Origin of the sequence: Kitasatospora sp. NPDC058243 (assembly GCF_042882025.1) — a bacterium.
Classification (GTDB): domain Bacteria; phylum Actinomycetota; class Actinomycetes; order Streptomycetales; family Streptomycetaceae; genus Kitasatospora.
Window position 1 is genome coordinate 1 of sequence record NZ_JBHVWW010000027.1, and the last position, 98,313, is coordinate 98,313.

Here is a 98,313-nt window from a genome sequence, read left to right on the forward strand (position 1 = left end):
TCCAGCGGGCCCTCCGGGCGCTTCGTTCTTTCGTGTTTCCAGCTTACCAGATGTTTTCCGCTCCGTTTCCGGCGCTTCGTTCATCCAACTCGCTGATGTCTTCTGCGGCTTGACGCCCCGTCCGACGTTTCAAACTCTAGCCGATCCCCGCTCCGAAAAGCGAATCGGCCGCAATCCAATAAAACGAACACGCCGAATAAGAACCAAGCCGCGACAAGACGCGAACCAGCCCGAACCAGGAAATGGTGTTTCAAAAGGATTGGCTACCCCGGGACCGTCCGCGCGGAGATGCGTGTCCGGTGCTCCCAGCCAGGCAGCTCGAAGAACTCTACGCGTGATCGCGACCGGATGCAAACGGGGTGCAAAGGGTCGGCCGGACCCCGGGGAGAAGGGTCCGGCCGGCACGACCGCGGGGCGGGAGATCAGCTGTTGGTGGGGAAACCGAGGTTGATGCCGCCGTGCGAGGGGTCCAGCCAGCGCTGGGTCACGGCCTTGCCGCGGGTGAAGAACTGCACGCCGTCCGGACCGTACGCGTGGGCGTCGCCGAACAGGGAGGCCTTCCAGCCGCCGAAGGAGTAGTAGGCGACCGGGACCGGGATCGGCACGTTGATGCCGACCATGCCGACCTCCACCTCGAACTGGAAGCGCCGGGCCGCGCCGCCGTCGTTGGTGAAGAGGGCGGTGCCGTTGCCGTACGGGTTGGCGTTGATCAGCGCCAGGCCCTCGTCGTAGGAGGCGACGCGCACGACGGAGAGGATCGGGCCGAAGATCTCGTCGTTGTAGACGGACATGCCCGGCTTCACGTGGTCGAACAGGGTGGGGCCGAGCCAGAAGCCGTCCGAGGTCGGGGCGCCGTTCTCGTCCTCGGCGGTGACCGGGTGCTTGCGGCCGTCCACGGCGAGCTCGGCGCCGTCGGCGACACCGGACTCGACGTAGGAGGTGACCTTGTCGCGGTGCTGGCCGGTGACCAGCGGGCCCATCTCGGAGTCGCCGTTGCAGCCGGGGCCGACCTTCAGGGTGGCGATCCGCTGCTTGATCTTGTCGACCAGGTCGTCGCCGATCGGGTCGACCGCGACCAGGACGGACACGGCCATGCAGCGCTCGCCGGCCGCGCCGAAGCCCGCGTTGACGGCGGCGTCGGCGGCCAGGTCGAGGTCGGCGTCGGGCAGGACCAGCATGTGGTTCTTGGCGCCGCCCAGGGCCTGCACGCGCTTGCCGTAGCGCGTACCGGTCTCGTAGACGTAGCGGGCGATCGGGGTGGAGCCGACGAAGCTGACGGACTTGACGTCCGGGTGCTCCAGCAGGCGGTCCACGGCGGCCTTGTCGCCGTGCACGACGTTGAAGACGCCGTCCGGCAGGCCTGCCTCCTTCCACAATCCGGCGAGGAAGTTGGCGGCGGACGGGTCCTTCTCCGAGGGCTTCAGGACGACGGTGTTGCCGGCCGCGATGGCGAGCGGGAAGAACCACATCGGCACCATGGCCGGGAAGTTGAACGGCGAGATGATCGCGACCGGGCCGAGCGGCTGGCGGATCGAGTAGACGTCGACGCCGGTGGAGGCCTGCTCGGTGAAGCCGCCCTTGACGAGCTGCGGGATGCCGCAGGCGTACTCGACGACCTCCAGGCCGCGGGCGATCTCGCCGAGCGCATCGGAGTGGACCTTGCCGTGCTCGGACACGATGATCGCGGCCAGCTCGTCGCGGCGGGCGTTCAGCAGCTCGCGGAAGGCGAACAGCACGGTGGTGCGCTTGGCGACCGAGGCGGTGCGCCAATCGGCGAAGGCCGAGGCGGCGGCGGCCACGGCCTGGTCGACCTCGGCGATCCCGGCGAAGTCGACCTGGCCGGCGACCTGGCCGGTGGCCGGGTCGAAGATGTCACCGCGGCGGGGCGCCGCGCCGGCGGTGGCGACGGGCTCGCCGCCGATCCAGTGAGTGATGTGCTTGCTCAAGTCCGTCTGCCTCCGAAGTCCCGGGCGGCGTCCTGCCGCCGGTCCTGTCTGGCGCCGCCCGCGAGTGGGCCGGGCGACGGGATTCACGGGGCTACCGCGTTCGTCTCCAGTCTGGTGCCCGCCGCGCCAGGCCTCAACGAACAGGCTGACGGGGATCGCGGATTCAGCCTTACAGGTCGTCCGGTTGCTCGGCCGAATGGGTGAGGGGGCACGAACGAACGTGTGAAGCCGGACCCGCAAAGACGACCCCGCAAGACGAACGCGCCAGGACGAACGCGGCAGGAGGAACGCGCGAGGACGAAGCGCCGCCACCCCGCGTTCAGGACTCCTCGTCCTCCAGGTACGGGTCGTGCAGACCGTCGGCCGCCTCCTGGGTCTCCAGCAGGTCCAGCCGCAGGTCCTGGGCCCAGGCGAGCGCCCACCGCTTCAGCCCGCCGACCGCGCGTGCCGCGACACCCCGGGCCCGGAACCGGCCGTCCGCCGCCTCGGCCAGCGTCTCCAGCCGGTCGGCGAGCGCCGCGGGCTGGAAGTCCGCGTCCAATTCGCCTGCCAGCGCGATGAGTTCGCCCTCCCGGTAGCAGTCGGTGAGGGCGTGCACGTCGACCAGGTCCCGCGGCATGCCACGGTCCACCAGCAGCGCGGTCGTGAGCGCGGCGGCGTCCTCCAGGGCGACGACCGGCAGCACAACTGGCAGGACGACCGGCAGGACCGCCGGCAGCGCCACCGCCGGCTCGCCGGGCGGGGGCGCGGCGAGGTCGAAGCGCACCGGCCGGTGGGCCAGCGGCTCCTTCCGCAGCTCCACCGAGTGCGACCGCCCGCCGAGCGCGAGCCGGACGGTGAGCTGCTCCAGCCGCGGCGTGCCCGGGCGTTCGGCGACCCCGCCGCCGGCCGCGCGGTAGGCCTCGCCCAGCGCGGCGGCCACCTCCGGCAGGTCGGCCCCGCCGGTCACCAGGGTGAGTCCGTCCTGCGGGCAGGCCGCGACGCCGTGGGCGCGCAGCGCGTGCCCACCGGCCAGAGCGAGCCCGTACCGGTCGCAGACGGGGGCCGCCAGTGCGGCGAGGCGCAGCTGGGTGTGGCCCGGTCGAAGGGGCGCGTCGACGGCGTCCGGGGCGGTGGTCACGTTTCCAGTCTGACGCGACCGCCCGCCCCGCGCGCCACCGCCGGCCTGGGGCCGGAGCCCGGGGCGGGCGATCACCAGCCGCTGAGCCCGGCCGCGGCCTCGTGCAGGGCGAGCTCCAGCAGCACCGGGTCGTTGAGCCGTCCGGAGCCGTCGGGCGGGACGAGCCAGCGCACCCCGCGGCTGCGGCGCTCGGGGTGCGGGACGACGATCCAGGTGCCCTCCCCCGCGCTGCGCACGCCCGTCCCGATCCAGCGGGCGGCGGTGCCGACGGGGACCAGGAAGCTGACGTGTTCGTCCCCGAAGTCGGTGAGGACGGGGCCGCAGGAGCCGGGGTCCAGGATCTCCAGGGCCGGGCGTCCGAGCCGTCCGGGGACGGAGAGGACGTCCCAGCGGCGGCCGGCCGGTAGCAGCATCAGCCCCAGCCCGGTGCGCTCCCATTGCTCCCGGAAGGCCTCCGGGTCCGCTGCCACCTGGGCGAGCCAGTGCAGTCCGGTGCTCTCCATGTCTGTCCCCGCTTCTTGCCGCTGGTTCCGGTCGGATCGTCCTGGTCGGGACGCGACGGGGAGACCGAGACCCGCCGTCACCAAGGAGAGGCGGACGGCGGGTCTCTCTTACACGGATAACGCGGATAGCACGGATAACACGGATAGCAGGGATGGCGAGGTCAGCTCACGGACAGCGAGGTCAACTGTCGAAGCCGAGCCCCATGCGGTCGAGCGTGCGCAGCCAGAGGTTGCGGTGGCCGCCGTTGCGGTCCGCGCGCTCCAGCGAGCGGGTGGTGATCTCGATCCCGGCCCAGCGCACCGGCTCGGGCGGGAACGGCAGCGGCTTGCTGCGCACCATGTCCAGCGAGGTGCGCTCGGTGCGCTCGCCGGACAGCAGGTCGAGCATCACCTCGGCGCCGAAGCGCGTCGCGCCGACGCCGAGCCCGGTGTACCCGGCCGCGTACGCGACCTTGCCCCGGTAGGCGGTGTCGAAGAACGCCGAGAACCGGCTGCAGGTGTCGATGGCGCCGCCCCAGGCGTGGGTGAACCGCAGGCCCTCCAGCTGCGGGAAGCAGCGGAAGAAGTGGTTCGCCAGCGTGCGGAAGGTCTCCGGCCGCTGGTCGTACTCGTGCCGGACGCGGCCGCCGTAGTGGTAGACGGCGTCGTAGCCGCCCCACAGGATCCGGTTGTCGGCGGAGAGCCGGAAGTAGTGGAACTTGTTGGCGCTGTCGCCGAGTCCCTGCCGGCCGCGCCAGCCGATCGCGGCGAGCTGCTCGTCGCTGAGCGGCTCGGTCATCAGCGCGTAGTCGTACACCGGCACGATGTACGGCCGGACCCTCTTGACCAGCGACGGGAACACGTTGGTGCCGAGTGCGACGCGCCGGGCGAAGACCCGTCCGTACGGGGTGCGGACGGCCATGCCGCTGCCGTACTCCCGCAGGTCGGTGGCCCGGGTGTGCTCGAAGATCCGCACGCCCTGGCCGAGGCAGGCGTCCCGCAGGCCCCAGGCGAGCTTGGCGGGGTGGACCATCGCCACGCCCTCCTTGTCCCAGAGGCCGCCGAGGAAGGTCGGCGAGTCGACCTCGGCGCGCAGCTCGTCGGCGTCCAGGACGGTGATGTCGAAGCCGTACCGGGCGACGGCCTCGGCGATCTCGTGGAGTTCCTCGACCTGGTGCGGCTGGGTGGCGACGTCGATCTCGCCGGTGCGCTCCCACTCGGCGTCGATGCCGTAGCGCTTGAGGGTGGCCTCGATGCCGTCCAGGTTGGCGGCACCGAGGCGTTCCAGCTGGGCGAGTTCGGCGGGCCAGCGTTGCAAGCCGTTGCCGAAGCCGTGGGTGAGGCTGGCCGCGCAGAATCCGCCGTTGCGCCCGGACGCGGCCCACCCGACCTCGTTGCCCTCGACCAGCACGACGTCCAGCGAGGGGTCGCGTTCCTTGGCGATGAGGGCGGTCCAGAGGCCGGAGTAGCCGCCGCCGACGACCAGCAGGTCGCAGGTGGTGTCGCCGACCAGGGCGGGCAGTGCCGCCGGCCGGCCCGGATCCTCCAGCCAGAAGGGGGTGGGCCTGGCGTCACTGAGTGCGCGGGCGGAGTCCATGCATTATCAGCCACTTTCTGTACTTAGGCGATGGTTTGTTCGGCCACCACACCCGACCGTACGTCAGGCGGTGGCCTTCCGGCGGTTGCCCAGCCACTGGCCGGCGACGGTCAGCGCGACGGCGGCGATGAACATCGCGGTGCCGATGACGTTCACCTGCACCGGGATGCCGCGCTGCGACGCGCCCCAGACGAACATCGGGAAGGTGACCGTGGTCGGGCCCGAGTTGAACTGGGTGATGATGAAGTCGTCGAAGGAGAGCGCGAAGCTGAGCAGCGCTCCCGCCGCGATGCCGGGGGCGGCCAACGGCAGGGTGACCCGCAGGAAGGTCTGGATGGGGGTCGCGTAGAGGTCCTGGGCGGCCTGTTCGAGCCTCGGGTCCATGCTCATCACGCGGGCCTTGACGGCCGTCACCACGAAGCTGAGGCAGAACATGATGTGCGCGATGAGGATGGTGGTGAAGCCGAACGGGATGCGCATGTTGAGGAACAGCGTCCCGAGCGAGGCGGCCATGACCACCTCGGGCATGGCCATCGGCAGGAAGATCATCGCGGTGGTGGCCGAGCGGCCGCGGAAGCGGTAGCGGGCCAGTGCGAAGGCGACCATGGTGCCGAGCACGGTGGCGCCGATGGTGGCGAGCACCGCGATCTGCAGGCTGAGCGAGAGCGACTGGCACATGTCGGCCACGCCGCAGGGGTTGGTCCAGGCGTCGGTGGAGAACTCGTTCCACTCGTAGTTGAACTTGCCGACCGGTTTGTTGAACGAGAAGGCGAGCACGACCAGGTTGGGCAGCACCAGGTAGGCGAGGGCCAGCACGCCGGCCAGCACCACCAGGTGGGCGCGTATCCACTTGGTAATCCGGGACATCAGACCAGTTCCTCCGTCCCGGCCTTGCGCATGTAGACCGTCACCATGCCCAGGATCAGGGCCATCAGGATGAAGCTCAGTGCGGCAGCCGTGGGGTAGTCGAGCACGTTCAGGAACTGCTTCTGGATGCCGTTGCCGACCATCTGCTCGCTCGGCGAGCCCAGCAGCTGGGCGTTGATGTAGTCGCCGGAGGCCGGGATGAAGGTGAGCAGGGTGCCGGCGACCACGCCGGGCAGCGAGATCGGGAAGGTGACCTTGCGGAAGGTGGTGAACGGCCGGGCGTACAGGTCGCCGGCCGCCTCGTGCAGGCGGGGGTCGATCCGCTCCAGCGAGGTGTACAGCGGCAGGATCATGAACGGCAGGAAGTTGTAGGTGAGACCGCAGACCACGGCGAGCGGCGTGGCGAGCACCCGGTCGCCGGAGGTGAGGCCGAGCGCGTTGGTGACGTCCAGGACGTGCAGGGTGTTGAGCACCCCGACCACCGGCCCGCCGTCGGACAGGATGGTCTTCCAGGCCAGCGTGCGGATCAGGAAGCTGGTGAAGAACGGCGCGATGACCAGGATCAGGATGACGTTGCGCCAGCGCTTGCTCGCCTTGAAGGCGATCGTGTACGCGAGCGGGTAGCCGACGGCCAGGCAGAGCACGGTGGCGATGCCGGCGTAGGAGAACGAGCGGACGAAGTGCCACTTGTACTCGACCAGGGCGTCCCAGTAGGTCGCGAGGTGCCAGGTGACCTTGAAGCCCGCTTCGAGCGAGCCGGTCTGCAGCGAGGTGGACGCCTGGTAGACCATCGGGACGGCGAAGAAGACGACGAGCCAGGCGATGCCGGGCAGCAGCAACCAGTACGCGGTGAGCTTGCGCTTCGGCTTCCGCGCCGGTTCCGTGAGCGGTATGACCTGTGACGGAGCGGCCGGGGTGGTGGTGGTCATGCGGCCTCCTCCGCGGTGCCCGCGTCGATCGCCTGCGCGGCGTCCAGGGCGAAGGAGTGCGCCGGGTTCCAGTGCAGCAGGACGGGCGCGCCGGGGACGATCCGGGCGTCGCGCTCCATGTTCTGCTCGAAGACGGTGACCTCCTGGCCGCCGTCGGTGCGCACCACGTACTGGGTGGAGACGCCGATGAAGCTGGAGTCGAGGACGGTGCCGGCCAGCCGGTTGCGGCCGTCGGCGACCTCGGCGGAGGCGTGCGCGATGGTGATCTTCTCCGGGCGCACGCCCAGGTGGACCTGCCTGGCCTCGGTGGCGCAGCGCGCCTTGGGCACGGCGAGGCGGACGCCGGCCGCGGTGAGCAGCAGGTCGCCGCCGTCGGTGCCGGTGACCTCGGCGGGCAGCAGGTTGGACTGGCCGAGGAAGTTGGCCACGAAGGTGGTGGCGGGGTTCTCGTACAGCTCGGCGGGGGCGCCCAGTTGCTCGACCCGGCCGCCGTTCATCACCGCGATGGTGTCGGCCATCGTCATGGCCTCCTCCTGGTCGTGGGTGACGTGCACGAAGGTGATGCCGACCTCGGTCTGGATCCGCTTGAGCTCCAGCTGCATCTGGCGGCGGAGCTTGAGGTCGAGTGCGCCGAGCGGCTCGTCGAGGAGCAGCACCTGCGGGTGGTTGATCAGGGCGCGGGCGACGGCGACGCGCTGCTGCTGGCCGCCGGAGAGCTGGTGCGGCTTGCGCCGGGCGTACTGGCCGAGTTCGACCAGCTCCAGCATCTCCTCGACCTGCTTCTTGACGTCCTTGCGGCCGCGGCGGCGCAGGCCGAAGGCGACGTTCTCGAAGATGTCGAGGTGCGGGAAGAGCGCGTAGCTCTGGAAGACGGTGTTCACCGGCCGCTTGTACGGGGGCAGGGCGGTGACGTCCTGGCCGCCGATCAGGACGGTGCCGCTGGTGGGCTCCTCCAGGCCGGCGATCATGCGCAGGGTGGTGGTCTTGCCGCAGCCGGAGGCGCCGAGCAGGGCGAAGAAGGAGCCCTGCGGGACGGTGAGGTCGAGCGGGTGGACGGCGGTGAAGGCGCCGTAGGTCTTGCCGATGCCGGTGAGGCGGACGTCGCCGCCGGCGGCCGCGTCGCGCTGCTGGTCTGTCATGGGTGTCTTCCTGGGTTCTCTGCCGGGAGTGGGCCGCGCGTGGGGGGGGTCAGGCGCCGATGAGCTTGGAGAACTTCTGCTCGAAGTCGCTCTCCTCGGTCTCGGTGAGGGTGCGGAACACGTGCGACTTGGCCGCCATCTCGGGGGTGGGTACGACCAGCGGGTTGGCCGCGCTGTCCGGGGCGAGGGCGGCGAGTTCGTCCTTCATCCCGGTGACGGCGGAGACGAAGCCGATGCCCGCGACCAGCTGCGCCGCGATCTTCGGCTGATAGTAGAAGTCGATCAGCTTTTCCGCGTTCGCCTTGTGCTGCGCCCGGGCCGGGATCAGCATGTTGTCCGTCGAGGAGACGTAGCCCTTCTCCGGGATGACGAACTCGATGTCCGGGTTGTCGGCGCGCAGTTGGATCAGGTCACCGCCCCAGGCGACGCAGGCCGCGATGTCACCGGAGGACAGCTCCTGGCCGTAGTCGTTGCCGGTGAAGCGGCGGATCTGCTTGCTGTCGACGCCCTTCTGCAGCCGGGCGACGGCGGCGTCGTAGTCGTCGGCGGTGAACTTCGCCGGGTCCTTGCCCAGGTCCAGCAGGGTGATCCCGATGCTGTCGCGCATCTCGGAGAGGAAGGTGACCCGGCCCTTGAGGTCGGGGTCGTCCAGCAGTTGGGAGACGCTGGTGACCTCCTTCCCCTTGGTCGCCTTCTTGTTGTAGGCGATGACGACCTGGATGCCGGCCCACGGGTAGGAGTACAGCCGGCCCGGGTCCCAGTCGGGGGCGCGGAAGCGGGAGTCGATGGTGGTGATCGCGGTGGTGACGTTCGCCGGGTTGAGCTTCTGCGCCCAGCCGAGCCGGATCATCCGGGCGGCCATCCAGTCGGTGAGGACCATCAGGTCGCGGCCGGTGTCCTGGCCGGCCGCGAGCTGCGGCTTGACCTTGCCGAAGAACTCGACGTTGTCGTTGACGTCCTCGTTGTACCTGACCTTGACGCCGGTGGCCGCGGTGAAGGCGTCCAGGGTGCCGTGCTTCTCCTTGTCCTTCTCGTCGGTGTCGATGTACAGCGGCCAGTTGGAGAAGTTGACCACCTTCTCGGTGTCCGAGAGGTCCTTGGCGGCGTTGGCGGTCGAGTCGCCGCCGACGGTCCTGGCCGCCGGGATCCCGCAGGCGGCCAGCGTGCCCGCACCGGCGGTCAGCGCGGCGGCCCGCAGCAGGGTGCGGCGGCCGATCGCGGCCCGGCCGCTGGTCTGGCTGCGTTCCCAGGCCTTGCGGACCGGTTCGGGCAGACCGTCGGTGAACTCGTTGAACGCCATGGAACGGGCCTCCTGGGGGTAAGAGGTCGAATCGGGGCGCCCTGGGGGCGGCGCCCCTGGGCAGGGGTTATCTGTCTCCGAAGACGGTGCGGTGCCAGTCCTTGCGGGCCACCGCGGTGGTGTCGAACATGACGTGCTTGACCTGGGTGTACTCGTCCAGCGAGTACTGGGACATGTCCTTGCCGTAGCCGGACGCCTTGTAGCCGCCGTGCGGCATCTCGCTGATGATCGGGATGTGGTCGTTGACCCAGACGCACCCGGCCGCGATCTCCCGGGTGGCGCGCAGCGAGCGGTGCACGTTGCCCGTCCAGGCGGAGGCGGCCAGGCCGTAGGGGGTGTCGTTGGCCAGCCGCAGGCCCTCGTCGTCGGTGTCGAAGGGCAGCACGACGAGCACCGGGCCGAAGATCTCGCCCTGGACCACCTCGCTGTCCTGGGCGGCGCCGGTGATCAGGGTGGGCGCGTAGTACGCGCCGCGGGTGAGGTCGGTGCCGTCGTGGCCCTGCTCCGGCGCGCGGCCGCCGGTGACCACGGTGGCGTAGGAGCGGGCGCGTTCGACGAAGCCGGCCACCCGGTCCCGGTGGGTGTACGAGACCAGCGGGCCGAGGTCGGTGTGCGGGTTGAGCGGGTCGCCGATCCGGATCGCGGCGTACAGCTCGGCCACGCCGGCCACGAACGCGTCGTACAGCGGGCGCTGGACGTACGCGCGGGTGGCGGCGGTGCAGTCCTGGCCGCCGTTGATCAGCGAGGCGGCGACCGCGCCGTGCACGGCGGCGTCGAGGTCGGCGTCGTCGAAGACCACGAACGGGGCCTTGCCGCCGAGCTCCAGGTGGGTGCGCTTGACGCTCGCGGTGGCGAGTTCGGCGACCCTGCGGCCGACCGGGGTGGAGCCGGTGAAGGACACCATGGCGACGTCCGGGTGCGCGACCAGGTGCTCGCCGGCGGTGCGTCCGGCGCCGGTGACCACGTTGACCACGCCGTCGGGGATGCCCGCCTCGGTGCAGGCCCGGGCGAACATCAGCGAGGTGAGCGGGGTCAGCTCGGACGGCTTGAGCACGATGGTGTTGCCCGCCGCGATCGCCGGCAGGACCTTCCAGGCGGCCATCTGCAGCGGGTAGTTCCACGGCGAGATCGAGCCGACCACGCCGATCGCCTCGCGGCGCACGTAGGAGGTGTGGTCGCCGGAGTACTCGCCGGCCGCCTTGCCCTCCAGGTTGCGGGCGGCGCCGGCGAAGAACGCCACGTTGTCGATGGTGCCGGGGACGTCGAACTCGGTGGCCAGCTTGACCGGCTTGCCGGTCTGCGCGGTCTCCACCCGGGCGAGGTCTGCGCTCGCCGAGGTCAGGACGGCGGCCAGTGCGGTCAGCGCCTCGGAGCGGGCGCCGGGGGTGGCGCGGGACCAGCCGGGCAGGGCCGCCTTCGCGGCGGCCACGGCCGCGTCGACCTCGCCGGTGGTGGCCAGGGCGACCTGCTCGACCACGCTGCCGTCCGCGGGGTTGACGACCTGGAAGGGCTCGCCGCTCCCCCGGGTCCGACGGCCCGCGATGTACTGCGCGCCCGCGCCGAAGTCGGTCAGGTCCATCTGGTTCCTCCAAGTGCCGGTGGGTCGACTGCCACGGCGATTCTCACGGTTGTGCGGTGGGGGAATCCGACCGGCTGATCACCGGGGTTGCGCGATCCTGGCAGTCCGGCGGACTCCGGACAAGGGATTCCGCTGTTGCATTCCGGCAACGCGATGGATTCCGGCGTGAGGTCTGTTTTTCGCCACAGCCGACCCGCTGACCATGCCCGTTGCCGCCCCGGCGTGACAAGGGTCACTCCGACAACCTCGGCGGGTAGGGCCTTACAGGGTGCAAGGGTTCACCGAGGGCGACAGGTCGTCGCCGCGATGGATGATTTACCTGACACTCTGGTCCCTCAAGGCCCTGGAGGCCCGCGATGCTCCCCACCGTCGCCCGCGTGCTCGACCTGGAGGTGATGCGGCGCGGCCTGCCCCAGGTCGTCGCCGGCGCCGACCACCTGGAGCGGCCGGTCCGCTGGGTCCACGTGAGCGAACTGCCCGACGTCGCCGGGATGCTCCAGGGCGGCGAACTGGTGCTCACCACCGGCATCGCGCTGCCCGACGACCGCGAGGGCCTGGCCCGCTACGTCCGCGAGCTGGACGAGGTGGGGGTCGCCGGACTGGTCGTCGAGTACGGCCGGCGCTACTTCGACTCGCTGCCCCGCGCCCTGGTGCACGCCGCCGAACAACGCGGCCTGCCGCTGATCACGCTCCGCCGCGAGCTGCGCTTCGTCGCCGTCACCGAGGCCGTGCACGCGCTGGTGGTCAACGCCCAGCTGGAGCAGCTGCGCGTCTCCGAGGCCGTCCACCAGGTGTTCAACGAGCTGGTGGTGGAGGGCGCCGAGCCGCCCGAGGTGATCCGCCAGGTGGCCCGGATGGCGGGCGCGCCGGTCGTCCTGGAGAACCTCGCGCACCAGGTGCTCGCCCACGACACCGCCGGCCGCCCGGAGGTCGAACTGCTGGAGGACTGGGAGCGCCGCTCCCGCGGGGTCCGCCCGCCCGGCCGCACCGGGCACGACCCGCGCAGCGGCTGGCTGGTGACCACGGTCGGCGCCCGCGGCCAGGACTGGGGCCGACTCGTGCTGGTGCAGGATCCGGGCCCGCTGCCCGAGAACGAGGCCCACCCGCACACCATGCTGCTGGAACGCGGCGCCTCCGCCCTGGCGCTCAACCGGCTGGTGGTGCGCGACCGGGAGAGCCTGGAGCGGCAGACCCACCGCACCCTGCTGTCCGGCATCCTCACCCACGCGCTGACCGTCTCCGAGGTGGCCCTGCGCGCCCAGGCGCTCGGCGTCCCGCTGGAGGGCCGCCGGCTGGTCGGAGTGGTGCTGCGGCAGCGGCGCGGCCCGATCCCGGCCGCCCTGGAGGCGCAGGCCCGGCTGCGCGACTTCACCGAGCTCGCCGCGGGAGCCGTCCGGGCCTGCCGACTCTCCGCCCTGGTCGGCGCGCTGGACGACGAGGGCGTCGGCGTGCTGATCACGCTCGGCACCCAGCAGGACGAGCACGCCGCCCTGGACGCCTTCTCGGCCACGCTGCGCCGGATGTCGGCCGAGGCCGGCCGGGACGACGCCGCCGCCGCACCCGCCCCGGTGGTCGCGGTCGGCTCCTCGGTCGGCTCCGTCCGGGACGCCCGGCGCACCCTGCTGGAGGCCACCCAGGTCGCCGACGCGGCCCTGCACGACGCGCCCGGCGGCCGGGCCGCCTCGTACTACCGGCTGCCGGACGTCCGGCTGCGCGGCCTGCTCCACCTGCTGCGCGACGACGCCCGGCTGCAGACCTACGTGGAGCGGGAGCTGGGCCCGCTGCTGGCCCACGACGCCGAGCACAACGGCCAGTTGGTGCAGATGCTGCGGATCTACCTGGAGCAGGGCCGGAACAAGTCGGCGGCGGCCGACGCCGCGCACCTGTCCCGGCCGTCCTTCTACGACCGCCTGCACAAGGTCGAGCGGATCCTCGGCGTCGACCTCGACCAGGTGGAGTCCTGCCTCTCCCTGCACGTGGCGCTGCTCGCCCTGGACGCCGTCCGCCGCTGACCGCTGACCGCTGACCGCTGACCGCTGACCGCCGGTGGCCTACACGCCGGTGATGCGCCCCCAGACCTTGTGCAGTTCGGGCCGCTCCGCCGAGGTGACGTCGCGCATGGTGTGCAGCCGGGCGCGCATCTCGTCGGTCGGGAAGAGCAGCGGGTTCTCCGCCAGTTCGGCCTTGTCCTTGTCGCCGCTGGCCGCCAGCACCTCGCGGGCGGCCGGCACCGGGCAGATGTACTGGACGAACGCGGCGAGTTCGGCGGCCACCTCGGGCTGGTAGTAGTGGTCGATCAGCAGCTCGGCGTTGCGCTTGTGCCGGGCCCGGTTGGGGATCATCAGGCTCTCCGCCCACAGCTCGCCGCCCTCCTGCGGCACCACGAACTCGATGTCCGGGTTCTGGGCGGTCAGTTGGACGGCGTCGCCGGAGTAGGCCTGGCAGGCGACGGCGGCACCGGAGGCGAGGTCGCTGGTGTAGTCGTTGCCGGTGAAGCGGCGGATGTGGCCGGTGTCGACCATCTTCTGCACGGTGTCCATCGCCCGGTGCGCGTCGTCCTCGCCGAACCGGGAGACGTCCGCACCCTGGGCGAGCATCAGCAGCCCGAGCGCCTCGTCCAGCCCGGCGAACAGGGTGACCCGGCCCTTGAGATCGGGCGCCCAGAGGTCCGCGGTCGACTTCAGTTCCCGACCGAGCGCCTTGCGGTTGTACGCGATGCCGGTGATCCCGGACTGCCAGGGCACGCTGCGCCGGCGCCCGGGGTCGAAGGCCGGGTCGGCGAGCTGCGGGTCCAGGTTGGCGGTGACGTTGGGCAGGTTGGCCCGGTCCATGGCCTGCACCCAGCCGAGCGAGACGTACCGGCCGGCCATCCAATCGCTGACCACCATGAGGTCCCGGCCGGGGTCGGCGCCCTGGGTGAGCACCGGGCTGATCTTTCCGAAGAACTCGTCGTTGTCGTTGATGTCCTCGGTGTAGGTGACCGCGATGCCGGTCCGCTCGGTGAAGGCGTCCAGGGTCGGCCGGTGGCCCTGGTCGTCGGTGTCGATGTACTGGGTCCAGTTGGAGAAGGCGAGCCGCTGCTCGCGGTCCGAGCGGTCCTGGACCGAGCGGCGGTCCTCGGCGACGTACGCGGACGGGATGCCGCAGCCGGCCAGCGTGCCGGCGCCGAGCAGCGCGGCCCCGCCGAGCACCGAACGCCGGCGGATCGTACGGGAGTTGTGGGGGCGGGTCGGGGTGGTGCTGGGCATGGGGAAGGCCTCCGGAGCGTGGGACGGCCCCGGGCGTGCGCGACACCCGGGGCCGTCCGGTCGGTACGTCAGACGGTGTGCGCGTCGGCGAGCGACAGCACCTCGTCGAGCACCGCGAGACCGGTCTTGGCCTCCTCCTCGGTGACGGTGCACGGCGGGACGACGTGGAGGCGGTTCATGTTGACGAACGGCCAGAGCCCGCGCTGCTTGCAGGCGGCGGCCAGCTCGGCCATCGGCGCGTTGGCGGGGCCGGCCGCGTTGTACGGGACCAGCGGCTCGCGGGTCCCGCGGTCCTTCACCAGGTCGAGCGCCCAGAACACGCCGAGGCCGCGGACCTCGCCGATCGAGGGGTGCCGCTCGGCCAGCTCCCGCAGGCCGGGGCCGAGCACGGTCTCGCCGATGTGCTTGGCGTTCTCGACGATGCCCTCCTCCGCCATGGCGGTGATGGTGGCGACGGCCGAGGCGCAGGCCAGCGGGTGGCCGGAGTAGGTGAGCCCGCCCGGGAACGCCCGCTCGGCGAAGGTGGCGGCGATCTCGGCGCTGATCGCCACGCCGCCCAGCGGGACGTAGCCCGAGTTGACGCCCTTGGCGAAGGTCAGCAGGTCCGGGGTGACGCCCCAGTGGTCGGCGGCGAACCACTCGCCGGTGCGGCCGAAGCCGGCCATCACCTCGTCGAGGATGAACACGATGCCGAAGCGGTCGCAGATCTCCCGCACCCCGGCCAGGTAGCCCGCCGGCGGGATCAGGATGCCCGCGGTGCCGACCACGGTCTCCAGGATGATCGCCGCGATCGTCCCGGGGCCCTCGAAGGCGATCACCTGCTCCAGGTGCTCCAGCGCGCGCTCGCACTCCTGCGCCTCGTTCTCGGCGTGGAAGTTGGAGCGGTAGGCGTACGGGCCCCAGAAGTGCACCACGCCGGAGACGCCGGTCTCGTTGGCCCAGCGCCGCGGGTCGCCGGTGAGGGCGATCGCGTTGGCGGTGGCGCCGTGGTACGAGCGGTAGGCGGACATGACCTTCTGCCGGCCGGTGTGCAGCCGGGCCAGCCGGACGGCGTTCTCGACCGCCTCGGCGCCGCCGTTGGTGAAGAAGATCTTGTCGAGGTCACCGGGGGTGCGCTCGGCGATCAGCCGGGCGGCCTCACTGCGCGCCTCGACCGCGAAGCCGGGGGCGATGGTGCAGAGCTTCGCCGCCTGCTCCTGGATCGCGGCGACCACCTTCGGGTGCTGGTGACCGATGTTGGTGTTGACCAGCTGCGAGGAGAAGTCGAGGTAGCGGTTGCCGTCGTAGTCCCAGAAGTACGAGCCCTCGGCGCCGGCCACCGCGAGGGGGTCGATCAGCGCCTGGGCGGACCACGAGTGGAAGACGTGCGCGCGGTCGGCGGCCTTGACCGCCTGGCCGGCGGCTGAGTCAGCGGTGGGGATGCTCATGCCGGTAAGGCTAGGGAGTCGCGGCCCCGAAGTGCAGTTTCATCTTGTCAGCCGGTCACGCGAACGGCCGACAGGATGCAAAGACACCGGGCCCGGGTCGAAAGGACCCGGGCCCATTGTCCGTTCACACGATGGACGTGCGATCAGATCGCGGTCATACAGCGCCCGACCGCCACGACCCGCTAGATCGCGGTCATGACGTGCTTCACCCGGGTGTAGTCCTCGAAGCCGTACGCGGAGAGGTCCTTGCCGTAGCCGGACTTCTTGAAGCCACCGTGCGGCATCTCGGCGACCAGCGGGATGTGGGTGTTGATCCAGACGCAGCCGAAGTCCAGCCGGCGCGACATCCGCATGGCGCGGGCGTGGTCCTTGGTCCACACCGAGGAGGCCAGCGCGAAGTCGACGCCGTTGGCGTAGTCGACGGCCTGGTCCTCGTCGGTGAACTTCTGCACGGTGATGACCGGGCCGAAGACCTCGTTCTGGATGATCTCGTCGTCCTGCCGCAGGCCGGAGACGACGGTCGGGGCGTAGAAGTAGCCCTTCTCGCCGACCTGGTGGCCACCGGCCTCGATCTTGGCGTGGGTGGGCAGCCGCTCGATGAAGCCGGCCACCTGCTTCAGCTGGTTGGCGTTGTTCAGCGGGCCGTACAGCACGTCCTCGTCGTCCACGCCGCCGGTCTTGGTCTCGGCCGCGGCCTTGGCCAGCGCCTCGACGAAGGCGTCGTGGATCGACTCGTGCACCAGCACGCGGGTGGCGGCGGTGCAGTCCTGGCCGGCGTTGAAGTAGCCCGCGACCGAGATGCCCTCGACGGCCTCGGCGATGTCGGCGTCCTCGAAGACCACGACCGGGGCCTTGCCGCCCAGCTCCAGGTGGACGCGCTTGACGTCCTTGGAGGCGGACTCGGCGACCTGGATGCCGGCCCGGACCGAACCGGTGATGGAGGCCATCGCCGGGGTCTTGTGCTCGACCATCAGCCGGCCGGACTCGCGGTCGCCGCAGATCACGTTGAAGACGCCGGCCGGCAGCTCCAGGTCCTTGAGGACGCCGCCGATGATCTCGGCGAGCAGGACGGTGGAGGCCGGGGTGGTGTCCGAGGGCTTCAGGACGACGGTGTTGCCCGCGGCGATGGCCGGGGCGAACTTCCAGACGGCCATCATCATCGGGTAGTTCCACGGCGCGACCTGGGCACAGACGCCGACCGGCTCGCGGCGGACGATCGAGGTCATCCCGTCCATGTACTCCCCGGCGGCCTTGCCCTCCAGCATGCGGGCGGCGCCGGCGAAGAAGCGGATCTGGTCCACCATCGGACCGATCTCCTCCGAGAGGGTCAGCCCGCGCGGCTTGCCCGTGTTGCGGACCTCCGCCTCGACGAGCTCGTCGGCCCGGGCCTCGACCGCGTCGGCGATCTTGAGCAGCAGCTTCTGGCGGGTGCTCGGGGTGGCGTCGCGCCAGACCGGGAAGGCGGCGGCGGCCGAGGCCATCGCGGCGTCCACATCGGAGGCACCGGACAGCGGGGACGTCGCGTAGGCCTCACCGGTGGTGGGGTCGACGATGTCGAGCGTGCGGCCGTCCGCCGCGTCGACGAACTCACCGTTGATGTAGTTGCGCAGCGTGCGAAGGTCGCTCACGGGGTCTCTCCTCGGTCTGGGCCTGCGGCGTTGCAGATTCCGGCGCCATGGTACGTCGGCGGGTCCGGCGCACGAAGGGTGTCGGGTGGCCGGGCCCTGGACGGCGCGGTCCACTGGTTTGGGGGAACGCGCGCTGCGCTGCGGGGCTGCGCGCGTACCGTGCCAGGGTAGCCGCATGACTGCCGGTATCGACAGGTGCAGTGCATGTAGGCGATGAAATCCGTACGCGGATTCCAAGATCGCGACGAAATCAGCAGATTCCTCGCTTGCGAACAGGGGAACGATCAGGCACAGTGGCGGCGTGGCCAACCGCGACCGGAACGCGAGCGTTCCCCTCGATGCCGCCTCCAAGGCGATCATCGAGCAGCTCCAGGAGGACGGACGCCGCCCGTACGCCGCCATCGGCAAGGCCGTCGGCCTGTCCGAGGCGGCCGTGCGCCAGCGCGTCCAGAAGCTGCTCGACCAGGGCGTGATGCAGATCGTCGCCGTCACGGACCCGCTCACCGTCGGCTTCACCCGCCAGGCGATGGTCGGCATCCGGGTCGAGGGCGACATCGAGCCCGTCGCCGACGCGCTGGCCGCCCTCGACGAGGTCGACTACGTCGTCTGCACCGCAGGCTCGTTCGACCTCCTGGCCGAACTGGTCTGCGAGGACGACGAGCACCTGCTCGAACTGATCAACAAGCGCATCCGCGCGCTTCCCGGCGTGCGGAGCACCGAGAGCTTCGTCTACCTGAAGCTCCGGAAACAGACCTACACCTGGGGCACCCGATGACAGCCGACCCGGCGCAGAAGGACCTTTCCAAGACCGCCTACGACCACCTGTGGATGCACTTCACCCGCATGTCGTCGTACGAGAACTCCCCCGTGCCGACGATCGTCAAGGGCGAAGGCACCTACGTCTGGGACGACAAGGGACGCAAGTACCTCGACGGCCTCGCCGGCCTGTTCGTCGTCCAGGCCGGCCACGGCCGCGAGGAGCTGGCCGAGGCCGCCGCCAAGCAGGCCAAGGAGCTCGCCTTCTTCCCGGTGTGGAGCTACGCCCACCCGAAGGCCGTCGAGCTGGCCGAGCGCCTGGCCAACTACGCCCCGGGCGACCTGAACAAGGTCTTCTTCTCCACCGGTGGCGGCGAGGCCGTCGAGACCGCCTGGAAGCTCGCCAAGCAGTACTTCAAGCTGACCGGCAAGCCGACCAAGTACAAGGTCATCTCGCGCGCCGTCGCCTACCACGGCACCCCGCAGGGCGCCCTGTCGATCACCGGCCTGCCGGGCCTGAAGGCCCCGTTCGAGCCGCTGGTACCGGGCACCCACAAGGCCCCGAACACCAACATCTACCGCGCCCCCGCCTTCCTCGAAGGCCCGGACGGCACGGTCGACCCCGAGGCCTACGGCCGCTGGTGCGCCGACGAGATCGAGGTGGCCATCCTCAACGAGGGCGCCGAGACCGTCGCCGCCGTCTTCGTCGAGCCGGTGCAGAACGCCGGTGGCTGCTTCCCGCCGCCGCCCGGGTACTTCCAGCGCCTGCGCGAGATCTGCGACCGCCACGACGTGCTGCTGGTCTCGGACGAGGTCATCTGCGCATTCGGCCGCCTGGGCACCATGTTCGGCGCCGACAAGTTCGGCTACCAGCCCGACATGATCACCTGCGCCAAGGGCATGACCTCGGGCTACTCCCCGATCGGCGCCACGATCATCTCGGACCGCCTCGCCGAGCCGTTCTACAAGGGCGACAACACCTTCCTGCACGGCTACACCTTCGGCGGCCACCCGGTCTCCTCCGCGGTGGCGCTGGCCAACCTCGACATCTTCGAGCGCGAGGGCCTGAACCAGCACGTCCTCGACAACGAGGCCGCGTTCCTGGGCACCCTGAACAAGCTGCGCGACCTGCCGATCGTCGGCGACGTCCGCGGCAACGGGTACTTCTACGGCATCGAGCTCGTGAAGGACAAGGTCACCAAGGAGTCGTTCAACGACGACGAGGTCGAGCGCGTCCTCTACGGCTTCCTGTCGAAGGCCCTCTTCGACAACGGCCTGTACTGCCGCGCCGACGACCGTGGCGACCCGGTCATCCAGCTGGCCCCGCCGCTGATCTCCAACCAGTCGACCTTCGACGAGATCGAGCAGATCCTGCGGACCAGCCTCACCGACGCGTGGGCGAAGATCTGACCCCCTGATCCTCCTTCCCCACCCTCCGCCGAAGGGCGGTCCCACTCCCCCCGGGACCGCCCTTCGGCGTTTTTCCGGCGCTGCCGGCCGATCAAACATGCCTGATTGCGGGTGATTTGCCCGCGATGGACCAGAGCGCCGCAACCGCACCAGGCCCCAGTCGTTCTAATCTGACGACTGTCATATCCCTGCGGCCACCCAGGATGGAACCTCATGTCAGCGGCACCGCCTGACAACGACGTGCTGTGGGCCCGGGGGATCGTCAAGTCCCATCACGGCACCCCCGCCCTGCGGGGCATCTCGATCGGCGTCCGCGAGGGCGAAGTGCTCGCCGTCACCGGCCCGCGCGGCTCCGGCAAGAGCACCCTCCTCGGCTGCCTCTCCGCCCTCCTCACCGTCGACGAGGGCGAGGTCTGGTTCAACAGCGCGCCCGTCCACACCCTCGGCCGGGCCGGGCGCGAACGGCTGCGCCGCGACCGCTTCGGCTTCGTCGGCTCCGAACCCCACCTGGTGCCCGAACTGACCGCCCGGGAGAACGTCGCCCTGCCGCTGCTGCTCGCCGGCGCCGGCAACAAGGCCGCCTACACCGCCGCCGACGAATGGCTGGAACGCCTCGACGTCGGCGAGGTCGCCCGGCAGCGCCCCGACCGGCTGCTCCAGAGCCAGCGCCAGCGGATCGCCGTCGCCCGCGCCCTCGCCCCGCTGCCGCCCGTCGTCTTCGCCGACGACCCCACCGCCCCGCTCCACCGCGAGGCCGCCGACCAGGTCCTGCGGATACTGACCAGCGCGGCCCGGTCGCACCAGCTCACCCTCGTCCTGGCCACTCACGACCCCGAGCTCGTCCGGTTCGCGGACCGCGCCGTCGCCCTCGTCGACGGACGGCTCACCGCCCCCGCCGCCCCCGTCCCGCGCGGGCACGCCGTCCCGGGCGCGGCCGGCGCGTCCGCCGTCTCGGGCACCCGCCGCTGACGACGCCGAGCCGCTGAAAGAGTCGACGTGTTCTATCTCCGTCTGGCCCGGGGCTACCGGGTGCCCGACCTCGGCCGCTGGCTGCTCACCGTGCTGGCCGCCGCCGTGGTCTCCGCCTTCCTGCTGCGCTCCCTCGGCCGGGCGATGAGCGACCCGCTCGGCGGCGAGGACGCGCTGGTGCGACTGCTCTGGTGCCTGCCCCCGCTCGCCGCCGTCGCCTGGTTCGCGGCCGTCACCGCCCGCGCCGTACCCGCCCAGCGGCCCGAACGGATCACCGGCCTGCGCGCCGCCGGAGCCGGCTCCGGCCGGATCCGCACCCTGATCGCCGGTGAGGTCGTGCTCGCCTGCACCCTCGGCAGCGTGCTCACCCTGCTGGTCTTCCTGGTCCTGCGCAACGACATCGCCGGGCCCGCGCTCGCCCCCGACCTCGGCATGGGCGTACCGCTGCCGGCCGTCGCGCCGGTCGCCCTGCTCGCCCTGGTCCCGCTCACCGCCGGGATCGCCGCCGCCTGCGCCGTCCCGCCCACCGAGTACCTGCCCGGCGGCCGCACCCGCACCCGCGGCGGCACCGGCTTCGGCGCCCTGCGGGTCGCCCTGCCCGTCGGGCTCGCCGTGATCGGCCTCGCCCTCGAACTCATCGCCCTGCGGCCCGGCGCCGCCGCCGACGGCCGGCCGATCCACCTGCCCGCCGGGCTCGGCAGCACCAGCACCGCCGCACTCGGCGGCTGGGCCGCCAGCGCGGTCGGACTCGCCCTGCTCACCGGCCCGTTGCTGTCCTGGACCGGGCGGCTGCTCGCGCTCGGCCGGCCCACCCCGCTGCGGCTGCTGGCCGGCCGCGGACTCACCGCCCAGGCCCGCCGCCTCGGCCCGCCGCTGGCCGTGCTCACCCTCGCCCTCGCGCTGGTGCTCACCACCATCCGCTACTGGATCGGCACGCCCGACAGCGCCGACGCGCTGCCCGCCGTCGAGGCCTGCCTGGTGCTCGGCTGCGCGGCCGCCGCCGTGGTCACCCGGCTGGCCGAGGTCCGCACCGACCGCCGGGACGTCACCGACGTGCTGCTGCGCCTCGGCACCTCGCCCCGGCTGCTGTTCGGCGCGGTCGCGCTGCGCACCCTGGCGGTGGGCACCACGCTGCTGGTGACCGGCGGGGCGACCGCCGCACTGGCGGCCGCCGGCCTGCGCTGACCTGCGGCTTTCGCCGACCTGCCGGTTTGCGTTGACCTACCGGCCTGCGTTGACCTGCCGGTTTGCCTTGACCCGCCGGCTCAGCCCGCCGCGGCGAGCTGACCGCAGGCGCCGTCGATCTCCTGGCCCCGGGTGTCGCGGACGGTCGTCGGCACCCCGTGCGACTGGAGCCGGCGGACGAACTCGCGCTCGTCCTCGGGCCGGGAGGCGGTCCACTTGGAGCCCGGCGTCGGGTTCAGCGGGATCAGGTTGACGTGCACCCGGTGGTTCTTGATCAGCCGGCCGAGCAGGTCCGCCCGCCACGCCTGGTCGTTGATGTCCTTGATCAGCGCGTACTCGATGGAGATCCGCCGGCCGGACTTCTCCGCGTAGTTCCACGCGGCGTCCAGCACCTCGGCGACCTTCCAGCGGGTGTTCACCGGCACCAGCTCGTCGCGCAGCTCGTCGTCCGGGGCGTGCAGCGACAGCGCCAGGCGGCAGCTGAGGCCCTCGTCGGCCAGCCGGTTCATCGCCGGGACCAGGCCGACGGTCGACACCGTGACACCGCGCTGGGACAGGCCGAAACCGTCCGGTGCCGGGTCGGTCAGCCGGCGGATCGCGGCCAGCACCCGGTTGTAGTTGGCCAGCGGCTCGCCCATGCCCATGAAGACCACGTTCGACAGCCGCGCCTCGCCGCCGGGGATCTCGCCGGCCTTGAGCGCGCGCATCCCGGCGGCGATCTGCTCGACGATCTCGGCGGTGGACAGGTTGCGGGTCAGCCCGGCCTGGCCAGTCGCGCAGAAGGGGCAGTTCATGCCGCAGCCCGCCTGCGAGCTGATGCACATGGTGACCCGGTCCGGGTAGCGCATCAGCACCGACTCGACGAGCGTGCCGTCGAAGAGCTTCCAGAGCGTCTTGCGGGTGGTGTCGTCGTCGCAGGACACGTGCCGCACGACCGACATCAGCTCCGGCAGCAGGCTCCCGGTGAGCTTCTCCCGGCTGGCGGCGGGGATGTCCGTCCAGCCCTCCGGGTCGTTCGACATCCGGCCGAAGTAGTGGTTGGAGAGCTGCTTGGCGCGGAACGGCTGCTCGCCCAGCTCGGCGACGGCCTCCTTGCGCTCGGCGGGGCTCAGGTCGGCGAGGTGTCGCGGGGGCTTGGCGCCGCGCGGCGCGACAAAGGTGAGTTCTCCGGGCTTAGGCATGGTTCATCCAGTGTCGCAGACGCCGGGAGCAGGCCAGGACGTGCGAGGGCCCCGGACGCGCAGGCGTCCGGGGCCCTTCCACCACTCGCGGCCGGAGGACAGGTTCTGAGGCGTCCTACGGCCGGACGAGGCCCTAGCTGCCGACGAAGGCCGCCAGCAGCAGCCAGACCACCGGGGCGGTCGGCAGGAGCGAGTCCAGCCGGTCCATGATGCCGCCGTGGCCGGGCAGCAGCGTGCCCATGTCCTTGATGCCGAGGTCTCGCTTGATCATCGACTCGCCCAGGTCGCCCAGGGTCGCGGTGACCGCCGCGCAGCCGCCGAGGATCAGGCCCTGCCACCAGCTGCCGCCGTCGATGATCAGCTCCATCAGCACGGCGCCCGCCAGCATCGACAGGCCGATGCCGCCGGCCAGGCCCTCACGGGTCTTGCCGGGGCTGATCGTCGGGGCGAGCTTGGTCTTGCCGAACTTGTAGCCCACGGCGTAGGCGCCCGTGTCGCTGCAGATCGTGACGATCAGGAACAGCACGATCCGCTGGGGGCCGTCGTCGGCCGCCAGCATCAACGCCACGAAGGTGGCCAGGAACGGCACGTAGAAGGCGGTGAACACCCCGGCCGTTATGTCCCGCAGGTAGTCCTCCGGCGGCTCGGCCATCCGCCAGACCATCACCGCCAGCCCGGTCAGCGCGAGCGAGGCCGCGGCCCACTGCACCCCGGCCCAGTAGCCGGTGGCGATCATGGCGATGCCGCCTGCGACCAGCGGCACCAGCGGCGCCTTGATCTGCTTGCGCTCGGCGAGCCGGCTGGTCAGCTCCCAGATACCGACCGACACCGCGGCCATCACGACGAACAGGAACAGCGCCTTCACCACGAACAGCGAGGCGATGATCACCACACCGAGACCGACCCCCACGCCTATCGCGGCCTGGAGGTTACGGCCACCGCGCTGCTTGCGCGGCTGCGGCTGCGGGGCGGACTGGGCGGCCACGGGTGTCTCCTGCCCTGGATGGGACGACGGCACGAAGTGGGGCTGCCCGGCCGCCGGGTAGGTCGACGGCGGCGCGGGAGGCACCGGGGCCCCGGGGCGCGGCGGGGCGCCGCGGCCGGGGGTGGCGTCATCGGTTATCGCGCGCAGCACGACCGTCTCCGTCACGCCCGGCACCGCCGCCTCGGACCGGTCGTCCCGGAACAGCGGGCCGCTCAGCCGACCGGCCTCCCGGGACTGACCGGCGGCGGGGTCACCCGGCCGACCGGAGCCCGCCGGCGGGCCCTGGTCCGGCACGCCGGGGAACGGGCCGGGGCCCGCCGGTACGGGAGGCATGACCTGAGTCTCCTCCGCGTCGCCGCCCCAGTACACCGGAGGCTGCTGCGAGTGATCCGAACGGTGGCCGGGGCCACCCGGCGCGCCGCCCGGCGCACCCGGGTAGGCCGCCCGGCCGCCCGGGTGACCGGGGTAGCCCTGGGCCTGCGGCGGCGCCGGGTACTCGCCGTACCCCGGCGCCGGGTGCGCCTGCTGCAGAGGAGCCTGCGGCCGGGGCTGCGGCGCCGGGCGGTAGGGCTGGAACTGCTGGTCGGACGGGCCCCAGTAGCCAGGGGCGTCAGGGGCGTCGTTCATCAGACTTCGAGCAGCTCGGCTTCCTTGTGCTTCAGCAGCTCGTCGACGGCGGCCACGTACTTGGCCGTGGTGTCGTCGAGCTCCTTCTCGGCGCGGCGGCCGTCGTCCTCGCCGACCTCGCCGTCCTTGACCAGCTTGTCGATGGCGTCCTTGGCCTTGCGGCGCACCGCGCGGATCGAGACCTTCGCGTCCTCGCCCTTGCCCCGGGCCACCTTGATGAACTCCCGGCGGCGCTCCTCGGTCAGCTCGGGCAGCACCACCCGGATGAGGGAGCCGTCGTTGGACGGGTTGACGCCCAGGTCGGAGTCGCGGATCGCCTGCTCGATCGCCTTCAGCGCGGTCTTGTCGAACGGCGAGACGACCGCCATCCGGGGCTCCGGCACCGAGAACGAGGCCAGCTGGTTGATCGGCGTCACGGTGCCGTAGTACTCGGCGACGATCTTGGCGAACATCGCCGGGTGGGCACGGCCGGTGCGGATGGCGGCGAAGTCGTCCTTGGCGACGGCGACGGCCTTCTCCATCTTCTCCTCGGCTTCGAGGAGGGTCTCTTCGATCACTGTGATCTCCCTGTCCGGTTCATCTGCGATTGTCCCGACCGGTGTCGGCGTCGAGGCCGGTCACGGCGACGGCGCCGTCCCGTACGGCTGATTGCTGCTCAGGCCCGGACAGAATCCTGGCTGATGAGTGTGCCGATCTTCTCACTCTTCACCGCGCGCGCGATATTGCCCTCCGCCAGCAGCTCGAAGACCAGCATCGGGAGGTTGTTGTCCTTGCACAGCGTGATCGCGGTGAGGTCGGCGACCTTGAGGTCGCGCGCGATGACCTCGGAGTACTCCAGCGCGTCGAACTTCACCGCGTCCGGGTTGGTCCGGGGGTCCGAGTCGTAGACGCCGTCCACGCCGTTCTTGCCCATCAGCAGGACGTCGGCGTGGATCTCCAGGGCCCGCTGGACGGCGGTGGTGTCGGTCGAGAAGTACGGCATGCCCATACCGGCGCCGAAGATCACCACACGGCCCTTCTCCAGGTGCCGGACGGCCCGCAGCGGCAGGTACGGTTCGGCGACCTGGCCCATGGTGATCGCGGTCTGGACCCGGGTCTCGATGCCTTCCTTGACCAGGAAGTCCTGCAGCGCCAGGCAGTTCATCACGGTGCCGAGCATGCCCATGTAGTCGGAGCGCGCCCGGTCCATGCCGCGGACCTGCAGCTCGGCGCCCCGGAAGAAGTTGCCGCCGCCGATGACCACCGCGACCTCGGTACCGGCACGGACGACGGTGGCGATCTCCCGGGCGATCGCGTGCACGACGTCCGGGTCGACGCCGAGTCCGCCACCACCGGCAAAGGCTTCACCGGACAGCTTGAGCAGCACCCGGCGGCGCGAGCCGGCCTTGGGGTCCTGCGCGGTCTCCTGCGTCTCCTGCATGGACTTCTCCTTTTTGCACCTACTGGCTCACAGGCGCGGGTGTGCGGATGCCCGGCCTGCGCGTACGCGAGAGGAGGCCACTGCCGCGGGAACCGGTTCGGTGTCCTGCACGGCAATGGCCTCCTCGTCGTTCATGGTGCCGACGCGGCCCGCCCGTGGACGGTTGGCACTGGGTGAGCCCGTTCGGCGTTCCGCCCGCCCTGGTCAACGGGCGGGGGCGGTTCCCAGCGTAAGGGTGCCGGGGACCAGGTGGAACGTGGCTCAGGCGCCGACGCGGAAGCGGGCGAAGCGCTTGAGGGCGACGCCGTTCTCCTCGAGGACCTTGGCGACGGTCTTCTTGTTGTCCTTCGCGAAGGCCTGCTCCAGGACGGAGTTCTCCTTGACGAAGCCGGTGACGCGACCCTCGACGATCTTCGGCAGGGCAGCCTCGGGCTTGCCCTCCTCACGCGCGGTGGCCTCGGCGACGCGGCGCTCGTTCTCGAGGTCCTCGGCCGGGATCTCCTCGCGGGACAGGAACTTCGGCGCGAACGCGGCGATGTGCTGCGCGACGTCCTTCGCGACCTCGGCGTTCTCCTTGTCCAGCTCGACCAGGACGCCGACGGCCGGCGGCAGGTCGGGGCTGGTCTTGTGCAGGTAGACCGCGACGAAGCCGTCACCGTCGAACTGGGCGAAGCGACGGAAGACGATCTTCTCGCCCAGGGTCGCGTTGGCCTCGTCGACGAACTGCTGGACGGTCTTGCCGGCCTCGATCTCGGACGCCAGGGCGGCATCCAGGTCGGCCGGGGCGGTCTTGGCCACGTGAGCCGCGATCGCGTCGGCGACCTTGACGAAGTTGTCACCCTTGGCGACGAAGTCGGTCTCGCAGTTCAGCTCGACCAGAACGCCGGACTTCTTGTCCTCGGCGATCAGCGCGGCGACGGCGCCGTTGGAGGCGTCACGGCCCTCGCGCTTGGCAACGCCCTTCTGGCCCTTGATGCGCAGGAGCTCGACGGCCTTCTCGACGTTGCCCTCGGCCTCGTCCAGGGCCTTCTTGCAGTCCATCATGCCGGCGCCGGTGAGCTCACGGAGCTTCTTGACGTCCGCGGCGGTGAAGTTCGCCATGGTGTGAATCTCTTCTCGCGTCTCGCGTGTCTGCGTGGGGAGACGCCGGGACCGATGATTCGGTCCCGGCGCGGGAGAGAGGGGCACCTACCGGTGTCGTACCGGCGGGTGCCCCTCACCCTTGGTACGTCAGGCCTGCTCGGCCGGCGCCTCGGTGGCCTCAGCCTCAGCGGCGGGGGCCTCGACGGCCTCAGCCTCGGCGGCGGGGGCCTCGACGGCCTCAGCCTCGGCGGCGGCGGGGGCCTCCTCGGCCTTCTTCTCGCCCTCGATGAGGTCCTTCTCCCAGTCGGCCAGCGGCTGGTCGGCGCCCGGCTCGGCCTTGACGTCGCCCTTGGCGACACCGGCGCGGGACTTCAGACCCTCGGCCACGGCGTCGGCGATCACGCGGGTCAGCAGGGTGACGGAGCGGATCGCGTCGTCGTTGCCCGGGATCTTGTAGTCGACCTCGTCGGGGTCACAGTTGGTGTCGAGGATGGCGACGACCGGGATGTTGAGCTTCCGGGCCTCGCCGACCGCGATGTGCTCCTTCTTGGTGTCCACGATCCACACGGCGCTGGGAACGCGCTGCATGTCGCGGATACCGCCGAGGGTCTTCTCCAGCTTGTCGTGCTCGCGCTGGAGGACCAGGAGCTCCTTCTTGGTGAGGCCGGAACCGGCCACGTCCGAGAAGTCCAGCTCGCCGAGCTCCTTCAGGCGCTGCAGGCGCTTGTAGACGGTCGAGAAGTTGGTCAGCATGCCGCCGAGCCAGCGCTGGTTCACGTAGGGCATGCCCACGCGGGTGGCCTGCTCGGCGATGGCCTCCTGGGCCTGCTTCTTCGTGCCGACGAAGAGGACGCTGCCGCCGTGGGCAACGGTCTCCTTGATGAACTCGAAGGCGCGGTCGATGTAGTTCAGCGACTGCAGGAGGTCGATGATGTAGATGCCGTTGCGCTCCGTGATGATGAAGCGCTTCATCTTCGGGTTCCAACGGCGGGTCTGGTGACCGAAGTGGACGCCGCTCTCCAGCAGCTCCCGCATCGTGACGACGGCCATAGCCGTGCTCCTCAGGTGTTACGGCCCGGCGGTCGCGCAACGGACGGCGGGTTCGCGCGGTGGCGCTCCCCGCTCGCGCGGTGCGTCCGGCCGGGTCAGGCTCGGTTTGTCCGTGGCAGCCAGGTGACAGCCACGCCTGACGCCCCGAACGTGCCGAGCCGCTTGAACCCGCACGGTCCGGGGACCAGGCGGGCTCGGCGGACCGAGCGGCACTCGCACCTGGCGGGGGCAGCGGCCGGGCCGCGTCCGTCCACCGGTGGCGGGGCGTGCGAAGTCGACCCGGCGGACCGGGTCGCGTGTGAAGTGTACGGGAAGCGCCGCGGGGCGGGCGACTCCGCGACTGACGGAGGCCCTGGACGGGCGGGTCCGCGCTGGCGGGAGCTGGGCGGAGGCGGGGCCGAGGCGGGGCGGGGCGGGGCGGCCGGGCCTTGGGAGTGCTGCTGCTGCGGTGCTTGTACACCGGATGGCGGCATCCGTACACCCGCTGGAGGGACGGGATCAGGCCACGAGGGCGGTTTGTCCACAGGAGTCCGGAAGTGGGTGGCGCCGGGGCGGCGGCGCAGCAAGCCTCGGGGCATGACCGCTCGCGCCGAATGCCCGGCTCCGCCCGCCGTCGGTCCGGCCTGCTCGGGGCCGGACCGGTTGAGGCTTGACCGATTGGGGCTGGGTCGGTTGGGGCCGGGCTCGTTTGGTGTGCTGCGGGGGCTGGTCGCCGTACTGGCGGCGCTGGTGCTGCTGGTCTCGGGCGGTGCGGTGCGGGGCGCCACTCTCGGCGGGGGCGGCGGAGGTACTGGCGAGACCGGCCGGACCGGTTCGGGCGGTGCGCGGGCCTGGCCGGTGGGCGGGCCCGGCGGGGTGCTCGGGCGGTTCGAGCCACCGGCCACGCCATGGGCCGCCGGACACCGGGGAGTGGACCTCGCCGCCGCGCCCGGGGCGGAGGTGCGGGCGGCTGCCGCCGGGGTGGTCACGTTCTCCGGGCTGGTGGCGGGGCGCCCGGTGGTGACCGTCACCCACCCCGGCTCGGGGTCACCCCCCTTGCGGACCACCTACCTGCCGGTCGCCGGCACCGCCCCGGTCGGCACCGAGGTACCCGCCGGACAGGTGATCGGACGGCTCGCCCCCGACAGACGGCACTGCCCAGCACGGGACTGCCTGCACTGGGGGCTGCTGCGCGGCGGGCGCTACCTCGACCCGCTGGCCCTGTTCGGCGCGGGAGCGGCGCGGCTGCTGCCGCTGGGCGGCGCCGGGCGCACCTGATGAATTCAGATGAACCGAACGAACCAAGCGAACCGGGCCGGACGGCGGCTCAGGCCCGGTCGAGGCCGTGCAGGGCCATGGCCACGGCGGCGTCCGCGATCAGTTCGGGGCGCTCGGCCGCGCACCCGGCACGCTCCCCCGCGGCCACTTGCTCGGCCCGGCGCACGGCCGCCTCCACGACCCCTTGGAGCAACGCCGCAGCGAGCCGGGGCTGCGCGTGACCGAGATCCTCCAGGGCCCGGACGACCAGGCCGACCAGCTTGCCGTGCGCCGCCCGGATGCGCTCGCGCGCGGCCTCGTCGAGTTCGAGCGCGGAGATCGCCACCACCGCCCGGTGGCGCGGGTCTGCGGCCAACGCCAGCTGGCCACGGACATACGCCTCGATCCGGTCGGCCGCGCTGTCGCAGCTCTCCATCCCGGCCTCGATCTCGGCCGCCCAGAGCGGGAAGTCCACCTCGCAGAGCGCCTCGACCACGGCGGCCCGGGAGCGGAAGTACTCGTAGACCGAGGAGCGCGCCAGGGAGGTGCGCGCAGCGAGCGCGGGGAAGGTCAGCGCCTCCATGCCGCCCTCCGTGAGCAGGGTGCGGGCAGCGTCAAGGAGGGCTGCACGCTGCAGCTGGCGATGCTCGGCCACCGTGGCCGCTCGGATCTTCGGCACGCTCCCACTGTACGGAGCCCTACCTGCGGCCGGTACGGCGCCGCGCATTTGAGCGGGGAGCGAGAGCGCGCAGGCGCGCGGCGAGGCGTGCGAGCGGGCGCGCAACCCGGGGATCCGGCCCGGAGTAACGGCCCAGGGTTACGGCCGGGCCGGTGCGGCCGGGCAGGTGCGGCCCGAGGATGCGGCCGGGCAGGCGCGGACCTGCAACGTGGCCGGGGTCGCGACCCGGAGGTCGGCCGGGACGGGACGGTCCCGGACCGCGCTACCGGATGTCCGACAGCTTGGCGCGCAGCTGGAGGACGGACTTGGTGTGGATCTGGCTCACCCGGCTCTCCGTCACCCCCAGCACCTGGCCGATCTCGGCGAGGGTGAGGCCCTCGTAGTAGTAGAGCGTCACCACGGTCTTCTCCCGCTCGGGGAGGGTGTTGACCGCCTGGGCCAGCAGCCTGCGCAGCTCGCGGTCCTCGGCCACCTCGACCGGGTTGTCGGCACCGTGGTCCACCAGGGTGTCCATCAGGCTCAGCCGGTCGCCGCCCTCCCCCACCGGGTGCAGCAGTTCGTCCAGGGCCACCACGTTGGCCAGGGACAGCTGGCTGAAGATCGCGTGCAGATCCTCGATCGCGATGCCCATCTCGGCCGCGACCTCGGGCTCGTGCGGCGTACGGCGCAGCCGGGCCTCCAGCGTCGCGTACGTCCGCTCGACGGCCTTCGCCTTCTGCCGCACCGAGCGCGGGATCCAGTCCAGGGCACGCAGTTCGTCGATGATCGCGCCGCGGATCCGGCTGATCGCGTAGGTCTCGAACTTGATGGCGCGGTCGATGTCGAACTTCTCGATCGCATCGATCAGCCCGAAGACCCCCGAGGAGACGAAGTCGGCCTGCTCGACGTTGGAGGGCAGGCCGACCCCGACCCGCCCCGCCACGTATTTGACGAGCGGCGAGTAGTGCAGGATCAGCTGCTCGCGCAGCCGCTGGTCGCCGGTCTCCTTGTAGGAGCGCCAGAGCTCTTCGAGCGCGGTGCGCCCCTGGGCTCCGGGGCCCTGACCGCCCGACCCCTGCTCCGGGCCGGGCGGGGGGGTGCCGTCCGGCGGCAGGGCACCGGCAGCGATCGGGCGGGCTGCGCCGTCGCCGGTGGCGGCGCCGACCGCGTCGGCGGGCTGGCCCGGCACCGCCGTCGGCCGGCCGCCCTGGCGCGACAGGCCCCCCATTGTCCCCGTCGCCTTGGGCGGGAACTCAGTCACGGGGCGCCGCTCGGTCCGCGGCCCTCCCGAGGACCGGGCGCCACCGGTCACTCTGTGTCCGGGAATGTGTGTGGGCATGCGTTGGTCTGCGCCGTTCTGCCGAGTCATGTGCTGATAGGGAAGGCATGTGGAGCGTAGCGTGACCGACTCGCTGCAATGCGCTACCGCCACTCGGTCGTCCCCCGATCCGGTGGCGTTCACGTCACCGGATCCGGGCACGCGAACGGACGAACCGGATCAGCAGGTCAACCGGGCGATTCCGACACTCCCTCCCCGCGACCCCTCCCCACGACACGGATGTGCGCTTCGTCCCGACCGTCACCTCCTCCGCACCAGGCGCCAGTGCGCGCCGTGCCGCTCGACGTAACCGAGCGAGCCCAATTCGTAGAGCCGCTGCAGCACTTCGTCCGGCGGGAGTCCGGACTGCCGGGCCAACCGCTCGATCGGCGCGCCCTCCGCCGTCGCCGGGACGGCCTCCAGCACCCGGGCCACCGCCGGCTCCAGCAGATCCCGGGGCAGGACCGGGCCGCTGCGCTGCGGCGCCAGGTCGTCCCCGATCGCCCCGATCAGTTCGGCGATCTCGGCGGAGTCGGTGACCAGCGTGGCGCCGCCGCTGCGGATCAGGGCGTGCACCCCGGCCGAGAGTTCCGAGGTCACCGGGCCGGCGACGCCCATGGTGTGGCGGTTGAGGTCCCGCGCCCGTCTGGCCGTGCTCAGCGCGCCGCTGCGCATCGCCGCCTCGACCACCACCGTGCCCCGGGTGAGCGCCGCGATGACCCGGTTGCGGAGCACGAAGCGGAAGCGGTTCGGGTGTTCCCCGGGTGGGAGTTCACTGACCAGCAGCCCCTGGGCGCCGATCCGCCGGATCAGTTCGGCGTTCCCTTTCGGGTAGGCCACGTCGACCCCACAGGCGAGCACCGCGATCGTCATCCCGCCGACGGAGAGCGCCCCTCGGTGGGCGGCCGCGTCGATCCCGTAGGCGGCTCCGGACACCACGACCCAACCTCGCTCGGCCAGTTGGGCCGACAGCTCCCCCGCGACGTGGGCGCCGTAGGCCGTGCAGGCTCGGGAGCCGACCATCGCCACCGAGCGGAGCGCGAGCAGCCTCAGCGAACCCGTGCCGGTCGTCCAGAGCCCGATCGGGCGCCCGTCGCCCAGATCGTCCAGTTGGCTGGGCCATTCCGTGTCCCCCGGAATGATGAAGCGTCCACCGACGGCTCGTACCCGTTCAAGGTCCTCGGCCGGGTCCAGACCGGGGAGTCTCGCCTGGTAGCCGGCCAACCGGGGCCCGTCCAGCCCGGGGTGTGCGGGCACCGTCCCGTCACGGATCGCCCGGACGGCGTCGACTGCGGAGAGCTGACCGAGCCACCGGCCGACCACCGCGTCCCCGGGCTCGCTCAGCCGGCTGAGCACGGCGCGGGCGAGGCGCTCCGGATCGGGACCGGACTCGGACTCTGCCCGGCTGGGCGGCTGAAGGTGCGTCATCATCGGGTTCATGCCTCACCGCCCTCGTCCGCCGGATGCTGGTCGCGTTTCCCGGACCGCTTGACGGAGCCGGACCGGGTGGATCGGCCAAGGGCATCGGGGCGGTCCGGCGGACCAGGACTCTCCGGGTCAGGGCTCTCCGGGTCGGGACGATCGGGACGATCGGGCTTCTCGCACCGGCCCGACCGGCTCTGCCCTTCGGGCGGCTCGTCGACCGGGCCGACGCGCTGGGCCGGGATGCCACCGAGTCGGCCGTAGACCCGCTCGGCCAGCGGCAGCCCCTGCTCGACGCCGGTGCGCAGGACCAGTGCGGTGCGGACGTCCCGCTGGTCCGGCCGGTCACGACCGGCGAGGTCGGCAACCGTCCAGGCGACCCGGAGCACCCGGTCCAGGCCCCGGGCGGTCAGCAGCCCGCGCTCCAACTGGCGGGCGACATCGTTCAGTGCGCCGGGGGCGAGCTGCCAGCGGGTCCGCAGCTCGTGGCCCGGGACTTCCGCGTTGGTCCGCCACGGGGTGGTCGCCAGCCGGGCCGCTGCCCGTTCCCGCGCGGCCAGTACCCGGGCCGCGACGGTCTCGGTGTTCTCCGCCGTGATGTCCCGCTCCATGAGTTCGATCCTCGTCACCGGGGCGACCTGGACCTGGAGGTCGACCCGGTCCAGCAGCGGCCCGGAGAGCCGCCCCTGGTAGCGGCTGACCATCGCAGGGGTGCACTCGCACCCCTCACCCCGCCGTGAATGGCGGCCGCACGGGCAGGGGTTGGCGGCCAGGCAGAGCAGGAACCTGGCCGGGAGTCGGAGTGAGCCGGCCGAGCGGGCGATCACCACCTCGCCCGACTCCAGCGGCTGGCGCAGCGAGTCGAGCACCCGGACCGGAAACTCCGGCGCCTCGTCCAGGAACAGCACGCCCCGGTGGGCCAACGAGACCGCCCCCGGTCTCGGCAGGCCGCTGCCGCCGCCGACGATCGCCGGCATCGTCGTGGAGTGGTGCGGGGCGCAGTACGGCGCCGTGTCGATGAGCGGGCGCCCGACCGGGAGCAGCCCGGCCACCGAGTGCACGGCGGTGACCTCCAGAGCCTCCTTCTGGGTCAGTGGCGGGAGCAGCGAGGGCAGCCGCTCCGCCAGCATCGTCTTGCCCGCGCCCGGTGGGCCCTTGAGGTACAGGTGGTGACCGCCGGCAGCGGCGATCTCCAGGGCGCGCCGGGCCTCGTACTGTCCGGCCACATCAGCCAGATCGAGGCGCGCCGCCTTGTCGTCGACCAGCCCTCGGACGCCGGCGCTGGGCAGCATCAGGCCGGCCATCAGCGGATCCGGCCGGCCGGCGATCGGGTCGGGCGGCTCCTCCGGCGCGGACGCGCCGGTCAGGACGGCGACCAGCTGCCGCAGGCTGCGGACGCCGATCACGGTCACGCCCGGGACGAGCGAGGCCTCGGGCGCGGTCTGCTCCGCGACCACGACCCGCTGGTATCCCGCGTCGGCCGCGGCCAGCACCGACGGCAGCACCCCGCGGACCGGCCGCACCCGGCCGTCCAGCCCCAGTTCGCCGATGATCAGCAGCTCGGCGATGGAGGAGGGGTCGAGCCGTTCGGCCGCGGCCAGGACGGCGCAGGCCACCGCGAGGTCGAAGCCACTGCCGCTCTTGGGTACCGAGGCCGGGCTGAGCCCGACGGTCAGCTTGCGCTGCGGCCAGGCCTCACCGCTGTTGACCACGGCCGCGCGCACCCGGTCGCGGGCCTCGGACAGCGCCTTGTCGGGCAGGCCGACCAGGGTGAACGCGGCCACCCCGGGCTCCAGATCGGCCTGGACCTCGACGATCACTCCGTCGACGCCGACCAGCGCGACGGAACAGGTACGGGCGAAGGCCATCTCAGACCACCCCCCGCAGGTGGTCGACCAGGGCCGCACCCCGGGCCCGGTTGACCACGGCCACCAGGTCGATCCGCACGCCCCCGGGCGGAGCGGGCGGCCAGTGCGGGTCCGTGGGCCCGGGGTCGTACCCGGGACCGGCCAGCCGTGCGAAGTGGCCGGGCCAGCGCTCGGCCATCCAGCGCTCCGCCAGGCGTTGCAACCGGGCGGCCTTGGCCTGGCCGATGGCCTCGCTGGGTTGTTGGAAGCCCCGCTCGGAGCGGGTCTTCACCTCGCAGACCGCCACGGTGTCGCCGTCGAGGGCGACGATGTCCAACTCGCCCTCGACACAGCGCCAGTTGCGGTCCAGGATGCGGAGCCCGGCCTCCGTGAGACGGCGGGCGGCGACCCGCTCGCCGTAGCGGCCGAGCCCGTTGTTGGTACTGCGACCGCCGGTACTGCGACCCGGGCCCGGCCCGGTGCCGTCCTTCGTGCCGTCCCGCACGGCTCCGGCCGCTGTGGCCGCTGAGGCCTGGTCCAGTACGGCCGCACCCGGTACGGCCTGGTCCTGCGTGATCGTGTTCTGCACGGTGACCACCTCCGACGTGGAGGTTGCACCCGTCGCGCACGGCGAGGCCGGGAATTTCCGTTTCCCTGTGGATAACTCGGGCCTGTGGATAACTTTTGTCACCCGCAGGAGTGAGACGCCCCGATCGCGCGAAATTCCGCTGGACAACGCGGGTCCGAGCGGTCCAACGTCAGTTCCCGAAGCCGGACTCGTCCGAGGGCAGCTCCAGATCGCTCTTCGCGAGTTCCTCGATGTTCACGTCCTTGAAGGTCAGCACCCGGACCTTACGGACGAACCGGGCCGGCCGGTACATGTCCCAGACCCACGCATCCGCCATCGACACCTCGAAGAAGACCTCGCCCTGCACCGAGTGCACCTGCAACTCGTAGTCATTGGTGAGGTAGAACCGTCGCTCGGTCTCGATCACGTACTTGAACAGGCCGACGACGTCCCGGTACTCCCGGTAGAGCTTGAGCTCCATCTCGGTCTCGTACTTCTCGAGATCTTCGGCACTCATCCAGGCGTCCCCTCAACTTGTCACGTCCACCCATTGTGGACCACCGCACCCACGCTCAGAGCCGTACCGGGGCGACCGGCGGGCCCTCGGCCAGCAGTCGCTCCAAGAAGTCCGCCAATCCGACCGGGTAGACCGTCTCGGCGGTCCCCCTCAGCTCCTCGACCGTCCACCAGCGCGCCGCGAGCAGTTGGGCGTGTTCCTCCTCGCCCATCCCCGAGTGGTCGAGACCCGTCTCCGTGGTCCGGGCCAGATGGAACCACTGATCCTGCTCGTAACGCCGTCCCTGAAAGGAGAACGACACCGTGCCGTACGCCACCAAGGGCCCCAGGTCCACACCCCGCAGGCCGGTCTCCTCCGCGAGTTCCCGCGCGGCGGCCTCCCGCACGTCCTCCCCGGGCTCCAAGCCGCCGCCGGGCGTGAACCACCAAGCCTCCCCCGGCGTCGCCGGGTCGGAGCCCAGGAAGAGAAGGATGCGGTCCTGCCCGTCCAGCAGCAGGATCCGCGCCGCCCTGCGCCGTTGTGCCGTCATGGCAGCGCTCCACGCTCCTTCCGTTCGCGTCGGTGGCGCTACCGATCCTGCCACCCGGCGCCGCCGTCCGGGGCGATGTTCGGCAGAGCGGCCCGGGCCGCGACGACCGCGATCAGGAGCTGCGCCCCCGGCTGAGCCGGCGGGCCAGGCCCGCCACCCCGCCCACCGCCGAAGTCACGAGGATCAGCGCCGCGCCCGCAACGGTCGCGAAGGCGGCCGGTTGCAGCGGCCCGGGCGCACCGGCCTTCGGTCCGGGAAGCCCGTCGAAGGCCGCGGTCCGGCCGAGGTCGCCCGTCCTGCCGAACGGCATCAGGGTGGCCTCGACCCTGGCCTCCACCGCACCGGCCGGGACGGTCCCGCCGTCGACCTCCAGGTGGGTGCGGGAGTCGAGCGAGCCCAGCCGGTTGTCGCCGAGCAGGAACAGCCGCCCCGGCGGCACCGTGACGCTGAACGAGGAGCCTTGCGGGCCCTGCGCCGCGAGGTACGGCTCCTCCACCACCTGTCCGTCGACCGTCAGCCGGTGGTCGTTGCCGGTGGCCGCGACGGTGTCCCCGCCGACCGCGACCACGCGCTTGACCATGAGCTCGCCACCCCAGTCCTGGTCCCGGAAGACCACCACGTCCCCCCGGCCGACGGCCCCGCCGCCGATCTTCCGGGCGAGCACGGTGTCCCCGATCCGAAGCGTGGGGGACATCGAGGCGGTCGGGATGCTGTACGGCCGGTAGTCGATCGCGATCAAGGCGAAGCCGCCGATCATCAGCACCAGCCCGAGCGCGAGCGCGACGCCCTGCAGCACCGCTGCGGGCCGGCGGCCCGGACGGGCGGGCGAAGCCGGGTGGTCGGCCGTCTGCTCAACGACACCGCTCATCGAAACCGTCCACCTCTGGCCGACCGGAGAACACCACTGGCACGCCGGGGGCACCGGCATAAAAGCCGACGGGCCGTGGCACGTCCGAGCAGATTACTCGTCGGTACCACGGCCCGCGCAAGGGCTGGGGAGAACCCGGTGGAGCTCAGGAGTCCTTCCGGCCGTCCCTCCGCTCCCGCACCCGACGCACCAGCGGAAGCAGCGCGACCGCGCCCACCGCACCGGCCACGGGAGGCGCCAGAGGCGCGGCCGCCGCCAGGCCCTTCTGGTCGAAGGTGTTCGGCACCGAGAGCGTCGACCAGTGACCGACCGGCCAGGCCACGACGAAGGCCCGCCCGATCACGTTGCCCACCGGAACGGTGCCGCCACCCGGCTGGTCCATGTGGAAGCGGGAGTCCAGCGAGTCGGCGCGGTGGTCGCCCATCACCCAGATCCGGCCGTTGGGCACCTTCACCGGGTCGAACGGGTGGTCACCGCAGGGGGTGTTGCCCTGGTAGACGTACGGCTCGTTGAGCGCGACGCCGTTGACCTTCACCGGCCCGGTGCCCTGGCACTCGACGGTGTCCCCGCCGACCGCGATGACCCGCTTGATCAGGTCCTTCTCGTTGGCCGACGGCATCAGACCGACGAAGCTGAGCACGTCCTGGACGCCCCGGACGAAGGAGTTGCTGCTCTGCGGGGTCGGCTCGTCGTTCAGCCAGCCGCCCGGGTCGTGGAACACCACGACCTCACCGCGCTCGGGCTCCGCGCCGAACCAGGGGGTCAGCTTGTCCACCAGGACACGGTCACCGACCTGCAACGTGTTCTGCATCGACTCCGACGGAATGGAGAAGGCCTGAACGAAGAAGGTCTTGATCACTAGCGCCAGGACCAACGCGATGCCGACCAGGATCGGCAGTTCCTTCCAGAAGGAACGCTGCTTGCGCTGCTTGCCGGGGGCCTGCGACTCCGACTGGTCCGCCGACTCGGCGTCGGGCCGGTGGGACTCCGAAGAGCCCCCGGTGGGGCCCACCGTCCCGTCGCCATGCTCGTCGGCGGTCTGGGCCGCCGCGTCCTCGACCGAGGCCGAGGACGCACCGGACTCAGCGGACCGGGCCGCTCGACCGCCAGAGCCCTCGGGCTCGCCGGCACCTGAGCGGGCGCCGATCACCACATCCCCCACAACGTCTCCTCCCTGCTGTGCGGACGCCCGAGCGCCCGCGCTCACAGTGCCGCACAGCGGGCACCACGCTCACCACGACCATGGACGCTTCGGGACTGCCCATCACGGGCTCCCCTGACACCAGCACAGCCTCGACGCACGACCGGGACCTCCCGGCCGCACCTGCACTTCTCTATCACTCCAAGGCATCCGGCTCGCGGTCCCACGCGCGCGGCCCGGCCGCGAGACGCCCGGCCCGGCTCACTCGGGCGGCCGCCCTGACCGGCGAACGACGGCCGGAAAGATGCCCAACACACCCATAACGAGCGGAGGTTCCATCGGAACCGGCCCAACGCCCACGGATTCCGGCGCAGTTCCGCGCGCCTGCGGAGCCCGCGCCAACGAGGAGAGTGAACTCGGCACGTCAAGTTGATGGAGGCGGTCCAGCGGCCAGGCGTTCATGAAGGCCCGGCCGACCACACCGCTCAGCGGGATGGTCCCCTGCCCCGGGTTCCCCATGTGGAAGCGGGAGTCGGCGGACACGTCCCGGTGGTCGCCCATGACCCAGAGCCGACCCTGCGGCACCTGCACCTTGAAGGGCTGCCGGGACGGCGGGTTGGCGGGCGCGAGGTACGGCTCGTCCACCGGCGTGCCGTTGACGCTCAACCGCCCCTGCGCGTCGCAGCACTCCACGGTGTCCCCGCCGACGCCGATGACCCGTTTGATCAAGTCCTGCTCGCTGTCCGACGGCAGCAGCCCGACGAAGGTGAGGACCTGCTTGGCCGCCCCCAGCACCGGACCGTCGTCGGACGGCTTGTGGTCGCTCTCCAGCCAGCCGCCCGGATCCTTGAACACCACCACGTCGCCGCGCTGCGGCTCGCTGCCGAACCAGGGGGTCAGCTTGTCCACCAGCACCCGGTCCCCCACCTGGATGGTCTGCTCCATCGAGCCGGAGGGGATCACGAACACCTGGAGCAGGAAGGTCTTCATCACCAGCGCGACCAGCAGCGCCACCACGATGATCAGCGGGAACTCCCGCAGCAGCGACCGCTTGCGCCGCCGGGCCGCGCGTCGGGCGCTGCGGCGGCGATCGGCCCGGCCCCGGACGGGCAGCACCGCGGCCGGGCCCGCACCCCCGGGGGAGGCGCCTCCTGGCCCGGCACCGTCAGATCCGGCACTCACGGATCCGGCACTCGCCGATCCGGCATCCGCGGATCCGGCACCTGCCGATCCGGCGCCGACCGGTCCGCCGGCGTCCGGCTCCGGGCCCGGGCGGTCCGCCAGCCGGTCCCTGCCTCTGCTACCCCTGCTCCCCATGACCGCCCGTTCCCGCAGTCGCGGCGAAGGCCGCGGGCCGGTCCAGGCCGGTCAAGCGCGAGAACGGGTAGACCACCCAGTCCGCCCGGCCGATCACCCTGCTCTCGGGCACGAAGCCGCCGCCGGGCTCGCCGAGGTGGTCGCGCGAGTCGCGGGAGGCGCTGCGGTGGTCCCCCATCACCCAGAGCTTGCCGGTCGGCACCACCACGTCGAAAGCCACACTCGACGGCTGGTCCCCCGGGGCCAGGTAGGAGGACTCGTCGATCGGCACCCCGTTGACGGTGATCGGCCCGCCCGGGCCGGTGCTGGTCACCCGGTCCCCGCCGACGCCGATCACCCGTTTGACGTAGACCGTGTTCCCGGCCGGGGCCAGCCCGAGGTCCCGGCCGAGCGAGCTCAGCCCGTCCCGGAAGCCGGTCGGCCCGCCCGACTCCGGCAGGAAGGAGCCCGTCCCGTCGAAGACCACGACGTCGCCCCGCTGGGGGTGGCCGCCGAAGGCGTAGGCGAGCTGGTTCGCGATCAGCCGGTCGCCCGGACGCAGGGTCTCCTCCATCGAACCGGACGGCACCGAGAACGGGCGCGCGACGAAGGCGTTCACCAGCAGCAGGGCCAGCAGGCAGATCCCCACCAGCAGCAACAGGTCCCGCGAGCGCGAGTGGCCCGGCTCCTCATCCCCCGGTGCGCTCTCATCCCCCCGTGCGTTCTCACTCTCTGGCGCGCTCTCGTCCTCTGGCGCGTTCTCGTCCTCGGACGCGACCTCGCCCTCCGGCGCACCCCCGGCGTCCGCCCGCGGATCCCCACCGGGGCCAGATCCCTCCCCGCCGGGCCCCGGGACGACCCCGGAAACGACCGCGGACCGCGACAGCGAGTCCGCACCGGTGGGTGCGGGACTGCCGTCGCGGTCCGCGGGTGGTTCGTGCGTGCTCATCGGGGGCTGAGCTTACCGTGCGGTGGCCCGGCCCCTCGGAGCGATCCGATCCCCCGGCGAGGCCGGGGGACGGTGGATCAGCGGTCGCGCTTCTCCTTGATCTTCGCGGCCTTGCCGCGGAGGTCACGCAGGTAGTACAGCTTGGCGCGGCGAACCGCACCGCGGGTCACGACCTCGATCTTCTCGACGACCGGGGTGTGCACCGGGAAGGTGCGCTCCACGCCGACGTTGAAGCTGACCTTGCGAACGGTGAAGGTCTCACCGACGCCGGCGCCGTGGCGGCGGATGACGACGCCCTGGAAGACCTGGACACGGGAGCGGTTGCCCTCGATGACCCGGACGTGAACCTTCAGGGTGTCACCGGCGCGGAAGGCCGGAATGTCGCTACGCAGCGAGGCCGCGTCGACAGCAGCGAGCTTGTTGCTCATGTTGCTCTCCATCGCAGGCGCCACGGGCCGCCCACGGAAGTTCGTCACAATGGGGTTTGCTGCGGGCCGCATCGGCTGACGACGATCCCCCCGTGGCGAGGGCGCCGGTCCACGTGGCCCCTACGAAGGGGGCCCAGCGACAGACAACAGCGGCCTATTCTTCCACACCAACGGCCACGGACCGAAATCGGCCGAGCTCCTCGTCCCAGGCCAGGCCGAGGACGCTGAGCGCCTCCCGGTCCTTCTTGTCGAAGGCGCCGTAGCGCCAGCGCTCGACCAGGTCGGTGCGGTTCACCAGGGTCCGGGCGAAGGCCTGTTCCCGCCGCCAGCGGGCGATCCGGCCGTGGTTTCCGCTGAGCAGCACGTCCGGCACGGTCCGGCCGCGCCACTCGGCGGGCTTGGTGTAGACCGGGCCCTCCAGCAGGTCGGCCATCGCGCCGGGCGCGAAGGAGTCGTCCCGGTGGGACTCGGCGTTGCCGAGCACCCCGGGCAGCAGCCGGGCGATCGCCTCGACCATCACCAGCACGGCGACCTCGCCGCCGGCCAGCACGTAGTCGCCGATCGAGGCCTCGACCACCGGCATCCGGGTGGCCGCCTCCTCGATGACCCGCCGGTCGATGCCCTCGTACCGGGCGGGGGTGAACGCCAGCCAGGGGCGGCTCGCCAGCTCCTGGGCGAGTTCCTGCGTGAACGGCCGCCCGCTGGGGGTGGGCACGACGAGCGTCGGCAGCTGGCCCTCGGGCCCGCCGGCGACCACCGCGTCCAGCGCCTCGCCCCACGGCTCGGGCTTCATCACCATGCCGGGGCCGCCGCCGTACGGGCTGTCGTCCACCGTCCGGTGCACGTCGTGGGTCCACTCGCGCAGGTCGTGGACGTGCACGTCCAGCTGACCGCGGGAGCGGGCCTTGCCGACCAGCGAGATGTTCAGCGGTTCCAGGTACTCGGGGAAGATCGAGACGACGTCGATCCGCATCCCGTTCTGGACCTGCGCGACGCCCTCCTCCACCGTCACTTCGACCCCTCCGCGCCCTTGGCACCGGCCGCGCCCTCGGCGCCCTCGACACCCTCAGCGCTCTCGGTGTCCTCAGCCTCCTCGCCCTCGGCGGAAGCGCCACGGGCGACCTCGGCCTGTTCGGGTTCGATCAGGCCGACCGGCGGGGTGATCACGGCGCGCTGGTTCTCCAGGTCGATGGTCGGCACGATCTGGCGGACGAAGGGCACCAGCACCTCCGTCCCGTCGGCCTTCTCCACCGTGAGCAGGTCCTGGTACGGCAGGTGGACGACCTCGGTCAGCTCACCGACGAGGGTGCCGTCGAGCAGCACCACGTCCAGGCCGATCAGCTGGTGGTCGTAGTACTCCTCCGGGTCCTCGGGGCTCTCCTCCGGGTCGACCTCGGAGATGAGCAGCGTGCCCCGCAGCGCCTCCGCCGCGTTGCGGTCCTTGACGCCGGCGAAGCGCAGCAGCAACCGGCCGCTGTGCACCTTGCCGGACTCGATGGTCAGCGGTCCCACCGACGCGGGGTCGGTGAACAGGACGGCACCGGGGCCGAGCCGGAGCTCCGGCTCGTCGGTGCGGACCTCGACGCTGACGTCCCCCCTGATGCCGTGGGCGCGGCCGATCTTGCCGACGACGAGCTGCACGGTGATCGTTCTCCTGGAGTTCCTAGAGCGGGACGGAATGCGGAAAGCGCGAGAAACGCGAAAAGGCCGACCGGGACGACATGCGTCCCGGTCGGCCTCACAAGCCCTGACGGCTGAACGAGCAGCTGTGTCAGCGAATGTTGTCCACGTCGACCAGGTCGACCCGGACGTTGTGACCGCCGAGGGCGCCGACGACGGTGCGCAGTGCGCGCGCCGTACGGCCACCCCGGCCGATCACCTTGCCGAGGTCATCGGGGTGCACTCGCACCTCGATGGTGTTGCCCCGACGCAGGTTGCGCGAGCGCACCTGCACGTCGTCGGGGTGCTCGACGATGCCCTTCACCAAGTGGTCGAGGGCGTCCTCGATCACGCTCAGGCCTCGGCGGCGGCGTCGGCCTCAGCCTCGACCTTGTCCGACTTCTTGGCCTTCGGGGTGATGGCAACACCGGTGGTGGCGTCCTCGAAGCCGGCGACGGCCTTCGCGAACAGGTGCGAGAAGTCCTCGACCTTGGGCTCGGCGACCAGCAGCGGCGCCGGGGCCGGGAGGCCCTTGAACTTCTGCCAGTCGCCGGTCAGCTTGAGGATGGCGAGCACCGGCTCGGTCGGCTGGGCGCCGACGGACAGCCAGTACTGGGCGCGGTCGGTGTCGACCTCGATCTTCGAGGGGTTGTAGGTCGGCTGGTAGATGCCGATCTCCTCGATCGCGCGGCCGTCACGCTTGGTGCGCGAGTCGGCGACGACGATGCGGTAGTGCGGGGAGCGAATCTTGCCGAGACGCTTGAGCTTGATCTTGACTGCCACGGGAGTGGATTCTCCTGGTGTTGACGTGGGTGAGCGGCCGCGCCGTCGCGTGGGGTTGCGCCGTGGGCCGTTCAAGGGACACGCCAGCCGTAGGAGAGAGGGGTCCTGCTCGGCTGCCGAGTACTCAGCTGTCCATTCTGCCATACCGGCGCGAACCGCCTTCGCTCGGCCATCCGCGGGACGCATCCCGGCTGCTTCTCAGCCGTACCCCGGCGCCGCGCGCCCGGCCGTCCGCGGGCCGCGCGAGACCCTCCGGAGGCCGCCCCCCGACTGCCTCCGCAGGCCCGTTCACAAGGCGCGACCGGGAGCCCTCGCTCCCGGTCCGCCCACGAACTCACCGATGTACCGCTCGTTCCGGCCGGATCCGCTGCCCGCACAGCCGTCCGCCGGCCTTCCCCGTCTTCTGGTGTTCCGGCCTGACCGATCTCCCGGTCCAACCGATCTCCCGGCCTGACCGATCTCCGGGCCCAACCGATCTCCCGGTCCAACGGTCTTCCGGTTCAGCGATCTCCCGGTCCAGCAGTCCTCCGCCGCACCGGTCGCCCGGCAGGACGGTCTTCCGCCACCCCGGTCATCCGACGCGCCGGTCGTCCGATCCGACGACCGCCCGGCCCTCCGGTGTCCCGGTGGACCGATCGGTCACGAGATCTTGAACGGCTGCTGGCACGCGCCGCAGACGATGGACGCCTGGGCGAGCACCGACGGCACGACCCGGACGTTCCGTCCGCAGCCGCACACCGCCTTGACCCGGACGCCACCCCCGGAGGAACCGTGCCGGGCGGCCGGGCCGCGGAAGGCCCGCGTCGTACCGTCGCCGGCCACCGCCTCCTGGTGCGCGCCGAGGGCGCGGTCCAGTCGCTCGATGGTCTCCGCGTAGCGCTCCTGGGTCTCCTTGAGCATGGTCACCTGGGAGAAGCCGCTGCTCGCGTGCGGTTCGACCGGGTGCGCCAGGCCGAGCTCGGAGGCGAGCAGCAGGAAGCGCCGGTTGTGGTAGCGGCCGGCTCGCGAGGTGTCCCGGATGTCCCGGGCCGCGGCCAGACCGTGGGCAGCCTCGTGGAGGAGCCGCTCGAAACCGAGCCGGGTGCCACAGGCCGAGGAGGATTCGCCGATCAGGGCCTCGGGCGAGGCCAGGTCGGGGAGGTCCTGGTGGTGGGCCTGGATGTCACTCCAGGCGGCGGCCAGTTCGGCCGCGAGGACGAGGGGCTGTGTCGTGCTCACGCTAGACCAACGATGGAGTGCGAGCCGATGTTCCGCATGTTCTCGTTCTTCGGGAATTCCCAGGGAACTCCCAGGAATGCATGGTCGCGCGCGAATTGCGCGTTCCGGATCTGATGCAAGACCGACCCCCTGCCGGTTTCGGCCCGCCGCAGCTCGGCGGGCCTCGTGAATTCCGCCCGGGGGCGGGCTGTCGCCCCCTGGACGTACGGCCCGTGGGCCCGTCGAGTTGACAGGGCCACGGGCCGTACACCGTACCGCTATTGCGTTAATACCGGCAGTTGACCGGCCAGTAGGGATGTCCGCGGTCGGGGCGCCTCTCGGACAGTTACCGGATTCTTACTCATCCGCATTCCGGGCAAATGTCGCCGCCAACGGTCATTACCTGCTGGTAACAGGCGTCAGTACGCGCGGGCGACGATCGCGATATTGCCGTCCTGGTCGTCCGCCAGCGGCACCGAGCCGTCGGCCGCGACAATGCAGCGCACCGAAACGCCCTGCTCGGCGAGCTTGGCCTCGCCCTCCGGACCGAGGTCGGCCCAGGAGATCCGGCCCCAACCGGTCGCGGCGGCCTCGGCGGCCTCCTCGATGGTCTTGACGTCGACGGTACGGGCCTCGCGGCGCTCGCGGGACTGGCGCAGCAGCAGCGCCTGGTCCTCCTCCAGGATGCCCGGGACCAGCGCGGCCAGGGAGTCGATGGAGACGGGCTCCTTGCCGCCGGGGATCCGGCGGGCCAGCATCGCGGTGCCGTTCTCGAGGTCGCGCGGGCCGACCTCGATGCGCAGCGGCACGCCCTTGAGCTCCCAGTCCACCGCGCGGCGGCCGAACGGGGTGTCGGTGCGGTCGTCGACGACCACCCGGACACCGGCGGCCTCCAGCGTGGCGCCGATCTCGCGCACCTTGGCGATGACCGCGTCGTCGCCCTTGATGGCGAGCACGACGGCCTGGACGGCGGCCAGTCGCGGGGGCACCCGCAGGCCGTTGTCGTCGCCGTGGGACATGATCAGGCCGCCGACCATGCGGGTCGAGACGCCCCAGGAGGTCTGCCAGACGTACTCGCGCTCGGCGCCCTGGAGCTGGTAGGTCGTGTTGAACGCCTTGGCGAAGTTCTGGCCCAGCTCGTGGCTGGTGCCCATCTGCAGCGCCTTGCCGTCGCCCATCATGCCCTCCAGGGTGAGGGTGTTGATGGCGCCGGCGAACCGCTCCTTGGCGGTCTTGCGGCCGAGCACGACGTCGATGCCGAGCACGTTCGTCATGAAGTCGCCGTAGACCTGGGTGTGGATCATCGACGCGTACGCGCGGGCGTCCTCGTAGGTGGCGTGGGCGGTGTGGCCCTCCTGCCAGAGGAACTCGGTGGTGCGCAGGAAGACGCGCGGGCGCAGCTCCCAACGGACCACGTTGGCCCACTGGTTGATCAGCAGGGGCAGGTCGCGGTGGCTCTGCACCCACTTCGAGAAGTACTCGTTGATGATCGTCTCGGAGGTGGGCCGGACGACGACCGGCTCGTCGAGCTGCTTGCCGCCGCCGTGGGTGACCACCGCGAGCTCGGGGGCGAAGCCCTCGACGTGCTCGGCCTCCCTGGTCAGGTAGGACTGCGGGATGAACATCGGGAAGTAGGCGTTCTGCGCGCCGGCCTTCTTGATCCGCGCGTCCATCTCCTGCTGCATCCGCTCCCACAGGCCGTAGCCGTACGGTCGGATGACCATGGTGCCGCGCACCGGACCGTTGTCGGCCAGCTCGGCCTTGTTGATGAGGTCCTGGTACCAGCGCGGGAAGTCTTCCGCCTGAGGGGTGAGAACGGGTGCCTTAGCCATGGCCCGAATGGTACGGGGCGCGGCCCCCTGACTTCGAATCGATAACACGCCGGCGGCCGCCGGACGGACGACCACCGCACCCGCCGGACGGACGACCGCGCACCCGCCGGCAGCAGACGGCGGCACCCGCCGACCGCAGGGGGCGCACGACCGCGACACGCGCGCACCACCCTGCACCCCTCTGGACGCCGGGCCCGACCCGCTGTTCGCTGGAGTGGGGCGGGACTTTGGGGGAGCCGTAGCAGCACACCGAAGGACCGGATGGGAGGCCGCGATGGCTTCAGCTCGGACGACCGGCACGACCGTACGACCGACAGGCGCACGACCGCACCACCCGCAGCCCGGGGCGGCGCGGCCCGCGCGGGCGCGCGACTGGGCGGAGATCCAGGAGCGCATGCTGGTGCCGCTCTACGAGGCGGTCCACGACCGGCTGGAGGTCGGCCCGGCGACCAGCGTGCTGGGCCTGGGCTGCCGGTCCGGATTGGCGCTGCTGCTCGCCGCCGGGCGCGGTGCCCAGGTCACCGGCCAGGAGCCGCGGGACGAGCTGCGCGAGCTGGCCCACGGCCGCCGGCTGCGGGTGTGCGCGGGGGCCCGGCCGATCGCGGCCGTCCCCCGCTCGGCCCATTCGCTGGTGACGGTCTTCGAGCAGTTGCCCGGTTGCGCCGAGCCGGGTCCGGTGGTCGTCGAGGCCGCCCGGCTGACCCTCCCGGGCGGGCACGTGGTGCTGGCCGCCTGGGGCCCTCCGGAGCGCTGCCAGAGCGCCCCGGTGCTGGACGTGGCGCGGCGGCGGGCGGGCCGGACCACCGCGCGCGACCCGTTCGAGCTGAGCACGCCCGGCACGCTGGAGGACCTGCTCGCCCCGGCCGGCCTGCGCCCGGCCGGCAGCGGGCGGGTGAGCTGCCCGTTCGCCTACGCGGACCTGGACAGCGCGGTGCGCGGCCTGCTCTCCACCGGCCTGTTCGAGGCGGCCGAGGAGTTCTCCGGCGCGTCGCTGGTCGCCAAGGAGCTGGAGGAGGCGCTGCAGCCGTACCTGCGCGCGGACGGCTCGGTCCGGATGGAGAACGTCTTCCGCTACCTGGTCGCCGAACGGCCCCGGTAGCGGCGGCCGACCGGCCCCGACGGCGCGGGGAACGAGGCCCACGGCGACGCCCGGACGAGCCCCCGGCGGCACCGGGAACGAGACCCCCCGGCAGCAATCGGACGGCCCCGGGCGACAACAGATCCGACAGCGACGAAACCGGGGGCGCCCGCCCGCACGGCGAGCGCCCCCAGCCCGCCGGTTCACGCCTGGTCGAGCGACTTCCCGTCGGAGCCGGAGCCCTTCCGCGGCACCCCGGCCGCCCGGTACGCCTGCTCCTCGTCCAGCGTCTCCGCCTCCAGCAGCGCCGCCGCCAGCGCGTCCAGCCGGGCCCGCTCCTCGGTCAGCAGCCGTACCGCGTGCTCGTAGCACTCGGCGACGATCCGCCGGGCCTCCTCGTCCACCGCGTCGAGGGTGGTCGGCGCGGCGGAGAGCCCGTAGGCGCCCTGCGGGTCGGCGGGCACCGCGGTCAACCGGCCGACCCGCTCGCTCATCCCCCACCGGCCGGCCATCCCGCGGGCGATGTTGGTGACCTGCTCCAGGTCGCTCTCCGCTCCGGTGGTGATCACCCCGTAGACCACCTGCTCGGCCGCCATCCCGCCGAGCGCGCCGATGATCCGGCCGCGCAGGTAGGGCTCGGTGTACGAGTAGCGGTCGTTCTCCGGGGTGGACAGGGTGACGCCGAGCGCCCGGCCGCGCGGCACGATGGTGATCTTGCGGACGGGGTCGGCGCCGGGCTGCAGCATGCCCAGCAGCGCGTGCCCGCTCTCGTGGTAGGCCGTGCGCTCGCGCTCCTCCTGCGGCATCACCAGCGGCCGGACGGCGCCGAGCTGGACCTTCTCCAGGGCGTCCGAGAGGTCCCGCTCGTTCACCGCGTCCTGCTTGCGCTTGACGGCCAGCAGGGCGGCCTCGTTGACCAGGTTGGCGAGTTCGGCGCCGGTCATCCCGGGGGTGACCTTGGCCAGCCGGGTGAGGTCGGCGTCGCCGGCCAGCGGGACGGTCCGGGTGTGGATGCGCAGGATGGCGGCGCGGCCGTCCCGGTCCGGCGGGCTGACGGTGATCCGCCGGTCGAACCGGCCGGGGCGCAGCAGCGCCGGGTCGAGCACGTCCGCGCGGTTGGTCGCGGCGATCACGATGACGCCCTCGGAGCCGGTGAAGCCGTCCATCTCGGTGAGGATCTGGTTGAGCGTCTGCTCGCGCTCGTCGTGCCCGCCCATGCCGCCGCCCGCGCCGCGCTGGCGGCCGATGGTGTCGATCTCGTCGATGAAGATGATCGCCGGGGCGACCTTGCGGGCCTCGGCGAACAGTTCACGGACCCGGCTGGCGCCGACGCCGACGATCATCTCGATGAACTCGGAGGCGGAGGCGGAGAAGAACGGCACGTCCGCCTCGCCGGCGACGGCCCGGGCGAGCAGGGTCTTGCCCGTCCCGGGCGGGCCGCTCAGCAGCACGCCGCGCGGCATCTTGGCGCCGAGCCTGCGGTACTGCTGCGGGTTCTTCAGGAAGTCGACCACCTCGGTGAGTTCGGCCTCGACCTCGTCGATGCCGGCCACGTCGGCGAAGGTGGTGCGCTTGCCCTGGTCAGCGGTGACCGGCTTGGGCGGGGCCTTGCGGCCGAGCGCGCCGGCGCCCAGCCCGCCGGCCATCCGGCGGGCGAGCAGCACCCAGATCAGGATCAGCAGGACCATGGGGGCCAGCGAGATCAGCAGGTTGGCGAGGAAGCTGCGCTGCTGGACCACCGGGGAGGTGGCGGTGACCTCGACGCCCTGCTGCTGCAGCGTGGTCCACAGGTTGTCGTTGGCGAAGGACGGCCGCTGGGTGGCGAAGTCGGTGTAGTCGCCCTTGCCGCCGTCCGGCTTGGGCTGGGCGCTCTTGAGGGTGCCCTCGATCGCGTCGCCCTTGGAGTAGATCTTGGTGATGTTGCCCTTGTTCAGCTGGTTGTTGAACTCGGTGTAGGAGATCGTGGTGGCACCGGCGTTGCCGAAGAAGGACAGCAGCAGGTCGGAGATCAGGAACACCACGAGCGCGGTGAGGGCGAGTCCCATCCAGCCGCCGGGCATCCGGCGGCGGGGCGGCGGCGGGGGCGGGGCGCCCTCGGACCGCCAGGGCTGGTCGGGGGTCTGGCGCGGCGGCACGGGTTCGGTCACCCATCGGACGATACGGACGCGGGCTCGGGCGAGCCACCCGAAACGCCGCGCCGAGCACGCCCCTGACCAGCCGCGACGAGGCCCCGCCAGTGCCTGATCCCCGCCGCCCCGTCAGTGCCTGCGCCCGGACCCCCACCCGTGACTCAGAGGCCTCGGCGCCCCACCCGTGGCTACGCCTCGGCGCCCGGCCACTCCTCGGCGGTCAGCGCGAACCGCTCGTGGTCCCGCCAGTCGCCCTGGAGGAACAGCATCCGGGGGGTGAAGCCCTCGTGCCGGAAGCCCAGCCGCTTGGCCATCGCGACCGACCGCTCGTTGTCCGGCTGCACGTTGATCTCCAGCCGGTGCAGGCCCAGCCCGCCGGCCGACTGCGGGGCGAAGCAGCGGTCCAGGACCAGCCGCAGCCCCTCCGTCATCCGCCCGGTGCCGGCGAACGGCAGGTACGCGTCGTAGCCCAGCGCGCCGTTGCAGAACCGGCCCATCACGATGTTGGCGACGTTCACCTTGCCGACCAGCCCGCCGGTGTCCCGGTCGACGATCAGGAAGGTGCGCAGGCCCGGCCCCTGGCGGTCCAGCAGTTCGGCCAGGCCGTCCGGCTCGACCGGGTTCCACCGCCCGATGTGGTCGGCGGACCGTCGGACCGCCTCGGCGTACACGTCCTTGTCCTCGGCCCGCGGGGCCCTGATCGTCACTCGCACACCACCATCATCGGGCATGCGAGCGGCCCGCCGCCCGGAAGATCCCGGACGGCGGGCCGCTCGAACGACGGACCGGTCTACAGCAGGTCCTTGAACTCCTTGGGCAGCTCGAAGTCGGCCGGGCCCTTGCCCGCGCCGAGGCCGAACGCGCCGCCGCCGGCCGGGTCCTGGTCGCCGCCCGGGCCGAGCGCGCGGCGCTGGGCGGCCGCGGCCTCCTCCTGCGCCCGCTTGAGCGGGTTGCCGCTCTTGCGCTTGCCCTTGGCCTGCGGGGCCTTCTTGCCGGACTTCTTGGCGCCGCCGCCCATGCCCGGGATCCCCGGCATGCCGGGCACGCCCTTGCCGGAGGCCATCGCGGACATCATCTTGCGGGCGTCGAAGAACCGCTCGACCAGGTTCTTCACCTCGCCGACCTGGACACCCGAGCCCTTGGCGATGCGGGCCCGGCGGGAGCCGTTGATCAGCTCCGGCTCGGCGCGCTCGGCCGGGGTCATCGACTTGATGATCGCGCCGACCCGGTTGACGTCCTTGTCGTCGATGTTGTTGATCTGGTCGCGGATCTGGCCCATCCCGGGCAGCATCCCCAGCAGCTTGGAGATCGAGCCCATCTTCTGGACCTGCTCCAGCTGCGACAGGAAGTCGTCCAGGGTGAACGCCTTCGGACCGCCGCGCAGCTTGGCGGCGATCTTCTCGGCCTCCTCCTGCGAGAAGGTCTGCTCGGCCTTCTCGATCAGCGAGAGGACGTCACCCATGCCGAGGATGCGCGAGGCCATCCGGTCGGGGTGGAAGGCGTCGAAGTCGTCGACCTTCTCGCCGTTGGAGGCGAACATGATCTGCCGGCCGGTGACGTGCGCGACCGACAGGGCGGCACCACCGCGGGCGTCGCCGTCGAGCTTGGAGAGCACGACACCGGTGAAGTCGACGCCGTCGAGGAAGGCCTGCGCGGTGGTGACCGCGTCCTGGCCGATCATCGCGTCGACGACGAACAGGACCTCGTCCGGGTTGACCGCGGCGCGGATGTCCGCGGCCTGCTGCATCAGCTCGGCGTCGATGCCCAGGCGTCCGGCGGTGTCGACGACGACGACGTCGTACTGCTTCTGCTTGGCGTACTCGATCGAGTCCTTGGCCACCTGCACCGGGTCGCCGACGCCGTTGCCCGGCTGCGGGCCGTAGAAGGCCACACCGGCGCGCTCGGCGACCACCTGGAGCTGGTTGACGGCGTTGGGCCGCTGGAGGTCGCAGGCGACCAGCAGCGGGGTGTGCTTCTGGCTCTTCAGCCAGTGGCCGAGCTTGCCCGCGAGGGTGGTCTTACCGGCACCCTGCAGACCGGCGAGCATGATCACCGTCGGGCCGCTCTTGGCGAACCGGACCCGGCGGGTCTCGCCACCGAGGATCGCGATGAGCTCCTCGTTGACGATCTTGATGATCTGCTGCGCGGGGTTGAGCGCGCCCGAGACCTCGGCGCCGGCCGCCCGCTCCTTGACCTGCTTGATGAAGGCCCGCACGACCGGCAGCGCGACGTCCGCCTCCAGCAGCGCGATGCGGATCTCGCGGGCGGTGGCGTCGATGTCCGCCTCGCTCAGGCGGCCCTTGCCCCGGAGGTTCTTGAACGTCGCTGCGAGGCGATCGGAAAGAGTGTCGAACACGTCGTCGCGGGTCCTCTGCGGCATCGGTATCGGTACGGTCGTCGCCCACCAGGGTATCCGGCCGCCCCGGGTATGGTCTCCACCCGGGTTGCCACGGCCTCGGAACGGGCCTCGGAACGGACCTCGGCAGGCGTCGGCGGACCCCGGCGGACCGACCCCCGGCGAGCCCCGAACGGCCCCGGCGCGACTCAGCCCAGCACCGCCCGGACCGCCGCCGCCACCTCCCCCGCCCGCCCGGCGGCGAGCGGCCGGCCCGCCCCGTCGGTCAGGTAGAAGGAGTCGACGGCCTCCGCGCCCAGCGTCGAGACGTGCGCCGTCCGCACCCGCACGCCCGCCCCGTCCAGCGCCCGGCCGATCCGGTGCAGCAGCCCCGGGGCGTCGTGCGCGCGGACCTCCAGGACGGTCGCGGTCGCCGAGGCCACCGCGGGCGCCACCGCGACCACCGGCGGCGGGGTGGGGATGCCCCGGCGGCGCGGGGCGGCGGCGTCCCGCTCGGCCAGCCGGCGCGCGACGTCCAGCGAGCCGTCCAGCGCCCGGCGCAGGTCGGCCCGCAACCGGGCGGCCTCCGGCAGCTCGCCGAACTCGGCGGCCACCCGCCAGGACAGCAGCAGCACCGGGCCGGCGCCGATCGGGTCCAGCTCGCGCAGGCCGGCCGAGCGGACGGCCAGCCGGTGCAGCGCGAGCACCCCGGCGACGGTGCCGAGCAGTCCGGGCCGGTCCGGGACGGCCAGGGTCAGCTCGACGCCCATCGGCTCGGCGCCCGGGTCCGCCCCCTCGGACTGCGCCAGCAGCGACAGGGCGGGCCCGCCGGTCCGGGCGGCCTCCACCGCGAGCCGCTCCTGCGCGGCGGTCGGCGCGGCCTCCACGGGCGCGGCGTAGGCGCCGGCCAGCCGGGCGGCGACCCGGGCCGCCAGGCCGTCCACCAGCGAGGCCCGCCAGCCGCTCCACGCGGCCGGGCCGGTGGCCAGCGCGTCCGCCTCGGTGAGCACGTGCAGCAGCTCCAGTTGTGCCGCGGTGCCGACCACCTTGGTGATCGCCTCGACGGTGGCCGGGTCGTCCGGGTCCCGTCGGGTCGCGGTGTCGACCAGGGTCAGGTGGTGGCGGACCAGCACCGCCAGGGTCTCGGTGTCCTCGGGGCCGAAGCCCATCCGGGCGGCGACGTCACGGACGATGACCTCGCCGGCCTCGCTGTGGTCGCCGGGCCAGCCCTTGCCGATGTCGTGCAGCAGCGCGGCGACCAGCAGGAGGTCCGGCCGGGCCACCCGGCGGGTCATCGCCGCGGCCCGCACCGCCGTCTCCACCAGGTGCCGGTCGACCGTCCAGCGGTGCACGGCGTTGCGCTGCGGACGGCAGCGCACCCGCTCCCAGTCCGGCAGCAGCCGGGTGACCAGTCCCTCCGCCTCCAGCGCCTCCCACACCGGGACGGCCGCCTCGCCCGCGCCCAGCAGGGTGACCAGCTGCTCGCGCGCCTCGTCCGGCCAGGGCACCGGCAGCGGGCGGCACTCGGCGGCCAGCCGGCGCACCGTCGCGTACGAGACGGTGAGCCCGTTCTGCGCGGCGGCGGCCGCGGCGCGCAGCGGCAGCACCGGGTCGGCGGCCGGGCGGGCGCCCTGGGCGAGCACCGCCTCGCCGTCCTGCTCGACCACGCCCTCGGCGAGCGGCCGGCGCGCGACCGTGCCCCGGGCCACCGCGCCCGCGCCGCGCCCGGCGCCGGTGAACGGGAAGGCCGGCCGGGCGGCCCGGCGGCCCCGGCCGGACCGGGCGGCAAGCACCCGGTCCACCGCCCGCCAGGTGACGTCACTCGCGTAGGCGATGGTGCGGGCGGCCTCGTAGACCTGGCGCAGCAGGGTGTCGGCGTCCAGCACGCCGAGCCGTTCGGCGACCTGGTCCTGGTCCTGGAGGCCGAGCCGCTCGGTGGCCCGGCCGGTGGCCAGGTGCAGCGCGTCGCGGACGTCGGCGAGCCGCAGCGCGGCGGCGTCCAGGCCGTCCCGGGGGGCGTCGGCGAGCCAGGTCGCGGCGACGGCGTTGAGCGCGACGGCGTCGCGCAGGCCGCCGCGGGCCTCCTTGAGGTCGGGCTCCAGCAGGAACGACAGCTCGCCGTGCCGCTCGGCCCGCTCCCGCCCGAGGTCGCGCAGCTCCGGCAGTCGCGCGGGGGCGCTCGCGCGCCAGTCGGTGAGCACGGCGGAGCGCAGGGCGGCGGTGAGCGCCTGGTCCCCGGCGAGGTGGCGGGCGTCCAGCAGGCCGAGCTGGGCCTTGAGGTCGGCGGCGGCGACGGACCGGGCCTCGGCGACGGTGCGCACCGAGTGGTCGAGCGCGGCGCCCGCGTCCCAGACCGGGTACCAGATCCGCTCGGACAGGTCGGGGTCGAGCCGGCCGTCGTGCAGCAGCAGGACGTCGAGGTCGCTGCGCGGGGACAGCTCGCCGCGCCCGTAGCCGCCGACCGCGACCAGCGCGACGCCGGGCGGGCCGCCGGCGGCCGCGAGCAGACCTGCCAGCCAGTCGTCGGTGAGCCGGGCGAGAGCCGCGCGGCGGGGCCGCCCGGCCGGGCCGGGGCCGACGAGCAGCGCGGCCCGGGCGGCGCCGTAGTCGGGAGGGCTGGTCTCGGTGGTCATGGCGTGGTCCCGTCCGTCGTGCGGTTGAGCGGGCGGCGCCGGACGGCCTGCGGGCGGCCGCGGGGAGGTCCGCGGGCGGCCTGCGGGCGGCCCGGCGCCGATGCGCCGTCGGCGGACCCGCGACCCCTCGGGGGCGGCGGGCCCGCCTGCGGCGCGTCCTACGGTTCAGGGCCCTCGGCGAAGGTCTCTCGACGAAGGGCCCTCGGCGAAGGTCCCTCAGAGGGCGTCCGGCCCGCGCTCGCCGGTGCGGACCCGGACGGCGGTGTCGACCGGGACGCTCCAGACCTTGCCGTCGCCGATCTTGCCGGTCCGGGCGGCCTTCACCAGGACCTCGATCAGCTCGTCGGCGTCCTCGTCCTCGACCAGCACCTCGATCCTGACCTTGGGGACCAGGTCCACGGTGTACTCGGCGCCCCGGTAGACCTCGGTGTGGCCGCGCTGGCGGCCGTAGCCGCTGGCCTCGGTGACGGTCAGGCCGTGCACCCCGAAGGCCTGTAGGGCGGCCTTCACCTCGTCCAGGCGGTACGGCTTGATCACGGCGGTGATGAGCTTCATCGGGCGTCGACCTCGGTCTTCTCGGCGGGCTCGGCGGTGGTCTTGTCGGCGGCCTTCCCAGCGGCCTTGGCGGCGGTCTTCCCGGTGGCGGGCTTCTCCGCGGACCTCGCGGCCGCCGCGGCACCGACCAGGCCCGGCAGGGCCCGCGCCAGGCCCGCGCCCACCGCGCTGAAATCGTAGGCGGACTCGGCGTGTTCGGCCTGGTCGATACCGGCCACCTCGACCTCCTCGGCGACCCGGAAGCCGACCGTCCTGTCGATCGCCTTCGCCAGCAGCCAGGAGAGGACGAAGGAGTACGCCGCGACCACGGCCACGCCCATCGCCTGCTTGCCGAGCTGCGCCGGCCCGCCGCCGTAGAACAGGCCCTTGGCGGTCTGGCCGACCCCGCCGGTGGCGAACAGGCCGATCAGCAGCGAGCCGATCGCGCCGCCCACCGCGTGCACGCCGACCACGTCGAGCGAGTCGTCGAAGCCGAGGCGGTACTTGAGGCTGACCGCGGCGGCGCAGACCGCGCCGGCGATCAGGCCGATCGCCACCGCGCCCAGCGGGCTGACCGAGCCGCAGGCCGGGGTGATCGCGACCAGGCCGGCCACCGCGCCGGAGGCGGCGCCCAGCGTGGTGAACGCGCCGTGCCTGAGCTTCTCGTAGACCAGCCAGCCGACCAGCGCCGCACCGGTGGCGACCTGGGTGTTGACCATCGCCATCGCGGCGACGCCGTTGGCGGCCAGCGCCGAGCCCGCGTTGAAGCCGAACCAGCCGAACCACAGCAGCCCGGAGCCGAGCATCACCAGCGGCAGGCTGTGCGGGCGCATCGGGTCCTTCTTGAAGCCGACCCGCTTGCCCAGCACCAGGCAGAGCGCGAGGCCGGCCACGCCCGCGTTGATGTGCACGGCCGTGCCGCCGGCGAAGTCGATCACGCCGTTGCGGTCGCCCAGCCAGCCGCCGTGGCCGCCGTCGAAGAAGAACACCCAGTGCGCGACCGGGAAGTAGACGACGGTCACCCAGAGCGCGATGAACAGGCCCCAGGCGCCGAACTTGGCCCGGTCCGCGATCGCGCCGCTGATCAGCGCCGGGGTGATGATCGCGAACATCAGCTGGAAGGTGGCGAACGCGGTGACCGGGATGGTCCCGGTGAGGTCGTTCAGGCCGATGCCGCGCATCCCGAGGAAGTCCAGGTTGCCGATCAGACCGGCGAAGGAGTCGGGTCCGAAGCTGAGCGAGTACCCGTAGAGGACCCAGAGCACGCTGACGATGCCGAGCGAGAGGAAGCTCATCGCCAGCATGTTCAGGGTGCTCTTGGCCCTGACCATGCCCCCGTAGAAGAAGGCCAGGCCCGGGGTCATCACCATGACCAGGGCCGCACTGATGAGCACGAAGGCGGTGTCGCCCGCGCTGAAGCCGTCCGGCATCGGCGTCTCCTCTGCGTGGAAGCCGATCCAAACCCGGATTACCCGTCCCGTGCCACCCGGGGTGTCGGCGATGAAGAGGAGAGTGCCGAAGGCTGGTTTCGGCCAGTGCGGCTCGTTGTTTCGCGGCCGTGACGCGTGCGACGCCCGGGTTACACCTGCGTGAACGACGGCCGTGCCGCAGGGCCGAACGGGTTACCGTGCCGCCGAACGGGACGGCCGGTGGCACGACGGCCACCGACCGTGGCGGCGGCGGCCGTCACGGTCGGCGGGGTCCTCGGGCCGGGTCCGCGGCCCACGGACTCGGGGTGCTCAGACCACCGAGACGTACTCGGGGATGTCCTGGACGACGCGCTCCTTGAGCCGGCTCACCGCGTCCACGCCCTTGAACCGGGCGGCCGCGGCCTCGGTGGTCTTGCGGACCCGGGAGTTCAGCCGCTCCGAGCGCACCTTGGTGGCGATGTCCACCGCCTGCTCGGCCATCACCGCGGCCTGCTCGGCCTCCCGCTGCAGCAGGTGGACGCTGGCCATGCCGATCAGGTTGAAGGCGTACGAGCGCACGTGGTCGCCGTCCTGGCGGAACAGGTCGACCGCGCGCTCCATCACCGGCGCGGACATCGAGGCGTACAGCTGGGCGTTGTCGGAGTGGTACGCGAGGTCGCGGAAGGAGTGCGCGTTCTCGGCGTTCAGCTCGGCCGGCGAGAAGAACTTCAGCCAGTCCGGCTCCGCCTCCCCCTCGCGGATGTCGGTGAAGGTGTCCTCGGCCAGCCGGACGGCCCGGGCGCAGCGGTTCACCTCGCCGATGGTGGCGTAGGCGCGCGCCTCCATCGCGTACAGCAGGGACTGCTGGCGCGCACTGGCGGTGTCCCGGCTGCCGTACTGCGCCAGGTGGATCAGCTCCAGGGCGTCCTCGCCCCGGTTGAGGTGGATCATCTGGCGGCTCATGTCGGTGAGGATGAGTGCGCCGAACGGGCGGTCCCCGGCCTCCTTGGCGGCGTGCAGGGCCAGCACGTAGTACTTCTGCGCACTCGGGTGCATCCCGACGTCGTACGACATCCACCCGGCCAGGTGGGCGAGTTCGGCGGTGAGCCGGAACAGCCGCCGGGTGGTGTTCTCGTTGTACGTCTCCTGGAGCAGGTCGGTGACCTCGTGGAGCTGGCCGACGACGGCCTTGCGGCGCAGCCCGCCGCCGTTCTGCGCGTCCCACTGCCGGAACATGACCGTGGTCTGCTCCAGCAGTTCGAGCTCGGGCTCGGACAGCCGGCCGGTGAACGGGTCGCCGCCGTTGGCCGCGGCGAGGATCGGGGTGGGGGCGCCGGTCGGGCCGGGGGTGAGCCAGCGCTGCATCGGCTCGATCAGCGCTGCGCCGGCGGTCAGCGCGAGCGAGGTGCCGAGGAAGCCCCGGCGGTTGAGCATCAGGTCGCTGCGGGAGTAGTCGCTGATCAGCTGGACGGTCTGCGGCGCGCTCCACGGCAGGTCGACGCCGCCGCCCACGGTGGAGACCGGGATCGCGGCGCGCAGGCCGAGGTCCTCGATCGAGACCACCGAGCCGAAGCGCTCGGAGAAGAGCTCCGACATGATCTTGGGAATCGGCTCGCGGGGCTGTTCGCCGTCGAGCCAGCGGCGCACCCGCGAGGTGTCGGTGGACACGTGGTGGGCGCCGATCTGCCGGGCCCGGCGGTTGACCTGGCGGGCCAGCTCGCCCTTGGACCAGCCGCTGCGGGCGAACCAGGTGGTCAGCTTCTCGTTGGGTTGCTTCTCTGCCATGGGAACGTCCCCATCCCGCCCGGCCCCCTCGGGGCCCCGATCGTGACGCCCGACGGTTTCGGGCCCTTGCCAGACGTGCCGTGCCTGAGGTGTTGCCGTACCACGCTCTCGCACTGGTGTGCCATCGTTACGGACGGACCGTCAGGTTCCCAACTCCCGCGCCCTGTCGGACCGGAGTCGATTCCACGAAGACGTCCGTGTGCTGAACGTAATGCCCCGCGCGGCGCCCACGGGAGCGGCCCTGGCGAAACGCCACCTTTCGCCACCCCCACGAGTGAACCGAAGCCACGGCCCACGCGCTTCACTAGGTAGGTCCGACGGCCCGGCATATGCGGGCCGCCAAGGCCACCGGCGAAACCCGGCAGCCCCGGCAACCCACCGCAGTCACAGGCGAGTTCGCCGCCCACCCTGATCGGCGGCCGCCTCGCCCACCCCACGATCCGGCATCGGTGCCGCCAGCCACAAGGCGGCGCTCGAGGCGCACCACCACGACAGGCGCACACCGGGCGCTGCACGCCGCCACCGCACAACGCACCACGCAACGGACAATCAACACACAGTCACCATCCCGTAACCATCGGCGACGGGAACCTGTTGGGGGAGGCATGGACAACCTGTTCGGCGAACTTCGACTGGGACACCTGCGGTTGACGCCGCTGGGCGCGCGCCGCCGCACCAAGGTCACCGCGTCCCAAGCCGCCGCGGAGTACACCGGCCGCTGGGGCTGGACGGTCGCCACCGGCGCCCCGGCCGGCTCCGCCACCGCCCCGACCCGCTGTCCCTGCGGCTCCGACCGCTGCGCCGCGCCCGGCCTGCATCCCGTACCCGGCGGCGAGGACCGGTCCCGGGAGGCGCGCGCCGGGGGCTCGGTGCTGTTCCCCACCGGCCGCGCCTTCGACGTCCTGGACGTTCCCGAGCAGGCCGGACTGCAGGCGCTGGTCCGGCTGGAGCGGATGGGCACCCAGGTCGGCCCGGTGCTCGCCGCGCCCACCGGCCGGCTGCAGTTCCTGGTCGCCGCCGGCGCCGCCCGCCGGCTGCCCGACCTGCTCTACCGGATGGGCTGGGACGACGCCGCGCTCGACCTCACCTGCCACGGCGAGGGCAGCTACGTCGCCGCCCCGCCCACCGTGCTCGGCGCGCTCGGCCCGGTCCGCTGGCTGCGCCGCCCCACCCGCGACAACGCCGGCTGCCCGCCCGAGGCCCGGCTGCTGCTCGGCACCCTCGCCTACGCCTGCCACCGCGGCCGCGAGCGCACCGCCGAACCCGCCTGGCTCGCCTCGTAGGCCTCAGCGCGCCCCACCCGCCCCACGCGCCTCGGCGTGCGCCCCTCCAGCTCGGCGCGCTCCTCCGCCCCGGCACGCTCCTCCGGTCCCGGGCGGCAACGCGAAAGGGCCCGCCCCTCGCGGAGCGGACCCTTCGTGCGTACGGGGCCTCAGTCCCCGATCAGCGCGTCCACGAACGCGCCCGGCTCGAACGGCGCCAGGTCGTCCGCACCCTCGCCCAGGCCGACCAGCTTGACCGGCACGCCCAGGTCGCGCTGGACCGCGACCACGATGCCGCCCTTGGCGGTGCCGTCCAGCTTGGTCAGCACGATGCCGGTGATGTCGACCACCTCGGCGAACACCCGGGCCTGGATCAGGCCGTTCTGGCCGGTGGTGGCGTCCAGCACCAGCAGCACCTCGTCCACCGGGCCGTGTTTCTCGACGACCCGCTTGACCTTGCCCAGCTCGTCCATCAGGCCGGTCTTGGTGTGCAGTCGGCCGGCGGTGTCCACCAGCACGGTGTCGGCGCCCTCGGCGATGCCCTCCTTGACCGCGTCGAACGCGATCGAGGCCGGGTCACCGCCCTCCGGTCCGCGCACGGTGCGCGCACCGACCCGCTCGCCCCAGGTCTGCAGCTGGTCGGCGGCGGCGGCCCGGAAGGTGTCGGCGGCGCCGAGCACCACCTTGCGGCCGTCGGCGACCAGGACGCGGGCGAGCTTGCCGGTGGTGGTGGTCTTGCCGACGCCGTTGACGCCGACCACCAGGACCACGGCCGGCCCCTCCGCGTGCTTGGTGGAGCGGACGGTGCGGTCGGCGTCCTTGCCGATCAGCTCGACGAGCTCCTCGCGCAGCAGCGCGCGCAGTTCGTCGGGCGTCCGGGTGCCGAGCACCTTCACCCGGGTGCGCAGCCGCTCGACCAGCTCCTGGGTGGGGGCCACGCCGACGTCGGCGGTCAGCAGGGTCTCCTCGATCTCCTCCCAGGTGTCCTCGTCCAGGTGCTCGCGGGAGAGCAGCGAGAGCAGGCCCTTGCCGAGCGAGTTCTGCGAGCGGGAGAGCCGGGAGCGCAGCCGGACCAGCCGGCCCGCGGTGGGCTCGGGGACCTCGACGGCGGGTGCCGTCTCGGCCTCGGCGGCCTCGACCTCGACCTCGGTCGGGGCCGTGGCCGGGGCTCCGGTCGAGGCTTCGGTCGGAGCCTCGGCCTCGGGGAGCTGCACCTCCTCGACGGTGCGGCGGGGCTCCTCGGTCGGCGGCGCGGCCTCCTCGCCGACCTGGGGCTCCTGCGGGGTGGTCGGCGGCGCCGTGATGACCGGCGACTGCGACTTCGGGGGCAGTTGCTGGCGTCGTCTGCCGGAAACGACGAGGCCGGCGATCGCGCCGATGGCGACCACGGCGATGACTACGGCAAGGATCACGTATTCCATAACTGCTCCAGTATCCGCGACCGGAGCCCGGATGGACCGCAGCCGCCCTACGCCGATGCGGTACGGACGGCCTCCGGCCGCTCCCGGTGTCCTCCTCCGGACCGGCGGCCGGGAGGTGCCCCGACGCGCAGCCGCTGGCTGATCACCTGTGAGATGCCGTCGCCCTTCATGGTCACGCCGTAGAGGGCGTCCGCGGACTCCATGGTCAGCTTCTGGTGGGTGATCACGATCAGCTGGGAGCTCTCCCGCAGCTCCTCCATGATCCCGACCAGCCGGCGCAGGTTGGTCTCGTCGAGCGCCGCCTCCACCTCGTCCATCACGTAGAACGGGCTGGGCCTGGCCTTGAAGATCGCCACCAGCAGTGCCACCGCGGTCAGCGAGCGCTCGCCGCCGGACAGCAGCGACAGCCGCTTGACCTTCTTGCCCGGTGGGCGGGCCTCCACCTCGACGCCGGTGGTGAGCATGTGGTCGGGGTCGGTCAGCACCAGCCGCCCCTCGCCGCCGGGGAACAGCCGGGCGAAGACGCCCTCGAACTGGGCGGCGGTGTCGTGGTACGCCGAGGCGAACAGCTGCTCGACCCGCTCGTCCACCTCCCGGACGATGTCCAACAGGTCGCGCCGGCTGCGCTTGAGGTCGTCCAGTTGTTCCCCGAGGAACTGGTGGCGCTCCTCCAGCGCCGCGAACTCCTCCAGCGCCAGCGGGTTGACCTTGCCCAGTTGCTGGTACGCCTTCTCGGCCGCCCTGAGTCGCTTCTCCTGCTCGGCCCGGTCGTACGGGCGCGGCTCGCCCGGTTCCCCTCCTTCTTCCGGGGTCGACGGCGGGACGGGCTGGTCCGGCCCGTAGGTGGCGAGCAGTTCGCCGCCGTCGATGCCGAACTCCTCCAGCGCCCGGGCCTCCAACTGCTCGATCCGCAGCCGCTTCTCGGCCCGCAGCACCTCGTCCCGGTGGCCGGCGTCGACCATTTTGTCCAGTTCCTCCTTGAGGCCGCGGCCGCGCTCGCGGTGCGCCCGCAGTTCGGTCTCGCGCTCGGCGCGCGCCTGCTCGACCGCCGCCCGCCCGGCGTCCGCGCGGGACAGCGACACCTCCAGGCAGGCCAGCAGCTGCCGGGCGCCCGCCGCGACGGCGTTCGCCACCCCGGCGTCGTGCTCGGCGCGTCGGCGGCGCTCGGCGGCCCGAGCGCGCGTCTCGCGCTCGGCGCGGGCGGCCCGGTCCAGCTGGTCCGCCCGGCCGGCGAGCGCGCGGACCCGCTCCTCGTGGGTGCGCACCGCGAGCCTGGCCTCCAGCTCGGCCTGCCGGGAGCCGGTGGCGGCCTCGGCCAGCCGCTGCTGCTCGGCGGTGTCCGGCTCGGCCTCCCCGGCTTCCTCCGAGTCCTCGGCCGCTGCCAGGCGTTCGGCCAACTCCTCTGCGGTGGCGAGGAGTTCGACCAGGCCTTGGTCGGCCCGCGCGGCGGCGGCGGACAGCCGCTCGGCCTCGCCGGCGGCGGCCCTAGCCTGCCCACCGAGGCGGCCGAGCGCGCCCGCCACCTGGGCGCGCTCCTTCTCCTGCCGCCGCCGCTGCTCGGCGAGTTGATCCACGAAGGCGGCCGACTCCCGTCGCTGCTCGGCGAGTTCGGCCAGGTGCAGGGCCGACTCGGCGCAACGGAGGGTGAGTTCGGCGATCTCCCGGGCGGCCTCCTCGACCGCCGCCCGAATCTCCAGCAGGCTCGGTACACCGTCGGAGCCGCCCTGCGCGAAGTCGGCGCCGAGCCGGTCCCCGGCGGCGGTGACGGCGGTCAGCCCGGGGTGGTCGGCGACCAGCCGCAGCGCCTCGTCGAGGGTGTCGACGACCGCCACCCGGGCCAGCAGGCCCCGCGCGGCACCGACCAACCCGGCCGGCCCGTCGACGAGTTCGGCGGCCCAGCGGGCTCCGTCCGGCAACTCCCCGACGCCGGCGAGCGGTTCACCGGCACCCGCGATCGGCAGCGCGGCCCGGCCGGCACCCTCGATCAGCAGCGCGGCCCGGCCGGCGTCCTCGGCGCGCAGCAGCCGCAGCGCCTCGGCGGCGGTGCCGGGCGAGTCGACGGCGACCGCGTCGGCGGCCGCGCCGAGCGCCGCCGCCACCGGCACCTCGTACCCGGGGGCGATCCGCAGCAGCGCGGCCGCGGGGCCGCGCAGTCCGCTCAGCCGCTCCCCCGCGTCGAGCAGGGCGCCGGTGCCGTCCTTGCGGCGCAGTCCGAGGGAGAGCGCCTCGTGCCGCGCGGTGAGTCCGGCCCGTTCGCGCTCGGCGGCGCCGGCCGCCTCCCGGGCGGCGGCGAGGTCGCGCTCGAGGGCGGCGAGCCGCTCCCGGGCCTCCTGGTGGGCGGCCTCGGCCTGCTCGTCGTCCCCGGCGGGGCCGCCGACCTGCCGCTGGAGCTCCTCGTACTCGGCCTGGGCGGCCTCGGCCCGCAGCAGCGCCTCGCCGCCGGCCTCGGTCAGCCGGCCGATCTCCGCTTCGGCGCAGGCCGCCTTGGAGCGGGCGGCGGCGGCCTGCCCCTGCAACCGGGCCAGGCCCTCCCGGCGGTCCGCGATGGCCCGGGCGGCGTCCCGCAGGCGACGCTCCTCGGTGGCCAGCCCGCGCTCCAGTTCACTCCTGCGTTCGACCGCCTCGGCCAGCGCGTACTGCGCCTCCTCCAGCGCCTCGGCCAGCGCGGCCTCGTCCTCGCGGACCCGCGCGGCCTCCCGTTCCAGTTCCTCGGGATCGCGGCCACGCCGCTCCTCGGCCTGCCCGCCCGCGGCGGCGTGCCGGGCGCGGGCCTCGGCCAGTCCGATGGTGCCGCGGGTGCGCTCGGCTAGGGCGGAGAGCCGGTACCAGGTCTGCCGGGCGGCCTCCAGGCTCGGGCCGAGTTGCTGGACCTGCGCCTCCAGCACGGCCTCGCGCTGGACGACACCGGCCAGTTCCTGCTCGACGGTGGTGCGGCGCAGCCGCAGTGCCAGCTCGTCGGCGATCTCGGCCTCGACGGCCTGCCGGAGGGCCAGCAGGTCGTCGGCGAGCAGCCGCAGCCGGGCGTCGCGCAGGTCGGCCTGGATGCCGGCGGCGCGGCGGGCGATTCTGGCCTGCCGGCCGAGCGGTCCGAGCTGGCGGCGCAGTTCGGCCACCAGGTCCTGGACGCGGTTGAGGTTGACCTGCATCGCGTCCAGTTTCCGCAGCGCCTTCTCCTTGCGCTTGCGGTGCTTGAGGACGCCGGCCGCCTCCTCGATGAAGGCGCGGCGGCCCATCGGGTCGGCGTGCAGGACGGAGTCCAGCTGGCCCTGGCCGACGATGACGTGCATCTCGCGGCCGATGCCGGAGTCGGAGAGGAGCTCCTGGATGTCCAGCAGGCGGCAGGTCTCGCCGTTGAGCGCGTACTCGCTGCCGCCGTTGCGGAACATGGTCCGGGTGATGGTCACCTCGGTGTAGTCGATCGGCAGGGCGCCGTCGGCGTTGTCGATGGTGAGGCTGACCTCGGCCCGGCCGAGCGGGGCGCGCCCGCTGGTCCCGGCGAAGATGACGTCCTCCATCTTGCCGCCGCGCAGCGACTTGGCGCCCTGCTCCCCCATCACCCAGGACAGCGCGTCGACGACGTTCGACTTGCCGGAGCCGTTCGGGCCGACCACGCAGGTGATGCCGGGCTCGAAGCGCAGGGTGGTGCTGGAGGCGAAGGACTTGAACCCGCGCAGCGTCAGACTCTTCAGGTGCACGCGGCCGGTCTCCTCGTCGCTCGCCAGGGCCCGGGGCCTGTCGTCAACGGCGACTGTATCCCCGGCGGGCCGTGCGTCCCGGGCCCGGACACGACGAAGGGACGCCACAACCGGGCGTCCCTTGCAAGCTGCGTCCCTTTCGGAGCGGCTCAGTGCACAGCGGCGTCGATCTGCGAGGACCGGGCGGGACTCAGGTGAGAGCCGGCTCCCGCTGATCCAGATCGATGCTGTTGAGCAGCGAGTGCCCGTCAGCGACAGCGGCGAGCGCGTCGTTCTCGGCCTGCATCCGAAGGAGCTCGGATTCAAGGTCCTGGACGCGCTGCTGAAGCCGTCGCATCTCGGAGAGCATTCGCGGGTCGGGGCCGCCGACGTACCCGAGAAGCGCCTTTGCCATGATGAATGGTCCTCCACGCTGAGTGACCGAACCGGAACGGTACAGGTCTAGGGGGAAGGGGGAAGGGGGACGCACGCGCGGCGCGTCACCGGTAGTGCTGGCTGGGCACTTACGGCACAACCATCGTGAGCTGGGCTCACGAGGGCAGACGCCTGCCGGGAAAACGCGGTCGTGTGCGCGGGTTTCCAGCGTCTCACCAAAGACGGAAAGGGTCAACACGATCACCGCACGCTACCGCGACCCTGTCACCTGCCTGGCGGTGTCGTCACGCCTGGGGGCCTCGGGCCGGGTCCACCAGCTGCTCGTGGATCATCGTTCGATGCGGAGTCAACCACGAGTCTGCCCGAATGGCAACCGCATGACACCGGCAGTTGCCGATCAGTTCCGGCCCGCGCGGGTGTGGCCGGGCTCAGCGGATCTCGAAGCCCTCGTAGCCGGGGCCCACGGCCGTCCAGATCTCGGTGACGCCACTGACCTCGCCCGGGGTTCCCGGGCCGCGCAGCAGGTCCAGCAGCAGTTCGCAGTCGGCGGCCAGTCCCTCGGCGACCACCTGCACCCGGCCGTCCCCGAGGTTGCTCGCGTAGCCGGTCAGGCCGGTCTCCAGCGCCCGTGCCCTGGTCCACCAGCGGAACCCGACCTGCTGGACCTTCCCCCGGACCCAGGCGGTCACCCGGACCGGTTCCTCACTGTGGGCGTCGCGACCGTGCATGCCCCGAGCCTAAGGCGTGTCCGGCGGTCACAGCTCCACGGGGCCGTCGACCACGCGGAGCGGCCCCGCCGGAGGAAGTCCGGCGGGGCCGCAGGGGTGTCGCGGTGGGGCTCAGCGGGTCACCAGTCGCCGCCGCCGAAGTCGCCGCCGCCACCGAAGTCCCCGCCACCGAAGCCGCCGCCGTCGCCGAAGCCACCGCTGAAGTCGGAGGAGTTGAAGTCGGCGCCGGTGAAGTCGCCGCCCTCGTGCTGGTCCTGGTAGCCCTGGTCCATCATCGGCGCCGCGGCGTAGGCCGGGCTGCTGATCATCGAGCCGAGCATGGTGCCGACCAGCAGGCCCGGCAGCAGGCCGCCGCCGAATCCGCCGAAGTAGCCGCCCGCCCAGGGGGCGTAGGCCGGGCCGGCGTTCCAGTACGGCTGCGGGCCGTGCTCGGTCTCGACGGTGCGGATGGCCGGGTCGAGGCCGGCGGCCAGCCGGTCCGCGTCGGACCGGCAGACCGGGACGGTGCGGGCGGCGCCGTCGGCCGGGGCCCAGTCGACGTCCTTGACCGAGGGGCCGTGGCGCGGGTCGAAGAAGCACGGGGGCCTGCGCTCGGGCACCGGGCGCTTCTCCCGCCGGGCGGCCAGGGTGGCCAGCGCGAACCGGCCGTCCTCCAGCGCCTCGGTGACCGGCTTGACGTCGTCCGGCCGCTTGGCCTCGTCCATCAGCCGCTTGGCCTTCTCGTACGAGTCCAGGGCGTGGGTGTAGTCGGTGCGCTGGGTGTCGTCGGCGTCGGTCGCGGCCGGGTTGAAGTCGAGCCGGTCCAGTTCCTCGCCGAAGGCGGTGATGTCCTCGTCGACCACCCGGCGCAGCTGCTCCAGCTCGGCCCGGGCCTGCTCCTCCTTGCGCGCCTTGGCGCGGCGGAAGAGGAGGAAGACGCCGGCACCGGCCAGCGCGAGCAGCACGACCGGGATGACCACCCAGGCGATCGAGGTGCTGTGGTTCACCCCGGTGCCCTTGGCCTGCGGGGCGGCGCTGTCGACGAACTCGTTCAGGGTGGCGTCGATGTCGCCGTTGTGGGAGCGGAAGGCGGCGCCGGCGATCCGCTCGGCGCTGCCCTGCGACATCGCGCCGCGGTCGGCCTTGGCCGCGAACTGGTCACCGCGCCAGATCGCGTAGGCACCGTCGATGCCGACCTTGGTGCGCAGGTCGTTGAAGACGGTCCGCTCGCCGTAGGGGGCGCTGGCCGGGACGACCGCGACGAAGATCGGCTTGTCGGCCTTCTTGATCTTCTCGGTCAGGGCGTCGGCCTGGCTCTGGCTGAATCGGCTGGTCATCGCCGGGTCGACGTAGACCCGGCCCTGCTTCAGGGTGGAGGCCGCGTCGTCCAGCCCGCCCGCGGCCGAGGCCGTCGGTGCGAGCAGGAGCAGCAGCCCCAGCAGCGCCGCCACCAGGGCAAGCGGCCCGGCGCCCCGGGAACGTCGTGCAAGGGTTCTCATGCCCTCGACGCTACCCTGACGGGCGTCAAGGCACGGCATACCCTTCGCATACTGGTAGTGACAAGATTCCCCGCCGACCGCCGGGGCCGCGCCCCTCCTCGGGGATGATGTTTCCCCCACTCGCCCCTGATGCGGGCGGTGCGCGGGAACCGCGGCCGGCGCCCGGACGTACGTCCCGGCGGGCCCAGGGTGTTCCGGGCGGTGCGCCGACCGTACCGCGCGGACGGGCATAGTGGTCCCGGACCGCTGGTCCCATTACCTGTTCTTGACCCATCTCCCGATCGGAGCACCCGGTGATCATCGGCCTCGTCACCGCCGTGGCGGCATCCGCCTGCTACGGCACCGGCTCAGTCCTCCAGGCCGTCGGATCCCGCCGCTCCGCGCGCGAGGAGGCCGCCAAGGGCGCCTCCGGCGCCACCACCGAGCACGGCGGGCCGAGCCTGTCCTCCACCGCGAAGGCTGCCGTCACCTGGGAGTTCATCGTCGGCACGGTGCTCGACCTGATCGGCTTCGGGCTGGGCGCGCTGGCCGCGCGGCTGCTGCCGCTGTTCCTCTCGCAGACCATCATCAGCGCCAACCTGGTGATCACCGCGGTGCTGAGCATCAAGCTGCTCGGCATCCGGCTCAAGCAGCTGGAGTGGGCCTCGATCGGCGTGCTCTGCTCGGCGCTGGTGCTGCTGGCCGTCTCGGCCGGCCCGGAGGGCGGCCACCACGCGTCGATGGCCTTCCACTGGGGCCTGCTGCTGGTCACCACCGTGCTGCTGGTCGGCGGCGGCCTGCTGGTGCGGCGGATGGGATCCAAGGGCGCGATCGTCGCCGGTCTGCTCTCCGGCCTGGGCTTCGGCGCGCTGGGCGTCGGCGTGCGCATCCTGAACGGCATCGACCCGTTCGACCTCGCCAAGCTGCTCTCCGACCCGGCGCTGTACGCGATCCTGGTCGGCGGCATCGGCGGCATGTACGTGCACACCGTGGCGCTGCAGATCGGCTCGGTGAACGGCGCGACGGCAGCGCTGGTGGTCGGAGAGACGGTGCTGCCCGGCGCGATCGGCGTGCTCTGGCTCGGCGACTCCTCCAAGTCCGGCCTGGGCTGGCTCGGCGTGGTCGGCTTCCTGCTCGCGGTGGTGTCCGCGGTCGGGGTCGCCTACTTCGGCCAGGACACCCACGGCTCCCCCGGCGAGGCGGCCGCCGACCAGCCGGAACTCGCCAAGCACTGAGCTCCCCGGCCCCGCTCCCTGCCCCTGCTGTCAGCCCCCGCTGCGGACCCGCGGCACCCGCTGGCAGCGGGGGCAGAAGTAGCTGGAGCGGTTCATCCAGGCGGCCCGCCGGATCGGGGTGCCGCAGCGGCGGCAGGGCTCGTGCTCGCGGCCGTACGCGTCGAGGTCGCGGGAGAAGTAGCCGCTCTCGCCGTTCACGTTGACGTACAGGCTGTCGAAGCTGGTACCGCCGACGGCGAGCGCCGCCGTCATCACCTCGCGGGCGTTCGCCAGCAGTTCGGCGGCCTGCGGGCGGGTGAGCGTCGCGGTCGGGCGGTCGTAGTGCAGCCGGGAGCGCCAGAGCGCCTCGTCGGCGTAGATGTTGCCGACCCCGCTGATCAGCGTCTGGTCGAGCAGCGCCCGCTTCACGGTGGTGCGCTTGGCCCGCAGCGCGGCCGCGAAGGCGGCGTCGTCGAAGCGCGGGTCGAGCGGGTCGCGGGCGATGTGCGCGATGGAGAGCGGCGTGCCCTCCGGGTCGCCGTCCTCGGCCTCCTCGACCGCGAGGGCGCCGAAGGTCCGCTGGTCGACGAAGCGCAGTTCGCGCCCGCCGTCGGCGAACCGCAGCCGCACCCGCAGGTGCGTCTCGTCGGGTACGGACGGGTCCTGGACGAGGAGTTGGCCGCTCATGCCGAGGTGGCCGATCAGCGAGAAGCCCGCGCCGGACCCCGCCAGCGGCACCCACAGGTACTTGCCGCGCCGCTGCGCGGTGCCGAGGGTGGTGCCGGTCAGCCGGGCGGTGAAGTCGGCGGCGCCGGCGGGCTGGCGGCGCACCGCGCGCGGGTGCAGCACCTGGACGTCGGCGACGGTCCGCCCGGCGACCCAGTTCGCCAGACCGCGACGGACGACCTCGACCTCGGGAAGTTCGGGCACGGGAACAGGCCTCCTGCGGAAGGGATCAGCAGGAGGAAGGCTACTGCTCCCTCACGCCCCGGCGGGCAGCCGGTCGGCGTACTTCTCCTTGATCGCCCGCCAGGCGCTCTCGGCGGCCTTCTGCTCGGCCTCCTTCTTCGAACGGCCGACGCCGCTGCCGAAGTCCTCGCCGGCCACCCGGGCCGCCGCGGTGAAGGTCTTCTCGTGGTCCGGACCGGACTCCATGACCACGTACTCGGGCACCCCGATGCCCACCGAGGCGGTGAGCTCCTGGAGGCTGGTCTTCCAGTCCAGGCCTGCGCCCAGCTGGGAGGACTCCTCGATCAGCGGGTCGAACAGCCGGTGGACGAACTCGGTGGCCGCGTCCAGACCCTGGTCCAGGTAGACGGCTCCGATCACGGCCTCGACCGTGTCGGCGAGGATCGACGACTTGTCGCGGCCGCCGGTGCCCTCCTCGCCCTTGCCGAGCCGGATGAACGTGCCGAGTTCCAGGCCCCGGCCGACGTCCGCGAGCGCGCGGGAGTTCACCACCGCGGCGCGCAGCTTGGCGAGCGTGCCCTCCGGCACGTCCGGGTGGACGCGGTAGAGGGTGTCGGTCACCACGAGGCCCAGCACCGAGTCGCCGAGGAACTCCAGGCGCTCGTTGGTGGGCAGGCCCCCGTTCTCGTACGCGTACGAGCGGTGGGTCAGGGCACGCACCAGAAGGGCGCGCTCGAGTGTGTACCCGAGGCGCCCTTCCAGGACGTCGTATTCGGTCGAAGCCGGCCCACCGGCCCTGCCACCGCCCAAAGAGGAACCCTTCGGGGCGGAGGACGCCTTGCGGGTGGAGTTACCGTCCGACATCGATCCGTGCACCCCGCCGATCAGACCGAGAGGACCTGGCGACGGTTGTACGTGCCGCAGCTCGGGCACGCGATGTGACCCAGCTTCGGCTCGTGGCAGCGGTCGCACGCCACGAGGGCCGGAACAACGGCCTTCCAGTTGGACCGACGGTGGCGCGTGTTGCTGCGCGACATCTTCCGCTTCGGAACAGCCACGGCTACTTCTCCTGGTTCTCGGCGAGACCCTCACGGGTGTCGCTGTTCTTGATCCCGTCACCCTCGTCGCCGGGGGCGGCGGAGAGTCCCTGCAGAGCCGCCCACCGGGGGTCGGCGGCGTCGTGGTGGTGCGTCGGGTCGTCGCTCAGGCGCGCTCCGCATTCGGAGCACAGGCCCAGGCAGTCTTCCTGGCACACCGGCTGCAGCGGCAGTGCGAGCACCACCGCGTCACGCAGCACCGGCTGGAGGTCGAAGAAGTCGCCCTCCAGACGGTAAGTATCTTCTTCCGAGTCCTCGTCGAGGTCCTCGGCCCCGGCGGTCCGGGCGCGGTGACGCTCGTCGGACTCCGGGTAGTAGTACAGCTCCTGGAAGTCGACGTCGAGGTCGTCCTCGACGGGCTCCAGGCACCGGGCGCACTCGCCCTCGACCTGGGCCTCGGCGGTGCCGGTGACCAGCACGCCCTCGACCACGGACTCCAGGCGGAGCTCCAGCCGGAGCTCGCTCTTCTCGGGGACGCCGATCACGTCGATGATCCCCAGGCCCGCGGGGGCCTCCAGAGTGCGGGACACCTTGCGCAGCGAGCCCGGGCGACGTCCCAGCTCGTGCGTGTCGAACACGAGGGGGTCGCGGTGGTCGAGGCGGTTCAAGGTGTCCTGACTTCCATGGGGAATCTTCGATCGCGGCGCCTCCGCACCAGCGGTGCGCGGGCAAGCCGACAGTCCGACACGAAAAGGCCGGAGTGGTCAGCCTACCGGAGTCTCCCGCCAGGCCCAACTTCGCTCCCGTCAGGAGCTTGCGCCGGGCCCGCGCGGGGCCGGCTCAGCGGCCGCCCAGCTCCCGGAGCCGGGTCATGTCGATCATGCTGGTGTCGAAGAAGCTGGTCTCGTCCAGGCCCGGCTGCTGCTGCTGTTGCTGTTGCGGCACGGCAGGCGGGGCGGCGGGCTGCTGCGGGTAGGTGTAGGCGTCGTACTGCTGCGCGCCGTAACCCGGCTGCTGCTGGTGCGGATAGCCGTAGTCCCCGTGCTGCTGCTGGGCCGCGTAGTCCGGCTGCTGCTGCGGGTAGCCGTCCGCGGCGCCCTGCTGCTGGTTCCCCCACTGGGCACCGTACGGGTCGCCCTGGCCGGCCGGGTCGTAGCCGCCGGCGTACACCTCGGCGTACTGCCCCTGCTGCTGCCCGCCCTGCTGCTGGGCGGCCGCGTACTGGTCGACGCCGGGGGCCTGCCAGCCCGCCGCGGCCGGGGTCTGCTCCGGCCAGGTCTGCTGCTGCGGGACGTCCTCGCGGTACCAGGCGATGTCGTCGCCGTTGGCGTCGCCGTCGGTGGCGAAGCCGGCGGCCACCGCCTCGGCCCGCTCCTTGGCCTGCTGCGCCTCGTCGGCGGCGGCCAGGTAGGCGCCCAGCTCGTCGATCGGCCGCTTGCCGAGCAGCTTGTCGCGGCCCTTGCCGACGGCCTCCAGGGTGGCGCTGAGGACGTTCTCCAGCGTGGCGAGCTTCACATCGACGTACTCGTCGACCTCGGGGCTGGGGGTGATCCGCTGCGGCTGGAACTCCTCGCCGTCCGTCTCGCCGTCGAAGTCGGTCTCGAAGACGCTGGAGTCACCGCGCAGCTTGGTCCGGCCGCGGCCGACGGCGCCGAGCGTCTTGGTCAGCACGACCTCGAAGTTGGCGAGCTTGCTGTCCACGTAGTCGTCGGCCTCGGCGCGCTTGGCCTCGACCTCGCCACGGGCCTCGGCGAGGATCCGGTCGGCCTCGGCCTGGGCCCGGCGGACCACCTCGGTGTCCGAGATCAGCGAGCCGCGCTCGGCGTGTGCACCCTGGATGATCCGGTCGGCCTCGGCCTGGGCCCCGGCCACCACCTGCTCGTGGTCGGCCATCATCGACTGGGCCTGGGCGAGTTCGGCGGGCAGCTCCGCCTTGAGGGCGTTGAGCAGGCCGACCAGCTCGGCCCGGTTCACCACGCAGGAGGCCGACATCGGCATCGAGCGGGCGTTCTCGACCGCCGCGACGATCTCGTCGACCTTGTTCTGCACGTCCACGGGGCTTCGTCTTTCCGTGTGCCGCCGACGGTCCGGCGGAGGCAGGCCCGACGCGGTGAACCTCACCGCAGGGGCAGGAATACAGACTGTACGGCCACCGCGCGGCGAGGTCACAACGCCCGAGCCGAACCGGTCGACCGGGCAGCGGACAAGTCATGACGAACCGGCAGAAACGGACGGCCGCCCCGCGGCCACCGCCGCTCCCGCCTACTGCTGGGCCTTGCGCTCCGCGATCCGCTCGACCAGCCGCCGGTGCACCGTCTCCGGCAGCAGGTGGGAGACGTCCCCGCCGTACGAGGCGACCTCCTTGACCAGCGTCGAGGAGAGGAAGCTGTACGTCGGGGAGGTCGGCACGAACAGCGTCTCCACCCCGGACAGGCCGTGGTTCATCTGGGCCATCTGCAACTCGTAGTCGAAGTCGCTGACCGCGCGCAGGCCCTTGATGATCGCGGGGATCCCACGCTCCCGGCAGAAGTCCACCAGCAGGCCGTGGTACGACTCGACCACCACGTTCCCGAAGTCCGCGGTGACCTCCTCGATCAGGCCGATCCGCTCCTCGACGCTGAACATGCCCTGCTTGTTGCGGTTGATCAGGACCGTGATGTGCACGACGTCGTACAGCTTCGAGGCCCGCCCGATGATGTCGAGATGACCGTTGGTGATCGGGTCGAACGAACCGGGACAGACGGCGCGGCGCATGGCGTGGGTGCTCCCTCGGGGGGTGACGGCTGCTGCGGGCCTCGGCCCGCTACTCGTGCTGGCTGGTCTCGGCGGCGGCGCGACCGTACCAGAGCGTGCCCTCGCCGTAGCGGCGCGAGCGCAGCACCTCGAAGCCCTCGGGCCAGCCGAACTCGCCGCCACGGGTGCTGCGCTCCACGGTGACGAGTGCGTCCTCCGCGAGCCAGCCCCCGGCCAGGAGTGTGATCAGCATCTCGCGCAGCTCGTCGTCCGTCACGGCGTACGGCGGATCGAGGAAGACCAGGTCGTACGGGGTCTGCGGGGGCGGGCCCGCGAGCACCTGCTCGGCCCTGGTGGCCTTCACCTCCACGCCGGGCAGGCCGATCGTACGGACGTTCTCCCGGATCACCCGGGCCGCCTGGCCGTCCGCCTCGACCAGCAGGACGTGCTCGGCGCCGCGCGACAGCGCCTCCAGGCCGACCGCGCCCGATCCGCCGAACAGGTCGAGCATCCGGGCCCCGTGCAGGGTGCCGCGCAGCGCCTCCAGGGTGGAGAACATCGCCTCACGGGCCTTGTCGGAGGTCGGGCGGGTGCCCCGGCCTGGCGGTACGGCCAGCCGGCGGCCGCCGGCCAGCCCGGCGATCACGCGGGTCATGGTGGGGGAAGGTCCTTTCGTCGCTGCCCGACCACGCTATACGGGTCGAGGCCCCACCGACGGATCGGTGGGGCCTCGGGGTCACGGCTCAGCTCGCCCCGGAGACCGTCCCAGCCGGCCCCGGGGCGCCTCTCAGCTCGCCTTTCAGCTCGCCTCGGAGCCCGCCGGCGGGACCGGGGCGGCCGCGCCGAGCAGCGCCGGCGAGGCGTAGCGGGACCAGGACAGGCAGCCGTCGGGCGGGCAGAACTCGGGGCGGCGCGGGTCGTGCCCGAGCTCGCGCAGCTTGGTGCGGACGGAGTCGGGGGTGCGGCCGAAGCGGGCGGCGATCCGGGCGACGGTCTCGCCGTCGTGGAAGCGCCGGACCAGCTCCTCCTCGTGCTGCGGGACCCAGGGGGCGCCGTGGCCGGGGTACAGCTCACGCAGCACGTCGCGGTCGGGGATGGGCTCGGAGACGTCGGCGACGATCGCCAGCGCCCGCAGCGCGCGGTTGAGCGCGATCCGCAGCGAGGCGACGTCCTCGACCGGCAGGCGGAGCTTGCCCGAGGCGAGCGGCTGGGCGGCCGCCCCCTCGCGCCAGCCGGTCAGGGTGAGGGTGACCTCGCGGTCGTCGTCGCTGGCGAGTTCGATCCGGAAGACCTTGTCGCCCAGCGGGAGCTCGTTGAGATGACGGAATGCCATGGCAGGACCCCCAAATGTCGTGCCAGGTACGCACCTTGGGGGTGCGCCCTGAACACCTTCATTCTCTCGCGGGGGTCTGACAATTCCGGGGCCGGCGGCGGCCGCTCAGCCCTTCTCCATGTAGGCCGCGCGGTCCTCGTCGAGCAGGCTCTCCAGCGCGGTGCGCAGCTCCGGGTGGGCGGCCAGCTCGCGGTCCTCGGCGACCAGCCGGGTGGCCTCCGTCCGGGCGGTGAGGATGACCTCCTCGTCCTCCAGCACCGAGAGCACCTTGAGCGAGGACTTCACCCCGGACTGCGCCTGGCCCAGCACGTCGCCCTCGCGGCGCTGTTCGAGGTCGATCCGGGACAGCTCGAAGCCGTCCAGGGTGCCGGCCACCGCGTCCAGCCGGGCCCGGGCGGCGCTGCCCGCGGGCATGTCGCTGACCAGCAGGCACAGGCCCGCGGCGCTGCCGCGGCCGACCCGGCCGCGCAACTGGTGGAGCTGGGAGACGCCGAAGCGGTCGGCGTCCATGATGACCATCGCGGTCGAGTTGGGGACGTTGACGCCGACCTCGATGACGGTGGTGGCGACCAGCACGTCCACCTCGCCGGCCGTGAACCGGCGCATCACCTCGTCCTTGGCCTCCGGAGCCAGCCGGCCGTGCAGGATCTCCACCCGCAGGCCCTTCAACGGACCCTCGACCAGCTTCCCGGCGGTCTCCACCACCGAGAGCGGGGGCCGCCGTTCGTCGCTCCCGGCACCGGCGTCGGCGACGTCCTCCAGGTCCTCCTCGGCCGCCTTCCGCTTCTTCTTCGGCTCGGCGGCGGGCTCCTCGTCCCCGATCCGGGGGCAGACCACGTACGCCTGGTGGCCCTTGGCGACCTCCTCGCGCACGCGCTCCCAGGCCCGGGTGAGGAAGTTGGGCTTCTCCAGCGCGGGGACGACGTGGGTGGAGATCGGCGAGCGGCCGGCCGGCAGCTGGTCGAGGACGGAGGTCTCCAAGTCCCCGAAGACGGTCATCGCGACGGTGCGCGGGATCGGGGTGGCGGTCATCACCAGCAGGTGCGGCGGCTGTTCGCCCTTGGCGCGCAGGGCGTCCCGCTGTTCGACGCCGAAGCGGTGCTGCTCGTCGACCACGACCAGGCCGAGGTCCTGGAACTGGACCTTGTCCTCGATCAGCGCGTGGGTGCCGATGGCGATGCCCGCGTCGCCGCAGGCCATGTCGAGCAGCGCCTGGCGGCGGGCCGGGACGCCCATGGAGCCGGTCAGCAGCACCACCCGGGTGCCGAGGTCGGAGCCGCCGAGCATGCCGCCCTCCGCCAGGTCTCCCATCATCTCGACGATCGAGCGGTGGTGCTGCTGGGCCAGCACCTCGGTGGGCGCGAGCAGCACCGCCTGGCCGTCCGCGTCGACCACGGCGAGCATGGCGCGCAGCGCGACCAGGGTCTTGCCGGAGCCGACCTCGCCCTGGAGCAGCCGGTGCATCGGGTGCTCGCTCGCGAGGTCGGCGGCGATCTCGGCGGACACCTTCTGCTGGCCCTCGGTGAGGGTGAACGGCAGCCGGGCGTCGAAGGCGTCCAGCAGGCCGCCCGCGCGGGCCCGGCGCGGGACGGCGGGCAGCGCGGACTCGGCGGCCCGGCGCTGGGCCAGGGCGACCTGGAGGACGAAGGCCTCGTCCCAGCGCAGCCGGCTCTGGGCGAGCTCGCGGTCGGCCTGGCCGCGTGGGCGGTGGATCAGCTCCAGCGCCTCGGGCAACGGGATCAGCCCGTGCCGCTCGCGCAGTTCGGCGGGCAGTGGCTCGCCGACGTCGCCCAGGTGCTTGGTGAGGGCCGTCTCGATGCAGATCGACAGCTTCCAGCTGGGCATCTGCGCGCTGGCGCCGTAGACCGGGATGAGCCGGCCGGCGAACTGCCGGGCGGCGTCCGACCCGGCCTCCTCGTCGAGCAGCTGGTAGTCCGGCGAGACCAGCTGGCGGCTGCGGTTGAAGACGCCGACCTTGCCCGCGAACAGGCCCTGGGCGCCGGACTTGAGCTCCTTCTGCCGCCAGCCCTGGTTGAAGAAGACCAGCGAGAGCCGGCTGCGGCCGTCGGTGACGACGACCTCCAGCCGGTCGCCCTTGCGGCCGCGGAACGGGATCAGGGTGACCTTCTCGATCCGGGCCAGCACGGTGACGTGCTCGTCGATCTCCAGCTCGTCCAGGCTGGTGAGCTGGCCGCGTTCGACGTAGCGGCGCGGATAGTGGTGCAGCAGGTCCCCGACCGTGCGCAGCTTGAGGCTGTCGGCGAGCACCTTCGCGGTGCGGTCGCCGACGAGTTTGGTCAGTGGTTCATCGAGAGCGCCCATCAGGCCCCTGTCTACACCACGGGGCCGACATTCCGGGCCCCGCGGCGTGCCCTACTCCACCCCGATGAGCAGCGGCGCGGACTCCTGGCCGCCGTGGAAGACCACCGCGTCGACCTCGGGCCGCCGGTGCCGGGCGTGCGCCACCAGGCGGTCGGCGAGCGCCTCGTCGGCGCCCTCGCCGAGGACCAGGGTGACGAGTTCGCCACCCGCGCCGAGCATCCGGTCCAGCACGCTCGCCCCGACCTCGGCCAGCCCGGTGCCGATCACCGCGACGTCGCCGTCGATCAGGCCGAGCACGTCCCCGGCCTGGCAGACCCCGGCCATCGTCCAGGACTCCCCCTCGGCCACGGCGAGTTCGGCGTACCGGGTGGCGCCGGCCGCGGAGGTCATGGCGACCACGTCCTCGTCGAAGCGGCGGCCGCCCTCGTGCACCGCGAGCGCCGCCAGGCCCTGCACCGGCGAGCGGGTCGGCAGCACGGCGATCCGCACGCCCTCCTCGCGCAGCTGGTCGGCGGCGGCCCCGGCGGCAGCACGCAGTTCGGGGTCGTTGAGCAGCAGGACGACCTCGCGGGCGGCCGAGCGGCGCACGGCGGCGGCGAGTTCGGCACTGGCCGGCGGGCGGTCCGGGTCGGCGTGCAGGGCGACGGCGCCGGCCTGCTCGCACAGCTCGGCCAGCCCCTCGCCGGACACCACGCAGAGCACCGCGCGGGCCCGTTCCCGGCGTTCGCCGCGCTCGGCGGCGCTGCCGGCCCGGGCGGCGGCCTCGGCGAAGTGCGTGATCCGGATCTGGTGCGGCCGCCCGGCCTCGACCCCCGCCTCGACGGCGGCGCCCGCGTCGTCCACGTGGACGTGCACGTTCCACAGGCCGTCGCCGCCGCCGACCACCAGGGAGTCACCGAGCGCGCCGAGCCGCTCGCGCAGCGCGGGCAGGGCCTCGTCGGGCGCGTCGAGCAGGTAGATCACCTCGAACGCGGGGTGGCCGGGGCCCGGCGGCCTCAGGTGCACCGCGCAGCTCTCGACCGCCCGGACGTCCCCGCGCAGCGCGACCGGGCCCATCGGCTGCTGCCCGGCGACGGCGTCGGCGAGCGCGCCGAGCACGGCGACCAGGCCGCGCCCGCCGGCGTCCACGACCCCGTTCTCGGCCAGCACGGCGAGCTGTTCGGGGGTATGCCGCAGCGCGTCCCGGGCGGCCCGGTAGGCGGTGTCGGCGACCTGCGCGAGTCCGCCCCCGGCCCGGACGGCCTCCCGGGCGGCGACCCGGGCGACGGTCAGCAGGGTGCCCTCGACGGGCTCCGCGACGGCCTGGTAGGCGGAGTCGGCGGCCCGTTGCAGGGCGGCCCGCAGCTGGTCGGCGCCGCCGCCCTCGGCGAGCGTCTCGGCGGTGCCGCGCAGCCACTGGGCGAGGATCACCCCGGAGTTGCCGCGGGCGCCGACCAGCGCGCCGCGGGCCATCGCCCGCGCGGTGTCGGCCAGGCCGGGGGCCGGGTCGGCGGCGGGGTCGGCGAAGCGGCTCTCCACCTCGGCGGCGGCGGACTCGACGGTCAGGTAGAGGTTGGTGCCGGTGTCGCCGTCCGGGACGGGATAGACGTTGAGCGCGTCGATCTCCTCGCGGGCCTGGCCGAGCGCACGCAGGGCGAGCTGGCACCAGGTGCGCACCGCCGGGGCGTCGAGCGTGTGCAGCACCAGGTCTCCTCCGGGTGGGACGCCGCGACGGCCTGCGGGGCAGCAGCACGGCCAAGGCCGCGGCGAGGGGTGATACCGGCAGGTTATCGGGGGCCGGGGAGGGTCGCCCGGACCGGCGACCGGAGCGATCACCCTGCCGGACATGGTAGTTTCGTTGAACCGGAACAGGCGTTGTATGCTCTTCCGGTTGCCTGGAACAATCCAGGCTCACCCCTCGGTCCGGTCAGGTTCACGCGAGTGCTCCGCTGGTCCAGCGGGGTTGTCGAACGTAAATGATCTGAAGTCTTGGAGTGACTCCTGTGGCTGCCAACTGCGACGTCTGCGGCAAGGGGCCGGGCTTCGGCAACAGCATCTCCCACTCGCACCGCCGTACCCCCCGTCGTTGGAACCCCAACATTCAGACGGTGCGCGCTGTGATTGGGCGGACGCCGAAGCGGCTCAACGTCTGCACCTCGTGCATCAAGGCCGGTAAGGTCTCGCGCTGACGCGCAGACCGGCATGCCGGTCCTCCAGTGAAGCCGGTTCATCCTCGGATGAACCGGCTTCACTGTTTTTCCTGCCTCGCTTTCCGGCCGCCGCTTTCCCGCCGCTGTTGTCCCGCCGCACCCGTGTTTCCCGCCACACCCGTGGTGGGGGGCGGGCCCGGGGGCCCGCCCACCGGCCGGGTCAGCGCCAGCGCCAGGCGTGGTCGACCGGGCCGATCCCGGCGCCGAGCGCGAAGCCACCGGCGATCGCGCCGGTGATGTACGCCTTGGCCGAGCCGACCGCCTCCGGCAGCGGCTCGCCCTTGGCCAGCCCGGCCGCGATCGCGCTGGCCAGGGTGCAACCGGTGCCGTGGGTGTGCCGGTTGTCGTAGCGCGGCGCCCGGTACCAGTACACCTCGCCGGGCCCGCCGTAGAGCAGGTCCGCGGCCTCGCCCTCCAGGTGGCCGCCCTTGACCAGCGCCCAGCGCGGCCCGAGGTCGAGCAACGCCTTGGCGGCGTCCAGCATCTGCCCCTCGTCCTCGACGGTCCGGCCGGTGAGCTGGGTCACTTCGTGCAGGTTGGGGGTGGCCAGGGTGGCGAGCGGCAGCAGCCGCTCGCGGACGGTGGCGACGGCCTCGGCGGCCAGCAGGGCGTCCCCGTGCTTGGAGACGCCGACCGGGTCGACGACCACCGGGGCGTCCACCCCGGCCAGCAGTTCGGAGACGGTCTCGACCAGTTCGATCGAGGCGAGCATGCCGGTCTTCACGGCCTGCACCCCGATGTCGTCGACCACACTGCGGAACTGCGCCCGGACGGCCTCGGCGGGCAGCTCCCAGTAGCCCTGGACGCCGAGCGAGTTCTGCGCGGTGACGGCGGTGATCACGCTCATGCCGTGGACGCCGAGGGCGAGCATCGCCTTGAGGTCGGCCTGGATGCCGGCGCCACCGCCGGAGTCGGAGCCGGCGACGGTGAGCACACGGGGAGGGGCAGTAGAGGGGCCGCGCGCAGCGCGACGGCCAAGGGCGGGGGTGGGAGACGGGTGGGCCATGAGGTCAACCTACCTGCGCGCGTTCAGAGCACGGCCTCGGACTCCACCCAGCGGTCCTCCGGCACCGTCTTCAGCCGGGTCACCGCGTCGGCGATCGGCACCAGCTCGATCCCGGTCCGGCGCAGCGCGGTGAAGTGGCCGAACGCGCCCTGGTGGACGGCCTCGACGGCGTGCCAGCCGAAGCGGGTGGCGAGCACGCGGTCCCGGGCGGTCGGGGTGCCGCCGCGCTGGGTGTGCCCGAGGATGACCGGGCGGGCCTCCTTGCCGAGCAGGTTCTCCAGTTCGTGGGCGAGCCGGTTTCCGATCCCGCCGAAGGTCCGGTGGCCGTACTGGTCGACCTCGCCGTGGTCGAAGCGCATGGTGCCGGGCATCGGGGCGGCGCCCTCCGCGACGGCGATGATGGCGAACTTCTTGCCGCGGTCGAAGCGGTCGTCGACCATCCGGGCCACCGCCTCGATGTCGAAGGGCTTCTCCGGGATGAGGATGCCGTGCGCGCCGCCGGCCATGCCCGCGGTGAGGGTGATCCAGCCGGTGTGACGGCCCATCAACTCGACGACCATGACGCGCTGGTGGGATTCCGCGGTGGTCTTGAGCCGGTCGATCGCCTCGGTCGCGACGTGCACCGCGGTGTCGAAGCCGAAGGTGGCGTCGGTGGCGTTGATGTCGTTGTCGATGGTCTTGGGCACCCCGACGACCGGCAGTCCGGCGTCGCTGAACAGCCTGGCGGCGGTCAGTGTGCCCTCGCCGCCGATCGCGATGAGCGCGTCGATGCCGATGTCCCGGGCCAGCGTCTTCGCGTTCTCCACCGCCCAGGAGATCCGCTCGCGCTGCACCCGGGCGGAGCCCAGGACGGTGCCGCCGAGGGTGAGCAGGCCGGTGACGTCGTCGTGCGAGACCGGCCGGGTGCGGCCTTCGATCAGGCCGAGGAAGCCGTCCAGGATGCCGACGATCTCGTCGCCGTGCACGTCCGTGCCCCGGTGCACGACGGAGCGGATCACCGCGTTGAGGCCGGGGCAGTCGCCGCCGCTGGTCAGTACACCGATACGCATGACTGGGTGCGCTCCCGCTCGCAGTGGTTCAGACCACCCACAGCAGACGGCGGGCGGGCTCGGTTGTCGCCAGCCTACGCAAAACGGACCCGCGAAGCCCGTGCGCCGCGAGTGCGGGGGTCACGCGCCGCCCGCCGCGCGCCGGTGTCCGGGGGTCACCCGCCGTGTGCCGTACGACAATCGGCGCGGCCGCCCGTCACTCGGCGAAGTGGTCCCAGCCGCCGACCCGGTCCCAGGGCGCGCCGTCCACCGTCACCCGGCCGCTGCGGCTGCCCCGGGGGCGGCCGGTCACCTCGCCCACCACCCGCCAGCGGGCCGGGAGTTGGACCCCGCGCGGGAAGGTCGCCACGATCGCGTGGTCCTCGCCGCCGGACAGCACCCAGACCAACGGGTCCACCCCGACCGCCTGTCCGATGTCGGCCATCTGCGCCGGGACGTCGAAGTCGGCGGCCTTCAGGTCGATGTCCACCGCGCTGGCCCGGGCCACGTGGCCGAGGTCGGCGACCAGTCCGTCGCTCACGTCGATCATCGAGGTCGCGCCCAACTCGGCGCCGGCCGGGCCCGCGTGGTACGGCGGCTCGGGCCGGCGGTGCGCCTCGACGAAGGCGCGGGGGGAGCGGAAGCCGCGTTGCAGCACGGTGAGTCCGGCGGCCGACCAGCCGAGCCAGCCGGTCACCGCGACCACGTCGCCGACCTGCGCACCGGCGCGCGTCACCGGGGCGCGCCCCTGGAGGTCGCCGAGCGCCGTGATGGCCAGCGTGACGGTGTCGCCGCGCACCACGTCGCCGCCGACCACCGTCGCCCCGGCCACCTGGCACTCGTCGCGCAGCCCGTCCATCAGCTCGGTGGCCCAGGTGGTGGGCAGGTCGGCGGGGGCGACCAGGCCGAGCAGTATCGCGGTGGGCACCGCTCCCATGGCGGCCACGTCGGCGAGGTTCTGGGCGGCGGCCTTGCGGCCCACGTCGTAGGCGGTGGACCAGTCCCGGCGGAAGTGCCGGTTCTCGATCAGGACGTCCGTGGTGGCCACCACCCGGCCGTCCGGGGCCTTCACCACCGCGGCGTCGTCACCGGGGCCGAGGTCGACCGCGTCGGTGAGCGGCACCCGGGCGGTCAGCTCCCTGATGAGACCGAACTCGCCGAGCTCGCCCACGGTCCCCTGCATCTGCCGTCCTCTCGCATGTCCATACTGAACTCGTCCCCGTCGCGCCCCCGCGCGCAGCGTACGCCCTTCCGGGGTGTCGGGGTCTCCCCTCCCCGGCCCACCGCGCGGTAGCGTGGTGATCAGACTGCCGGTGAGCCCGTTCCCACCCCGACGACCGTCCGGGCGCTCACGGCGGCGATCCCCGTAACCGGCCGCCGGAGGTCCCCGTGGTACAGGCATACATCCTGATCCAGACCGAGGTCGGCAAGGCCACCGCCGTGGCCCAGTCGATCTCCGAGATTCCCGGCGTCCTCCAGGCCGAGGACGTCACCGGCCCGTACGACGTCATCGTCCGGGCCGAGGCCGACACCGTGGACGACCTGGGCCGCCTGGTGGTGGCCAAGGTCCAGCAGGTGGAGGGCATCACCCGCACCCTCACCTGTCCGGTGGTGCACCTGTAAGGCCCGGCTACCATCGGCGGGTGGCCAGAGAACTCCGAATCCCCCGGGCGCTGACGGCACTGCCGGCGCCCGTCCGCTGGCTGGCCCTGCCGCTCGCCCTGACCTGCACGGTCGTCGTGCTGCTCGGCAGTTGGGGCTCCGCCGACGAATCGGTGGCGGCCCCCCGGCCGGGCGGCAAGGCGGCCGAGTACTGCCGCGCGCTGGCCGCGGCCCTGCCGCAGGAGCTGCTCGGCCACGCCCGCAAGGACCCGTCGCCCGCCTCTCCGTACGTGGCCGCGTGGGCCAGCTCGCCCCGCACGGTGCTGCGTTGCGGGATCGACCGTCCGGAGGAACTGGACGGCGAGCACGCCAAGGACTGGTCGCCGACCGTGGACGACGTCACCTGGTGGTCGCAGAAGCTCACCGACGGCGGCTACCGCTTCGTGGCGACCATGCGCGCCGCCTACGTCGAGGTGACCGTCCCGGCCGGGGCCGCGGCCAACCCCTTCGACCCGGCCGCCGCCCTCACCGGCGCGGTGAAGGCCACCGTCCCGGGCTGAGCCCGCGAGGGCGCCGAGAGGGCGGGCCGGGAGCTTCCCGGCCCGCCCTCCGTCGTTCGCGTGCGGCTACCGCAGGCCGGTCGAGCGGCGCAGCGCCGCCTGGAGCAGCCGGTCGATCAGCTCCGGGTAGGACAGCCCGGTGGCCTCCCACATCTTCGGGTAGGCCGAGATCGGGGTGAAGCCGGGCATGGTGTTGATCTCGTTGACCATCCAGGTGCCGTCCTCCAGCAGGAAGAAGTCCACCCGGGCCAGGCCCTCGCAGCCGAGCGCGTCGAACGCGGCCACCGCCTGGCGGCGGATCTCGGCGGTCTGCCCGTCGTCGAGCTTCGCCGGGATCTGCACCTCGGACGAGTCGATGTACTTGGCCTCGAAGTCGTAGAAGTCGAAGCCGTCGCCGACCAGCACCTCGGCCGGGAGGCTGGCCTTCGGGCCGTCCTCGGTCTCCAGCACGCCGCACTCGATCTCGCGGCCGCTCACGCCGGCCTCGATGATCAGCTTGGGGTCGTGCCGGCGGGCCTCCTCGATCGCGGCGTCGAGGTCGGCGAGGTCCTTGACCTTGGTGATGCCCATGCTGGAACCGGCCCGGCAGGGCTTCACGAACAGCGGCAGGCCGAGTTCGGCGGCCCGCTCGCGCACCGCGGCGCGGCCGGCCTCGCTCTCCCAGTCGCGCGGCCGCACGATGGTGTACCGGCCGACGCCCAGGCCGTGCGAGGCCAGGATCCGCTTGGTGAACTCCTTGTCCATGCCGACCGCGCTGGAGAGCACGCCGTTGCCGACGTAGGGCACGCCGGACAGCTCCAGCAGGCCTTGCAGGGTGCCGTCCTCGCCCCAGGGGCCGTGCAGCAGCGGGAACACCACGTCGACCTCGCCGAGGGCCTTGGGGGTGCTGCCCGGCTCGCTCAGGACGACCTCCCGGTCGCCCGGGGCGATCGGCAGCGCGACCTGCCCGTCCACGGACTCGGCGACGCCCGTGACGTCCGGCATCCGGCCGTCGGTGATGGCCATCCGGGCGGGCTCGTCGCTGACCAGCGCCCAGCGGCCCTCGGGGGTGATCCCGATCGGGAGCACCTCGTACTTCTCGCGGTCGATCGCCTTGAGCACGCTGCCGGCGGTGACCACCGAGACGCCGTGCTCGGAGCTGCGTCCGCCGAAGACCAGCGCGACGCGCGGCTTCGCAGCGGACGGGTTCGGGGAGGACTGTTCGATGCTCATATCGGGTTTGAGACTACCGTGCGAAGGGTTTCCGGGGCGTCAGCCGCCCCCGGCCACCGCCCCGGACCACCGCCGCGCCGTCAGCGCCGCTCAGCGCCGCTCGGCCTTCGCCGAACGGGACATCAGGGCCTGGAGCGCCTCCTGGGTGGGCCGCCCGTTGTGCACGACGTCCACCACCGCCTCGACGATCGGCATGTCGACGCCGTTGCGCCGGGCCAGGTCGAGCACCGACTCGCAGGACTTGACGCCCTCCGCGGTCTGCCGGGTCGCCGCAATGGTCTCCGCGAGCGACATGCCCCGGCCCAGGTTCATGCCGAAGGTGTTGTTGCGCGACAGCGGCGAGGAGCAGGTGGCGACCAGGTCGCCCATCCCGGCGAGCCCGGCGAAGGTGTGCGGGTCGGCGCCGAGCACCTCGCCGAGCCGGGTGGTCTCGGCCAGCCCGCGGGTGATCAGCGTCGCCTTGGTGTTGTCGCCGAGCCCCATGCCGGCCGCCATGCCGACCGCCAGGCCGATCACGTTCTTGACCGCGCCGCCGAGCTCGCAGCCCAGCACGTCGGTGTTGGTGTACGGGCGGAAGTACGGCGTGTGGCAGGCCGCCTGGAGCCGCTTGGCGACCGCCTCGTCCGCACAGGCGACGACGCTGGCGGCGGGCTGCCGGTTGGCGATCTCCCGGGCCAGGTTGGGCCCGCTGACCACTGCGACGCGCTCCGGGCCGACCTTGGTGACCTCGTCGATCACCTCGCTCATCCGCTTGGCGGTGCCGAGTTCGATGCCCTTCATCAGGCTCACCAGCACGGTCTGCGGCTCGATCAGCGGCGTCCAGGCGGCCAGGTTGTCGCGCAGCGTCTGCGAGGGCACCACCAGGACGGCGAAGTCGGCGCCGGCCAACGCCTCGGCGGCGTCGGTGGTGGCCCGGACGGAGCCCGGCAGCGGCACGCCCGGCAGGTAGTCCGGGTTCTCGTGCGTGGTGTTGATGGCGTCGACGAGTTCCTGGCGGCGGGCCCACAGGACGACGTCACTGCCCGCGTCGGCCAGCACCATCGCGAAGGCGGTGCCCCACGAGCCCGTCCCCATCACTGCGCAGCGGGTCACCGGCCGCCCTCCTCGTCGTCGTTTCCGCCCTTGGCGCGCCGGCGTTCGGCGGCGGCCGCGGCGGCGCGGTTCCGGGCGGCCTTGCGCATGTCGTAGCGCTCGGCCGGCGGCTCCTCGCCGCGGACGTCGGCCAGCACGGCGGTGATCGCCGTCATGATGTCCTCGGTGGCGTCGCCCAGCACCTGGGCGGTGAGCTCCTGGCCCCGGTACTTGCTCAGGTCCACCGCGGGCCCCGCCGCCACGGTGACCCGGTGGCGCGGGAAGAGGTTGAACTTGCCCTTCCCGAAGCCCGGCCGGCCGTACGGCGGGATGATCTCGTGCGCTCCCCAGTGCGCGACCGGGATGACCGGCGCGCCGGTCATCAGCGCGACCCGGGCGACGCCGCTCTTGCCGGTCATCGGCCACAGGTCCGGGTCCCGGGTGAGCGTGCCCTCCGGGTAGAACTGCACGCACTGGCCGCCGTTGACGGCGTCGATAGCGGCCCGGAAAGCCTGCGCGGCATCGGTGGACTCGCGGAACACCGGAATCTGGCCGGTCTTGCGCAGCATGAATCCGATGAAGGGAATCGAGAACAGCGAGGACTTGCCGAGAATGCGCGGCGGACGGCCGCTGTTGTACTGCCAGTGCGCGTAGATCACCGGGTCGATGATCGAATTGTGGTTCACCGCGGCGATGAAGCCGCCTTCCTTCGGAAGGTGCTCCCAGCCCCGCCAGTCGGGCTTCACCAGCGCGGTCGTCACCGGCTTCACCAGCACGGCCGCGAAGCGGTACCAGATGCCGTAGTCGGCGTTGCCGAACTTGGCGTACGAGCGGCGGGCCACCCCAGGTCCTCCTCATCCGAAGCGGCACGTGGGGTGCCGCGGTCATAACCTCCCGGTACCGCGCACCGGTACGGGACCGGTGCCCGGATCACGGGTGCGGAACAGTCTCGCCCGGCTGCTCACCGGCTGTCGAGCGACCGCACCAACCCGCCCGGCAGGCGTGATCAAACGCACGTCCGCACAGATCGGACGGCCTGGCGAGGGCTCCGGGACCGGCGTCACAATGACGCCGATGACCCAGGACACCGTACGCCCCAACGGGCCCGTCGCGCCCCCCGCACCCACCACCGACTGGTCGCTGGTGCTGCCGCTCAAGCCGCTCGCCCTCGCGAAGAGCCGACTGGCCCCGTACGCCGGGCCGCACCGGGCGGACCTCGCGCTGTCCTTCGCGCTCGACACCGCCACCGCCGCGCTGGCCACCCCGGGCGTCGCCCGGGTCCTGGTGGTCACCCGGGACGCGGCGGCCGGCGCCCGGCTGGCGGCGCTGGGCGCGGTGGTGGTCGCCGACGAACCCGGCGAGGGCCTCAACGAGGCGCTGGTGCACGGCGCGGCGGCCGCCCTGGCACTCGCCCCGCGCTCGCCGCTGGCCGCCCTCTCGGCGGACCTGCCGGCCCTGCGCCCGGTCGAACTGGCCCGGGTGCTGGGCGCGGTGCCACCGGACGGCCGGGCCTTCCTGCCGGACTCCCCCGGCCTCGGCACCACGCTGCTCGCCTGCACCCCCGGCCGCCCGCTCTCCCCCGCCTTCGGGGACGGCTCACGGGCCCGGCACGCGGCCGGCGGAGCACTCGAACTGCGCCTGGCGGACGTGGAGTCGGTGCGCCGGGACGTCGACACCGGCGCGGACCTCGGCGAGGCCGCGGTGCTCGGCCTCGGCCCGTACACCAGCGCCCTGTTCGCCCGGCTGGCGCGGGCCTGACCGGCGCCCCGCAGGACGCCGCCCGGCCGGTCGGGGCAGCTCGCTATGCTGCTGCCATGCAGGCCACCGCGTTCACCTTCGACCCCGCCACCCGGGCCGGCTCCGTGCTGCTCGACGACGGGACCCCGGTGCCGTTCGACGCGGCCGCCTTCGACGCCGGCGGTCTGCGGCTGCTGCGGCCGGGCCAGCGGGTACGGATCCGCACCGAGGGCGCCGGCGAGGCCCGCCGGGTGGTCTTCGTGACGCTGCAGACCTTCCCCGACCCCGCCGCGGGCTGACCGTCCTCCACTGACCGTCCCCCCGCTGGTCCTCCCCCGCCGTCCGGCACGCCCGCCTTCGCGTTCCGTGCCTGGTCACCGTCGGTCGGAGAATCCTGACTAAGCGCCCGGAAATCGAAAGAGCCGCGGCGACCCGGTCTCCGCAATTCACGGAGGGGGGTGCCGCGGCTCTCTGCCGAAGGCCGTCCGAGGACCGCTGCGCGGGACTACTTGGCAGAGGTCTTGCGCGCGGTGGTCTTGCGGGTGGCGGTCTTCTTCGCCGGAGCCGTCTTCTTGGCCGTCGCGGTCGCCTTCTTGGCGGTCGCGGTGGTCTTCTTGGCGGCGGCGGTGGTGGTCGCCTTCTTGGCGGCGGCGGCCGTCTTCTTGGTCGCGGTCGCGGTGGTCTTCTTCGCGGCGGCGGTGGTGGTCGCCTTCTTGGCGGCGGCGGCCGTCTTCTTGGTCGCGGTCGCGGTGGTCTTCTTGGCCGCGGCCGTGGTGGTCGCCTTCTTGGCGGCGGCCTTCTTGGCCGGAGCAGCGGCGGCGGCGGCCGTGGCGGCACGCTTGGTCGCGGCGCGCTTGGCGGCCGGGGTCGCGGCGACGCCGCTCTTGCCCGGGGTGAGGGAGCCCTTGGGGGCCTTCTTCACCGAGGGGCCTTCCTTCGGCAGCTTCTTGCTGCCGCTGACCAGGTCCTTGAAGCCCTGGCCGGGACGGAAGCGGGGCACCGAGGTCTTCTTGACCTTGACCTTCTCGCCGGTCTGCGGGTTGCGGGCGAAGCGCGCGGAGCGCTCCACCTTCTCGAAGGTGCCGAAACCAGTGACCGAAACCCGGTCACCGGCCACAACGGCACGGACCATGGTGTCGAGCACTGCGTCGACGGCCTCTGCGGCAGCCTTGCGACCGCCCAGCTGCTCGGCCACCGCTTCGACAAGCTGAGCCTTGTTCACGTCTTCCCCTTCGGAAACGGGCGCCGGATGATTCCATCCGTTCTTTTCGCACGTTAGGTATGTATCTGCGGACTTTCAATTACCAAACGCGCGAATCACCCTAGTGTCGCAATGGATTTGCGCGTCGGCGACCTCAGGCGACGGGCGGGCGCCCCTCGTCGAGGTCATGTACAAAGCGACTCAACCGCCTTGCCGCCTCCGGAAGATCGCGCTTGGCGGTCTCGGTGACGATGAGGAGTTGACGGGAGAGAGCGGTCTTTGCATCGGCAGACACGTTCAGCGCATGCACGCGGGCGTGAGCTTGCTTCAACCGCTCGGCCACAAGCGCGTAGAGCGCTGCGACTTCCTGGTCGTCCGGCCCCTCAGCTGGTGCGGAGGCGACGTCCGGCCGATCGTCAATTCGGCGTTCGGATCCCCGGCCCACGGACTCCGGAGCCGCGGGTTCGCCGCCCGCGTACGGAGGTTCATGGTGCCGGTGCATGTACTGATTGTGCCATCTACCCGCAGTTGTACTTGCGCGGGGCCCTCTCCGGCAAAGCCAAATGGGCAATCCGGGGTGGGCCGCGGCGCTAACTCGTGCTCCGGAACGGCGGATGGCCCGCCCCCCCGAAGGGGAGGCGGGCCATCCGGTGGATCGCCAGAATGCTTGTTCTGAGGGGATCTCAGGCAACCGGCAGAGTACGGGGCTTGAAGGCCGGACGGGTCGCTTCGAAGGTCGCGATGTCGGCCTCGTTCCGCAGGGTGATGCTGATGTCGTCCAGCCCGTTGAGCAGCCGCCACCGGACGTTGTCGTCCAGTTCGAAAGACGCGGTGACGCCCTCGGCCCGGACTTCGCGGGCTTCCAGATCAACGGTGATCTCGGCCGAAGGGTTACTCTCGGTGAGCGCCCAGAGCCGTTCCACGGTCTCTTGCGGCAGGACGACCGTCAGCAGTCCGTTCTTCAGGGAATTCCCACGGAAGATGTCCGCGAAGCGCGACGAGATGACCGCGTGGAAGCCGTAGTTCTGCAGCGCCCAGACGGCGTGCTCGCGGGAGGAGCCGGTGCCGAACTCCGGGCCGGCCACCAGGACCGTGGCGCCCTGTCGCTCGGGCCGGTTGAGGATGAACGACTCGTCCTTGCGCCAGGCCTCGAAAAGGCCGCCCTCGAAACCGGAACGGGTGACCTTCTTGAGCCAGTGGGCCGGGATGATCTGGTCGGTGTCCACGTTCGAGCGCCGCAGCGGAACGGCCCGGCCGGTGTGGGTGGTGAACTTCTCCATGGTTCTCAGGCCTCCACAGCCACGTTGGTGTCCGCCAGGTCGGAGGGCAGATCGGACGGTGCGGCCAGACGGCCCAGGACGGCGGTCGCGGCGGCGACCTGCGGGGACACCAGGTGGGTCCGGCCGCCCTTGCCCTGCCGGCCCTCGAAGTTGCGGTTCGAGGTGGAGGCGCAGCGCTCGCCGGGGGCGAGCTGGTCGGGGTTCATGCCCAGGCACATCGAGCAGCCCGCGTGGCGCCACTCGGCGCCGGCCGCGGTGAACACCTTGTCCAGGCCCTCCTCCACGGCTTGCAGGGCGACCCGGACGGAGCCCGGGACGACCAGCATCCGTACGCCGTCGGCGATCCGGCGGCCCTCCACGACGGCGGCGGCGGCGCGCAGGTCCTCGATCCGGCCGTTGGTGCAGGAGCCGACGAAGACGGCGTCGACGCTGACCTCGCGCAGCGGGGTGCCGGCCTCCAGGCCCATGTAGGCGAGGGCGTTCTCGGCGGCCGCGCGCTCCTGCGGGTCGGTGAAGGAGGCCGGGTCCGGCACGTCGGAGCCCAGCGGGGCGCCCTGGCCGGGGTTGGTGCCCCAGGTGACGAACGGGGTCAGCGCGGCCGCGTCGATGAAGATCTCGTGGTCGAAGACCGCGTCCTCGTCGGTGCCCAGGGTCGACCAGTACGCGACGGCGGCGTCCCAGTCCTCGCCCTGCGGGGCGTGCGGACGGCCCTTGAGGTAGTCGAAGGTGGTCTCGTCCGGGGCGATCATGCCCGCCCGGGCGCCGGCCTCGATGGACATGTTGCAGATGGTCATCCGGGCCTCCATGGACAGGCCCCGGATCGCCGAACCGCGGTACTCCAGGACGTAGCCCTGGCCGCCGCCGGTGCCGATCTTGGTGATCACGGCCAGGATCAGGTCCTTGGCGGTGACGCCCTCGGGCAGTTCGCCCTCGACCGTGACGGCCATCGTCCGGAACGGCGCCAGCGGCAGCGTCTGGGTGGCCAGCACGTGCTCGACCTGGCTGGTGCCGATGCCGAACGCCAGTGCGCCGAAGGCGCCGTGGGTCGAGGTGTGGGAGTCGCCGCAGACCACGGTCATGCCGGGCTGGGTCAGGCCCAGCTGCGGGCCGACCACGTGCACGACGCCCTGCTCGATGTCGCCGAGCGAGTGGATCCGGACGCCGAACTCGGCGGCGTTGCGGCGCAGCGTCTCCAACTGCACCTTGGACACCGGGTCGGCGATCGGCTTGTCGATGTCGACGGTGGGGGTGTTGTGGTCCTCGGTGGCGATCGTCAGATCGGTGCGGCGGACCGTCCGGCCGGCCAGCCGCAGCCCGTCGAAGGCCTGCGGGCTGGTCACCTCGTGGAGCAGGTGGAGGTCGATGAAGAGCAGGTCGGGCTCTCCCTCCGCGCGCCGCACGACGTGGTCGTCCCAGACCTTCTCTGCGAGTGTCCGTCCCATCGGATTCCCTCCAGCCGGCCGCGTTGCCGGCCTTCTCGTGTCGTCGAGGTCGGAGCTCCCGCCGCCCTGTGGCGGGCGCGTTCTCGCGACCTGCACGCCGGATCGCTGTCCACGATGCGGACACTCTGGTGAGGTCGCATCCTGGATGTCTCCCGGGCTGCTGCATCCAGAGTGGCGCTTTTCCCGGAAGATTGAACTTGCGTCTCGCGGAATGAGACTGCAGTCTTAGGGCATGGACAACTCTAGCGGCGTCGGCGTTCTCGACAAGGCCGCTCTGGTGCTGAGCGCACTGGAGTCGGGCCCCGCCACGTTGGCGGGGCTGGTCGCCGCCACCGGTCTGGCGCGCCCCACGGCCCACCGGCTCGCCGTCGCACTCGAACACCACCGTCTGGTCACCAGGGACATGCAGGGGCGATTCATCCTCGGCCCCCGTCTCTCCGAACTCTCCGCCGCGGCGGGCGAGGACCGGCTGCTCGCCACCGCGGGCCCGGTCCTGACCCACCTGCGCGACGTCACCGGCGAGAGCGCACAGCTCTACCGCCGCCAGGGCGAGATGCGGATCTGCGTAGCCGCCGCCGAGCGGCTCTCCGGCCTGCGGGACACCGTCCCGGTCGGCAGCACCCTGCCGATGAAGGCCGGCTCGGCCGCCCAGGTCCTGCTGGCCTGGGAGGAGCCCGAGCGGCTCCACCGCGGCCTCCAGGGCGCCCGTTTCACCGCCACCGCGCTCAGCGGCGTCCGCCGGCGCGGCTGGGCCCAGTCGATCGGCGAGCGCGAGCCGGGCGTCGCGTCCGTCTCCGCTCCCGTGCGCGGCCCCTCCAACCGCGTGGTGGCCTCCGTCTCCGTCTCCGGCCCGATCGAGCGGCTGACCCGTCACCCGGGCCGCCTGCACGCCCAGGCCATCATCGAGGCCGCGAACCGGCTCACCGAGGCGCTCCGCCGCGGCTGACCGCCGCCATCCGGAAAGGGCCCCGCGCAGCACCACCGCGCGGGGCCCTTCGGAATGCTCCGGGAAATACAAAAAAAGACCCCGGAAACCGGGGCCTTGAATTTCTGGCTGGGGTACCAGGACTCGAACCTAGACTAAATGAACCAGAATCACTCGTGCTGCCAATTACACCATACCCCAACGCAAAGCAAGGGCCGATGGGATAACCCACCGGCTTCATGCTCTGAAGTACCCCCGACCGGATTCGAACCGGCGCTACTGCCGTGAGAGGGCAGCGTGCTAGGCCGCTACACAACGGGGGCTTCCTGGCGATCCCTTGCGGGATCAGTACCCCCGACCGGATTCGAACCGGCGCTACTGCCGTGAGAGGGCAGCGTGCTAGGCCGCTACACAACGGGGGCTTTCCAGGTGATCCCTTGCGGGATCAGTACCCCCGACCGGATTCGAACCGGCGCTACTGCCGTGAGAGGGCAGCGTGCTAGGCCGCTACACAACGGGGGCTTGTTCTTCACTTGTACTGCTGGACTTGCGTACTGCGCTGGGGTACCAGGACTCGAACCTAGACTAAATGAACCAGAATCACTCGTGCTGCCAATTACACCATACCCCACCAGAGTTGAACCCCTGTCGGGGCCTTCTCAGGCGTTGCGCCTCTCGTTCGGGGCCGGGTGGAGGGTTTCGCTCCCTCGTCCGTTCCCTCCCGGGCGGCGCAGAAAGAACATTACCCGACGCCGGCCCCGGCTCCAAAATCGATAACCCCAGGCAGCGGCCGGGCGACCTGGCGGTGACGTCCCGGCGGTGACGTCCGGGCAGGCTGCGGGCCCGGCACGAGGCCGGGCCCGCAGCCTGCTCAGCGGCCCGCTCAGGCGGCCGGCAGGGCCTCCAGGGCGGAGTTCAGCCGGCGCAGCGTCTCGGGGCGCCCGAGCAGCTCCATCGACTCGAACAGCGGCGGCGAGACCCGGCGGCCGGTGACGGCGACCCGCAGCGGCGTGAACGCGAACTTGGGCTTGATGCCCAGCCCGTCCACCAGCGCCTCGCGCAGCGCGGCCTGGATCGGCTCCGGGCTGAAGTCCGCGAGCGCCTCCAGCGCCTTGACGCTGGCCTCCAGCACCGGGCGGGCGTCGGCGGTCAGCGCCTTGGCGGCGTCGTCCGGGTCGACGGTGAAGTCGGCCGGGTCGACGAACAGGAAGCCGGCCATGTTCACGATCTCGCTCAGCACGACCATCCGCTCCTGGGTGAGCGGCGCGATCTTCGCGAGCAGGTCCAGCTGCTCGGCGGTCGGCTCGGCCGGCAGCAGCCCGGGGGCCTGCAGGTACGGCACCAGGCGGCGGACGAAGTCCTCCGGGGCCAGCTTGCGGACGTGCTCGGCGTTGATCGCCTCGCACTTCTTCAGGTCGAAGCGGGCCGGGTTGGCGTTCACCTTGGCGATGTCGAAGGCGGCGACCATCTCGTCGATGCCGAACAGGTCGCGGTCGTCGGCCAGCGACCAGCCCAGCAGGGACAGGTAGTTGAGCAGGCCCTCGGGGATGAAGCCGCGCTCGCGGTACAGGTTGAGCGAGGCCTGCGGGTCGCGCTTGGAGAGCTTCTTGTTCCCCTCGCCCATCACGTACGGCAGGTGGCCGAAGCGCGGGGTGGTGCCGTCGCCGACGCCGATCTCGGCGAGCGCGGCGTACAGCGCGATCTGCCGCGGGGTGGAGGAGAGCAGGTCCTCGCCGCGCAGCACGTGGGTGATGCCCATCAGGGCGTCGTCCACCGGGTTGACCAGGGTGTACAGCGGGGCGCCGTTGGCCCGGACGATGCCGTAGTCCGGCACGTTCTCCGGCTCGAAGGTGAGCGTGCCGCGCACCAGGTCGTCGAAGCTGAGGGTGCGGTCGGGCATCCGGAAGCGCAGGATCGGCTCGCGCTTCTCCAGCTTGTAGACGGCGACCTGCTCGTCCGTCAGCTCGCGGCAGTGGCCGTCGTAGCCGGAGGGCTTGCCGGCCGCGCGGGCGGCCTCGCGGCGGGCGTCCAGCTCCTCGGTGCTGCAGTAGCAGTGGTAGGCGTGGCCGGCCTCGTGCAGGCGGCGGGCGACGTCGGCGTAGATGTCCATCCGCTGGGACTGGCGGTACGGCTCGTGCGGGCCGCCGACCTCCGGGCCCTCGTCCCAGTCGAAGCCGAGCCAGCGCATCGCGTCGAGCAGCTGGTCGTACGACTCCTCGGAGTCGCGGGCCGAGTCGGTGTCCTCGATCCGGAAGACCAGCGTGCCGCCGTTGTGGCGGGCGTAGGCCCAGTTGAAGAGGGCCGTGCGGACCAGGCCCACGTGCGGGTTCCCGGTCGGGGACGGACAGAAACGAACCCGGACGGCCGGGTTGCCCGCGGCGGAGCCGCTGAGCTTTTCACTAGCCACGCTTGATCACCTTGTTGGTGAGAGTGCCGATGCCTTCGATGGAGACGGCGACCTCGTCGCCGACGTTGAGCGGGCCCACCCCTGCGGGCGTGCCGGTGAGGATGACGTCGCCGGGCAGCAGCGTCATGGCCTCGGAGATGTGGACGATCAGCTCGGCGACCGAGCGGACCATCTGGGAGGTGCGGCCGGCCTGCCGGAGCTCGCCGTTGACCGTGCAGGTGACGGCGAGGTCGGCCGGGTCCAGGTCGGTCTCGATCCACGGGCCCAGCGGGCAGGAGGTGTCGAAGCCCTTGGCCCGGGCCCACTGGCCCTCGCGCTTCTGCACGTCCCGGGCGGTGACGTCGTTGGCGCAGGTGTAGCCGAGGATCACCTCGGGCACCCGGTCCAGCGGCACCTCGCGGCACATCCGGCCGATCACCACGGCGAGTTCGGCCTCGTGCTGGACGTCCGAGGAGAACGGCGGGTACGCGATGTTCTCGGTCGGGCCGATCACCGAGGTGGACGGCTTGAAGAAGGTGAGCGGCACGTCCGGGACGTCGTTGCCCAGTTCGGCGGCGTGCGCCGCGAAGTTGCGGCCGACCGCCACGATCTTGTTGGGGAGCATCGGGCTGAGCAGCCGGACGTCCTGGAAGCGGTAACTCTCGCCGGTCGGCTGGGGCTGGCCGAACGGGTGGCCGGCCAGCGCGTGGACGACCAGCGAGTCGGGCTGGGAAGGGTCGCCCTCCACCACGCCGAAGGAGACGCTGCCGGCGGCAGGGCTCCCTTCCCGGACGGAAAACCTGGCAATGCGCACGGCTGGGATACCCCTCGCTTCGTCGACCGCCCGGGGCGCGCCCGGGCGCTGGTGGGCGCCTCGCCCACGGTGGGCGCGGCCCCGTCAATCGTCGTCCAGGCTATCGCGTGGGGCCCCGGCTGACCGCTTTACCCCTGTTCAGCGCGGTCGGGCCGCGAGCCCCGGCGACCGCCCGGGAACGCCGCAGGGCGCCGCGGCCGCCCTCGGTGGCGCGGCCGCGACGCCCTGTCGGAGCGGGGGTCGGGTCAGTCCTGCACGACGACGGGCGCCGGGGCGACCATCAGCTGGGTGCGGCGCGGGTTGGCGGTGCTGGCCGGCAGCTCGGTGCCGTAGGTGACGGCGTCCTCGGGCTTGCGGGCACCCGGGATCGTACTGAAGTCCGCGACCGAGGCCAGCGTCGTCCGGCGCGGGTTCGCCGTGGAGCGGCAGGGCAGCGTGGACTTGGTGGCGGCCTTCTTCGCCTGGGACATCGAGAGCACCTCGTGGTCGCGGCCGGTCGGATCGCGGCGGATCGTCACCGGCCTGATTGATTCCGAATGATTCGGAGGGGTTCTGGGCAGGCTGATCGGGGCCGTGCTCCGGAGACAGCCAGGTTACGAGATCTCATTCCACAGGGACCGTGACCAAAGCTACACATTAGACTGTGATTTTGATCACAAATTCATGAGCGAATTGCAGATATCCGACATATCGCCGCAACGGTATTTTCCGGCATATCTCCGATAACGGTCATTCCGGAAGGTCTGTGACTCTTTTCGATCTCGGGCCGGGTTGGCATGTATCCGGCGAGTGTCCGAAAAATGCGGTATTCCGGTCCTGTTACGGCACAGTCAGTGAAGTCACGCACGCGTTCGGTAGCGCCGCGCGGCGTGTCCTGGCGGCCCTTGTTGGGATTCCCCGGCTGTGCTGGAATGCCACGGACCGTGGGTAGGGAGAAGTCCACCCCGGCGACGCGCTCACCCGGACCAGCCGGGGAGCGGAAGGAAACTCGACACCGTCCGGTCCGCGGCGACGCGGCGGGACGCCCGGTCCAGAGGTTGCGACGCCAGTGCAGGGACGTTTCAAAAGGGGTAGCGGCGCCGCGGGTAACCCGGAGTCGCACGAGCCCGTGGCAGCCCCCCAGCAGGCGGCGGCTCCCGGCAGCCCGGCCGAGCCGGTGGTCCCCGAGGCCCCCGGCCACCCGGAGGACGACGGCCAGGAACGGAAGTCCGCCCGGGACAAGCTCCGGACCACCCTGACCCGGCGACGGGCCACCGGTCTGAGCCGGCTCGCGATGCGCAACTGGCGCATCCGGACCCGACTGATCGCCCTGCTCGCCCTGCCCGTCCTGGTCTCCCTGGTCCTCGGTGGCCTGCGGATCCAGGCCTCGATGCAGAACTCGCAGCAGCTCTCCCAGATGGCCAACCTGTCCGACCTGGCCAAGAAGGCGACCAACCTCGCGGACGCCCTGCAGACCGAGCGCGACATCAGCGCCGGCTACATCACCGCGCGCCCCAACGACCCGCTCGACGACGACATCGTCACCGCCCGCAGGGCCACCGACGACCTGAGCCGCACCTTCACCGCGTCCTCGGACAAGTTCGAGAACCTCGAACTCTCGGGCGGGAAGGCGCTGCTGTTCCAGATCCGCAGGGACCTGAACTCGATCTCGGACGCGCGCAACACGCCGTACCAGAACAACCAGAACATCCAGTCGACGATCACCGCCTACGACGTGATCATCCGCGACCTGCTGGCCATCACCCAGGACATCGCGCTCGCGTCGAACAACACGGACCTGCTCGTCGCGACCCGCTCGCTGCAGCAGTTCTCGCTGGCCAAGAACGCCACCTCGCAGCAGCGCGCCCTGATCGGCGCCGCACTCGCCAACCCCAAGGGCCCCGACCTCAGCCCCAGCGACGAGTCCTTCGGCATCCGCCTGCGCACCTCGTACGACAACTCGCTCACCAGCTTCAACAACATCTACACCGCGCACGACCTGGACAACCTGCGCGGCCAGCTCAGCTACAACTCGGTGATCGCCGACGCCGACCGGTACGCGCGCTCGATCCTCCAGCCGAGCGGTATCCACCAGACCGACCCGGTGACCTACAAGGACTGGTACGAGAAGGCCAGCGCCAAGATCACCGCCGAGCGCCGGATCGAGTCCAAGCTCATCGAGGACCTCGACGGCAAGGCCCAGGACCTCCAGTCCCAGGCCGACACCGAGGCCATCATCATCGGTGCCGCCATCGCCCTGGTGCTGCTCGTCGCCCTCGGTGGCGCCGGTCTGATCGCCCGCTCGATGGTGCGCTCGCTGACCCGGCTGCAGGCCGCGGCCGAGGACGTCGCCGAGCGCCGCCTGCCCGAGCTGGTCAAGACCCTCTCCGAGAGCGACCCGCACGACGTCGACACGACGGTCGAACCGGTGGCCGTCGACTCCACCGACGAGATCGGCCACGTGGCGCACGCCTTCGACATGGTGCACAGCGAGGCCGTCCGCCTCGCCGCCGAGCAGGCCCTCCTGCGCGGCAACATCAACGCGATGTTCACCAACCTCTCGCGCCGCAGCCAGGGCCTCATCCAGCGCCAGCTGTCGCTCATCTCCGAACTGGAGAGCCGCGAGGCCGACCCGGACCAGCTGGCCAACCTCTTCAAGCTGGACCACCTCGCGACCCGCATGCGCCGCAACGGCGAGAACCTCCTCGTCCTCGCCGGTGAGGACCCGGGCCGCCGCTGGACCAGGCCCGTCCCGCTGGTCGACGTGCTCCGCGCCGCCGCCTCCGAGGTGGAGCAGTACGAGCGCATCGAACTCGCCGCCGTGCCGTCGGCCGAGGTCGCCGGCCGCGTCGTCAACGACCTCGTCCACCTGCTCGCCGAGCTGCTGGAGAACGCCACCTCGTTCTCCAGCCCGCAGACCCGCGTCCGGGTCACCGGCCACGCGCTGCCCGACGGCCGCGTCCTGGTCGAGATCCACGACACCGGCATCGGCCTGAGCCCCGACGACCTCGCCGAGATCAACGAGCGCCTCGCCAACCCGCCGACGGTGGACGTCTCGGTCTCCCGCCGCATGGGCCTCTTCGTGGTCGGCCGCCTGTCCCTGCGACACGGCATCCGCATCCAGCTGCGCCCCAGCGACTCCGGCGGCACCACCGCGCTGGTCATGCTCCCGGTCGACGTCACCAACTCCGCCGACCGCCGCGGCCCCGCCCGGCCCGGCCCCGCCCAGGCCAAGCAGCAGCGCGGGGTCGCCCCGACGCCGCGCCAGCAGCGCCAGGTGCCGCCCGGCCAGGGCGGCCCGGCCGCGCTCGGCCAG

General features: G+C 72.4%; 87 protein-coding genes and 5 tRNA genes. 16 read left to right on the plus strand and 76 right to left on the minus strand.

The annotated features are described in order from the left end of the window. Nucleotides 1-422: 422 nt before the first annotated feature. The 9 genes from ACFVX9_RS19175 to ACFVX9_RS19215 form a co-directional block, all read right to left on the minus strand. Nucleotides 423-1,946: a CoA-acylating methylmalonate-semialdehyde dehydrogenase gene (locus ACFVX9_RS19175; RefSeq protein ID WP_387982637.1), complete on the minus strand. Its 1,524-nt coding sequence runs from the start codon at nucleotides 1,944-1,946 to the stop codon at nucleotides 423-425. A gap of 319 nt (nucleotides 1,947-2,265) precedes the next feature. Next, nucleotides 2,266-3,066 carry a hypothetical protein gene (locus tag ACFVX9_RS19180; RefSeq protein ID WP_380482248.1) on the minus strand — a complete coding sequence of 267 codons (801 nt, stop codon included), beginning with the start codon at nucleotides 3,064-3,066 and terminating at the stop codon, nucleotides 2,266-2,268. 71 nt (nucleotides 3,067-3,137) lie between these two features. After that, complete coding sequence (locus ACFVX9_RS19185; RefSeq protein WP_063347650.1) at nucleotides 3,138-3,569, minus strand: hypothetical protein; 432 nt, start codon at nucleotides 3,567-3,569, stop codon at nucleotides 3,138-3,140. Between the two features lie 181 nt (nucleotides 3,570-3,750). Beyond that, the gene (locus ACFVX9_RS19190; RefSeq protein ID WP_380377494.1) at nucleotides 3,751-5,145 is read right to left on the minus strand and encodes an NAD(P)/FAD-dependent oxidoreductase; all 1,395 of its coding nucleotides are present in this window, start codon (nucleotides 5,143-5,145) and stop codon (nucleotides 3,751-3,753) included. A gap of 63 nt (nucleotides 5,146-5,208) precedes the next feature. Beyond that, on the minus strand, nucleotides 5,209-6,012 hold the full coding sequence (locus ACFVX9_RS19195; protein ID WP_380377495.1) for an ABC transporter permease: 804 nt from the start codon (nucleotides 6,010-6,012) through the stop codon (nucleotides 5,209-5,211). After that, on the minus strand, nucleotides 6,012-6,941 hold the full coding sequence (locus tag ACFVX9_RS19200) for an ABC transporter permease (protein ID WP_380423402.1): 930 nt from the start codon (nucleotides 6,939-6,941) through the stop codon (nucleotides 6,012-6,014). Before ACFVX9_RS19200 ends, ACFVX9_RS19195 begins: the two co-directional genes overlap by 1 nt. Beyond that, nucleotides 6,938-8,080: an ABC transporter ATP-binding protein gene (locus ACFVX9_RS19205; RefSeq protein WP_380340579.1), complete on the minus strand. Its 1,143-nt coding sequence runs from the start codon at nucleotides 8,078-8,080 to the stop codon at nucleotides 6,938-6,940. The genes ACFVX9_RS19200 and ACFVX9_RS19205 overlap by 4 nt, the downstream gene beginning before the upstream one ends. Before the next feature lie 49 nt (nucleotides 8,081-8,129). After that, the gene (locus ACFVX9_RS19210; protein WP_380377498.1) at nucleotides 8,130-9,380 is read right to left on the minus strand and encodes a spermidine/putrescine ABC transporter substrate-binding protein; all 1,251 of its coding nucleotides are present in this window, start codon (nucleotides 9,378-9,380) and stop codon (nucleotides 8,130-8,132) included. 67 nt (nucleotides 9,381-9,447) lie between these two features. After that, a complete protein-coding gene (locus ACFVX9_RS19215) occupies nucleotides 9,448-10,959 on the minus strand; it encodes a gamma-aminobutyraldehyde dehydrogenase (RefSeq protein WP_380482251.1) in 1,512 nt (503 codons plus the stop codon). Between the two features lie 356 nt (nucleotides 10,960-11,315). On the opposite strand from ACFVX9_RS19215, the gene ACFVX9_RS19220 reads away from it, so the two are divergent. Beyond that, complete coding sequence (locus ACFVX9_RS19220) at nucleotides 11,316-12,971, plus strand: PucR family transcriptional regulator (RefSeq protein WP_063347657.1); 1,656 nt, start codon at nucleotides 11,316-11,318, stop codon at nucleotides 12,969-12,971. Between the two features lie 39 nt (nucleotides 12,972-13,010). On the opposite strand, the gene ACFVX9_RS19225 is transcribed toward ACFVX9_RS19220, so the two are convergent. The 3 genes from ACFVX9_RS19225 to ACFVX9_RS19235 all read right to left on the minus strand — a co-directional run bounded on the left by ACFVX9_RS19225 (nucleotide 13,011) and on the right by ACFVX9_RS19235 (nucleotide 17,262). Beyond that, nucleotides 13,011-14,207 (minus strand): spermidine/putrescine ABC transporter substrate-binding protein, encoded by a 1,197-nt coding sequence (locus ACFVX9_RS19225; RefSeq protein ID WP_387982641.1) that lies wholly within the window; start codon nucleotides 14,205-14,207, stop codon nucleotides 13,011-13,013. Between the two features lie 68 nt (nucleotides 14,208-14,275). Further along, nucleotides 14,276-15,634 carry an aspartate aminotransferase family protein gene (locus tag ACFVX9_RS19230; protein ID WP_063347659.1) on the minus strand — a complete coding sequence of 453 codons (1,359 nt, stop codon included), beginning with the start codon at nucleotides 15,632-15,634 and terminating at the stop codon, nucleotides 14,276-14,278. Nucleotides 15,635-15,816: 182 nt separating this feature from the next. After that, nucleotides 15,817-17,262 carry a gamma-aminobutyraldehyde dehydrogenase gene (locus ACFVX9_RS19235; protein ID WP_387982643.1) on the minus strand — a complete coding sequence of 482 codons (1,446 nt, stop codon included), beginning with the start codon at nucleotides 17,260-17,262 and terminating at the stop codon, nucleotides 15,817-15,819. 301 nt (nucleotides 17,263-17,563) lie between these two features. On the opposite strand from ACFVX9_RS19235, the gene ACFVX9_RS19240 reads away from it, so the two are divergent. From ACFVX9_RS19240 to ACFVX9_RS19255, 4 genes are all read left to right on the plus strand, one after another. Further along, entirely contained in the window at nucleotides 17,564-18,037 is a 474-nt protein-coding gene (locus ACFVX9_RS19240) for an Lrp/AsnC family transcriptional regulator (RefSeq protein ID WP_030243538.1), read from the plus strand. Beyond that, a complete protein-coding gene (locus tag ACFVX9_RS19245) occupies nucleotides 18,034-19,428 on the plus strand; it encodes an aspartate aminotransferase family protein (RefSeq protein WP_063347661.1) in 1,395 nt (464 codons plus the stop codon). The genes ACFVX9_RS19240 and ACFVX9_RS19245 overlap by 4 nt, the downstream gene beginning before the upstream one ends. 213 nt (nucleotides 19,429-19,641) lie before the next feature. Then, nucleotides 19,642-20,397, plus strand: coding sequence for an ABC transporter ATP-binding protein (locus ACFVX9_RS19250; RefSeq protein WP_380377509.1), 756 nt, complete (start codon nucleotides 19,642-19,644; stop codon nucleotides 20,395-20,397). Between the two features lie 27 nt (nucleotides 20,398-20,424). Then, the gene (locus ACFVX9_RS19255; RefSeq protein ID WP_380377511.1) at nucleotides 20,425-21,582 is read left to right on the plus strand and encodes a hypothetical protein; all 1,158 of its coding nucleotides are present in this window, start codon (nucleotides 20,425-20,427) and stop codon (nucleotides 21,580-21,582) included. A gap of 80 nt (nucleotides 21,583-21,662) precedes the next feature. On the opposite strand, the gene rlmN is transcribed toward ACFVX9_RS19255, so the two are convergent. From rlmN to rpsB, 6 genes are all read right to left on the minus strand, one after another. After that, entirely contained in the window at nucleotides 21,663-22,763 is a 1,101-nt protein-coding gene (gene rlmN / locus ACFVX9_RS19260; protein ID WP_063347664.1) for a 23S rRNA (adenine(2503)-C(2))-methyltransferase RlmN, read from the minus strand. 133 nt (nucleotides 22,764-22,896) lie between these two features. Continuing rightward, nucleotides 22,897-24,375, minus strand: coding sequence for a phosphatidate cytidylyltransferase (locus ACFVX9_RS19265; protein WP_387982645.1), 1,479 nt, complete (start codon nucleotides 24,373-24,375; stop codon nucleotides 22,897-22,899). Next, nucleotides 24,375-24,932 carry a ribosome recycling factor gene (gene frr, locus ACFVX9_RS19270; protein ID WP_063347665.1) on the minus strand — a complete coding sequence of 186 codons (558 nt, stop codon included), beginning with the start codon at nucleotides 24,930-24,932 and terminating at the stop codon, nucleotides 24,375-24,377. The genes ACFVX9_RS19265 and frr overlap by 1 nt, the downstream gene beginning before the upstream one ends. Before the next feature lie 98 nt (nucleotides 24,933-25,030). Further along, complete coding sequence (gene pyrH / locus ACFVX9_RS19275; protein WP_030056790.1) at nucleotides 25,031-25,795, minus strand: UMP kinase; 765 nt, start codon at nucleotides 25,793-25,795, stop codon at nucleotides 25,031-25,033. A 261-nt stretch (nucleotides 25,796-26,056) separates the two neighbouring features. Continuing rightward, the gene (tsf, locus tag ACFVX9_RS19280; RefSeq protein ID WP_063347667.1) at nucleotides 26,057-26,896 is read right to left on the minus strand and encodes a translation elongation factor Ts; all 840 of its coding nucleotides are present in this window, start codon (nucleotides 26,894-26,896) and stop codon (nucleotides 26,057-26,059) included. Between the two features lie 129 nt (nucleotides 26,897-27,025). After that, the gene (gene rpsB / locus ACFVX9_RS19285) at nucleotides 27,026-27,928 is read right to left on the minus strand and encodes a 30S ribosomal protein S2 (protein ID WP_380377515.1); all 903 of its coding nucleotides are present in this window, start codon (nucleotides 27,926-27,928) and stop codon (nucleotides 27,026-27,028) included. A 693-nt stretch (nucleotides 27,929-28,621) separates the two neighbouring features. Between rpsB and ACFVX9_RS19290 the strand changes: the two genes are divergently transcribed. Continuing rightward, a complete protein-coding gene (locus tag ACFVX9_RS19290; RefSeq protein WP_380377517.1) occupies nucleotides 28,622-29,185 on the plus strand; it encodes a M23 family metallopeptidase in 564 nt (187 codons plus the stop codon). Between the two features lie 49 nt (nucleotides 29,186-29,234). Here ACFVX9_RS19290 and ACFVX9_RS19295 read toward each other — a convergent pair whose 3' ends face one another. The 18 genes from ACFVX9_RS19295 to proS form a co-directional block, all read right to left on the minus strand. After that, on the minus strand, nucleotides 29,235-29,819 hold the full coding sequence (locus ACFVX9_RS19295) for a TetR/AcrR family transcriptional regulator (protein ID WP_063351115.1): 585 nt from the start codon (nucleotides 29,817-29,819) through the stop codon (nucleotides 29,235-29,237). 286 nt (nucleotides 29,820-30,105) lie between these two features. After that, on the minus strand, nucleotides 30,106-31,050 hold the full coding sequence (gene whiG, locus ACFVX9_RS19300; RefSeq protein ID WP_380377519.1) for an RNA polymerase sigma factor WhiG: 945 nt from the start codon (nucleotides 31,048-31,050) through the stop codon (nucleotides 30,106-30,108). Between the two features lie 351 nt (nucleotides 31,051-31,401). Continuing rightward, the gene (dprA, locus tag ACFVX9_RS19305) at nucleotides 31,402-32,571 is read right to left on the minus strand and encodes a DNA-processing protein DprA (protein WP_380425013.1); all 1,170 of its coding nucleotides are present in this window, start codon (nucleotides 32,569-32,571) and stop codon (nucleotides 31,402-31,404) included. 5 nt (nucleotides 32,572-32,576) lie between these two features. Beyond that, nucleotides 32,577-34,430, minus strand: a complete 1,854-nt coding sequence (locus ACFVX9_RS19310) for a YifB family Mg chelatase-like AAA ATPase (RefSeq protein ID WP_380377521.1) — start codon at nucleotides 34,428-34,430, stop codon at nucleotides 32,577-32,579. A 1-nt stretch (nucleotide 34,431) separates the two neighbouring features. Beyond that, nucleotides 34,432-34,914, minus strand: coding sequence for a YraN family protein (locus ACFVX9_RS19315; protein WP_363375975.1), 483 nt, complete (start codon nucleotides 34,912-34,914; stop codon nucleotides 34,432-34,434). A gap of 253 nt (nucleotides 34,915-35,167) precedes the next feature. Beyond that, nucleotides 35,168-35,494 carry a DUF2469 domain-containing protein gene (locus tag ACFVX9_RS19320; protein ID WP_030056781.1) on the minus strand — a complete coding sequence of 109 codons (327 nt, stop codon included), beginning with the start codon at nucleotides 35,492-35,494 and terminating at the stop codon, nucleotides 35,168-35,170. Nucleotides 35,495-35,549: 55 nt separating this feature from the next. Continuing rightward, the gene (locus ACFVX9_RS19325) at nucleotides 35,550-36,023 is read right to left on the minus strand and encodes an NUDIX domain-containing protein (RefSeq protein ID WP_363375893.1); all 474 of its coding nucleotides are present in this window, start codon (nucleotides 36,021-36,023) and stop codon (nucleotides 35,550-35,552) included. A 112-nt stretch (nucleotides 36,024-36,135) separates the two neighbouring features. Continuing rightward, nucleotides 36,136-36,891, minus strand: a complete 756-nt coding sequence (gene lepB / locus ACFVX9_RS19330; protein WP_363375895.1) for a signal peptidase I — start codon at nucleotides 36,889-36,891, stop codon at nucleotides 36,136-36,138. Nucleotides 36,892-37,036: 145 nt separating this feature from the next. Continuing rightward, on the minus strand, nucleotides 37,037-38,053 hold the full coding sequence (gene lepB, locus ACFVX9_RS19335) for a signal peptidase I (protein WP_380377523.1): 1,017 nt from the start codon (nucleotides 38,051-38,053) through the stop codon (nucleotides 37,037-37,039). Nucleotides 38,054-38,293: 240 nt separating this feature from the next. After that, a complete protein-coding gene (gene lepB / locus ACFVX9_RS19340; RefSeq protein ID WP_380377525.1) occupies nucleotides 38,294-39,214 on the minus strand; it encodes a signal peptidase I in 921 nt (306 codons plus the stop codon). Nucleotides 39,215-39,332: 118 nt separating this feature from the next. Further along, nucleotides 39,333-39,986: a signal peptidase I gene (gene lepB / locus ACFVX9_RS19345; protein ID WP_380377527.1), complete on the minus strand. Its 654-nt coding sequence runs from the start codon at nucleotides 39,984-39,986 to the stop codon at nucleotides 39,333-39,335. Nucleotides 39,987-40,354: 368 nt separating this feature from the next. Next, nucleotides 40,355-40,705 (minus strand): 50S ribosomal protein L19, encoded by a 351-nt coding sequence (gene rplS, locus ACFVX9_RS19350; protein ID WP_063347674.1) that lies wholly within the window; start codon nucleotides 40,703-40,705, stop codon nucleotides 40,355-40,357. Nucleotides 40,706-40,859: 154 nt separating this feature from the next. Then, a complete protein-coding gene (gene trmD, locus ACFVX9_RS19355) occupies nucleotides 40,860-41,678 on the minus strand; it encodes a tRNA (guanosine(37)-N1)-methyltransferase TrmD (protein WP_387982678.1) in 819 nt (272 codons plus the stop codon). 35 nt (nucleotides 41,679-41,713) lie between these two features. Beyond that, nucleotides 41,714-42,346, minus strand: coding sequence for a ribosome maturation factor RimM (gene rimM / locus ACFVX9_RS19360; RefSeq protein ID WP_387982651.1), 633 nt, complete (start codon nucleotides 42,344-42,346; stop codon nucleotides 41,714-41,716). Nucleotides 42,347-42,476: 130 nt separating this feature from the next. Continuing rightward, a complete protein-coding gene (locus ACFVX9_RS19365; RefSeq protein ID WP_063347675.1) occupies nucleotides 42,477-42,716 on the minus strand; it encodes an RNA-binding protein in 240 nt (79 codons plus the stop codon). A gap of 2 nt (nucleotides 42,717-42,718) precedes the next feature. After that, nucleotides 42,719-43,147, minus strand: coding sequence for a 30S ribosomal protein S16 (gene rpsP / locus ACFVX9_RS19370; protein WP_063347676.1), 429 nt, complete (start codon nucleotides 43,145-43,147; stop codon nucleotides 42,719-42,721). Between the two features lie 639 nt (nucleotides 43,148-43,786). After that, nucleotides 43,787-44,365 carry a hypothetical protein gene (locus ACFVX9_RS19375; protein WP_063347677.1) on the minus strand — a complete coding sequence of 193 codons (579 nt, stop codon included), beginning with the start codon at nucleotides 44,363-44,365 and terminating at the stop codon, nucleotides 43,787-43,789. Between the two features lie 398 nt (nucleotides 44,366-44,763). Further along, nucleotides 44,764-46,176: a proline--tRNA ligase gene (gene proS / locus ACFVX9_RS19380; RefSeq protein ID WP_380376648.1), complete on the minus strand. Its 1,413-nt coding sequence runs from the start codon at nucleotides 46,174-46,176 to the stop codon at nucleotides 44,764-44,766. Between the two features lie 274 nt (nucleotides 46,177-46,450). On the opposite strand from proS, the gene ACFVX9_RS19385 reads away from it, so the two are divergent. Further along, complete coding sequence (locus ACFVX9_RS19385; RefSeq protein WP_380376646.1) at nucleotides 46,451-47,275, plus strand: class I SAM-dependent methyltransferase; 825 nt, start codon at nucleotides 46,451-46,453, stop codon at nucleotides 47,273-47,275. A 182-nt stretch (nucleotides 47,276-47,457) separates the two neighbouring features. On the opposite strand, the gene ftsH is transcribed toward ACFVX9_RS19385, so the two are convergent. The 7 genes from ftsH to ACFVX9_RS19420 form a co-directional block, all read right to left on the minus strand. Then, a complete protein-coding gene (gene ftsH / locus ACFVX9_RS19390) occupies nucleotides 47,458-49,401 on the minus strand; it encodes an ATP-dependent zinc metalloprotease FtsH (RefSeq protein WP_380376643.1) in 1,944 nt (647 codons plus the stop codon). Nucleotides 49,402-49,571: 170 nt separating this feature from the next. Continuing rightward, on the minus strand, nucleotides 49,572-50,114 hold the full coding sequence (locus ACFVX9_RS19395; protein WP_363375916.1) for a GNAT family protein: 543 nt from the start codon (nucleotides 50,112-50,114) through the stop codon (nucleotides 49,572-49,574). A gap of 59 nt (nucleotides 50,115-50,173) precedes the next feature. Further along, on the minus strand, nucleotides 50,174-51,739 hold the full coding sequence (ffh, locus tag ACFVX9_RS19400; RefSeq protein ID WP_380376652.1) for a signal recognition particle protein: 1,566 nt from the start codon (nucleotides 51,737-51,739) through the stop codon (nucleotides 50,174-50,176). A gap of 188 nt (nucleotides 51,740-51,927) precedes the next feature. Next, on the minus strand, nucleotides 51,928-54,351 hold the full coding sequence (locus ACFVX9_RS19405; protein WP_387982653.1) for a [protein-PII] uridylyltransferase: 2,424 nt from the start codon (nucleotides 54,349-54,351) through the stop codon (nucleotides 51,928-51,930). A 216-nt stretch (nucleotides 54,352-54,567) separates the two neighbouring features. Further along, nucleotides 54,568-54,906 carry a P-II family nitrogen regulator gene (locus ACFVX9_RS19410; RefSeq protein WP_063347683.1) on the minus strand — a complete coding sequence of 113 codons (339 nt, stop codon included), beginning with the start codon at nucleotides 54,904-54,906 and terminating at the stop codon, nucleotides 54,568-54,570. Continuing rightward, entirely contained in the window at nucleotides 54,903-56,315 is a 1,413-nt protein-coding gene (locus ACFVX9_RS19415) for an ammonium transporter (RefSeq protein ID WP_380376637.1), read from the minus strand. Before ACFVX9_RS19415 ends, ACFVX9_RS19410 begins: the two co-directional genes overlap by 4 nt. A 309-nt stretch (nucleotides 56,316-56,624) precedes the next feature. Next, a complete protein-coding gene (locus ACFVX9_RS19420) occupies nucleotides 56,625-58,079 on the minus strand; it encodes a hypothetical protein (protein ID WP_363375923.1) in 1,455 nt (484 codons plus the stop codon). Between the two features lie 605 nt (nucleotides 58,080-58,684). On the opposite strand from ACFVX9_RS19420, the gene ACFVX9_RS19425 reads away from it, so the two are divergent. Beyond that, nucleotides 58,685-59,362 carry a bifunctional DNA primase/polymerase gene (locus ACFVX9_RS19425; RefSeq protein WP_063347686.1) on the plus strand — a complete coding sequence of 226 codons (678 nt, stop codon included), beginning with the start codon at nucleotides 58,685-58,687 and terminating at the stop codon, nucleotides 59,360-59,362. 149 nt (nucleotides 59,363-59,511) lie between these two features. Here ACFVX9_RS19425 and ftsY read toward each other — a convergent pair whose 3' ends face one another. From ftsY to ACFVX9_RS19450, 5 genes are all read right to left on the minus strand, one after another. After that, complete coding sequence (gene ftsY / locus ACFVX9_RS19430) at nucleotides 59,512-60,762, minus strand: signal recognition particle-docking protein FtsY (RefSeq protein ID WP_387982656.1); 1,251 nt, start codon at nucleotides 60,760-60,762, stop codon at nucleotides 59,512-59,514. Nucleotides 60,763-60,809: 47 nt separating this feature from the next. Beyond that, nucleotides 60,810-64,457 (minus strand): chromosome segregation protein SMC, encoded by a 3,648-nt coding sequence (smc, locus tag ACFVX9_RS19435; RefSeq protein WP_387982658.1) that lies wholly within the window; start codon nucleotides 64,455-64,457, stop codon nucleotides 60,810-60,812. Between the two features lie 190 nt (nucleotides 64,458-64,647). Beyond that, nucleotides 64,648-64,851 carry a hypothetical protein gene (locus tag ACFVX9_RS19440; RefSeq protein WP_063347689.1) on the minus strand — a complete coding sequence of 68 codons (204 nt, stop codon included), beginning with the start codon at nucleotides 64,849-64,851 and terminating at the stop codon, nucleotides 64,648-64,650. A 409-nt stretch (nucleotides 64,852-65,260) separates the two neighbouring features. Next, a complete protein-coding gene (locus ACFVX9_RS19445) occupies nucleotides 65,261-65,560 on the minus strand; it encodes an acylphosphatase (protein WP_063347690.1) in 300 nt (99 codons plus the stop codon). A 119-nt stretch (nucleotides 65,561-65,679) separates the two neighbouring features. Next, nucleotides 65,680-67,038 carry a hypothetical protein gene (locus tag ACFVX9_RS19450; protein ID WP_387982660.1) on the minus strand — a complete coding sequence of 453 codons (1,359 nt, stop codon included), beginning with the start codon at nucleotides 67,036-67,038 and terminating at the stop codon, nucleotides 65,680-65,682. A 293-nt stretch (nucleotides 67,039-67,331) separates the two neighbouring features. Here ACFVX9_RS19450 and ACFVX9_RS19455 point away from each other — a divergent pair, with 293 nt between their 5' ends. After that, entirely contained in the window at nucleotides 67,332-68,252 is a 921-nt protein-coding gene (locus ACFVX9_RS19455; RefSeq protein WP_063347692.1) for a hypothetical protein, read from the plus strand. Between the two features lie 30 nt (nucleotides 68,253-68,282). Here ACFVX9_RS19455 and mutM read toward each other — a convergent pair whose 3' ends face one another. From mutM to ACFVX9_RS19505, 10 genes are all read right to left on the minus strand, one after another. Next, a complete protein-coding gene (gene mutM, locus ACFVX9_RS19460; RefSeq protein ID WP_380376625.1) occupies nucleotides 68,283-69,161 on the minus strand; it encodes a bifunctional DNA-formamidopyrimidine glycosylase/DNA-(apurinic or apyrimidinic site) lyase in 879 nt (292 codons plus the stop codon). A gap of 51 nt (nucleotides 69,162-69,212) precedes the next feature. Continuing rightward, entirely contained in the window at nucleotides 69,213-70,004 is a 792-nt protein-coding gene (rnc, locus tag ACFVX9_RS19465; RefSeq protein ID WP_079135603.1) for a ribonuclease III, read from the minus strand. A 20-nt stretch (nucleotides 70,005-70,024) separates the two neighbouring features. Then, nucleotides 70,025-70,198, minus strand: a complete 174-nt coding sequence (gene rpmF / locus ACFVX9_RS19470) for a 50S ribosomal protein L32 (RefSeq protein WP_030056747.1) — start codon at nucleotides 70,196-70,198, stop codon at nucleotides 70,025-70,027. Between the two features lie 2 nt (nucleotides 70,199-70,200). Next, nucleotides 70,201-70,845: a DUF177 domain-containing protein gene (locus ACFVX9_RS19475; protein WP_063347695.1), complete on the minus strand. Its 645-nt coding sequence runs from the start codon at nucleotides 70,843-70,845 to the stop codon at nucleotides 70,201-70,203. 172 nt (nucleotides 70,846-71,017) lie between these two features. Next, a complete protein-coding gene (locus ACFVX9_RS19480; RefSeq protein WP_387982663.1) occupies nucleotides 71,018-72,232 on the minus strand; it encodes an ATP synthase F0 subunit B in 1,215 nt (404 codons plus the stop codon). 207 nt (nucleotides 72,233-72,439) lie between these two features. Further along, nucleotides 72,440-72,931, minus strand: a complete 492-nt coding sequence (coaD, locus tag ACFVX9_RS19485; protein WP_063347697.1) for a pantetheine-phosphate adenylyltransferase — start codon at nucleotides 72,929-72,931, stop codon at nucleotides 72,440-72,442. Nucleotides 72,932-72,980: 49 nt separating this feature from the next. Continuing rightward, entirely contained in the window at nucleotides 72,981-73,565 is a 585-nt protein-coding gene (gene rsmD, locus ACFVX9_RS19490) for a 16S rRNA (guanine(966)-N(2))-methyltransferase RsmD (RefSeq protein ID WP_063347698.1), read from the minus strand. A 144-nt stretch (nucleotides 73,566-73,709) separates the two neighbouring features. Further along, nucleotides 73,710-74,243, minus strand: a complete 534-nt coding sequence (locus tag ACFVX9_RS19495; RefSeq protein WP_380482297.1) for a hypothetical protein — start codon at nucleotides 74,241-74,243, stop codon at nucleotides 73,710-73,712. 105 nt (nucleotides 74,244-74,348) lie between these two features. Next, nucleotides 74,349-76,565: an ATP-dependent DNA helicase RecG gene (gene recG / locus ACFVX9_RS19500; protein ID WP_387982666.1), complete on the minus strand. Its 2,217-nt coding sequence runs from the start codon at nucleotides 76,563-76,565 to the stop codon at nucleotides 74,349-74,351. A 51-nt stretch (nucleotides 76,566-76,616) separates the two neighbouring features. Next, nucleotides 76,617-78,248 carry a DAK2 domain-containing protein gene (locus ACFVX9_RS19505; protein WP_380376610.1) on the minus strand — a complete coding sequence of 544 codons (1,632 nt, stop codon included), beginning with the start codon at nucleotides 78,246-78,248 and terminating at the stop codon, nucleotides 76,617-76,619. 299 nt (nucleotides 78,249-78,547) lie between these two features. Here ACFVX9_RS19505 and rpmB point away from each other — a divergent pair, with 299 nt between their 5' ends. Beyond that, nucleotides 78,548-78,733, plus strand: a complete 186-nt coding sequence (rpmB, locus tag ACFVX9_RS19510; RefSeq protein WP_014138233.1) for a 50S ribosomal protein L28 — start codon at nucleotides 78,548-78,550, stop codon at nucleotides 78,731-78,733. A gap of 181 nt (nucleotides 78,734-78,914) precedes the next feature. Here rpmB and thiD read toward each other — a convergent pair whose 3' ends face one another. The 3 genes from thiD to ACFVX9_RS19525 form a co-directional block, all read right to left on the minus strand. Next, nucleotides 78,915-79,760: a bifunctional hydroxymethylpyrimidine kinase/phosphomethylpyrimidine kinase gene (gene thiD / locus ACFVX9_RS19515; protein ID WP_387982668.1), complete on the minus strand. Its 846-nt coding sequence runs from the start codon at nucleotides 79,758-79,760 to the stop codon at nucleotides 78,915-78,917. A 23-nt stretch (nucleotides 79,761-79,783) separates the two neighbouring features. Then, a complete protein-coding gene (locus ACFVX9_RS19520) occupies nucleotides 79,784-80,809 on the minus strand; it encodes a 6-phosphofructokinase (protein ID WP_063347703.1) in 1,026 nt (341 codons plus the stop codon). A 196-nt stretch (nucleotides 80,810-81,005) separates the two neighbouring features. Beyond that, a complete protein-coding gene (locus ACFVX9_RS19525; protein ID WP_063347704.1) occupies nucleotides 81,006-81,971 on the minus strand; it encodes a thiamine-phosphate kinase in 966 nt (321 codons plus the stop codon). Nucleotides 81,972-82,177: 206 nt separating this feature from the next. On the opposite strand from ACFVX9_RS19525, the gene ACFVX9_RS19530 reads away from it, so the two are divergent. Both ACFVX9_RS19530 and ACFVX9_RS19535 read left to right on the plus strand, forming a co-directional pair. After that, entirely contained in the window at nucleotides 82,178-82,411 is a 234-nt protein-coding gene (locus ACFVX9_RS19530) for an Lrp/AsnC ligand binding domain-containing protein (protein WP_363375953.1), read from the plus strand. Nucleotides 82,412-82,431: 20 nt separating this feature from the next. Then, nucleotides 82,432-82,950, plus strand: a complete 519-nt coding sequence (locus tag ACFVX9_RS19535) for a DUF3515 domain-containing protein (RefSeq protein ID WP_387982671.1) — start codon at nucleotides 82,432-82,434, stop codon at nucleotides 82,948-82,950. Between the two features lie 66 nt (nucleotides 82,951-83,016). On the opposite strand, the gene ACFVX9_RS19540 is transcribed toward ACFVX9_RS19535, so the two are convergent. From ACFVX9_RS19540 to ACFVX9_RS19550, 3 genes are all read right to left on the minus strand, one after another. Further along, entirely contained in the window at nucleotides 83,017-84,162 is a 1,146-nt protein-coding gene (locus ACFVX9_RS19540; RefSeq protein ID WP_363375958.1) for a D-alanine--D-alanine ligase family protein, read from the minus strand. 90 nt (nucleotides 84,163-84,252) lie between these two features. Next, nucleotides 84,253-85,236 carry an NAD(P)H-dependent glycerol-3-phosphate dehydrogenase gene (locus ACFVX9_RS19545; protein WP_079135606.1) on the minus strand — a complete coding sequence of 328 codons (984 nt, stop codon included), beginning with the start codon at nucleotides 85,234-85,236 and terminating at the stop codon, nucleotides 84,253-84,255. A 14-nt stretch (nucleotides 85,237-85,250) separates the two neighbouring features. Next, complete coding sequence (locus tag ACFVX9_RS19550) at nucleotides 85,251-86,075, minus strand: 1-acyl-sn-glycerol-3-phosphate acyltransferase (RefSeq protein WP_063347708.1); 825 nt, start codon at nucleotides 86,073-86,075, stop codon at nucleotides 85,251-85,253. Nucleotides 86,076-86,307: 232 nt separating this feature from the next. Here ACFVX9_RS19550 and cofC point away from each other — a divergent pair, with 232 nt between their 5' ends. Continuing rightward, nucleotides 86,308-86,991, plus strand: a complete 684-nt coding sequence (cofC, locus tag ACFVX9_RS19555) for a 2-phospho-L-lactate guanylyltransferase (protein WP_387982673.1) — start codon at nucleotides 86,308-86,310, stop codon at nucleotides 86,989-86,991. 56 nt (nucleotides 86,992-87,047) lie between these two features. Beyond that, on the plus strand, nucleotides 87,048-87,269 hold the full coding sequence (locus ACFVX9_RS19560; RefSeq protein ID WP_063347710.1) for a hypothetical protein: 222 nt from the start codon (nucleotides 87,048-87,050) through the stop codon (nucleotides 87,267-87,269). Nucleotides 87,270-87,475: 206 nt separating this feature from the next. Here the strand turns inward: ACFVX9_RS19560 and ACFVX9_RS19565 are convergent, their stop codons facing one another. The 4 genes from ACFVX9_RS19565 to leuC all read right to left on the minus strand — a co-directional run bounded on the left by ACFVX9_RS19565 (nucleotide 87,476) and on the right by leuC (nucleotide 90,893). Further along, nucleotides 87,476-88,192: an HU family DNA-binding protein gene (locus ACFVX9_RS19565; protein ID WP_063347711.1), complete on the minus strand. Its 717-nt coding sequence runs from the start codon at nucleotides 88,190-88,192 to the stop codon at nucleotides 87,476-87,478. Between the two features lie 133 nt (nucleotides 88,193-88,325). Then, nucleotides 88,326-88,673, minus strand: a complete 348-nt coding sequence (locus tag ACFVX9_RS19570) for a hypothetical protein (RefSeq protein WP_371517045.1) — start codon at nucleotides 88,671-88,673, stop codon at nucleotides 88,326-88,328. A gap of 181 nt (nucleotides 88,674-88,854) precedes the next feature. Then, nucleotides 88,855-89,451 (minus strand): 3-isopropylmalate dehydratase small subunit, encoded by a 597-nt coding sequence (leuD, locus tag ACFVX9_RS19575; RefSeq protein WP_063347712.1) that lies wholly within the window; start codon nucleotides 89,449-89,451, stop codon nucleotides 88,855-88,857. 5 nt (nucleotides 89,452-89,456) lie between these two features. After that, nucleotides 89,457-90,893, minus strand: coding sequence for a 3-isopropylmalate dehydratase large subunit (gene leuC / locus ACFVX9_RS19580; RefSeq protein ID WP_380482306.1), 1,437 nt, complete (start codon nucleotides 90,891-90,893; stop codon nucleotides 89,457-89,459). A gap of 232 nt (nucleotides 90,894-91,125) precedes the next feature. Between leuC and ACFVX9_RS19585 the strand changes: the two genes are divergently transcribed. Beyond that, on the plus strand, nucleotides 91,126-91,839 hold the full coding sequence (locus ACFVX9_RS19585; RefSeq protein WP_063347714.1) for an IclR family transcriptional regulator: 714 nt from the start codon (nucleotides 91,126-91,128) through the stop codon (nucleotides 91,837-91,839). A gap of 105 nt (nucleotides 91,840-91,944) precedes the next feature. On the opposite strand, the gene ACFVX9_RS19590 is transcribed toward ACFVX9_RS19585, so the two are convergent. The 8 genes from ACFVX9_RS19590 to ACFVX9_RS19625 form a co-directional block, all read right to left on the minus strand. Then, nucleotides 91,945-92,019: transfer RNA gene (locus tag ACFVX9_RS19590), tRNA-Gln, on the minus strand. A 49-nt stretch (nucleotides 92,020-92,068) separates the two neighbouring features. After that, nucleotides 92,069-92,141 (minus strand) — tRNA-Glu (locus ACFVX9_RS19595). A 26-nt stretch (nucleotides 92,142-92,167) separates the two neighbouring features. Beyond that, nucleotides 92,168-92,240: transfer RNA gene (locus ACFVX9_RS19600), tRNA-Glu, on the minus strand. Nucleotides 92,241-92,267: 27 nt separating this feature from the next. Continuing rightward, a tRNA-Glu gene (locus ACFVX9_RS19605) sits at nucleotides 92,268-92,340 on the minus strand. Nucleotides 92,341-92,377: 37 nt separating this feature from the next. Next, nucleotides 92,378-92,449: transfer RNA gene (locus tag ACFVX9_RS19610), tRNA-Gln, on the minus strand. Nucleotides 92,450-92,701: 252 nt separating this feature from the next. Further along, complete coding sequence (gltX, locus tag ACFVX9_RS19615; protein WP_363375967.1) at nucleotides 92,702-94,225, minus strand: glutamate--tRNA ligase; 1,524 nt, start codon at nucleotides 94,223-94,225, stop codon at nucleotides 92,702-92,704. Then, nucleotides 94,218-95,018, minus strand: a complete 801-nt coding sequence (locus ACFVX9_RS19620; RefSeq protein ID WP_063347716.1) for a fumarylacetoacetate hydrolase family protein — start codon at nucleotides 95,016-95,018, stop codon at nucleotides 94,218-94,220. The genes gltX and ACFVX9_RS19620 overlap by 8 nt, the downstream gene beginning before the upstream one ends. Nucleotides 95,019-95,263: 245 nt before the next feature. Further along, complete coding sequence (locus ACFVX9_RS19625; protein ID WP_347878533.1) at nucleotides 95,264-95,536, minus strand: hypothetical protein; 273 nt, start codon at nucleotides 95,534-95,536, stop codon at nucleotides 95,264-95,266. 590 nt (nucleotides 95,537-96,126) lie between these two features. Between ACFVX9_RS19625 and ACFVX9_RS19630 the strand changes: the two genes are divergently transcribed. Beyond that, on the plus strand, nucleotides 96,127-98,313 hold a 2,187-nt coding region (locus tag ACFVX9_RS19630), incomplete at its 3' end, for a nitrate- and nitrite sensing domain-containing protein (RefSeq protein ID WP_387982676.1).

What these genes read in the sequence shown, in the direction of transcription:
- ftsY (WP_387982656.1), bottom strand. Translation starts at nt 60,762, where the DNA reads ATGGAATACGTGATCCTTGCCGTAGTCATCGCCGTGGTCGCCATCGGC.
- ACFVX9_RS19415 (WP_380376637.1), bottom strand. Translation starts at nt 56,315, where the DNA reads ATGCCGGACGGCTTCAGCGCGGGCGACACCGCCTTCGTGCTCATCAGT.
- ACFVX9_RS19440 (WP_063347689.1), bottom strand. Translation starts at nt 64,851, where the DNA reads ATGGCAAAGGCGCTTCTCGGGTACGTCGGCGGCCCCGACCCGCGAATG.
- cofC (WP_387982673.1), top strand. Translation starts at nt 86,308, where the DNA reads ATGACCCAGGACACCGTACGCCCCAACGGGCCCGTCGCGCCCCCCGCA.
- ACFVX9_RS19210 (WP_380377498.1), bottom strand. Translation starts at nt 9,380, where the DNA reads ATGGCGTTCAACGAGTTCACCGACGGTCTGCCCGAACCGGTCCGCAAG.
- whiG (WP_380377519.1), bottom strand. Translation starts at nt 31,050, where the DNA reads ATGGGGGGCCTGTCGCGCCAGGGCGGCCGGCCGACGGCGGTGCCGGGC.
- ACFVX9_RS19445 (WP_063347690.1), bottom strand. Translation starts at nt 65,560, where the DNA reads ATGCACGGTCGCGACGCCCACAGTGAGGAACCGGTCCGGGTGACCGCC.
- ACFVX9_RS19325 (WP_363375893.1), bottom strand. Translation starts at nt 36,023, where the DNA reads ATGACGGCACAACGGCGCAGGGCGGCGCGGATCCTGCTGCTGGACGGG.
- rnc (WP_079135603.1), bottom strand. Translation starts at nt 70,004, where the DNA reads ATGTCGGACGGTAACTCCACCCGCAAGGCGTCCTCCGCCCCGAAGGGT.
- ACFVX9_RS19420 (WP_363375923.1), bottom strand. Translation starts at nt 58,079, where the DNA reads ATGGCAGAGAAGCAACCCAACGAGAAGCTGACCACCTGGTTCGCCCGC.
- ACFVX9_RS19215 (WP_380482251.1), bottom strand. Translation starts at nt 10,959, where the DNA reads ATGGACCTGACCGACTTCGGCGCGGGCGCGCAGTACATCGCGGGCCGT.
- ACFVX9_RS19545 (WP_079135606.1), bottom strand. Translation starts at nt 85,236, where the DNA reads ATGGGGACGGGCTCGTGGGGCACCGCCTTCGCGATGGTGCTGGCCGAC.
- ACFVX9_RS19570 (WP_371517045.1), bottom strand. Translation starts at nt 88,673, where the DNA reads ATGCACCGGCACCATGAACCTCCGTACGCGGGCGGCGAACCCGCGGCT.
- ACFVX9_RS19560 (WP_063347710.1), top strand. Translation starts at nt 87,048, where the DNA reads ATGCAGGCCACCGCGTTCACCTTCGACCCCGCCACCCGGGCCGGCTCC.
- trmD (WP_387982678.1), bottom strand. Translation starts at nt 41,678, where the DNA reads ATGCGGATCGACGTCGTCTCGATCTTCCCCGAGTACCTGGAACCGCTG.
- coaD (WP_063347697.1), bottom strand. Translation starts at nt 72,931, where the DNA reads ATGCGCCGCGCCGTCTGTCCCGGTTCGTTCGACCCGATCACCAACGGT.
- proS (WP_380376648.1), bottom strand. Translation starts at nt 46,176, where the DNA reads ATGGCTAAGGCACCCGTTCTCACCCCTCAGGCGGAAGACTTCCCGCGC.
- rlmN (WP_063347664.1), bottom strand. Translation starts at nt 22,763, where the DNA reads ATGCCTAAGCCCGGAGAACTCACCTTTGTCGCGCCGCGCGGCGCCAAG.
- ACFVX9_RS19190 (WP_380377494.1), bottom strand. Translation starts at nt 5,145, where the DNA reads ATGGACTCCGCCCGCGCACTCAGTGACGCCAGGCCCACCCCCTTCTGG.
- rplS (WP_063347674.1), bottom strand. Translation starts at nt 40,705, where the DNA reads ATGAGCAACAAGCTCGCTGCTGTCGACGCGGCCTCGCTGCGTAGCGAC.
- ACFVX9_RS19195 (WP_380377495.1), bottom strand. Translation starts at nt 6,012, where the DNA reads ATGTCCCGGATTACCAAGTGGATACGCGCCCACCTGGTGGTGCTGGCC.
- ACFVX9_RS19265 (WP_387982645.1), bottom strand. Translation starts at nt 24,375, where the DNA reads ATGAACGACGCCCCTGACGCCCCTGGCTACTGGGGCCCGTCCGACCAG.
- ACFVX9_RS19200 (WP_380423402.1), bottom strand. Translation starts at nt 6,941, where the DNA reads ATGACCACCACCACCCCGGCCGCTCCGTCACAGGTCATACCGCTCACG.
- lepB (WP_363375895.1), bottom strand. Translation starts at nt 36,891, where the DNA reads ATGAGCGGTGTCGTTGAGCAGACGGCCGACCACCCGGCTTCGCCCGCC.
- pyrH (WP_030056790.1), bottom strand. Translation starts at nt 25,795, where the DNA reads ATGCAGGAGACGCAGGAGACCGCGCAGGACCCCAAGGCCGGCTCGCGC.
- ACFVX9_RS19220 (WP_063347657.1), top strand. Translation starts at nt 11,316, where the DNA reads ATGCTCCCCACCGTCGCCCGCGTGCTCGACCTGGAGGTGATGCGGCGC.
- ACFVX9_RS19225 (WP_387982641.1), bottom strand. Translation starts at nt 14,207, where the DNA reads ATGCCCAGCACCACCCCGACCCGCCCCCACAACTCCCGTACGATCCGC.
- ACFVX9_RS19540 (WP_363375958.1), bottom strand. Translation starts at nt 84,162, where the DNA reads ATGAGCATCGAACAGTCCTCCCCGAACCCGTCCGCTGCGAAGCCGCGC.
- ACFVX9_RS19405 (WP_387982653.1), bottom strand. Translation starts at nt 54,351, where the DNA reads ATGACCACCGAGACCAGCCCTCCCGACTACGGCGCCGCCCGGGCCGCG.
- dprA (WP_380425013.1), bottom strand. Translation starts at nt 32,571, where the DNA reads ATGATGACGCACCTTCAGCCGCCCAGCCGGGCAGAGTCCGAGTCCGGT.
- ACFVX9_RS19185 (WP_063347650.1), bottom strand. Translation starts at nt 3,569, where the DNA reads ATGGAGAGCACCGGACTGCACTGGCTCGCCCAGGTGGCAGCGGACCCG.
- leuD (WP_063347712.1), bottom strand. Translation starts at nt 89,451, where the DNA reads ATGGAGAAGTTCACCACCCACACCGGCCGGGCCGTTCCGCTGCGGCGC.
- ACFVX9_RS19205 (WP_380340579.1), bottom strand. Translation starts at nt 8,080, where the DNA reads ATGACAGACCAGCAGCGCGACGCGGCCGCCGGCGGCGACGTCCGCCTC.
- leuC (WP_380482306.1), bottom strand. Translation starts at nt 90,893, where the DNA reads ATGGGACGGACACTCGCAGAGAAGGTCTGGGACGACCACGTCGTGCGG.
- ACFVX9_RS19320 (WP_030056781.1), bottom strand. Translation starts at nt 35,494, where the DNA reads ATGAGTGCCGAAGATCTCGAGAAGTACGAGACCGAGATGGAGCTCAAG.
- ACFVX9_RS19230 (WP_063347659.1), bottom strand. Translation starts at nt 15,634, where the DNA reads ATGAGCATCCCCACCGCTGACTCAGCCGCCGGCCAGGCGGTCAAGGCC.
- ACFVX9_RS19495 (WP_380482297.1), bottom strand. Translation starts at nt 74,243, where the DNA reads ATGGCATTCCGTCATCTCAACGAGCTCCCGCTGGGCGACAAGGTCTTC.
- ACFVX9_RS19250 (WP_380377509.1), top strand. Translation starts at nt 19,642, where the DNA reads ATGTCAGCGGCACCGCCTGACAACGACGTGCTGTGGGCCCGGGGGATC.
- ACFVX9_RS19525 (WP_063347704.1), bottom strand. Translation starts at nt 81,971, where the DNA reads ATGCAGGGGACCGTGGGCGAGCTCGGCGAGTTCGGTCTCATCAGGGAG.
- recG (WP_387982666.1), bottom strand. Translation starts at nt 76,565, where the DNA reads ATGGGCGCTCTCGATGAACCACTGACCAAACTCGTCGGCGACCGCACC.
- thiD (WP_387982668.1), bottom strand. Translation starts at nt 79,760, where the DNA reads ATGGCCCACCCGTCTCCCACCCCCGCCCTTGGCCGTCGCGCTGCGCGC.
- ACFVX9_RS19310 (WP_380377521.1), bottom strand. Translation starts at nt 34,430, where the DNA reads ATGGCCTTCGCCCGTACCTGTTCCGTCGCGCTGGTCGGCGTCGACGGA.
- ACFVX9_RS19385 (WP_380376646.1), top strand. Translation starts at nt 46,451, where the DNA reads ATGGCTTCAGCTCGGACGACCGGCACGACCGTACGACCGACAGGCGCA.
- rpsB (WP_380377515.1), bottom strand. Translation starts at nt 27,928, where the DNA reads ATGGCCGTCGTCACGATGCGGGAGCTGCTGGAGAGCGGCGTCCACTTC.
- ACFVX9_RS19425 (WP_063347686.1), top strand. Translation starts at nt 58,685, where the DNA reads ATGGACAACCTGTTCGGCGAACTTCGACTGGGACACCTGCGGTTGACG.
- rsmD (WP_063347698.1), bottom strand. Translation starts at nt 73,565, where the DNA reads ATGACCCGCGTGATCGCCGGGCTGGCCGGCGGCCGCCGGCTGGCCGTA.
- ACFVX9_RS19450 (WP_387982660.1), bottom strand. Translation starts at nt 67,038, where the DNA reads ATGAGAACCCTTGCACGACGTTCCCGGGGCGCCGGGCCGCTTGCCCTG.
- ACFVX9_RS19245 (WP_063347661.1), top strand. Translation starts at nt 18,034, where the DNA reads ATGACAGCCGACCCGGCGCAGAAGGACCTTTCCAAGACCGCCTACGAC.
- tsf (WP_063347667.1), bottom strand. Translation starts at nt 26,896, where the DNA reads ATGGCGAACTTCACCGCCGCGGACGTCAAGAAGCTCCGTGAGCTCACC.
- ACFVX9_RS19585 (WP_063347714.1), top strand. Translation starts at nt 91,126, where the DNA reads ATGGACAACTCTAGCGGCGTCGGCGTTCTCGACAAGGCCGCTCTGGTG.
- ACFVX9_RS19395 (WP_363375916.1), bottom strand. Translation starts at nt 50,114, where the DNA reads ATGCCCGATGATGGTGGTGTGCGAGTGACGATCAGGGCCCCGCGGGCC.
- ACFVX9_RS19410 (WP_063347683.1), bottom strand. Translation starts at nt 54,906, where the DNA reads ATGAAGCTCATCACCGCCGTGATCAAGCCGTACCGCCTGGACGAGGTG.
- ACFVX9_RS19520 (WP_063347703.1), bottom strand. Translation starts at nt 80,809, where the DNA reads ATGCGTATCGGTGTACTGACCAGCGGCGGCGACTGCCCCGGCCTCAAC.